This is a genomic window from Bradyrhizobium sp. Kon10, from assembly GCF_055807395.1.
Genome location: NZ_JBVVOZ010000024.1, coordinates 1 through 93,183, shown reverse-complemented (window position 1 = coordinate 93,183; position 93,183 = coordinate 1). Strand labels below are relative to the sequence as shown.

Annotated in this window: 84 protein-coding genes, 1 tRNA gene and 3 pseudogenes; 39 read left to right on the top strand and 49 right to left on the bottom strand. The window is 59.1% G+C overall.

Annotated elements, in window-relative coordinates:
• The 5 genes and pseudogenes from AC0L2O_RS27085 to AC0L2O_RS27065 form a co-directional block, all read left to right on the top strand.
• A pseudogene (locus tag AC0L2O_RS27085) lies at positions 1-1,096 on the top strand (hypothetical protein); the annotation flags it as partial.
• A gap of 40 nt (positions 1,097-1,136) precedes the next feature.
• Positions 1,137-1,895, top strand: a complete 759-nt coding sequence (locus tag AC0L2O_RS27080) for a TIGR02391 family protein (RefSeq protein WP_473371878.1) — start codon at positions 1,137-1,139, stop codon at positions 1,893-1,895.
• Between the two features lie 220 nt (positions 1,896-2,115).
• Positions 2,116-2,934, top strand: coding sequence for a hypothetical protein (locus AC0L2O_RS27075; RefSeq protein WP_473371877.1), 819 nt, complete (start codon positions 2,116-2,118; stop codon positions 2,932-2,934).
• Positions 2,935-3,786: 852 nt separating this feature from the next.
• Positions 3,787-5,139, top strand: a complete 1,353-nt coding sequence (locus AC0L2O_RS27070; protein ID WP_473371876.1) for a tyrosine-type recombinase/integrase — start codon at positions 3,787-3,789, stop codon at positions 5,137-5,139.
• 628 nt (positions 5,140-5,767) lie between these two features.
• Positions 5,768-5,905: a hypothetical protein gene (locus AC0L2O_RS27065; RefSeq protein WP_473371875.1), complete on the top strand. Its 138-nt coding sequence runs from the start codon at positions 5,768-5,770 to the stop codon at positions 5,903-5,905.
• Between the two features lie 541 nt (positions 5,906-6,446).
• Here AC0L2O_RS27065 and AC0L2O_RS27060 read toward each other — a convergent pair.
• Complete coding sequence (locus tag AC0L2O_RS27060) at positions 6,447-7,769, bottom strand: NAD(P)/FAD-dependent oxidoreductase (protein ID WP_473371874.1); 1,323 nt, start codon at positions 7,767-7,769, stop codon at positions 6,447-6,449.
• A gap of 337 nt (positions 7,770-8,106) precedes the next feature.
• Between AC0L2O_RS27060 and ltaE the strand changes: the two genes are divergently transcribed.
• On the top strand, positions 8,107-9,141 hold the full coding sequence (ltaE, locus tag AC0L2O_RS27055) for a low-specificity L-threonine aldolase (protein ID WP_473371873.1): 1,035 nt from the start codon (positions 8,107-8,109) through the stop codon (positions 9,139-9,141).
• 117 nt (positions 9,142-9,258) lie between these two features.
• On the opposite strand, the gene AC0L2O_RS27050 is transcribed toward ltaE, so the two are convergent.
• From AC0L2O_RS27050 to AC0L2O_RS27035, 4 genes are all read right to left on the bottom strand, one after another.
• Positions 9,259-9,624 (bottom strand): cupin domain-containing protein, encoded by a 366-nt coding sequence (locus AC0L2O_RS27050; RefSeq protein WP_473371872.1) that lies wholly within the window; start codon positions 9,622-9,624, stop codon positions 9,259-9,261.
• Between the two features lie 126 nt (positions 9,625-9,750).
• Positions 9,751-10,785, bottom strand: a complete 1,035-nt coding sequence (locus AC0L2O_RS27045) for a cupin domain-containing protein (RefSeq protein ID WP_473371871.1) — start codon at positions 10,783-10,785, stop codon at positions 9,751-9,753.
• On the bottom strand, positions 10,785-11,789 hold the full coding sequence (gene pdxA, locus AC0L2O_RS27040; protein ID WP_473371870.1) for a 4-hydroxythreonine-4-phosphate dehydrogenase PdxA: 1,005 nt from the start codon (positions 11,787-11,789) through the stop codon (positions 10,785-10,787). Before pdxA ends, AC0L2O_RS27045 begins: the two co-directional genes overlap by 1 nt.
• Positions 11,789-12,850 (bottom strand): four-carbon acid sugar kinase family protein, encoded by a 1,062-nt coding sequence (locus AC0L2O_RS27035; RefSeq protein WP_473371869.1) that lies wholly within the window; start codon positions 12,848-12,850, stop codon positions 11,789-11,791. Before AC0L2O_RS27035 ends, pdxA begins: the two co-directional genes overlap by 1 nt.
• A gap of 73 nt (positions 12,851-12,923) precedes the next feature.
• On the opposite strand from AC0L2O_RS27035, the gene AC0L2O_RS27030 reads away from it, so the two are divergent.
• On the top strand, positions 12,924-13,799 hold the full coding sequence (locus AC0L2O_RS27030; RefSeq protein WP_473371868.1) for a LysR family transcriptional regulator: 876 nt from the start codon (positions 12,924-12,926) through the stop codon (positions 13,797-13,799).
• Between the two features lie 7 nt (positions 13,800-13,806).
• Here the strand turns inward: AC0L2O_RS27030 and AC0L2O_RS27025 are convergent, their stop codons facing one another.
• The 14 genes from AC0L2O_RS27025 to AC0L2O_RS26960 form a co-directional block, all read right to left on the bottom strand.
• Entirely contained in the window at positions 13,807-14,757 is a 951-nt protein-coding gene (locus AC0L2O_RS27025; protein WP_473371867.1) for an ornithine cyclodeaminase family protein, read from the bottom strand.
• Positions 14,758-14,820: 63 nt separating this feature from the next.
• Positions 14,821-16,284 (bottom strand): aldehyde dehydrogenase family protein, encoded by a 1,464-nt coding sequence (locus tag AC0L2O_RS27020; RefSeq protein ID WP_473371866.1) that lies wholly within the window; start codon positions 16,282-16,284, stop codon positions 14,821-14,823.
• 22 nt (positions 16,285-16,306) lie between these two features.
• Complete coding sequence (locus AC0L2O_RS27015; RefSeq protein WP_473371865.1) at positions 16,307-17,485, bottom strand: alanine racemase; 1,179 nt, start codon at positions 17,483-17,485, stop codon at positions 16,307-16,309.
• 26 nt (positions 17,486-17,511) lie between these two features.
• Entirely contained in the window at positions 17,512-18,384 is an 873-nt protein-coding gene (locus AC0L2O_RS27010; RefSeq protein ID WP_473371864.1) for a GNAT family N-acetyltransferase, read from the bottom strand.
• A gap of 214 nt (positions 18,385-18,598) precedes the next feature.
• A complete protein-coding gene (gene tdh, locus AC0L2O_RS27005) occupies positions 18,599-19,627 on the bottom strand; it encodes an L-threonine 3-dehydrogenase (RefSeq protein WP_473371863.1) in 1,029 nt (342 codons plus the stop codon).
• Between the two features lie 19 nt (positions 19,628-19,646).
• Positions 19,647-20,849 (bottom strand): glycine C-acetyltransferase, encoded by a 1,203-nt coding sequence (locus AC0L2O_RS27000; RefSeq protein WP_473371862.1) that lies wholly within the window; start codon positions 20,847-20,849, stop codon positions 19,647-19,649.
• A gap of 34 nt (positions 20,850-20,883) precedes the next feature.
• A complete protein-coding gene (locus AC0L2O_RS26995; protein WP_473371861.1) occupies positions 20,884-21,834 on the bottom strand; it encodes a homoserine kinase in 951 nt (316 codons plus the stop codon).
• A 26-nt stretch (positions 21,835-21,860) separates the two neighbouring features.
• On the bottom strand, positions 21,861-23,282 hold the full coding sequence (thrC, locus tag AC0L2O_RS26990) for a threonine synthase (protein ID WP_473371860.1): 1,422 nt from the start codon (positions 23,280-23,282) through the stop codon (positions 21,861-21,863).
• A gap of 54 nt (positions 23,283-23,336) precedes the next feature.
• Complete coding sequence (locus AC0L2O_RS26985; protein WP_473371859.1) at positions 23,337-24,647, bottom strand: NAD(P)/FAD-dependent oxidoreductase; 1,311 nt, start codon at positions 24,645-24,647, stop codon at positions 23,337-23,339.
• Between the two features lie 54 nt (positions 24,648-24,701).
• Positions 24,702-25,580, bottom strand: a complete 879-nt coding sequence (locus AC0L2O_RS26980) for an ABC transporter permease (RefSeq protein ID WP_473371858.1) — start codon at positions 25,578-25,580, stop codon at positions 24,702-24,704.
• A gap of 36 nt (positions 25,581-25,616) precedes the next feature.
• Positions 25,617-26,567 (bottom strand): ABC transporter permease, encoded by a 951-nt coding sequence (locus AC0L2O_RS26975; RefSeq protein WP_473371883.1) that lies wholly within the window; start codon positions 26,565-26,567, stop codon positions 25,617-25,619.
• A 73-nt stretch (positions 26,568-26,640) separates the two neighbouring features.
• The gene (locus AC0L2O_RS26970) at positions 26,641-28,305 is read right to left on the bottom strand and encodes a peptide ABC transporter substrate-binding protein (RefSeq protein WP_473371857.1); all 1,665 of its coding nucleotides are present in this window, start codon (positions 28,303-28,305) and stop codon (positions 26,641-26,643) included.
• Positions 28,306-28,317: 12 nt separating this feature from the next.
• The gene (locus AC0L2O_RS26965) at positions 28,318-30,003 is read right to left on the bottom strand and encodes an ABC transporter ATP-binding protein (protein ID WP_473371856.1); all 1,686 of its coding nucleotides are present in this window, start codon (positions 30,001-30,003) and stop codon (positions 28,318-28,320) included.
• Positions 30,004-30,144: 141 nt separating this feature from the next.
• Positions 30,145-30,267 carry a hypothetical protein gene (locus tag AC0L2O_RS26960; protein ID WP_473371855.1) on the bottom strand — a complete coding sequence of 41 codons (123 nt, stop codon included), beginning with the start codon at positions 30,265-30,267 and terminating at the stop codon, positions 30,145-30,147.
• Between the two features lie 396 nt (positions 30,268-30,663).
• Between AC0L2O_RS26960 and AC0L2O_RS26955 the strand changes: the two genes are divergently transcribed.
• A complete protein-coding gene (locus AC0L2O_RS26955; protein ID WP_473371854.1) occupies positions 30,664-31,989 on the top strand; it encodes an NAD(P)/FAD-dependent oxidoreductase in 1,326 nt (441 codons plus the stop codon).
• Positions 31,990-32,098: 109 nt separating this feature from the next.
• Positions 32,099-32,575: an Lrp/AsnC family transcriptional regulator gene (locus tag AC0L2O_RS26950; RefSeq protein ID WP_473371853.1), complete on the top strand. Its 477-nt coding sequence runs from the start codon at positions 32,099-32,101 to the stop codon at positions 32,573-32,575.
• A gap of 16 nt (positions 32,576-32,591) precedes the next feature.
• Here AC0L2O_RS26950 and AC0L2O_RS26945 read toward each other — a convergent pair whose 3' ends face one another.
• Entirely contained in the window at positions 32,592-33,968 is a 1,377-nt protein-coding gene (locus AC0L2O_RS26945) for an aminotransferase class III-fold pyridoxal phosphate-dependent enzyme (RefSeq protein ID WP_473371852.1), read from the bottom strand.
• Between the two features lie 342 nt (positions 33,969-34,310).
• On the opposite strand from AC0L2O_RS26945, the gene AC0L2O_RS26940 reads away from it, so the two are divergent.
• On the top strand, positions 34,311-35,000 hold the full coding sequence (locus AC0L2O_RS26940; RefSeq protein WP_473371851.1) for a haloacid dehalogenase type II: 690 nt from the start codon (positions 34,311-34,313) through the stop codon (positions 34,998-35,000).
• A 104-nt stretch (positions 35,001-35,104) separates the two neighbouring features.
• Here AC0L2O_RS26940 and AC0L2O_RS26935 read toward each other — a convergent pair whose 3' ends face one another.
• The 3 genes from AC0L2O_RS26935 to AC0L2O_RS26925 all read right to left on the bottom strand — a co-directional run bounded on the left by AC0L2O_RS26935 (position 35,105) and on the right by AC0L2O_RS26925 (position 38,063).
• Positions 35,105-36,562, bottom strand: a complete 1,458-nt coding sequence (locus tag AC0L2O_RS26935) for an NAD-dependent succinate-semialdehyde dehydrogenase (protein WP_473371850.1) — start codon at positions 36,560-36,562, stop codon at positions 35,105-35,107.
• Positions 36,563-36,769: 207 nt separating this feature from the next.
• A complete protein-coding gene (locus AC0L2O_RS26930; RefSeq protein WP_473371849.1) occupies positions 36,770-37,126 on the bottom strand; it encodes a cupin domain-containing protein in 357 nt (118 codons plus the stop codon).
• Positions 37,127-37,139: 13 nt separating this feature from the next.
• Positions 37,140-38,063 carry a 2-hydroxyacid dehydrogenase gene (locus AC0L2O_RS26925; protein ID WP_473371848.1) on the bottom strand — a complete coding sequence of 308 codons (924 nt, stop codon included), beginning with the start codon at positions 38,061-38,063 and terminating at the stop codon, positions 37,140-37,142.
• A gap of 40 nt (positions 38,064-38,103) precedes the next feature.
• On the opposite strand from AC0L2O_RS26925, the gene AC0L2O_RS26920 reads away from it, so the two are divergent.
• Both AC0L2O_RS26920 and AC0L2O_RS26915 read left to right on the top strand, forming a co-directional pair.
• The gene (locus AC0L2O_RS26920) at positions 38,104-38,430 is read left to right on the top strand and encodes a hypothetical protein (RefSeq protein WP_473371847.1); all 327 of its coding nucleotides are present in this window, start codon (positions 38,104-38,106) and stop codon (positions 38,428-38,430) included.
• Complete coding sequence (locus tag AC0L2O_RS26915; protein ID WP_473371846.1) at positions 38,409-39,287, top strand: GNAT family N-acetyltransferase; 879 nt, start codon at positions 38,409-38,411, stop codon at positions 39,285-39,287. The genes AC0L2O_RS26920 and AC0L2O_RS26915 overlap by 22 nt, the downstream gene beginning before the upstream one ends.
• Before the next feature lie 395 nt (positions 39,288-39,682).
• Here the strand turns inward: AC0L2O_RS26915 and AC0L2O_RS26910 are convergent.
• Positions 39,683-39,787: transfer RNA gene (locus AC0L2O_RS26910), tRNA-Lys, on the bottom strand.
• Positions 39,788-40,038: 251 nt separating this feature from the next.
• Positions 40,039-40,959, bottom strand: coding sequence for a LysR substrate-binding domain-containing protein (locus AC0L2O_RS26905; RefSeq protein ID WP_473371845.1), 921 nt, complete (start codon positions 40,957-40,959; stop codon positions 40,039-40,041).
• Between the two features lie 106 nt (positions 40,960-41,065).
• Here AC0L2O_RS26905 and AC0L2O_RS26900 point away from each other — a divergent pair, with 106 nt between their 5' ends.
• The 5 genes and pseudogenes from AC0L2O_RS26900 (at position 41,066) to AC0L2O_RS26880 (ending at position 43,945) form a co-directional block, all read left to right on the top strand.
• Positions 41,066-41,389 carry a Dabb family protein gene (locus tag AC0L2O_RS26900; RefSeq protein WP_473371844.1) on the top strand — a complete coding sequence of 108 codons (324 nt, stop codon included), beginning with the start codon at positions 41,066-41,068 and terminating at the stop codon, positions 41,387-41,389.
• A complete protein-coding gene (locus tag AC0L2O_RS26895; protein ID WP_473371843.1) occupies positions 41,386-42,465 on the top strand; it encodes a maleylacetate reductase in 1,080 nt (359 codons plus the stop codon). Before AC0L2O_RS26900 ends, AC0L2O_RS26895 begins: the two co-directional genes overlap by 4 nt.
• 67 nt (positions 42,466-42,532) lie before the next feature.
• Positions 42,533-42,645, top strand: a pseudogene (locus tag AC0L2O_RS26890) (NAD(P)-dependent oxidoreductase); the annotation flags it as partial.
• A gap of 15 nt (positions 42,646-42,660) precedes the next feature.
• The gene (locus AC0L2O_RS26885) at positions 42,661-43,545 is read left to right on the top strand and encodes an intradiol ring-cleavage dioxygenase (protein WP_473371842.1); all 885 of its coding nucleotides are present in this window, start codon (positions 42,661-42,663) and stop codon (positions 43,543-43,545) included.
• Positions 43,546-43,657: 112 nt separating this feature from the next.
• Entirely contained in the window at positions 43,658-43,945 is a 288-nt protein-coding gene (locus tag AC0L2O_RS26880) for a YciI family protein (protein WP_473371882.1), read from the top strand.
• 276 nt (positions 43,946-44,221) lie between these two features.
• On the opposite strand, the gene AC0L2O_RS26875 is transcribed toward AC0L2O_RS26880, so the two are convergent.
• Positions 44,222-45,712, bottom strand: a complete 1,491-nt coding sequence (locus AC0L2O_RS26875) for a glutamine synthetase family protein (RefSeq protein ID WP_473371841.1) — start codon at positions 45,710-45,712, stop codon at positions 44,222-44,224.
• Between the two features lie 200 nt (positions 45,713-45,912).
• Between AC0L2O_RS26875 and AC0L2O_RS26870 the strand changes: the two genes are divergently transcribed.
• Positions 45,913-46,854, top strand: coding sequence for a LysR family transcriptional regulator (locus tag AC0L2O_RS26870; RefSeq protein ID WP_473371840.1), 942 nt, complete (start codon positions 45,913-45,915; stop codon positions 46,852-46,854).
• 346 nt (positions 46,855-47,200) lie between these two features.
• Here AC0L2O_RS26870 and AC0L2O_RS26865 read toward each other — a convergent pair whose 3' ends face one another.
• The 7 genes from AC0L2O_RS26865 to AC0L2O_RS26835 all read right to left on the bottom strand — a co-directional run bounded on the left by AC0L2O_RS26865 (position 47,201) and on the right by AC0L2O_RS26835 (position 54,140).
• Entirely contained in the window at positions 47,201-48,403 is a 1,203-nt protein-coding gene (locus AC0L2O_RS26865; protein ID WP_473371839.1) for an ABC transporter substrate-binding protein, read from the bottom strand.
• 10 nt (positions 48,404-48,413) lie between these two features.
• Positions 48,414-49,493, bottom strand: coding sequence for a branched-chain amino acid ABC transporter permease (locus tag AC0L2O_RS26860; protein ID WP_473371838.1), 1,080 nt, complete (start codon positions 49,491-49,493; stop codon positions 48,414-48,416).
• Positions 49,493-50,407 (bottom strand): branched-chain amino acid ABC transporter permease, encoded by a 915-nt coding sequence (locus tag AC0L2O_RS26855; protein ID WP_473371837.1) that lies wholly within the window; start codon positions 50,405-50,407, stop codon positions 49,493-49,495. The genes AC0L2O_RS26860 and AC0L2O_RS26855 overlap by 1 nt, the downstream gene beginning before the upstream one ends.
• Positions 50,407-51,150: an ABC transporter ATP-binding protein gene (locus AC0L2O_RS26850; RefSeq protein WP_473371836.1), complete on the bottom strand. Its 744-nt coding sequence runs from the start codon at positions 51,148-51,150 to the stop codon at positions 50,407-50,409. Before AC0L2O_RS26850 ends, AC0L2O_RS26855 begins: the two co-directional genes overlap by 1 nt.
• On the bottom strand, positions 51,147-51,917 hold the full coding sequence (locus AC0L2O_RS26845) for an ABC transporter ATP-binding protein (protein ID WP_473371881.1): 771 nt from the start codon (positions 51,915-51,917) through the stop codon (positions 51,147-51,149). The genes AC0L2O_RS26850 and AC0L2O_RS26845 overlap by 4 nt, the downstream gene beginning before the upstream one ends.
• A 475-nt stretch (positions 51,918-52,392) precedes the next feature.
• Entirely contained in the window at positions 52,393-52,941 is a 549-nt protein-coding gene (locus AC0L2O_RS26840; protein ID WP_473371835.1) for a flavin reductase family protein, read from the bottom strand.
• Positions 52,938-54,140 (bottom strand): acyl-CoA dehydrogenase family protein, encoded by a 1,203-nt coding sequence (locus AC0L2O_RS26835; RefSeq protein WP_473371834.1) that lies wholly within the window; start codon positions 54,138-54,140, stop codon positions 52,938-52,940. Before AC0L2O_RS26835 ends, AC0L2O_RS26840 begins: the two co-directional genes overlap by 4 nt.
• Before the next feature lie 159 nt (positions 54,141-54,299).
• On the opposite strand from AC0L2O_RS26835, the gene AC0L2O_RS26830 reads away from it, so the two are divergent.
• The gene (locus AC0L2O_RS26830) at positions 54,300-55,271 is read left to right on the top strand and encodes a LysR family transcriptional regulator (RefSeq protein WP_473371833.1); all 972 of its coding nucleotides are present in this window, start codon (positions 54,300-54,302) and stop codon (positions 55,269-55,271) included.
• Positions 55,258-55,381: pseudogene (locus tag AC0L2O_RS26825) on the top strand (IS5/IS1182 family transposase); the annotation flags it as partial. The gene AC0L2O_RS26830 and the pseudogene AC0L2O_RS26825, both read left to right, overlap by 14 nt.
• Positions 55,382-55,492: 111 nt before the next feature.
• Here AC0L2O_RS26825 and AC0L2O_RS26820 read toward each other — a convergent pair.
• Positions 55,493-56,407 carry a MurR/RpiR family transcriptional regulator gene (locus AC0L2O_RS26820; protein WP_473371832.1) on the bottom strand — a complete coding sequence of 305 codons (915 nt, stop codon included), beginning with the start codon at positions 56,405-56,407 and terminating at the stop codon, positions 55,493-55,495.
• A 376-nt stretch (positions 56,408-56,783) separates the two neighbouring features.
• Between AC0L2O_RS26820 and AC0L2O_RS26815 the strand changes: the two genes are divergently transcribed.
• The 4 genes from AC0L2O_RS26815 (at position 56,784) to AC0L2O_RS26800 (ending at position 60,692) form a co-directional block, all read left to right on the top strand.
• On the top strand, positions 56,784-57,872 hold the full coding sequence (locus tag AC0L2O_RS26815; protein ID WP_473371831.1) for a TRAP transporter substrate-binding protein: 1,089 nt from the start codon (positions 56,784-56,786) through the stop codon (positions 57,870-57,872).
• Positions 57,873-58,011: 139 nt separating this feature from the next.
• On the top strand, positions 58,012-58,551 hold the full coding sequence (locus tag AC0L2O_RS26810) for a TRAP transporter small permease subunit (RefSeq protein WP_473371830.1): 540 nt from the start codon (positions 58,012-58,014) through the stop codon (positions 58,549-58,551).
• Positions 58,548-60,149: a TRAP transporter large permease gene (locus tag AC0L2O_RS26805; RefSeq protein WP_473371829.1), complete on the top strand. Its 1,602-nt coding sequence runs from the start codon at positions 58,548-58,550 to the stop codon at positions 60,147-60,149. The genes AC0L2O_RS26810 and AC0L2O_RS26805 overlap by 4 nt, the downstream gene beginning before the upstream one ends.
• A 60-nt stretch (positions 60,150-60,209) precedes the next feature.
• Positions 60,210-60,692: a MaoC family dehydratase gene (locus AC0L2O_RS26800; protein WP_473371880.1), complete on the top strand. Its 483-nt coding sequence runs from the start codon at positions 60,210-60,212 to the stop codon at positions 60,690-60,692.
• A 68-nt stretch (positions 60,693-60,760) separates the two neighbouring features.
• Here AC0L2O_RS26800 and AC0L2O_RS26795 read toward each other — a convergent pair whose 3' ends face one another.
• Together AC0L2O_RS26795 and AC0L2O_RS26790 are read right to left on the bottom strand one after the other, a co-directional pair.
• Positions 60,761-61,699: an aromatic alcohol reductase gene (locus tag AC0L2O_RS26795; RefSeq protein ID WP_473371828.1), complete on the bottom strand. Its 939-nt coding sequence runs from the start codon at positions 61,697-61,699 to the stop codon at positions 60,761-60,763.
• A gap of 177 nt (positions 61,700-61,876) precedes the next feature.
• Positions 61,877-63,454, bottom strand: coding sequence for a gamma-glutamyltransferase family protein (locus tag AC0L2O_RS26790; protein WP_473371827.1), 1,578 nt, complete (start codon positions 63,452-63,454; stop codon positions 61,877-61,879).
• 356 nt (positions 63,455-63,810) lie between these two features.
• Here AC0L2O_RS26790 and AC0L2O_RS26785 point away from each other — a divergent pair, with 356 nt between their 5' ends.
• The 4 genes from AC0L2O_RS26785 (at position 63,811) to AC0L2O_RS26770 (ending at position 66,984) form a co-directional block, all read left to right on the top strand.
• On the top strand, positions 63,811-64,680 hold the full coding sequence (locus AC0L2O_RS26785; RefSeq protein ID WP_473371826.1) for an MBL fold metallo-hydrolase: 870 nt from the start codon (positions 63,811-63,813) through the stop codon (positions 64,678-64,680).
• 166 nt (positions 64,681-64,846) lie between these two features.
• Positions 64,847-65,239, top strand: a complete 393-nt coding sequence (locus AC0L2O_RS26780; RefSeq protein WP_473371825.1) for a RidA family protein — start codon at positions 64,847-64,849, stop codon at positions 65,237-65,239.
• Positions 65,240-65,467: 228 nt separating this feature from the next.
• Positions 65,468-65,836 (top strand): DoxX family protein, encoded by a 369-nt coding sequence (locus AC0L2O_RS26775; RefSeq protein ID WP_473371824.1) that lies wholly within the window; start codon positions 65,468-65,470, stop codon positions 65,834-65,836.
• 197 nt (positions 65,837-66,033) lie between these two features.
• Positions 66,034-66,984, top strand: coding sequence for a helix-turn-helix domain-containing protein (locus AC0L2O_RS26770; protein ID WP_473371823.1), 951 nt, complete (start codon positions 66,034-66,036; stop codon positions 66,982-66,984).
• A gap of 90 nt (positions 66,985-67,074) precedes the next feature.
• On the opposite strand, the gene AC0L2O_RS26765 is transcribed toward AC0L2O_RS26770, so the two are convergent.
• The 10 genes from AC0L2O_RS26765 to AC0L2O_RS26720 form a co-directional block, all read right to left on the bottom strand.
• A complete protein-coding gene (locus tag AC0L2O_RS26765; protein WP_473371822.1) occupies positions 67,075-68,259 on the bottom strand; it encodes an NAD(P)/FAD-dependent oxidoreductase in 1,185 nt (394 codons plus the stop codon).
• Positions 68,259-68,582 carry a 2Fe-2S iron-sulfur cluster-binding protein gene (locus AC0L2O_RS26760; RefSeq protein ID WP_473371821.1) on the bottom strand — a complete coding sequence of 108 codons (324 nt, stop codon included), beginning with the start codon at positions 68,580-68,582 and terminating at the stop codon, positions 68,259-68,261. The genes AC0L2O_RS26765 and AC0L2O_RS26760 overlap by 1 nt, the downstream gene beginning before the upstream one ends.
• 57 nt (positions 68,583-68,639) lie before the next feature.
• Positions 68,640-69,836 (bottom strand): cytochrome P450, encoded by a 1,197-nt coding sequence (locus tag AC0L2O_RS26755; RefSeq protein WP_473371820.1) that lies wholly within the window; start codon positions 69,834-69,836, stop codon positions 68,640-68,642.
• Between the two features lie 225 nt (positions 69,837-70,061).
• On the bottom strand, positions 70,062-71,000 hold the full coding sequence (locus AC0L2O_RS26750; protein ID WP_473371819.1) for an MBL fold metallo-hydrolase: 939 nt from the start codon (positions 70,998-71,000) through the stop codon (positions 70,062-70,064).
• A 576-nt stretch (positions 71,001-71,576) separates the two neighbouring features.
• The gene (locus tag AC0L2O_RS26745; RefSeq protein ID WP_473371818.1) at positions 71,577-72,704 is read right to left on the bottom strand and encodes a hypothetical protein; all 1,128 of its coding nucleotides are present in this window, start codon (positions 72,702-72,704) and stop codon (positions 71,577-71,579) included.
• Between the two features lie 768 nt (positions 72,705-73,472).
• On the bottom strand, positions 73,473-73,727 hold the full coding sequence (locus AC0L2O_RS26740) for a hypothetical protein (RefSeq protein WP_473371817.1): 255 nt from the start codon (positions 73,725-73,727) through the stop codon (positions 73,473-73,475).
• Between the two features lie 166 nt (positions 73,728-73,893).
• The gene (locus AC0L2O_RS26735; protein ID WP_473371816.1) at positions 73,894-75,501 is read right to left on the bottom strand and encodes a GMC family oxidoreductase; all 1,608 of its coding nucleotides are present in this window, start codon (positions 75,499-75,501) and stop codon (positions 73,894-73,896) included.
• Positions 75,502-76,107: an MSMEG_1061 family FMN-dependent PPOX-type flavoprotein gene (locus tag AC0L2O_RS26730; protein ID WP_473371815.1), complete on the bottom strand. Its 606-nt coding sequence runs from the start codon at positions 76,105-76,107 to the stop codon at positions 75,502-75,504.
• A 214-nt stretch (positions 76,108-76,321) separates the two neighbouring features.
• A complete protein-coding gene (locus tag AC0L2O_RS26725; protein ID WP_473371814.1) occupies positions 76,322-77,215 on the bottom strand; it encodes a MurR/RpiR family transcriptional regulator in 894 nt (297 codons plus the stop codon).
• Positions 77,216-77,420: 205 nt separating this feature from the next.
• The gene (locus tag AC0L2O_RS26720) at positions 77,421-79,766 is read right to left on the bottom strand and encodes a molybdopterin-dependent oxidoreductase (protein ID WP_473371813.1); all 2,346 of its coding nucleotides are present in this window, start codon (positions 79,764-79,766) and stop codon (positions 77,421-77,423) included.
• A gap of 289 nt (positions 79,767-80,055) precedes the next feature.
• On the opposite strand from AC0L2O_RS26720, the gene AC0L2O_RS26715 reads away from it, so the two are divergent.
• From AC0L2O_RS26715 to gfa, 5 genes are all read left to right on the top strand, one after another.
• A complete protein-coding gene (locus AC0L2O_RS26715) occupies positions 80,056-81,273 on the top strand; it encodes a cytochrome P450 (protein ID WP_473371812.1) in 1,218 nt (405 codons plus the stop codon).
• A gap of 11 nt (positions 81,274-81,284) precedes the next feature.
• Positions 81,285-81,608: a 2Fe-2S iron-sulfur cluster-binding protein gene (locus AC0L2O_RS26710; RefSeq protein WP_473371811.1), complete on the top strand. Its 324-nt coding sequence runs from the start codon at positions 81,285-81,287 to the stop codon at positions 81,606-81,608.
• A 163-nt stretch (positions 81,609-81,771) separates the two neighbouring features.
• Complete coding sequence (locus AC0L2O_RS26705; protein WP_473371810.1) at positions 81,772-82,260, top strand: RidA family protein; 489 nt, start codon at positions 81,772-81,774, stop codon at positions 82,258-82,260.
• Positions 82,261-82,404: 144 nt separating this feature from the next.
• Positions 82,405-83,514 carry an S-(hydroxymethyl)glutathione dehydrogenase/class III alcohol dehydrogenase gene (locus AC0L2O_RS26700; protein WP_473371809.1) on the top strand — a complete coding sequence of 370 codons (1,110 nt, stop codon included), beginning with the start codon at positions 82,405-82,407 and terminating at the stop codon, positions 83,512-83,514.
• A 32-nt stretch (positions 83,515-83,546) separates the two neighbouring features.
• On the top strand, positions 83,547-84,110 hold the full coding sequence (gfa, locus tag AC0L2O_RS26695; protein WP_473371808.1) for an S-(hydroxymethyl)glutathione synthase: 564 nt from the start codon (positions 83,547-83,549) through the stop codon (positions 84,108-84,110).
• Between the two features lie 308 nt (positions 84,111-84,418).
• Here gfa and AC0L2O_RS26690 read toward each other — a convergent pair whose 3' ends face one another.
• Together AC0L2O_RS26690 and AC0L2O_RS26685 are read right to left on the bottom strand one after the other, a co-directional pair.
• Positions 84,419-85,318 (bottom strand): NAD(P)-dependent oxidoreductase, encoded by a 900-nt coding sequence (locus tag AC0L2O_RS26690; protein WP_473371807.1) that lies wholly within the window; start codon positions 85,316-85,318, stop codon positions 84,419-84,421.
• On the bottom strand, positions 85,315-85,746 hold the full coding sequence (locus AC0L2O_RS26685) for a carboxymuconolactone decarboxylase family protein (RefSeq protein ID WP_473371806.1): 432 nt from the start codon (positions 85,744-85,746) through the stop codon (positions 85,315-85,317). The genes AC0L2O_RS26690 and AC0L2O_RS26685 overlap by 4 nt, the downstream gene beginning before the upstream one ends.
• Positions 85,747-85,852: 106 nt before the next feature.
• Here AC0L2O_RS26685 and AC0L2O_RS26680 point away from each other — a divergent pair, with 106 nt between their 5' ends.
• On the top strand, positions 85,853-86,635 hold the full coding sequence (locus tag AC0L2O_RS26680; RefSeq protein WP_473371805.1) for a GntR family transcriptional regulator: 783 nt from the start codon (positions 85,853-85,855) through the stop codon (positions 86,633-86,635).
• Positions 86,636-86,676: 41 nt separating this feature from the next.
• Here the strand turns inward: AC0L2O_RS26680 and AC0L2O_RS26675 are convergent, their stop codons facing one another.
• Entirely contained in the window at positions 86,677-87,429 is a 753-nt protein-coding gene (locus AC0L2O_RS26675; protein ID WP_473371804.1) for an SDR family NAD(P)-dependent oxidoreductase, read from the bottom strand.
• A gap of 96 nt (positions 87,430-87,525) precedes the next feature.
• Here AC0L2O_RS26675 and AC0L2O_RS26670 point away from each other — a divergent pair, with 96 nt between their 5' ends.
• From AC0L2O_RS26670 to AC0L2O_RS26650, 5 genes are all read left to right on the top strand, one after another.
• Positions 87,526-88,752: an ABC transporter substrate-binding protein gene (locus tag AC0L2O_RS26670; protein WP_473371803.1), complete on the top strand. Its 1,227-nt coding sequence runs from the start codon at positions 87,526-87,528 to the stop codon at positions 88,750-88,752.
• Positions 88,753-88,819: 67 nt separating this feature from the next.
• On the top strand, positions 88,820-89,689 hold the full coding sequence (locus tag AC0L2O_RS26665) for a branched-chain amino acid ABC transporter permease (protein ID WP_473371802.1): 870 nt from the start codon (positions 88,820-88,822) through the stop codon (positions 89,687-89,689).
• Between the two features lie 4 nt (positions 89,690-89,693).
• Positions 89,694-90,653 (top strand): branched-chain amino acid ABC transporter permease, encoded by a 960-nt coding sequence (locus AC0L2O_RS26660; RefSeq protein WP_473371801.1) that lies wholly within the window; start codon positions 89,694-89,696, stop codon positions 90,651-90,653.
• The gene (locus tag AC0L2O_RS26655) at positions 90,653-92,104 is read left to right on the top strand and encodes an ATP-binding cassette domain-containing protein (RefSeq protein ID WP_473371879.1); all 1,452 of its coding nucleotides are present in this window, start codon (positions 90,653-90,655) and stop codon (positions 92,102-92,104) included. Before AC0L2O_RS26660 ends, AC0L2O_RS26655 begins: the two co-directional genes overlap by 1 nt.
• Before the next feature lie 19 nt (positions 92,105-92,123).
• The coding region (locus AC0L2O_RS26650) for a serine hydrolase domain-containing protein (RefSeq protein ID WP_473371800.1) at positions 92,124-93,183 on the top strand (1,060 nt) is incomplete at its 3' end.

The following is a 93,183-nucleotide window of genomic DNA, read 5'->3' as shown; positions in this document are numbered from 1 at the left end:
AAACTTGTTCGTCGTCTTGCTTGTCATGGCTCCATCCTCTCAGGAGTTGGAGCCTCCGGCAAACCCGGGGCGGTTCACTCGCTTCATCTGTCCGTCCTTCAGAAGGCCGGACTCTAACTTCAACTGGAGGAAATCGGCAGGGGCAGCTCAGCACTCCGCTAACTGCTGCGCGTTTCCAAGATGTAAAATGCCAATAGTGCACAACGCCACCATAGTCGGCCAAATTTGTCATATAAAAGCAGCGAGACCGGGCGGTGCTCGGTTCGACCCAAATCAATCGGTTCAAGATCGGCACAGTTTCGAAAATCTGATTTTGTTGTGTGCTAACCACCATACGATTGTCGATGACGATCCCGAAGCTTACACTGTTGCACGCTTGGTAAAGATGAAGGCCGAGCGTGAAGGCAAGAGTCCGGCACTTTCAGACGAAGAATCCAGCAACGGCGCTGAACTGTTGATCAACCAGGCCGTCCACTCTGCTAATCAGTCTGGTGGAATTACAGCGCATACGGTCAACTTATACGGCTCTAATCCGCACGCCGGGCAGAGCGACTCGCAGGCGCAGCAAGACGCTCGTCGCATTTTAGCACCCGAATTGAACCGAACGATTGCCCGCGTCCTCTACATTCATAGTCGAGCAATCCCAAATTTTGTTTGCGCATCAGTTGGACACGACATCGAGCCTAATGACCGAAAGGAAAATTTCCTACCGCATTGGCCGACGCTCTTTCCGAATGCGCCGCAGTGCAGCGCGCTTTCCTCCGACGATATCGTTTCTCTCAGTAGCTTCTACGATTCGCTTCACACGCTCTCAGATCTTGTAGATGAATGGTGGGGACGAGAAGACCAACTTCCGGTCAACATCTTTAATTCGATTATGCACCAGACACAGAAATCCTTGGAGCTGGCGCTCGTGTGCATAAAGAATTTTGATTTAAACTCGAACTTCCCGCCGCCAAACGCCGCGTTGGGGCCGCTGTCATCGCGGATCAAACGCTCCTTGCAATCCGCTGATGATGCATTGCGACATCACATTGCTCGTGCAGCGGCAAAGAATCGCAAAGCTAATTTGCCGACGCGTATCGGAAAGGTTTGAATGGTACCTATAACCGATTCCACGTGTGCTATGAGGTAGCATGATCTCCAAACACGTTCCAAACGCCGATCACCTCCTAGCCATGTCGACGGCGGATGTCGGCCGCATCATGCTGCTCATTGCGAAGGATGTGCGACAGAACGCGGGCTTCACTTACGAAGCAATCACTACCGAGCCATTCGGCACCGGCATGGCGACTGAACGGGGGAGCAGTTATCCCTTCCACAAAAAGCAGCAGATTGACGAGCACCTAAACAGGGCATGGCGCCAACTAGAACGCGAAGGATTTGTGGAAGCATCGCCTGGCATCAATGGTACCCATGGATGGAAGACCTTTACCGAAGCTGGTCTGGCTATTGCCAATGGACAGGACTGGGAAGCAACGCGAGCGGCGATGCTTTTCCCCAAGGAGCTCCTGCATGTCGCGATACGCGATAAGGTGTGGGCGGCTCTTGCAAGAGGCGAGTTAGACGAGGCTGTCTTCGCCGCTTTTAAGGCTGTCGAAGTTGCCGTACGTCAGGCCGGAGGTTACGAAGCGACCGACCTAGGCGCGGACCTCATGCGCAAGGCATTTGATCCGGGCGACAATCCGAAAGACAATCGCGGCAGGTTAACCAACCTGGCTCATCCGTCCGGAGAGCGCGAAGCTCTTGCACACCTATTTGCTGGTGCGATTGGCTCATACAAAAATCCGCATTCGCATCGCACCGTAAACCTCAGCGATCCGGCTGAAGCACGTGAGCAAGTCATGCTCGCCACCCATTTGCTTCGTATTGTTGATGCCAGGCGGCGGCAGTAGGTCCGGAAGCATTTCGCGAAGTCGGGTGAGAACGCACAACACGCGCATCGACGTAAGCAATAGCGGGACCCAGCCACCCTGACACGGCAAAGCCGTATCAGGGTAGGTCCTCCGACCTCGCGACCCATAGAAATGTTAGTAGTATGGTGGATCGCCTGGGAGTTGCCTCGCAACGGCCCAATTGGCCATCATCATAACGCAAAAAGGGGGGCCAGGAATAGTGACAACGCTTGCCGCTTGGAGTGGAGTCGATCCACGTGGTCCTTCATCACTTTATTTGGTCAGCGACAGCCGGATCAGCTGGGGATCGTATCTCAATCGTTGGGATGCTGGACGAAAACTCTTTGCCTGCAAGAGTACCCCCGACGTTTTTGGATATGTCGGAGATGTTCTTTTTCCTAGCCTCATGCTGGGACAGATCATAGCCGCGGCCGACGATGGGATGCTTTTCCCTACGGAGGCGAGCGCGCAAGCGAGGCACGCGATCGTTGCTGAGACAGTCAAGGTGTCGCTCGGCAGCCGTTTTAACGCTCCCGATCGCAGCTTTGCGATTCTACACGGAGCGCGAGATGGTAGCGGAATGAATGCACGCTTCCGTCTTTGGACGCTGACCTATGTGGCGTCGACCTGGACCAGAGCTGCGGTTTGGACAGATGAGGAGTTATCTATCGATGAAACACAATCTGCACTTCATACTGCGCTCGGATCTGGTGGGCACGCAGTCAAGAAGCAGAATGAAGACCTTCAATATGATCCTCAAGGGAGAACAAGCAGGGCAATATTCTGGGCCTTTTGTGACGCCCTCAAGAACAAAGCTGACCCTTTGAGTGGAGGTGCGCCACAGCTAATTGGGCTGTATCGCACCGAGATGGGAAAATCGTATGGGATTACCTACGAGGGACACCGCTACTACCAGGGCCTGCTGGTACCGGACTCAGCTCATCTAAACGGCATCGAGTGGCGCGATGTAAATTTTCAGCGAGTGGACGTTGCGACAATGCAAGTTCTGCATGGCGCCCAACGGCATGGGAGACGCTGACGGCCGGCAAATCGTCGCTCAGCAATTGAGAACTCAACAGAGATCCGGTCGCGCCGTCCATGCTGCGTCCATGCTGCGTGGAGCCGCCGAGAGCGCTTGGAAATTTTTGGGAGTCCGCGCGTCGCAAAATCCGCAGGAATTTCTCGTAGAAATTCGCACGAAATCAGATGTTTCGGGATGTTTTAGTGGTTGGGGCGGGAGGGATCGAATCTCCGCCTGGCGAAATCAAAATCGCCGATGCACAAATCGGTCTATCGGCGCTTCGAGATGGGATCGGTTCTCCTCTATAACCGCATGGCGGCTTATCGGCCAGACAACATAAGAGTTCACATCGACTTCAAGCACTATTTCGGTGGAGGCGCTGCGCAGCTGCCCCAATGCGTCGCCGATGACATTGAACATAAGTGGAAAAATGCCTGCTATGTCGGGCGGCTCTGATCAACATACAACATCAAGGAAGCGGTTCTGCCGGACAGCCTCCGAGTCGCCTTGGCCTCCGTCCAGACGGACAGAGTAGATCACAATGCCGAGAGTGGACTCGCCGGCTGGCCGCCAAAAACACCGTTTGAAAAACCGTTTTAGTTCGGCCCTCTCAAACGGTCTCTCTCGCTAAGGTCTTGATTTATTTGGTGGGCGCACCAGGGCTCGAACCTGGGACCCGCTGATTAAGAGTTCAAAATCGACGCCTCTCTACAATTTCTAAATCTGCGCCACACTACGACAACGTTCAAGAAGGCCTTTTATTTATAGAGACTTGTCGCATAGCTTCGCAGTCCAGCGAACCCAGACCTTCAAACACCTCGGCTCGCCAAAACCGTTTGAAAACCGTTTTAGCAGTTCAAGTCCGCCCTCATGACCGACATACGCATTGCTCTCAGCGACAAGGCTATCGCTCAGCTGCCGACTCCTGATGATGGCTGGTATCTGGCTCGCGACACTGAGTTGAAAGGCTTCTTCGTGGTCGTGGGGAAGCGAAAAAGGACCTTCACTGTTCAAGGTGATCTTAGACAGCGAGGAAAGCGGGCCTCATCCATCAGAGTGTCTATTGGAGATGCGAGCGAGTTGACGACTCGAGCGGCCCGCGCGATTGCCAAGGAATATCTTGCTCAGATCAGCAAAGGGCACCACCCGAAAGCGAGGCAAGACGGAAAGGCCGAACAGGCCGAGACCGATGGGAATAGCGCTGTAGCGGCCGCTACCCTGAGGCAGGCTTGGCAACGCTATCTGGAAGCCCACTTAATCCGAAAAGGCCGCAGCGAGAAAACGATAAGTGGCTATCGCGATCACGTCGAACGTCTCTTTTCGGAATGGCTTGACACTCCTCTGCTCGATCTTGCGAACGATCCAAGTCGCGTCGCCAAAAAGCATGATGAACTTACCAAGGAGAACGGTCCCTACATGGCGAATGGCAGCATGCGGACGTTGCGAGCCATTTACAATCATGCCCGGAAGACCAATCGATCGCTTCCACGTGACAATCCCGCAGATGCAGTCGATTGGAATCAGGAGGAGCGCAGGAACACTGGTATGGGCACCGGCGATTTGAAAGGATGGTTCATAGAGCTGGCCGACCTAGATAATCCAATCCGGCGCGAATTCCACCTTTTTACATTGCTGTGTGGGTCTAGGCCCACGGCATTGCAGCAGGCCAGGCCCGAACACATCGATTTTCGGCGGCGAACGCTCCACATCCCAAAGCCCAAGGGAGGCAGTAAGCGAGCGTTCGACATCCCGCTATCTCGGGAAATGATCCTGAGCCTTATTCGGGTGCTCCGTTTCGGCAGGCAAATGCATCCGTCTCAGGCGCAAGAGTGGTTATTTCCGGCTGAGAGCGCCTCAGGACACTTAGCTGAAACAAAGGAAGATCGAGATATCTTGTCAAAATGGGGCAATGACCTTCGTCAAACATTTCGGACGATTGCCACCTCTGCCGGCGTATCGGAATTCGATGCGAAGCTCCTCATGAACCATTCTATCCCTGGTGTGAACGCAGGCTATGTCACTCGACACAAGCTGGTTGAAGACCACCTGCGCAGCCAACAACAAGCTATCAGTACTGCCGTGTTTTCTGCGCTCGGAAAGTCGCTTACGGAACAAGAAGCTCTGAGCAATTGGCTTGGTCACAGGGCTAGCCGAAGAGCCGTGACTCAAGGGGGGCCAAACACTCTGGGTGAGGACCAAGCAAGAATTCGGCAGGCGGCATGACCTCAACTTGGCCGCCGGACGACTGTGTGGCAGCGTAGCTCGGAGGACTGTTCTGGAGACGGTGTGCCGAAAGTTGCGCGATCCCTCACCCCTCAGATGGCTTCGATACAGCGGTGCAAACCCCGGATCCGCGATTCCGCTAAGTCAGCCCCGTGAGCGGATTGCAGTGCTTTCCAAATGCATCGCAAAGATCTGAGCCTACCGGCGTCCGTTCGTAACGAAGTCAAGGCTTTGACTGCCGTTTTGGCCGCAACGGACCAGAATCCGAATGGCGGAATCAAAATCAGTTTGATTGTTGAATGATTTCAAGGCGCATTTGGAAAAATATGCTGAATTCCGCCCTAGCGATATCAATTGCTTAGCAAGCGTTTCCAAACATGGAAGCGATACGCAAGAGAAGATTGGCTCCGATCGATGCGAGACTAGGCGCATTCACCACGCAGCAGATCAATGCATCTGAATTGTCAGGCACATTCGAGTCCCTGGTGCATTACATCGCGAAACTCACCCTTTCAGAGGTTCGGTCCTCCTACAGGAATCGATTAGGATGTAGGTGCGGTGCGTCGGATCCCTTTGGCCCATTGCGGACGAAACTTGGCCAAGTTGATTGCCCTGGAACGGTAGCTCCATGATTACCGATGCGGAAATCGAGCAAAAGGCTGACGAACTCGACATCTCTCCGCAGAACGTTGAGCGCGATTACGTCCATGATCGTACCGGTGGCCGCACGAGTGGACCCGGCATCAAAAGCTTCTTTTCGGACTAGCTCAGAAACATCACTGCGACCAACCGATCATTCGTACCGCGAGATCAGGTAATGTTTTGAGGCCACGCTTCGCGCGAGACGGTGAGCCCATCAAGCGCTTCAGGAGGACAGATCAACGTCAAGCCCGAGCCGCTTCTGCCGACCACATTGTCGGGAATAGAATTCGGAAGGATTGGAAAAGCACCGTTTGAAAAACCGTTTTAGTTCGGCTCTCTCAAACGGTTTCTTTCGCTAAGGTCTTGATTTGTATGGTGGGCGCACCAGGGCTCGAACCTGGGACCCGCTGATTAAGAGGCGTGTGATTTTGCAGCAAAATCAGACGTCATTCCGACAACCGTTTCGTTCAACCTCCATTGAACCCGCAATTGGATTCCCCATTGTCGGAATGGTCCTCTAACCAACTTTCTGCGCTCGAGCGACGGAACTTTTTCGGCGTGGCTGTGGATGACAGGTGTCAGTCAACCTCCATTGAAATATTAGCTATTTTTCCGAATCCCTTGCTCGCCGCGGTGCGCGTCACGCCTGACTTCTGGCTCGATCTTCAGATGGCGGCTATGTCCAGCCTCGAGCCGTCGGTCAGACGCGACAGCCGGAACGGTGCGGGATCGACGCTAGGCGTGTCGTTGACGACGAGCTCTGCGGCCAGATAGCCGAGCCCCGGGCCCAAACCAAAGCCGTGACCGGAGCAGCCCGCTACGAGGACGAGGCCCTTCACCCCCTCCACCTGCGACACCACGGGCACTGCGTCCGGCGTGCAATCGACGAAGCCGCCCCAGGCGCTATCGATCTTGAGTTCGCCAAGTTGGGGGAAAGTTTTTCGGACGCTCTCCACCACCTGGCTTACAAGCCATTTCAAGGGCGGAGGATCGAGCATGCGATTCTGCTCGAAGATCCGATCATCGTTGGCCAGCAGCGCGGGCAATGAATCCGGCCCCGAAAAGAAGGATTGGCCGACGCCAATCCTGACATTCTTCAGGCGACGCAAGAACTGCGGCATGAACTCCCGGCTATACCGGATAGCCTGCGGCGTGATTTCGAGGTTCGCCTTGCCACTTATCGCGAGCGTATAGCTGCCGTCCAGTCGGCGCGTGATCGTGCAGTAGGGCGTCGAGACCGCCTCGCCGATGTTAATCGTCGGGGTGGATCGCAGCGCGGTCTGACGGATGCTTGCTTGGGGGAAACTGATCCCGAGCGGCCGAAGGAAGCGCGAGGACCAGGCGCCGGCGGCGCACAGCACCGCGCTGGTTCTGATATAGCCCTTCTCCGTGTGCACGCCCGCAATTTTGCCATTGGCCAGGTCGAGCGCCCGCGCGGCACATTCCTGATGGATCGTAGCGCCCAGAGTTCTGGCCCCCTCGGCGATAGCCGGCGCAGCGAGTGCAGGTTCGGCCTTGCCGTCCCGCGCCGAATAGGTCCCGCCAATCCATTTGTCGCGCGCTTCGGGGACGCGCTCGGCCACCTCCGCCCGGCTCAGCACGCGCGTGTCGACGTCATACTCCCTGGCGACCTCGCGCCACTTTTCCCAGCCCGCGAGCACAGCCTCGTCGTGGGTCGCATAGACGAGACCGCAACGACGAAATCCGAGGTCCCGATTGATATCGCGCGTGAGCTCGTCCCACAGGCGCATGGAGAGCACCGAGAGCGGTAGTTCGCGCCGGTCGCGGTTCTGCTGGCGGCACCAACCCCAGTTTCGGCTCGATTGTTCACAGGCGACGTGGCCCTTCTCGAGGAGCGCCACGGAGAGCCCACGCTTCGCCAGGTAATAGGCGGCCGTAGAGCCTAGGATTCCGCCGCCGACGATGACGATTTCGGCCTCGGCCGGGAGACGCTCATCGCTGTGAATGCGCTCGACGTGAGGCGACATGTTCCGATGAACCTCGGCTGCCAAGAATGCGGAAGCAAGTTCCGATCAGCCCTTCATCGCATCTGGCGGTCGATAGAATGTGCTGAAATCATCCAGGACTTCGAAACATGTTCGGGTTTTTTGGCCGCTCGAATGATACAAGCTGCTCAAGCAAGCTGATCGGCAATACCGGTCACGGCTTTGCAGAGATGCTCGCTCGGGAAGGCGTGGCGCGAGGAACGTCTAACTGCTTCATTGGTGATCCCATATCACCATAATCCGTCAGGCCGTATCGATAGTCCGACCCCTATTCTTTTGCTAGCACGACGGAAGCAGGCAAACCGATAGGATCTCGATCATGCAGTCCAGTGCAATCCGCCTCGATTTCCGCTCCGATACGGTCACCCGCCCTACCCCGCAAATGCGTGCGATGATGGCGGCCGCCGAGGTAGGCGACGATGTGCTCGGCGACGATTTCACAGTCAAGGCGCTAGAGGCGCGCGTTGCCGAGCTGTTCGGCAAGGAAGCGGGACTGCTGCTGCCGACCGGTAGCATGTCCAATCTCGCCGCGATCATGAGCCATTGCCAGCGCGGCGAGGAATATCTCTGTGGAAGCGGAGCTCATACCTATCTGTGGGAAGCTGGAGGCGCGGCCGTGCTCGGCTCGGTCCAGCCGCAGCCTTTGCCGGTAAGGGCCGACGGCACGATCCGCATGGACGATCTTCACGCCGCGGTTAAGGCCGACGATCCGCATTTTGCGGTGACGCGATTGGTCACGATCGAGAATACGTTCGGCGGGCGGGTCCTGCCGCGAGACCATTTGACCGAGGTCGTCGAGTTTGCACAAGAGCGGAAGCTCGCTACCCACCTTGACGGTGCGCGGATATTCAACGCGGCCGCGGTACTCGGCGTTGACGTCGCAAGCTTGGCAGAAGGCTACGATAGCGTATCGGTGTGCCTTTCAAAGGGACTCGGTGCGCCGCTTGGATCAGTGCTGGTCGGCGATATCAGATTGATCGCGCGCGCACGCCGGTGGCGCAAGATGCTCGGCGGCGGGATGCGGCAAGCTGGAATAATTGCAGCAGCGGGGCTGTACGCGCTCGATCATCATGTCGATCGCCTGCCCGAGGATCACGCGAACGCCAAGGCGCTCGCAGACGGACTGATGGGAATCGAGGGACTGAGGGTGACACCGCCGCAGTCCAACATGATCTTTGTTGAGCTCGCACCCGAGCTGGCGACTCGGCTATCCGACACGCTGCGCGAACGCGGCATCGCGGCGAGTTTTTGGCCGGGTGGACGGATGCGCTGGGTCACCCATCTCGACGTCGACCGTGCCGCCGTTGACGAGGCCGTCGAAGCAGTGCGCGAGATCGCTGAGAGGCGGAGATAAAAGGCGCCGCAAAATGGGTTGAATAAGCCTCGGGGCAGAATGTGATTGAGCCACGAGCGCCGCCGAGGAGGCAGCGCTCGCGGGAAAGTTGATTCTGTCCCAGCACCTGACGCAGTTTTAGGCTGCCGGCATGCTAACGACGACGTAGATTTTTCGCACCGTCTCGATCGTCTTCCAGACGCCGACATAGCCGGGTTTCATCACAAAGCTGTCGCCGGCGCGAAAAATGCGAGGCTCCTTGCCCTCCTCGGTCAGTTCCACCACGCCGGAAAGGATGTGGCAGTACTCGAAGGTCTCGCCCTTGATCGACCGATTCTCGCCAGGCGTCGCCTCCCAGACTCCAGTCTTCACCGAGTCACCTCGGGACGAGTCCTGCTCCCAGGTCTTGTAGGACGGATCGCCGGAAACCAAGCGGCCCGGCAGGGTCTTCGAGTGCTTTGGTTCGGCGGTGGGGGCGAAGTCGAGCTTGACGAGAAGAGACATGGTGACGACCTTTCTTACGTGGTGGAGGTGGACCGCGATGAGCAATCGCGCTCGGGGGCAGCCAGGCCGAGCAGCGGCGGGCCAGCCGACGGCGACAAACGTTTGTCTCGATCGAAGGCAGGCGGCCTAGCCTGCGACCTCGTGAGCGGTACCGGCATCCCGGGCTGTGCCGGGTTCGAGCAGCACGACCTCGCAGATATCGTCCAGCGCGACGGGACAATGTTCGACCCCATGCGGGACCACGATGAACTCGCCTTGCTCGATGATCTCGTCCCGATCGCGGAATTTCATCAGCAGGCGACCCTTGTGCACCAGGAAGAGCTCGTCACTGCTCCTGTGAAAGCGCCAGGCAAACTCGCCGGCGAACTTGGCCAGCTTGAACTGCATATCGTTGATCTGACCGGCGATCTTCGGAGACCAAGTCTCCTTGAGCTGTCCGAACGAGTTGGCCAGGTTCTTCTTGTGGAGCGGCGAGAGATGCCGGTTCAAAGCGGCCACGTCACGAATGATGGCCCCGAGCTGGCGAGCGACGTCCTTGTCGTCGGCCGGATACTTGCCGTCCAACGCGGCGGTACCGATGGTGAAACCAGCGGCTCCCGCGTCCTTCAGGGCGGCGATCCGCTCAGGCGTATCGATCGATCCGGCCACATAAACGGGCTTGGGCACCGCCGCGGACACCGCTTTGATGAGGGCCGGGGCGTCTTCCTTGGACCGATAGGCGAGCAGGTCGAGGCCATGAACGCCTTCCCGCGCCGCGAGCGTCTTGGCGCTCTCGACGATCTCCTCGATGCTTCCTTCGAGCACACTCGGATGACCGGTGATGCGACCCGGGAAGGGGCAGTATTGAATGTCCGTCCCCGCAAGGATCGGCAGGACGTCGTCAACATTTGTGCCGCCGAGCAGGACGTCAACGCCGATTTCGACCGCCGCCTTCGCTGAAACGATCTCACTCTGCTGGTCGAGTGAAACGACTTCGAGATAGGAGGTCGCGCCGTCTGCCTTGATGGCCTGATTGAGAACTTTGAGACGGTCAATCGGCAGGCCGACGTCCTTGAAGCCAATGTGGCGAACGCCGAGGCTCAGGGCGGTCTTGAGCTGTTCCGAGGCGTCCTCGACGGTGCGATCGTTGCGCGTGAGCATGAAGATGAAGCGAAGGCCCATTAGACTACCCCTTCTTTGGTCTTGACTTGCGCGGCGACGAGCCTTCGCGCGTAAGCCAGCGCGGTCTCGATACTGGCGGTATCGGCGATGCCTCGGCCTGCAATGTCGAACGCCGTGCCATGGTCAGGGCTTGTACGGACGAACGGCAGGCCGAGCGTGATGTTCACACCCTTTTCGAGGCCGAGATATTTCACGGGAATCAGACCTTGGTCGTGATACTGGGCCACGACCACATCGAAGCGGCCCTTGCGGGCCTGCATGTAAACGGTGTCGCCCGGCCAAGGGCCGCTGGCGTCGATGCCCTCGGCGCGTGCCGCCTCGATTGCGGGTCCAATGATCCGGATTTCCTCGTCGCCGAAGAGGCCGGCTTCGCCGGCATGAGGGTTGAGCCCTGCGACCGCAACGCGCGGTGCCGCGATTCCGAGTGCCTTCCCACCCTCGTTTGCGAGCCGAATGGCCGACATCTGCGCATCAAAATCCGCCTCGTCGATGGCCTTGCGCAGAGACGTATGGATCGTGACGAGTACCGTGCGGATTTCGTCGTTGGCCAGCATCATGGCGACGCGGTTCGCGCCACCATACTCCGCGAGAATCTCAGTGTGCCCGGGATACCGAATGCCCGCGCTTGCCATCGCTTCCTTGTTGATCGGCGCGGTGACGATGCCGCTGACCTTGCCGGTTTTGGCTGCGGCGATGGCGGCGACGACGGCGTCGAAGGAAGCTTGGCCGGCCACGGCGCTGACGCTCCCGAGCGGCGGCGGCGCGATGATCTGCGTCGCGTCAATGACCTCAATGGACCGCGGCCCAGAGCGCGCCTCTTGAGGATCGGCGATGCGCTTGACCTTGAGGCCGAGATCCAGACGACGGACGATATCCTCCATCACGACCGAGCTGCCGAAGACGACCAAGCTTTCACCGCCTTTGGCCAATGTCTTCGCTACGATCTCCGGGCCGATGCCGGAGGCATCGCCCATGGTGATGGCGAGGGGAGCGATTTGGGTCATCACAGAACCTTTTCTGACACGGAGGCGCAGGCGCGGAGCCGCGCGACCGCACGACGCAACGTGTCGTCGTCGCCAAAGCCGCCTGCCTTCATGGCTATGAGGAGCTCTCGTCCATTGAGGAACGCGCGGCCAAGCGGAAAGCCCGGCTCTAGCTCTTGCAAGATCTCGAACGAAGAGATGTCCAGGCCATCGAGGATCGCTTCCATCGTATCCCCGCCAGTGGCTATCACCACGTCGAAACGCTCGTCGACCACTCTTCGAGCCGAGGCCTGCGCAATGTCGAGCAGGATGGAATTGGGGTCGTCGATACGTTCCACTGGAGTTCGAAGCAGGGCGACGCCGTGCTCCGCCCCGATCCGATCGGCCTGACGATGGCTGCGCGGGTTCGCGCTGCCGACAACAACAAGAATCTCGCTGCCCCCGCCCAGCGTCACGTCAGACGCAACCTGAACCGGCGCAAGCCGCTTCGCCAAAGCCAGAGCCATGCCCGGAGAGCCCACCCACAGGATCGACTCCGGATCCCGCAATGCCGCAATCTTTACGTCGAGCTCGTCCTGGGTCGCAGCATCAAGGATGACGACATTGCCGATGGTGGACGGGACGAGCTCAACCAACCGGGAGTGTCGTGCCGGATGGACGGGATCGCGACCATAGCCGGTCTCCGCGACCGGGATGCCATCGACAAGCTGAACGCCGCCGATGGTCGTACGCCCTGCGGCCGGAAACGCAGGCGCGAAGACCAGCTTCTTGCGACCGCTCGCGGTGAAGGCCGCTTCCATCTCGGCCCTTACATGTCCGCGAAGAGTCGAGTCCACAGTCTTGTAGAGGACATCTCGTGAGGCGAGTTGCGCTGCAAATACCCGGGCTCGCTGTGCCGCTTGCGAAGCTAAAAGTGATCGCGATCCGCTATCCACGGCGAGGATCGTCGCCTGCTGTAATGGAAGCCGGCGTCGGCCCACAAGAGCTCGCAGTCCCCGCTCGACAAACGGAGCGGCCCCATCCGCGGCGCTGGTCAGGTCATCGGCAAGGATACCGATTGTGTATCGGCCATTGGTTCGCATGGGTCAATTATGCCAATCGAGTCCGGCATAAAAAGCGATAGTTTCTGCGATTATTGGTGATATGATATCACCAATGAAACGGTCAGAAGTACCTTCGTTGGATGACTTACGTGCGTTCGAGACCGCGGCACGCCTCGGGTCGGTCCGCTTGGCCGCAGACAGCCTCGCGTTGACCCACGGGGCGGTGAGCCGCCGTATCACCAAGCTGTCCGAAGATCTGGGCTTCAAACTCTTCGAAAAAAGCGGACGTGGGCTGCGGCTTACCGCTGCTGGAGAGGTGCTCAACCTCACAGTGGGCCGGTTCTTCGCCGAGTTGGCGACAACCGTTGAGAGCTTGCGCGCCGCCAACGCTCGGCAGAATGCACTTGTTCTCTCATGCGAGCCGTCTGTCGCGATGCGCTGGCTCATTCCAAGGCTTGCAAGCTTTCAGGCCGCCCAGCCCGATATCGCTCTGCATCTGTCGGTCGCCGGCGGCCCTGTCGAGTTTCGCCGCGACCGGATCAATCTCGCCATACGTCGGCTCGACTTTGCGCTTCCCGATGCATGGCATGTCCAACGTCTTTTTCCTGAAAAGATGGGACCGGTCATGAGCCCCCAACTCGCGCCAACATTTGCTTCCGGTGAGTACATCGCCTTGGGATCAAAGACCCGGCCGGACGCCTGGTCGCGCTGGCTTTCCAGCCACCCGTCAGTGCGGCGCCCCACAGAGATTCGCTTCTACGACCACCACTTCCTCATCGTTGAAGCCGCATCCGCCGGACTGGGTGTTGCGCTCAGCCCTTGGGTCCTTGCTACCGACGACATCGATAGAGGGCGGCTCATCGCCCCTGCCGGTTTCGATCCCGACGACAGCCACTACGGCTTGATCTGGATGGGAGAAGCTGAACTGTCCGGAAAAGCACTCGAGCTTGCTCAATGGCTGCAAGGACAGGTGCAAGAATTTATTTGACCAGCCTCTAAAGATTCGGCGCTCCCTTGCTCACGGATAGAAGGAATTGGCCAATATAGACATCCTGGAGAGCAATGCCGGAGCTATCGAAAATGGTGATATCTTCCCGCGCGATCCTGCCCGAACGATGCCTTTCAAGCACCGCGCCGATTGCGTTTAGAACCAATTCGCCGCGTTCGATCCTATCGCGAACATGCTGGAATTCCCCGATCTGGATCGATTGCTCCGGCAGATCGCAAAACAGCTTCGCATGCTCGAAGAGCTCGCTTGGTAGCTCTTGTTTGCCCTGCGCGTCGGACCCCATAGCCGCGATGTGCGTGCCCGGACGCACCCAATCCTCCTTGAAAAGCGGAAGACGCGACGGCGTCGCGGTCACAATGATATCGGCCTGCCGACACGCCTGTTCCGCCGTCGACACATGGATTTCGAGCTTCACGCCACGGGACGACAGCCTAGTCGCGAAGTCCTTCGCCTTGTCTCCATTGCGAGAGACGATATGCAGGCGCTTCAGCGGAAGGATGCGGGCGAGCGCACAGCATTCGAACAACGCCTGGTTCCCTGCACCAAAGATCGCCAATGTCTCCGAATCCGGCCGCGCCAGCGCTTCCGCCGCCACCGCATCAGCCGCAGCCGTTCGATAGGCATTGACGGCCGAAGCCTCGATCATCGCGCCGATCCGCCCGCTCTCCTGATCGATCAGGAAGATCGTCGAACTATGGCGTGGCCGACCTTTACCGGGATTGTCGGGCCAGAACGAGCCGACCTTGAAGCCGGCCAATTCGGGCGTCGAACCCGACTTCAGAGAAAAGGTGTTCTGGCGATCCGAGCCATGTGCGATCACGGCCGGAAACACCTTCGCATCGGCGGCAGCCGCCGCGATAAGCGCTTTCCGCACCGCCTGGAAAGCGGATTCATGTGAGATGAGGTGGTTCGAGTCGCTCTCGGAGATGAATGCCACCACGTGCTATCCTATCCATGCATTGTGAAAACGCCGAGCGCCCCCGTTCCGACAGGGAGCGTTTCATCGATAAAATCCAAGCAGGGCCTTGGTCTCAAGATACTCCTCCAGCCCTTGGATGCCGTATTCGCGACCATTGCCGGAGCGCTTGTAGCCGCCAAAAGGTGCGTTGGGATCCCAGTCGGGATAATTGAGATGAACTTGACCCGACTGGATCTGCCTGGCGACGGTCCGCACCTTTTCCGTATCGGTGCCTTGCACATGGGCGCCGAGGCCGTAGACGGTGTCATTGGCGATCGCGATCGCCTCGTCCACGGTGTCGTAGGGAATGATCGACAGCACCGGGCCGAAGATCTCCTCCTGCGCGATCCGCATGTCGCGACGGACGTTCGAGAAGATGGTCGGACGCGCATAGAAGCCAGTCTGAAGGTCGCCGGGCCGCCCCGGCCCGCCGATGACGAGTTTGGCGCCTTCATCCAGGCCGACGCCGATCATGGCCTGTACGCGGTCGAACTGCGGCCGGTTGGCGATCGCGCCATGGGTCGTGCCTTCCGCAAGGGGATCGCCGACCACCAGTTCTGAAGCGGTTGCTGCCGCCAGGGTCTCGACCTCTTCCATGTGTGAGCGAGGCACGAGCATGCGCGTCGGTGCGCTGCAGGACTGGCCGAGATTGCGGAAGGCGGCGCCGACGCCGAGCGGAACAGCACGGCTGAGATCGGCGTCCGGCAAGATGATGTTCGGCGACTTGCCGCCGAGCTCCTGGGCAACGCGTTTGACGGTGGGCGCTGCCGCTTGCGCGACGAGAACGCCGGCGCGCGTCGAGCCGGTGATCGAGATCATGTCCACCTGCGGATGCGACGCCAGAGCGGCGCCCACGATTGGACCGGTGCCGTTGACGAGATTGAAGACGCCGGGCGGACAACCGGCGTGGTTCATCACCTCGGCGAACAGCAAGGCGCTCAGGGGCGACAATTCACTTGGCTTCAACACCACCGTACAGCCAGCTGCGAGCGCAGGACCGACCTTGGCCGTGATCTGGTAAAGGGGCCAATTCCATGGCGTGATGAGGCCGCAGACGCCAATTGCCTCGCGCATGATCGCGGTGCTGCCGCGCGCGGCGATGAACTGATAATTCGCGAGATTGTCGCGGGCGACACGGATATGTTCGGCTGCCAACGGCACCTGGGCGCGACGCGCGTAGGTGATGGCGGCTCCCATCTCGCAGGTGAGGGCCTGCGCGAACAGCTCCAGCCGCTGGAGAAGCAATCGATGAACCCGGTTGAGCAGCGCCGCTCTCTCGGCGGGCGGCGTCACGGACCAGCCGGCGAAAGCTCGTCTGGCGGCTGCGATGGCGCAGTCCACGTCATCGTCATCGCCGAGCGCGACGTCAGCGATCGGCTGCTCGGTCGCCGGATTGACGACGGTTGCTGCTGCCGTGACCGATCCGATCGGCTTCCGCCATTCTCCGTCGATGTAGAATCTTCCGAGGAAGCCGGCTTCCGTGAGGTGTCGAACGGGCGAGGTCATTGGTAGCGATCCTTTCGACGGCCTACCAGCCGCGCATCCGGGGCCATCGTGCCTCGATCGCGTCGCTGTCGGCGGAGACGACGTTGTACAATTCGTGTTGCGATGCCGTGGCACAGGCGTGATTGGGAAGGATGCGGACCTTCGCGCCGATCGGAAGATCAGGCAAAGCGCGCGCCGACCCGGGCCTGACGGCGAGGATGCCGTGCTCCTGGCTCGCCTGCGAAACGATCAGGTCGGGAAAGACCTTGCCGGCTACATCGCAGACCAGTCCGTATCCTTGGTCGACCCGCTGCGCCGCGGTGCCGCGATCGCGCGACAGCGCCATCCAGCCCGCATCGACCAAAATCCAGCCCTTCTCGGGTTTCTTCCCGATCACGGTGGCGACCACCGAGATGGCGATGTCGTTGGTGGTGCAGACACCGACGCCATGCATGACCAGATCGAAGAACATGTAGACGCCGGCGCGTATTTCCGTGACGCCGGTCAGGTCTTCGGCGAAATGTGCGGTCGGCGTCGAGCCGACGCTGACGACAGGACATTCATGGCCGGCCGCGCGCAAGGTCGTTGCGGCGGCGACGGCCACGGCGCGCTCGTTCTCCGCAGCCGCAACGAGGGCCTCGGGCGTGAAGAGGCTGTAGGACTCGCCGGCATGGGTGAGAACGCCGGCGAGCCTGACGCCGGCCTCGGCCATGGCGGCCGCAACGACCACGAGTTTGGGATCGTCAGCGGTCAGCCCACCGCGATGACCGTCGCAGTCGATCTCGATGAAGGCCGATGGTGTCACGCCAGTGGCACGACCGGTCGCGCCAAGCATGGCGGCCTGCTCAGACGAATCCAGCAGCACCTTGATATCGATGCCTGCTTTCCGCAGGTTCATCGCTCTGCTGGCGGTGTGAGGCCCAAGTCCCACGGCATAGATCATGTCCCGGAATCCATGCCGTGCGAAATACTCCGCTTCCGCCAGGGTAGAGACGGTGATTGGTCCCGCCCCCCCGGGATAAGCGCATCGCGCGACGTGGATGGATTTCGCGGTCTTCATGTGAGGACGCAACACGACCCCTTGCCCGGCCATGCGAGAAGACAGGCGCGCGAGATTGCGATCCAGCCGGTCCTTGTCGAGCAGGAGAGCTGGCGTTGCCAGCGCGCCGATCGTTGCGGCTGCCTCGTCCGCACCCGCGTTCGGGATATCCGTTCTGTCCATCTCCGTTCGCATGATCCCGATGTTCCCTAGCCGAACGACTGATTGGGAATCGCAAACACTCGCGCCGGCCCTGCCCATGGAGTAGGCGTTCCAAGCACCATGGTGGTGGCATCGCTGACGCGCTGCAGGCCGATGCTTTCGAGCCATTCCCCAAGCTGCGAGGAGGCAGGAATATCGATCCGGACGAAGACAGGTCCGAGCCGCGCGATCGCAAATTCGATCAGCGCACGTGCATCGGTCGAGCTCTCGGCCACCACGGGGCCGATGACGTGGCCGCGGCCGAAAAGGCGAGAGATGGCGTAGCCGCAAAATACGCCGTCGCGCAGCAGAACATAGCCGTCACCGCTGTCAAACAGCCGATTCAGCATCTGTCGCCGCTCCAACCCCGTCGCCGCGCGGTCGAGCCGCGCGATTGCCCCGAACTCCGATGCAGCCATCGGTCTGAGGAGACCCGATTGCAGCGTCTCGTGGCTCTGGCGTGGAATTCCCTGATGCTGATGGATAATCCCAGTCGGCACAAAGCCGCGCCGGCGATAAAGCGCGATCCCTTCGGCCGTCGAGTTCAACGCGATGGTCCGTGGGCGCGCGGACGTCAGCAACGCATCCATGAGCCGGGCCCCATAGCCGCGGCCCTGAGCTGCCTTTGCGACGATGATCATGCCGGCGGACGCATGAGTCTCGCCGTACGGCCACCACGCCGCGGTCCCGATCACCGTCCCATCCCGTTCCAGGACAAAGCCTTGGCCCAGCTGCAGCGCGACATCCCAATCTTCGAGCCGATAAGGCCAGGACATCTCCTGCGAGAGCTTCAGGGCGCCTTCCAGATGCGCTCTAGAGAAAGGAAGCAGGGCCACGTCCTCATTGTCGCGATGGCCGACTGGATAAGCTGCGGCTGTCATGATTGGTCAAAGTCTCTTGCTCGGGTTGCAGGCCTAATCGCCAGCGCCTGACAGCGTGAGGTCATCTCATAATCCCCATGCAGTTCGCAGCGTAATTTGGGTCCGACAGCATTACGCAGCCGGACTGGCGCAAAGTTCGGCATAGAATTTCATTGATGATGCGGCAGCAGGATCAATCTGCTGTCCGCGGCAGACGCACACTCGAAGGGCGTATTCACGCCTTCCAGTCCAGGACGATCTTGCCGCAGTCGCCGGTGCGCATGATCTCAAATCCAGCCTTGAACTCTGTGACAGGCAGGCGGTGCGTTATGATTTTACGGACGTCGAGACCGCTTTCGAGCATTGCCAGCATCTTATGCCAGGTCTCAAACATCTCCCGCCCGTAGATTCCCTTGACGGTGAGCATCTTGAAGACAAGCTTGGTCCAGTCGACGGTCGCGGGCCGAGCAGGGATACCAAGCATGGCGATCTTGCCGCCCATCACCAGATTTTCGACCATTTGGTCGAACGCGGCCGGCGCACCGCTCATCTCCAGCCCCGCATCGAACCCTTCCTTCATGCCGAGACGCTGCGTCACGGACCGAAGATCTTCATTGCTCACGTCGACAGGAACGACGTCAGCGACATCAGATGCCAATGCCAAACGATGCGGATTGACGTCGGTAATCACGACGTGCCGAGCGCCGGCATGTCGGGCAACTGCGGCGCTCATGATGCCAATTGGGCCTGCTCCGGTGATGAGCACATCCTCGCCGACGAGGTCGAACGACAATGCTGTGTGAACGGCGTTGCCGAGCGGATCGAGGATGGCCCCGATCTCGTCATCGATCGCATCAGGGAGCGGCACGACATTGAAGGCGGGCAAACGCAGATATTCGGCAAAAGCTCCGGGAATATTGACACCGATCCCCTTGGTTTCAGGATCCAGGTGAAACCGCCCTCCTCGCGCAGCTCGGCTGCTCATACCGACAACATGGCCCTCACCCGAAACCCGCTGCCCAATCGCGAACTTCGTGACGTTCGCGCCTACCTCAGCGATCTCACCTGCATATTCATGGCCGACGACCATCGGGACAGGGACGGTCCGCTGCGCCCACTCATCCCAAGCGTAGATGTGGATATCCGTCCCGCAAATCCCGGTCTTGTTGACCTTGATGAGGACGTCATCCGGCCCGATCTGCGGAATCCCCCGTTCGTCGAGCCAGAGCCCGGGTTCAGGGGCTGCTTTGACAAGAGCTTTCATGAGAGCACCTTTGTAATCATCAAATCACGCCAAGCGCTTTGCCGGCGTCGGTGAAAGCGTCGACGGCCAGTTCAACGTCCTTTTCGCTCAGCGCGGCAGACATCTGTGTCCTGATCCGGGCCTTTCCCTTGGGGACAACGGGATAGAAGAACGCGGCGACGTAGATGCCGCGTTCATCCAGCGCGGTTGCCATATCCTGCGCGAGGCGCGCGTCGTGCAGCATGACTGGAATGATTGGCGTTTCTCCCGCGAGCAGTTCGAATCCCGCCTTCTCCAAGCCCGACCGAAAGCGCTGCGTATGCGCAGTGAGAAGCTGCCGCCGGTCGTCTGCTGTTTCCGCGATCTGGATCGCCTTGATCGATCCCGCCGCCACGGCCGGAGCGAGGCTGTTGGAGAAGAGATAGGGGCGCGCCCGCTGTCGAAGCAGATCAACAATGGGTCGTGACGCCGCAACAAAGCCCCCCATCGCGCCACCCAGGCTCTTGCCGAGCGTTCCCGTGACGATATCGACCTGCCGGCATGTGCCTGTCAGCGTCGGCGTGCCACGGCCGCCTTCGCCGAGATGACCGGTGGCATGGCAGTCATCTACTATGACGGCGGCGCCGTACCTCTCGGCCAAGCCGCAAATGGCGGGGAGCTTGGCCACATATCCGTCCATCGAGAACACGCCGTCCGTGGCGATCAATTTGAACCGGGCTCCGTCCCTGTCCGCCTCCTTGAGCCGATCCTCAAGCTCGTTCATGTGGCCGTTGGCGAAGCGGTAGCGCCTCGCTTTGCAGAGACGCACGCCGTCGATAATGGAGGCGTGATTGAGAGAATCTGAAATGATGGCGTCGTCGGCCTCCAGAAGCGGCTCGAAGACCCCGCCATTGGCGTCGAAGCAGGCCGCGAACAGGATGGCGTCATCCTTGTCCAGATAGCGAGCGATCGTGCGCTCGAGTTCGCGGTGCAGGGTTTGCGTACCGCAGATGAAGCGCACGGATGCCATGCCAAACCCGAACTCATCCAGGCCTCGCTTTGCGGCTGCGATGATTTCGGGATGATCCGCGAGACCCAGATAGTTGTTGGCGCAAAGATTGACGAGCTCGCGCTCGGAGGACTGCGAAACGACACTGATTCGACCGGCCTGGGCGCTCGTGATGACCCGCTCGCGCTTGTAGAGGCCCTCCGCCTGGATCTGCGAAAGAAGCTCGCGAATCCTACCTTCTAGGATCGGCGCCATTGTATCCCCATCCTCGCTGCCGCAAATTGCACGATCATGATAATGCGAACTCTCCCCGGAGCATGATCAAGATGCGCTCGAAGTGGCTGGGATCATGCGGCTTGAGGACGGCAGCCTGCCGAGGCAAATGCACATCCCAGAGGCGCGACAGCCAAAACCGGAATGCCGCAGCGCGCTGCATCGCAGGAAGCAGCTTGTGTTCGGAGGAAGTCAGCGGCCGGGCGCTCTCATACGCACCCAGGAAAGCGGCGGCTCGCTCGACATTGTGGCGGCGGGTGAGGCCATCGACGCACCAGTCGTTGAGGCACACTGCTATATCAAACAGAAACGTGTCACATCCCGCGAAATAGAAATCAATGACGCCGGACAGGCGCGCCTTCTCGAACAACACGTTGTCGCGGAAGAGATCGGCGTGGACCGGCCCTCTGGGGAGTTGCCTGTAGGTCGAGGACAAAGCGAGTTCGTTCTGGAAGGTCAATTCAGTCGAGAGCAGCGAGTGCTGTCCGGCGGATACGTAGCGACCGAGCGCCGGCATGACCTCGTTCCACCATTGAAGGCCGCGCGGATTGACCTGGCGTCGTGGGTAATCACTTCCGGCGAGGTGCAGGCGGGCCAGGCACTCCCCGACGGAACTGCAATGGGCGGCCGTTGGCTGTGTTTCACTTGCACCAGGTAGCCTGTTGACGACCACCGCGGGTCGCTTCCTCAGGGAGTGAAGGATCACGCCATGAGCGTCAGCAACCGGATCCGGCACGGGCATGCCGCGCACCGCAAGATGCTTCATGAAGTGAAGGTAAAACGGCAGTTGCTCGAATGTGAGACACTCGAACAAGGTGAGCACATAGGTCTCGCCATCCGTATCGACGAAGTAGTTCGTGTTCTCGATTCCCCCGGTAATCCCACGAAGGGAACGAGGCGCGGCGAGTCCCAGAGCTCGAAAGAACGCTGTCACCTCGTCGAATGATAATTCGGTAAAAACGGCCATGGCGCAACAGTTCCCGGTTTGTCCGCTCAGGAGGCCTGCACAATGTGCGCGATGTAGTTCTTTACCGCCTGTGCGTCCGCAGGAAGGGTCTTGACCCGTTTCGGCAAGTCTTCGATGCCATCGAACCGCGCTGGACGGTCCGGCTCGCGGCCCAACGCTTCCTTGATCGTCGCAGCGAATTTGATCGGCAGGGCAGTTTCGAGCACGATCATCGGCTCCCCGCGGGAACCGTGCATATGCGCGACCGTCACACCATCTGCAGTGTGTGGGTCGATCATGGTCTCGTAGCGCCCCCACGTATCACGGATCGTTGCCAGCCGATCGGCATGGGCGCTCCTGCCGCTGCGGAAGCCGAAACGGGCTGCCGCATCGGCGAAGCAGGGATCTCCGCTTAGATCGAAAGCCCCTCGTTCCCTGAGTTGATCCTCAAACAATAGTTTGGTCCGACCAGCGTCGCGACCGAGGAGGTCGAACACGAAACGCTCGAGATTGGAGGCCTTGGAAATGTCCATGGAGGGGCTTGACGTTTCCAGCGTGTTCGCGTGGCTTCGAACGCGATAGATGCCGGTGCGGAAGAACTCGTCGAGCACGTCGTTTTCGTTGGTCGCAAGGACCAAACGGGATATCGGAAGCCCCATCATGCGAGCAACATGACCAGCGCAGATGTTGCCGAAGTTTCCTGAAGGCACGGTAAAGCTCACGCCTTCCGGCGCCGTTTCGAACGTTTGCAGGTAACCGGAAAAGTAATAGACGACCTGGGCCACCAACCTCGCCCAGTTGATCGAATTGACGGCTCCGATGTTGTACTGCCGCTTGAACTCCAGGTCGCCTGACACGCGTTTGACGATGTCCTGGCAGTCGTCGAACACGCCGTCTATCGCGATGTTGTGGATGTTCTCGTCCTGGAGGCTGAACATCTGGGCTTGTTGAAAGGCGCTCATCCGCCCGCGGGGCGATAGCATGAACACCCGCACACCCTTCTTGCCGCGCATGGCATATTCCGCCGCGCTCCCGGTGTCGCCACTGGTCGCGCCAAGAATATTCAAATTCTTCTGTCGGCGGCGCAATTCGTACTCGAGCAGATTGCCGAGCAACTGCATGGCCATATCCTTGAACGCCAGCGTCGGACCGTTCGACAGGCCTTGCAGGTAAAGCCCTGGCTCAAGCTTTCGCAGCGGCGCGATATCAGGGCTTCCGAACACTTCCTCGGTGTAGGTTTTCTCACAGATTGTCTTCAGGTCAGCAGGCCGGATGTCGCTGACATAGAGCGACAGGATTTCGAAAGCCAGGCTGGAGTACGGCAAGCCACGCCACGCCTTCAGCGTAGCACTGTCCACGCGAGGGTAGCTCTCGGGAACGTAGAGCCCGCCATCCTGCGCGAGCCCCTCGAGCAATATCTCGCAGAACTGCTTGCGACCCAATTGGCCGCGCGTGGAGACGTAGTGCATCGTTTCTCTTCTTTAGGCGGCCATGCCGCTAGTTGGATGCGGTGATATCAGCCATCAGCGGCTGGCACGCCACAGCGCGATCCGATCACGCATGCGATAAGTCTGGATGAAGGCAGGCATGAACCAGGGATTGCCTCGATAGAACGGGATGAAGGCGGGAGGGCGGAAGTCAAAGGCCGTGCGTGCTCGCTCCTCATGGCCCATGAGCTTGTGGGCCGCATGCATGCCGATCCATGGAGCCCAAACGACGCCCGAGCCGCAAAAACCGGTGGCGTAGACGATGCCGTTCTCGTCGAAGATGCGGGGAATCATGTCGCGGTTCATCGCCACGTTGCCGAACCAGCTGTGCGAGAGGCGAACGCTCTCCAGTTCCGGAAACAGATTGATCAGGCCCTTGCGCAAGAGCAGCTTCGGGGAGACTGGATCGCCGACGCGGGAGCTGTCGCGGCCACCAAGCAGAATGCGTTTGCCGTCCGGCGAAGGCCGGTAATAGAAGCCGACCTCCCTGTTCTCGGTGATCGTCATCAGTTTGGGCATCAGCCGCGTCATGACCTCGGGCGCAAGCTCTTCGGTCGCAATGATCCGGCTGCGGACCGGGACCAGCCTGCGGCGCAGGAAGGGCGCGGCACCATCGGTGTAGCCGTTGGTACAAACCAGCACCTGGCGCGCCTGCAACGGACCGGCCGCGGTGACGACACGGAATCCAGCACCGTCTTTTTCGATCGAGATCACGGGCGTCCGCGCGTGGACTGTCAATCCGGAACCGAGCGCGACCCGCAGGAGTTCGGCGTGGAATTTGGCCGGGTGCAGTCCGCCGATGTCCATTCGAACCGTGCCGCCGCGATAGACATCCGTGCCGATGTACTTTCGCTGCTCGGCATAAGGAACTGCATAAGCCTCGATCCCCAGCCTCTTCGCGAGCCTTTCCGCGGTCCGCGCCATGGATTCGTATTGTTCATAGCCAAACGCGCCTTTGAACTGTCCGACCGGCTGAAAGTCGCAGGCAAGCCGTTCCGTCTTGATGAAATCGTACAGGAATTCGCGTGCGCTCTTGCCTTCGGCCTCGACAGCCAGCGCCCTCTCCTCCCCGAACCGCCGCGTGAGCGTCGCGAAATCCGGCCGAATGGATCCGCTGGTGATGCCGCCGTTGCGCGTAGAAGCTCCCTCTCCCGGATCCATCGCATCGAACGCAGCAACGGAGCGTCCTTCGCGCGCCAGCACCAGACCGGCCGAGAGGCCGGCATAGCCCGCGCCCACGATCAGCACGTCGAGCTTCTTGGCTATTGGCTGCAAAGGCGGAGGCTTAAGCGGCGCGGCTTCCCACCAGTAGGGCGTCGCCTTCTCGTCAACTCTCGGCGCGTACATGGCGTGTGCTTCTCTTATGATACCTATGTTCAGCCGCGGCTTGGCTCACATTGATCAAAAATTGTCGTTTCGTACGTCGAGGGCATCTCGCAGCCCATCGCCGATGAAGTTGAAGCTCGTCACGGCGATCGTGATCGCGGCACCGGGAATGATGGCGAGCCATGGAGCACTGGCCAGATATTGCTGGGCGCCGTTGAGCATGTTGCCCCAGCTCGGCAGCGGCGGCTGGATGCCGTAGCCGAGGAAGCTGATATAGGCTTCCAGAAGGATCGCGCGGGCGACCGCCAAGCTTGCGGCGACGATGATGGGGCCCATGGCATTAGGGAGGATCTCGCGGAACATGATGTGCGCCCTGCTAAGCCCGACCATGCGCGCAGCCTGGACGAACTCGCGCTCGCGCAGCGAACGGACCTCGGCCTCGACGATTCGCGCAGTCTCCATCCAGCTCGTGACGGCAATGATCACGGTGATCATCACCGGGTTCGGCCGCAGCGTTGCGGCCAACGCCAGGACGAGGAAGATCGAGGGATAGGACAGGAAGCCATCCACCGTCCGCATCAGTGCCGCCCCGATCCAGCCTCCACGATAGCCGGCTGTCACGCCGACGAGCGTACCGATCAACGTCGACAGCAACATCGCGGAGAATCCCACCGCCAGCGAGACGCGACCGGCCATCAACAGCCGCACGGCGAGGTCACGCCCCAAGGGATCCGTGCCCAAGTAATGGTTGCCTGCCAGGGGCGGAGCAAAGCGGGCGCGCAGGTCGATGTGGAGCGAATCGTAGGGCAAGGCATAGGGACCGATGGCACACGCCAGCACAAGCAGCGTGATCATCGCGATCCCAACGAGGGCCAGATGATGGCGCATGAAGCGGTACACCGCACGGCTATGCCACCAGCGAGCCGGAACTGAGTGTGCGACGATAGCGGTCATGTCTTGCCTCCTGTAACGGGCGTGAGTACGGCAGGCTCAGCCCAGGCGAATGCGCGGGTCGACGGTGGCGATGACGATGTCGGCGATCAGGTTGCCCAGCAGGACCAGGATGGCCGAGAAGATCAGCAGTCCCATCACCACCGGATAGTCGCTGTAGCCGAGGCTATCGAGAAACAGCCGGCCCATTCCGGGCCACGTGAACACGGTCTCGGTGACCAATGCGCCGGTCAGAATGCTGGGCAGCTGCATCCCTGCCAGCGTGATCATCGGCAACAGGGCATTGCCGACGACATGCTTCAGCAGGATACGCCGCTCGCTCACGCCCTTGGCCCGGGCCGTCTTGACGAAATCCTGACTGAGCGCATCGAGTGTCGCCGTGCGCATATAGCGGCTCCAGACGGCGACATGAACGAGCGACAGCACCAGGCTCGGCAAGATCAGATGGTGAAGATAGTCCAGCACCGAGCCGTCGCCGATCGCATACATGTTGCCTGCGGGCACCCAGCCGAGCTTTAGAGTGAAGATGTAGATGCCGATCAAGCCGAACCAGAAGGTCGGGACAGACAGTGCCACCATGGCGCCGATTGTCGCGCAGTAGTCGAAGAGCGAATAGCGGTGGGTGGCGCCGCGGATTCCGATCCACGTGCCGGCCGCGATCGCCAAGGCAGTGGATGTGCCCATCAGCAGCAGCGTCGCCAGGAGATGTCGGCCAATCACCGCTAGCACCGAAGAGCCGTCACGGAACGAGTGCCCCCAGTCGCCCCGAACCAGCCGCCAGGCCCAGTCGAGATATTGAATCCACAGGGGCCGGTCCAGCCCCAGTTGCGCTGTCAGTCGCTGCACGTCCTGCTGGGACATGCCGGGATCGAGCCCGAACTGCGCCAGAGGACCGCCCGGCATGAGATTGAGAACCGTGAAGCCGATGATCGAGACGATCACCAGCAGCACGATGCTCTGCGAGAGACGATTGAGCAGGAACCCGGACATTCGAGTCACCATGTTGGCGTTGCAGCACCACTCCGCGCCGACCTCGGCCACACGGGCCTCGGCCGGCAGCACGTCAGCTCGCCCAATACCAGGCCAGAGCATTCCAGGATTCTGTGCGCGTATTGCCGTTCGGCACGAAGCCGTTGATCCCCTTCTTGAGACCTTCGACCGAGTTGTTCTGATACAGAGGCAGGAATGGCAAATCGCGGCGCACGATTTCCTGTATGCGGAAGTAGATGGGACGTCGCGCTTCCGGATCGAAGCTGCGTGCGCCCTTATCGAGCAGGGCATCAATCTCCGGATTTGCGTATTGCGCAGTGTTCGAGCCGCGACCGCCCTTCGCTGCGATCGAACGCGAGTGTAGGCGATTGGTGACATCAGGGTCGGCGCCAATCAGATAGGAGCTGCCGACGATCACGGAATCAAACTGCGATTGCACCCAAAAATCGCCCCACATCACGGCGGCGGGCAGGTTCGATATCTTCATCTCGACGCCGAGCTGCGCAAAGCTCTGCTGCAGGAACTGCTGCACCTGTTCACGAAGGGGATCGCCGGACGTGGTCGAATTGGTAAAGGACAGGCGAACGCCGTTCTTGGCACGAATGCCATCCGCGCCCTTTGCCCAGCCGGCCTGATCGAGGATCTTGCCGGCGCGATTCACGTCGAATTGGTGCAGGGGCAGATTGGCGTTGAAGAAGTAGGACTGCCGCGGCATGAACGTCTCTGTCGGGGTCGGCACTCCGTAATACAGCCCCTGGATGATCGCCTCCTTGTCGATCGCCGCGTAAAGCGCCTCGCGAACGGCAAGCTCCTTGAACTGCGGGCGCTCGAGGTTCAGGTAGAAGGATTCGAACGAGGTCCTTGGGACGAGCGTCACCACGCGGTTCGGCAGCGTCTTGGCTTCCCCATAATGATCAGGCGTGATGTAGGGTTGACCGACGAGATCAATGTCACCGCTCTTGAACTGCGTGTACAGAACGGTGAGGTCGGGAATGTATTTGAAGACCAGCCTCTCGATATGAGGTCCTTCTCCAAAATAGTCAGGGTTCGCCACGAGCTCGAGGTGATCGCCGGCGACCCGCTGGCCCCACTTGAACGGCCCAGTGCCGACGGGCGCCTGGTTGAAGGCAGCGCTGTTCGGATTGGCCTCCTTCTCGAGGATGTGCTTCGGCACGATGAAGGTTTCGGTCAGGAACGACAAATATGGCGCAAAGGCCTCTTCCATTCGCCACGAGATTTCAGTGGGCGAGATCACCTTGATATCGCGCACGAGACTATGGCCGGATGTACGCCAAGCCCGGAAATTGGGGTTCACGATCAGTTCGAGGGTGAACTTCACGTCCTCGGCACTGAAAGGCGTACCGTCGTGCCAGCGGACATCGTCACGCAAACGAACTCGCCATTTAAGGCCGTCTTCCGAAATGCCGCCGTTCTTTTGGTCCGGTACTTCCGCAGCAATGTTGGGCTGAATGACGCCTTGAGGATCGATACGGAAGAGCGCATCGAAGACCGAGAAATGCACGCCATCGTCGACTTCGATGTGGACCATCAACGGATTGAAGACGGTCGGCTCTTGTCCGAGCCCGACGATCACGCGGCCGGTCGGCTTTGCCGCAGAGTTGCGCGCGAAGGCAGGCTTGCCGAACGGATTTGATCCGGCGAGGCCGGCTGCGCCGGCGATCATCAACTGGAGTGCGCTACGCCGCGAATAGATCGATGCAGTCTGAGCTTCAGTCATGACGCCTCCTCATTAGTGGCTATGTCCGGCAAGTGTCGATTGGCTTCCAATGGCGCGGGCGCTGCTTGGCTGCTCGCCGGGGATGGCAGCGACAAGTTCGCGCGTGTAAGCGGATTTTGGATTCAGGAAGATCTGCGACGGCGGTCCGTACTCGACGATCTGCCCTCGATGCATGACCGCGATTTCATCGCAGATCTGGCTGGCCACGCGCAAATCATGCGTGATGAAGACCATCGATACGCCGGTCTCCCGCTGAACCTGGTCCAGCAGCTTCAAGATCTGCGCCTGGATCGATACGTCGAGCGCAGAAACCGCTTCGTCCGCGATCAACAGCTTCGGTTTGAACATCAGCGCCCGGGCTATTCCGATGCGCTGTCGCTGGCCACCCGAGAACTCGTGGGGATAACGATCGAAGGTTCCTGCATCCAGGCCGACATGGGCCAGGAGTTCTCGCGCCTGCTCACATGCTTCCTTGCGAGGCACTCCATGCGCAATCGGGCCAACCGTCAGAATTTTCCCGACCGTTGATCGCGGATTGAGCGAGGCAAAAGGATCCTGGAAAATCATTTGGATCTTCGGCCGAAGCGGCCGAAACTCGGCTTCGGAAAGCCGGGCAATATCGCGCCCCTCGAACAGGATGGTGCCGCTGTCGCTGTCGAGGAGCTTGATCAACAGTCGCCCGAGCGATGATTTGCCGGAGCCGCTTTCGCCGACAACGCCGAGCGTGCGTCCCGGCGAAAGGTCAAACGACACGCCATTGACCGCGGGTACGATCCGCTGCCTACCGAACAGTGCACTGCCGCTGCGGTAGGTCTTGACCAGACATTCGACCGTCAGAATGGAGGACGTAGCCGCAGCTTCCGCGGGAACGCGGTCCTTGCCCGTCAGATGCGGCACGGCCGCGATCAGGCGGCGCGTGTAGAGATGGCTCGGGGATTTCAGCACCTGCTCGGCGCTCCCCTGCTCCACGCAATGCCCCTTCTCCATCACCACAACGGAATCGGCAATCTCCGCCACAACTCCGAAGTCATGGGTAATGAACATCACGCTCATTCCCTTGCGGCGTTGAATGTCGCGGATCAATTGCAGAATTTGTGCCTGGGTCGTCACGTCGAGCGCGGTGGTCGGCTCGTCCGCAATCAGGATCGCAGGCTCGAGAGCCAGAGCCATGGCGATCATCACCCGCTGTCGCTGCCCACCCGAGAGCCGGAACGGATACTGATGATACATGAGCGGTGGATCCGGCAGGCCCACCTCAGTCAGCAATTCAATGGCGCGGCTGCGACGAGGTTTCGGCGTAGCCACGCCGTGTGCCGCCATCACTTCCTCGATCTGCGCGCCCACGGTCATCAACGGATTGAGCGCGGAGAGCGGATCTTGAAAGACCATGGACACGACACGGCCGCGGAGGTCGCGCAGCTTGTCCGACGACAGTCCTACCAGATCCATCCCTTCCAGACGGATCGCTCCCGAGGACACGCGGATCGACCTGGGCAAGAGCCCCATGATCGCGTTGGCTGTGACCGACTTGCCTGATCCTGATTCCCCGATGATGCACAGAATCTGACCGCGCTTCAGTTCGAAGGAGACGTTCTCGACCGCGTGCGCCCGCTCCATGCCCGTCGGCAAGCTCACGGTCAGGTCGCGGACCGCGAGTGCCACATCGTCCGAGGCTACAGGCTGGGGGGCAGAGGTCATTTGAACATTCTCCCCTTTCAAGCGCGTCCCGTGATCCCGTTGCGGATCGGCTCTTCGGCCTCTTTTACCGCCGCGACGCTCGGACAGGTCAACAACTCGTCGCTCATTCTGCCATTCTCCGCGCGGTGAATACGACATGATTCAGAGGTGAGCACGGGCGATCAGTCGAATGGAGAGCTCGAACGATGAATCGAGGTCCGAGAGGCTTCCATTGGCGCCCGGTTCGATCGCTTCGGCAAAGGTCTCCTCCCTGACAAGGCCCATCGCGCGTCACCTTTTGCATTTTTGCCGTTGATCGACATTGATCCGGTATTCACAATTCTGACTGCTTCAATCATCCCGGAGTCGCCGAAACGCGGCGGATAGGCAGCACGAAGTTCTAAAAACGAAGGTCGATTTGGCATTTCGGTCTGCGCCGCCGGGGCTCCCGACGCGGTACCGGGTTGGGCATCCCTGCTGACGACGAGGGCCGATCCGATTGCAGAGACTATCCGTCGATTTCCTCACCTACGATTGGCCGTGCAAGCGACGTATCCTCGCAACAATTGCCTTTGCCAAAAGCAACAAACCGCAGGATATGCCGCCCGAGCCTGAAAGTCCGCGGCGTGTCTGCCGTACCTCCGCGGATACAATACAGCCCTCACCGGAGATTATCGCCCAATGAGCGCGCCGCTCATGCATATTGATTCCAGTCCGACACTGCCTCGGGAGGCCGACGTCGTCGTCATCGGCGGCGGAGTGGTTGGCGTGTTCACGAGCTATTACCTGGCACGTCGAGGCCTCAAGGTCGCACTGCTTGAAAAGGGTCGCGTCGCCGCCGAGCAATCCAGCCGCAACTGGGGATGGTGCCGCCAACAGAACCGCGATGCGCGCGAGTTGCCAATCGCAACCAAGAGCCTCGATCTCTGGGAGCGCGTTGCCCAGGAGACCGGCGAGGATACGGGCTTTCGCCGCTGCGGCCTGTTGTATTTGTCGAACGATGAAAATGAGCTGGCCGGCTGGGCAAAATGGCGCGACTTCGCCCGGACCGTCGGCGTTACGACGCACATGTTGAGTTCGGAAGAGGCAAGCGAGCGAGGCAAGACGACGGGTCGCAAGTGGAAAGGTGGTGTCTTCTCTCCAACCGACGGGACGGCAGATACCTCAAAGGCGGTGCCCATCGCCGCACGCGCGATCACAGCGGCGGGCGGCACAGTGCACCAGCAATGCGCGGCGCGCGGCCTGGAGCTCAGTGGCGGCCGAGTCAGCGGAGTCGTGACCGAAGCAGGTACGATCCGGACGACGACGGTCGTCATGGCAGGAGGTGCATGGGCATCGTCGTTCTGCAACCAGCTTGGAATTCGCTTCCCTCAGGCATCCGTGCGCCAGTCCATTCTCGCCGTGGCTCCTGGTGCTGTTGGCCTGCCTGATGCCCTGTACGCCGGGCTGGTGTCGGCTACGCGACGCGGCAATGGCGGATACACGTTGGCAATCAGCGGGCGCGCGCGAGTTGATCCAACGCCGCAGCAGTTCAGGTTCGGCCGCGAATTCCTGCCAATGTTCGCCCGCCGGTGGCGAAGTCTTAGCCCTGGGGCCTTCGAGGGCTTGCGGCAAGGTCATGAATCCCTCGCGAAATGGCGGCTCGATCAGGTGACCCCGATGGAGCTGAACCGCACGCTCGATCCTCGCCCCGACATGAGGCAGATTCGGCTGACTTATCGACGAGCCAGCAAACTCGTGCCGGAACTCGGGCGCCTTGCGATCTCAAATGTCTGGGCCGGCTACATCGACAGCACGCCAGACGGCATCCCCGCAATCGGTGAAGTTGAATCGATTCCCGGCTTCATCCTCGCCGCGGGGTTCAGCGGCCACGGCTTCGGCATAGGCCCCGGCGCGGGACATATGATCGCCGACCTCATCACCGGCCGCGAACCGATCGTCGATCCGCGCCCCTATAGGCCGGAGCGGCTGAAAATGGGCGCTTGGGGCAAAGTCGCCGAGTTCTGAAAGCAGTTGCCCGATGGGAAAAGATGCAGGTTGATGCTATGACAGTGCTTATGACGCTGAAGCCTCCAATCCCTGACGCCGTTGTCGCCCCGCATCTCATGGCATTGCGATGAAGCTTGATAAGATCGACATCAGGATTTTATGCGAGCTGCAAAAGAACGGGCGGATTTCCAACGTCGAGCTCGCAGAGCTGATAAACCTTTCCCCGAGTCCGTGCCTGATGCGCGTCAAAAGGCTCCAGTCGGAGGGCTTCATTACCGGCTATTCCGCCCAGATCGATGTTGCCAAGCTCGGACAAACTCTAACCGTCTTCGCTGAGATCACCCTCAAGAATCATCGGCAGATCGATTTCGCGCGCTTTCTCACGACGATTGAAAAAATCGATTCCGTTGTCGAGTGCCATCTCGTTTCAGGCGGGTACGACTATCTCGTCAAATTCATCACGGCAGGGATCAGCGAATACCAGGCGGTGATGGAGCGTCTGGTCGAGTTGGATATCGGCATCGATAAATACTTCAGTTTCGTCGTGCTGAAGTCGCCGATCGTGAAATCCCATCTGCCGCTCGAAAGCATATTCAATAGCTGACAAACGGGCGCAGCGATTAACCTTTCATAGCCGCGCGAACGTCCTTGTCTTCGAGCGTCTGGTCGAGCGTGGCCCTTGTACGTTCGATGATGGCGTCAATGTCCGCATCGGTGCAGCACAACGGCGGCGCATAGCCCAGCACCCCTTGCGCGAAGGCGCGGATGACGAGGCCGTTGCCCCATGCCCGGTCGAAAATGCGGCGCGCGGCGTCGGCTTCCGCCGGCAGGGGCGTCTTGCGTTGCTTGTCCGTCACAAGCTCGATCGCAGCCAGCATGCCGCGCCCCCTGACATCGCCGACGAGCGGATGGTCGGCAAGCGCGCGAAGCCCTTCCATGAGACGATGCCCAGCCTTCCGGCCGTTTTCCAGCAGGCCGTTTTCGTAAAGGTCCAGGCATGCGAGCCCGACGGCTGCGCTGACGGGATGTGCGGAATAGGTGTAGCCATGGCCGACGGCCGCTTTGCCGGCGCCGTCTGCAATGGTGTTATAGACGCGGTCGGACATCAGAACCGCCCCCATCGGCACATAGCCCGAGGTCAGGCCTTTTGCCGTGGTCATGAGGTCAGGCACGACGTCATCGTCTTCACAGGCGAAGAGCGGACCGACACGGCCAAAGCCGGTGATGACCTCATCGGCAACGAACAAAATGTCGTGCTCCTTGCAAACAGCGTGCATGGCCTTCAGCCAGGACGGCGGCGGAACGAGGACGCCCCCCGAGCCCTGTATCGGCTCGACATAGAAGGCGGCAACGCGCTCGGCTCCGAGCTCGGCGATCTTGGCCCGCAGAGCTGCGACCGACGCCGCAATAATCGCCTGGGGATGGGAGCCGACAGGATTGCGATAGACGTAGTGCGACAGGATTTTGTGCTGCCAGTCGTATGGCACTCCGAAGCCTGCATGAAAGGCCGGCAGCGCGGTCAAGCCGGCCCCTGCCGTCGACGATCCATGGTAGCCAGATTCGACGGAAATGAACTGGTCCTTCTGCGGCGTCCCCTTGGCATGATAATAGTACCGAATGAACCGGATCGTGCTGTCGACGGCATCGGAGCCACCCAAGGTGAAGTAGACATGGTTCAGGTCGCCAGGCGCCAATTCAGCCAGCCTTGCGGCCAAACGGATGGCCGGGTCCGAGCCCAACCCGAAATAGCCCGTCGCATAAGGCAGCTCGCGGAGCTGCCTCGTCGCCGCTTCAACGATGCTGTCCTGTCCGTAGCCCGCATTGACACACCACAGGCCGGCGAAGCCGTCCAGCAATTGACGTCCCGAGACGTCGGTCAGCGTCGCGCCCTTTCCTGACTTCAGCACGCGAACGCCGGCCGCCTCGTGGCTGCGATAGGATGAAACCGGATGAATCAGATGCGCGCGATCGAGCTCAGTCAGCGAGTTGCTCAACATGTCGTCCTCCAGATCAACCGCAGTGTTTGTGCGGTCACCCCGATGTTTTCGCACTCAACGTAGGATGACCAAGACAGCACTTGCTCCCAGGCTGGAGATGGAGGGAGGGCATTTTGACTTTGATTGAGCACCGCCGCGGCATCTTATGCCGGCATGGAACGGCGTGGCATTGAGGCTGAACGAGGTGAGCGCCCTCGTCGCGCAACTCTCTGCCATGGCTTCGATGCGCTACGACACAATCTGCTCCCGATCGCCGAGAGATCGGCGCTTTGTCTTGCTGGTTCCTCGTTAGGATGCGTGTCGTACCGGCAAGCGGTGCGTGAGATCGCAAGGATTGGAGCTATGGCGACGTTCAGACCCAAATATATCACCTTCGACTGCTATGGCACGCTGACCAATTTCGACATGGCCGGCGCGGCGACGCGAATCTATGGTGCGGAGCTTTCGGCTGCGGCGATGGCAAAGCTCATCAAGGACTTTTCGGCCTATCGCCTGGACGAGGTTCTCGGCGCGTGGAAGCCCTATCTCGACGTCGTCCACAATGCGCTGGAGCGCGCCTGCAAGCGCAACGGCATTGCATTCCGGCCGGAGCACGCCGAGCGGATCTATCAGGAGGTGCCGACATGGGGTCCGCATCCCGACGTTCCGGCCGGCCTGGCTCGGGTTGCAAAGGAAATCCCGCTGGTCATCCTGTCCAATTCGATGAAGAACCTCATCATGTCGAACGTGGACAAACTCGGCGCTCCCTTCCACACGGTCATCACGGCCGAGGAAACCGGTGCCTACAAGCCGCATATGAAGGGCTTTGAGTACATGTTTGACAAGCTGGGCTGCGGCCCGGAAGACATTACCCACGTCTCCTCGTCCTTCCGCTACGACCTGATGACGGCCTACGACTTGGGCATCAAGAGCAAGGTCTGGGTGAACCGCGGTCACGAGCCCGCAAATCCCTTCTATGAATACACCGAGGTCGCCGGCATCGACGGGCTGGCTGCGGCAGTCGGATTGGCGCCCCTGCGCAAAAGCGCGTGAATGCGTATCCGGCCTTTCACCGCGTTTCAGACTTGCTTTGGGACGAAAAAGGGGGCGGTTCGACCGCCCCCTTTTCTTGTTCAGATGCAGATACGATGGACCGCTCAGTCCAGGCCGCCGACATGAAGCGCCTTGACCTCGAGATATTCCTCGATCCCCAACTGGGATCCCTCACGTCCGAGGCCCGACTGCTTGACGCCACCGAACGGCGCAACCTCAGTCGAAATCAGACCGGTGTTCAGGCCGACCATGCCGAACTCCAGCGCTTCGGCAACACGCCAGGAACGCTTGAGGTTTTCGGTGTAGAAATACGCCGCAAGACCGAATGGCGTACTGTTTGCAATTGCAATCGCCTCGTCCTCGGTCTCGAACCGGAAAAGCGGTGCGACCGGCCCGAAGGTCTCTTCTGAAGCGAGCAGCATCTCGGTCGTCGCGCCACCGAGCACGAGGGGCCGGGCATATTGCCGACCTTCGGGCACGGCCTCGCTCTCCGAGATGATCTTTGCGCCCTTGTTCAGGGCGTCCGCGACGTGCCGCTTGATCTTCTCGATCGCAGCACCGTTGATCATCGGCCCGATGGCAACTCCCTCTTCCGTACCGGCACCGACCTTCATTTTCGCGACCCGGCCGGCGAGCTTCTGTGCGAAGGCGTCGTAAATGCCGGATTGCACGAGAATGCGATTGCAGCAGACGCAGGTCTGTCCGCCATTACGGAATTTTGACGCAATCGCACCCTCGATGGCCCGGTCGAGATCGGCATCGTCAAAGACGATGAATGGCGCGTTGCCACCGAGCTCGAAGCTCAGCCTCTTGATGTTGTCGGCGGCACCTTTCATCAGCAACGCGCCGACCCGGGTCGATCCGGTGAACGAGATCTTGCGGACAGTTTCGTTGGCCATCAGCTCCGTGCCGATCTCCGACGGCATGCCCGTCACGATATTGATCACGCCCGCCGGGATTCCGGCGCGCTCAGCCAGAACAGCGATGGCGAGAGCCGAAAAAGGCGTAAATTCGGATGGTTTGATGACGACAGTGCAGCCCGCAGCAAGCGCGGGTGCCACCTTCCGTGTGATCATCGCGTTGGGGAAATTCCAGGGCGTGATGATCCCGCAGACGCCTACCGGTTCTTTCAGCACCAGAATGCGGCGATCGACCGTAGGCGCGGGGATTGTGGATCCGTTGATGCGGCGGGCCTCTTCCGCGAACCATTTGACGAAGGATGCGCCATAACGGATCTCTCCGAGCGATTCAGCAAGCGGCTTGCCCTGTTCCAGCGTCAGCAGCAGCGCCAGATCCTGTTCATGGTGCCGCATCAGCTCATACCAGCGCTCCAGCAGCGCGGCGCGCTCTGCATGAGACTTGGTCTTCCAAGGCTTGAACGCAGCCGCCGCTGCGTCGATCGCTGCCCTAGTCTCGTCTCGGCCCATGTCGGGGACGGTGTCAAGCACTTCCTGGCTGGCAGGATCGATAACATCAACGGTGGCTTTCGAGCTCGCATCGCACCATACGCCGCTGATCAGCGCTTGCTGGCGAAACAGATCCTTGTCCTTCAACGCAATCATGAGCTTGCTCCTTCTTCGGGCCCGGCCTCGGGATCAACGCCTGATTTACGAGTGGCGTGACGAAGCCGTCTCATGCGAGCAGTACCCGACCGCACGCCGCATTTTTGATTGAGAATGAACTGTCTGGCCGCGTTGAATCTGGTCAGTCGCGGCCCCGGAGGTCGAATATTCTGAGGGCCGCTCGAACATGCTGCCCTCAGCATCGTCTCAGTCATAATGGCAGACGTAGATCTTTCGCACGGTCTCGATCGTGCGCCAAACGCCGACGAAGCCGGGTTTCATCACAAAGCTGTCGCCGGCACGGTACCTTCTGGTCTCACCACCCTTTTCCTCGATTTCGATGAGGCCCGAGAGAATGTGGCAGAACTCGAAGGTGGTGCCCTTGATGGAATGGGTCTCGCCTGGCGTTGCTTCCCAGACGCCGGTCAGCACCTTCTCGCCTTTCGAGGCGTCCTGCGCCCACGTCTTAAAGGATGGATTGCCGGAAATGAGCCGTTCAGGGACAGGCAAGGCGTTCTTCGGCGCGAAATCCGGATTGGTGTCGATGGTGACGAGAAGCGACATGGCATTTTCCCTGCTAGTAGCCGAGTGTTCGATCGACGAGGCCGATCGGATCCTGTCCCGCGCGGTGGCGCCGAATGTTCTCTATGACCGATTGTGCTGCCGTATTCGGCTGCGTCACGGACGCGATATGCGGTGTGATGATCACTTTCTGATGCGACCAGAGTGGATGGTTCTCCGGCAGAGGCTCGGGATCGGTGACGTCGAGCATGGCCGCTGCAAGGTGCCCGCTGTCGAGCGCCGCGATGAGCGCATCCTGGTCAAGCTGCGGGCCGCGGCCGACATGCAGCAGCCTCGCTCCCACTGGCAAAAGCGAGAACAGCCTTGCATTCAGGATACCGCTCGTTTGCTCGGTCAGTGGCAGAAGACAAACGAGGATATCCGTTGCTTGCAGGAAACTGCCAAGCTGATCCTCGCCATGGAAACAGGTGACACCCTCCACCACCTTCTTTCTTCGGCTCCAGGCGGCAAGCGGAAATTGAAACGGCTTCAGGCGATCGATCGCGGCTTGCGCCAGCATGCCAAGGCCCAGGAAGCCAACACGCCGATCAGTCGCCTGGGACGATGCCAGCGCTTGCCAAACGCCGCTTTTCTGCCGCTCCCGATAGGCCAGCATCTCGCGATGGAGTGTCAGCACGCCGAGCACGACATATTCCTGCATCAGGCGTATGATGCCGTCTTCAACCATGCGCACGATTTTCACGTGGTCGGGTATGGTCTCCGGCTTGAATTGGTCGACCCCTGCACCGATGGAAAAGACCACTTCCAGATTGCGAAAGCGCGAGACATCATCGGGCGCGTTCCAGGTCAGCAGGTACTGCACCTTTTCAGGGTCGATGCAGTCACTGGAATGGTAGAATTCGAAATCAGGGAGCTCGCGCGCAAAGGCCTGCCGGAAAATTGCCCCCCGAGCAGCATCGGAATTGAAAAGGAACGCCATCGACGTGGTCCTCTCAGGTCCTCGCCCGGGATGCTGGGCGTTGAGACCGGCCTGGCCGACCATTGAGGGCTGGAAAGGCGGCGAGCCATCCAGCGAAGCCTTCAATATTCACTGGGACTCACCTGCCTGCTGTCGCCGGATATCGATAGGCCGCAACCAAGAGCTTTCCCTGCTGAATCAAGTTGCGCTTGCGGCGGAACATTCCGAATACCGCCTGCCAAACAGCCGAAACCTGCTGGCTTTCCGCGCTATGCTGCTGCAAAAGAAGGCTTGTGCGGCACCCAGCAGAAGACCGGGGGAGCGAGAGGCTGTGCGCCTTGAGTCCCGCAACGGAACGGATGAGAAATGGGACGAACGGTACGCGTGAAGTCCTTTGAATTGATGGCCAAGGACATCAACGACGTTGATGTGACGCTACTTCACGCGCTCTCGACCGGGGTTGGCTGGCCGCATCGCCCCAAGGACTGGGATTTCCTACGCCGCGCGGGCCACGGCATTGTCGCCGTGGATGGCATAGGGCGCGTCTTCGGCAGCGCGATGTGGTTTCCCTGTAGCCACGAATTCGCGACGATTGGCTTGGTGATCACATCGCCCCGAACCCAGGCACAAGGTACTGGCCGCTGGCTCATGGAGCAGGTTTTCGAGCGCTGTGGCGATCGGAATTTGACCCTCAACTCAACCCATGCAGCCTATCATCTGTATCTGTCACTGGGGTTCACGAAGGAAGCGATCGTCTATCAGTGGCAAGGAGAAGTCGTCTCTCCACCTCCGCCGGTGCCGGCTCTGGCCGGTGAATTGAGCTCGCTGTCCACTGCGAACATCGGAGAGATCGCGACACTGGATGAACGCGCGTTTGGAACCAACCGACAGAAGCTGCTCGCATTGCTTTCTGAAGGTGCCTCAATCTCCGTCTTGCGCCGCGGCGGAGAGGCCGTCGGTTTTTCGATGAGGCGCGAGTTCGGGCGCGGTCTAGTAATTGGCCCCATCATCGCCAGCAATGATTGTGACGCGATCCATCTCACGGCCGTGCATCTCAAAGATATCGCGGGGAAATTCGTCCGCGTCGATACGCGAGAGCAGACCGGTCTGTTTGCCGACTTCCTTCAACAAAGCCGCCTCGGGATAACCGAGACCGTCACGACCATGTCCAAGGGCCGGCGATTTCTGAACCGAACGGAAAACGAGCCGTGGGTGTATGGGCTAGCCGGTCACGCGCTGAGCTAAAGATGCGCTCTTGCCTTGATTTAGGCATCTGAGGGTCGTCCAAAATCGTAGTTTGGCGCACAAAATCGTGCGTCTGGTAGCGAGGGAAGGACTCAAATTCCCGATACAATCGATTCGGTTTTGCCTCTGCAACAGAGCGATCGGCAGAACAGAATGTCCGTTTTGCTCGCCGCAATATCCCATTCTACGACGAGCACGCAGTCGCCCTGTACCGTCGGATCTGCGCTCTGTATCGAGTAGCATGAAGATACGTAAGCAGGGAGAAGATGCAGAAAAAAGAGGAAGATCGCGCAGCAATCCAGCGGTGCGAGGTCCGATTATAGAAACGTCGCACGAAACTCGGCTTTACCCTCAATAGACATCTTTCGAAGCTATTGGAAACAAAGACTTTCTTTTGGTGGGCGCACCAGGGCTCGAACCTGGGACCCGCTGATTAAGAGTCAGCGACGGGTTAAGCACAATCAATGACTTACCGGTCGCACCACTGGACTTATCCGCCCGAAATTGGGTATTCGTCGCACGGTTTTGACGGGCCCATCGTCCGAGCACTAGCTTCAGCTTCCGATCAAACTTCTATCGCACCAACAATGGCAATCGCATGTTCGACTGGCGGCGGCCTGATCGTCACGATCAGCGCACAGCGCGCGGTGCTGTCGAAACGCTCCAAGTATGGCTTTTCCTTCCACCAACCACCGACCGGAGACGCCAGTGGCATCACGTTCCGCAAGGTCAGCTGCGCTACCCGGGGGCCTTACTGCGCCTCGATCCAGATCCCCGGCTCCGAACGCTCACGGATGTAGCCGACCAGAAAGTCAGAAAACACCCTGATCTTGGCAGGCAGCCCGGTTCGGTTCTGATAGGCGATGTTCATGGTGAGCAGAGGCAGTTCCCAGTCGATCAGGAGAGGGATAAGGCGGCCGGCTGCGATGTCGCTCTGAACGATGTAGAGAGGCTGGATGAGGATGCCGAGGCCAGTCAGCCCCGCGCCGCGGATGACCTGACCGTCATTGCTGTCGAGTGTCGGCGTGACGCGAACGGTCTGCGTGCCATGGCCCTTGCGCAGGCGCAGTGAATAGGGATCGTTGGCGAGATTGTAGACGAGCATGTTGTGGCGCGCGAGATCGGCGGGCTGTTCCGGCGCGCCGCAGCTTGCGAGATATGACGGCGAAGCGGCAAGCACGCGCCGCATCTGGCCAATGCGGCGGACGATGATGTTCGAATCCGGTTCCTGCTCACGCGTGCGGATCGCCACGTCGATGCCGGCCTCGATGAAATCGGGATACCGGTTGGCGGTTGTGATCTGGAGATTGAGCTTCGGGTAGCGCGCGCGGAAGGCCGTCAGCATCGGCGCGAGATAGATCACCGCAAAGGACAGCGAGCTCGTGACGCGCAGCGTGCCCTGCGGCGACAGTGCGCGATCGCTGACGATGTCCTCGGCTTCCGCCAATTCGCTCAAGACGTGGCTGGAGCGCTCCAGCAGCTCCTGTCCCGCTTCCGTCAGCCACAGCCGGCGCGTGTTGCGCTCGATCAGGCGAACAGCGAGGCGCTGCTCGAGCGCGCTGAGATGGCGGCTCGCGGCCGCGTTCGACATGCGCAAGGCCTCGGCGGCCTTGGACAGGCTGCCGAGTTCGGCCGTCTTGGCGAACACCTCCAGCTGGAGCAGGCGGTCCATTTTTTCTAAAACTGGAAAAGAGACTTACAATTATTGGGCTTTATTTCCGTCTTCTGCAAGCCAAAATGGCCGGAAGGAAGCAGGATAGCAGGCGAGGAACGGGGAAATGCCGAGGCCGATCAGGCACATCGTGATGTGGCGCCTGCGAGGGGACACCCCCGAGGAGCGCTCCGCCGCCCGGATGAAGGTCAAGACCCTGTTCGAGGGCCTCAAGGGCCGGATAGACGGCCTCACCCACATCGAAATCGGCATGGATGTCAGCGCGGTCGATTACGCCTGCGACGTGGTGCTCTTCTCCGAATTCACCGACCAAGCGGCGCTCAGCGCCTATGCCAATCACCCCGAACATTTGCGCGTGCGCGAGGCGCTTGGCGACTTGCGGATTGGACGCTTCCAGGTCGATTATCCCATCAAAGAGACCGGCGCATGATCGGTTCGTTCACCTTTGAAAACTTGCCCTGCCGCGTCGTGTTCGGCAGCGGAACGTTGGCTCAAGCCAAGGCCGAGGTCGAACGGCTCGGCGGCAAGCGCGCGCTGGTGCTGACGACGCCGCAGCAGGAGGCCCAAGGCAAGAGCATGGGAACAGCGCTCGGCCCGCTCTATGCCGGCATCTTTCCTGGCGCCACCATGCACACACCGGTCGAGGTCACCGAGCGCGCGCTCGCGGCGATGAAGGCGTGCGAGGCCGACTGTGTCGTCTCGCTCGGCGGCGGCTCGACCACCGGCCTCGGCAAGGCGCTGGCCTTGCGTACCGGCGTGAACCAGCTCTGCATCCCAACCACGTATGCCGGCTCGGAAATGACGCCCATCGTCGGCCAGACCGAGAACGGCCTGAAGACCACGGTGCGCGACGCCGCGATCCTGCCAGAGACCGTGATCTACGATGTCGACCTCACCCTGACGCTGCCGGCGAGCCTGGCGGCGACTTCGGGCATCAACGCGATCGCCCATGCCGTCGAGGCGCTCTATGCCCGCGACACCAATCCTGTGACATCGCTGATGGCGGAAGAAGGTATCCGCGCGCTGGCGCGCGCCCTGCCGGCAATCGCTGCGAAAAGCGACGACCGCGAGGCCCGCACCGAAGCGCTCTATGGCGCCTGGCTCTGCGGTGTCTGCCTCGGCACCGTCGGCATGGCGCTGCATCACAAGCTCTGCCATGCACTCGGCGGAACCTTCGACCTGCCGCACGCCGAGACCCACACCATCGTGCTGCCGCATGCACTGGCCTACAACGCGCCGGCCGCGCCCGACGCGATGGCGCGGATCTCCCGCGCGATCGGTGGGGCCGATGCATCGCAGGGGCTCTACGAACTCGCTAAGCGGCTGGGCGCGAAGCTGGCGCTACGCGATCTCGGCATGCCCGAAAGCGGCATCGACACGGCCGCCGATCTTGCCGTCACCAACGCCTATTGGAATCCGCGCCCGCTCGAGCGCAATGCCATCCGCGATCTGATCGCACGCGCCTGGGCCGGCGAGCCGCCCGGCGCCGCCAAAGCGACGGCGTGAGGCGATGCGGTGCACGCTTATCAAATCCGCCAACGCTATCAGCATGCATGATCCGACAGCTCGCGGCCAATTTCGCGAGACCTATGGCGCGCTGGTCGCGCAAGGCATGGCGAGACTGACTTCATCGCGACCGTCAAGCATCTGGAACCGTTGTTCGGACTTGGCGAGCCCAAACTCTGATCGACGGAGGCGAATGTGCGTAATTTCAGCGAGACCAACATCACTGACGCGGTGCTCGACCGCATCGCGGGCGCGACTGATCCTCGCATCAAGCAGGTCAGCGAAGCCCTGGTGCGTCACCTCCACGCCTTCGTGCGCGAGGTCAGACCGACCCAGAAGGAATGGGAGTACGGCATCGACTTCCTGACCCGCACCGGCCACATGTGCGACGACAAGCGGCAGGAGTTCATCCTGCTGTCGGACACGCTCGGCGTCTCCATGCTGGTCGATGCAATCAACCATCCGGTGCCGGAAGGCGCGACCGAGACCACCGTGCTCGGCCCGTTCTTCGTCCAGGCCGCGCCGGAGAAACAGAACGGCGACGACATCTCGGGGACCATGGAAGGCGATCCGATGCTGGTCACCGGCTCGGTCTCGACCGTCGATGGCAAGCCGCTCGCCGGCGCCGTGGTCGACGTCTGGCATTCCGACAATGACGGCTACTACGACGTGCAGCAGTTAGATGAGATCGGCGACCTCGCGATGCGCGCGCGCTTCCACACCGATGCCAATGGCCGCTTCCATTTCTGGTCGATCAAGCCTGCGGCCTATCCGATCCCGCATGACGGCCCGGTCGGCGAGATGCTGGAGGCGCAGGGACGCCATCCCTGGCGTCCGGCGCATGTGCATTTCATGATCTCGGCCCCGGGCTTCGAGCAGCTCATCACCCATGTGTTCGTCGCCGGCGACAAATATCTGGACAGCGACGTGGTGTTCGGCGTCAAGGACAGTCTGATCCACGATTTCGTACGCTGCCCGCCCGGCCGCGCGCCGGATGGTTGCATGCTGGAAAGCGCCTACTATCACCTCAACTACGATTTCGGCCTGAAGCGAACCGCAAGCAACGCACAGGCAGCATAAGCCGGACTAACAATTGACGGGCTGACAATGCTTCGCGACACGATGTAGGCGCCGTCTGATCAACATCGGGACGGCTGAAATGATAGCCGTCTCCAAGAAGACTGGAGACATCATGCTGTTCGCCATCCATGCCATCGACCACAGCGGCGCATTGGCGACCCGGCTTGCCAATTACGATGCCCACAAGGCCTTCCTCGGTGACACCTCACGCTTCGGAGTCAAGATCGTGATGTCGGGACCGCTGGTCGCCGACGACGGCGCCACGATGATCGGGAGCCTCTTCCTGATCGAGGCCCCGGGCCGCGCTGAAGTCGAGGTCTTCAATCGCGCCGATCCGTTTGCCGCGTCCGGCATCTGGGAGAAGGTCACGATCACGGGATTTCTGCGGCGGCAGGGATGAACGTGACGCGTCCTTGAGCTGGGCTCGTTGAGCAGCCGCCCGATATCCGTTCGCCCAGCAGCGGCGACGAGATGCGAACCTTCCCTAGGATCGCGGACGAATCAACAAGCAACCCATATATTGCAGCATTTTAGCAAACAGGGCCTCTACTCGATCACCTCGTCCGCGAGGGAAAGAAGAGCCGCCTCGAAGCCCGCCAGCCTCCAGCAACTAGTGCGCTTCAGCGGCTTGCTCGATACGCCCCTGCTCTGCCACACTTCGGGCGGCATCATACGGTCAGTACCGGGTAAAATACTCTCTATGTTCCCAACCCGTCACCTTATCCGGGCTTCGCTGCCAGTCCGGCTCTGAAGCAAGGAAACGGTTCACCTCCGACTGCTTCATCCCGACTAACCAGTCCACGAATGCCTCACCCAGCTGTCGGCGGAAGAACGAGGCTTTGTTGAGTGCCTCCAACGCCTCCATCAGGTTTGCAGGGAGAAGCGGCCGATGCGTCGCTGAATATGGGCTCGTCTCGGGCGTCCCTGGCTCTAGGCCACGTCGTATGCCGTCTAGTCCGCTGAGCACCTGAGAGGTAAGATAGAGGTGGGCATTGGCTCCAGGTTCGCCGACACGGTTCTCGATGTGAGCAGATGCTTCTCCGGCGCAACCCAACACTCGTATCATCGCCGCACGACTGTTATGTCCCCAAGTTGCGCGATCTGGCGCCAAGGAATTCGCCTTCCGACGGCGATAGCCATTCACGGTGGGAGTTGTGAATACAGATGCCGCAGCCGCGTGCTCGAGGATTCCGCCGACGAAATGGCGACCGGTCTCGGACAGAACGTCGTTCGCGCCCGCATCCGTCGCAAAAGCATTTCTTCCGTCTGAGGTTCTGAGGCTTTGATGAAGATGCCAACCGCTAGGTACATAGTTTGCCAGGCCAGGCAAGGCCATGAAGGTCGCATGCAAGCCTTTGCGGTATGCAACCTGCTTCACCATCGAGCGGAAGAGTGACATCGTGTCCGCGGCCTGCAATCCAGGCAGCACGTCGAAGGTAAACTCCAGTTGCCCCGGTCCCATCTCGTTTTCGACCGTGCGTAAAGGCAACTGTAGCGCCTCACAATGGCCCACAAGCGTACAGACGAAATCATCCATGCGATCAAGGTTGTCTTCGACTTGGTAGGAAAAGCCGCGCGATGCAGCCTCGACAATAGGCGGCGTCGGCGGCGCACCGAACCAGCCCATGTCTTCAGGCATCAGCTTGGAATCGACGACTTTGGCGACGTAAAACTCTATCTCCAACCCGGCCATGAAGGTGAAGCTCTCGCGTTCGAGATCGGCAAGCGCAGACTTCAGTTGGTGGCGCGCATCGAATGGGATAGGACGGCCGTCTCGGAAATACAGATCACCCAAGATCCAGCCTGTCCCCGGACACCAGGGCAGTTGCCGAAATGTGAGGGGGTCTGGAACGAGGACGACATTAGCGAAGCCACCCATCCCGGGTATACCGAATTCGCCACCTTCCGCGAACGGGTTGTAGGCCATCGCTTCGGCTGAATCGAAACTGTACTGCGCGTTCGTAAACTCGATGCCGCTTTTCAGCACCTTCTGGAAGAAGCTCGGCATCACCGTCTTGCTACGGAGCTTGCCCTGCGGGTCTGAGACCGAAACGCGAATACAACGGATTCCGTTCTTTGCGACGACTTCGAGGACGTCCTTGGCTGCAGACCGTTGTTCGTGATTCCAGAGACTATGGGCTTCGATAAATCCCGCTGTCGTGCTCATGGAAACGCCTGCTCAATATGACGTGCAACCGCCTCGTTGACCTGAACTGAAGACCACGCGTAGACGACACCGCGAGTGTGAGCAGATTTGCCGGAGCTACGCTCCCGAATGGAGTGCGCTCTTCGGCTTGGCCAATCGCTCATGCCAATCATCTTTGACAAGGATTGATCTAAGTCAAATTCATTATTAGAATTCGCACTATGAATGACATTAATTCACCTCTCGATCTTAATCTCCTGCGCGTGTTCTTCGCTATCTGGGACCTTCGGAGTCTTACCGCAGCCGGCGAGCGACTCGGCCTGACTCAACCGGCAATAAGCCATGCCCTGCGGCGCTTACGTGATCGCTTCAACGACCCGCTATTTGTGCGCGCCGCAAACCGCATGCTTCCCACCGAAACGGCCGTTCGCTTGCATGAGCCACTTGATCAGGCGCTCACGATCATCAACCGCGTCCTTCAAGAACGTATTGCGTTCGATCCATTGGTCACGCAGCGGACCTTCCGAATTGCGATGTCCGACATGGCCGAAATCTACGCCTTGCCCCGGCTGATGGCGCGGCTCAGTTACATCGCACCCTTGGCGAGAGTCAATGCCGTCCCACTTCAACCGGAGAACGGCGTCGCCGCGATGCGCTCTGGCGAAGTTGACCTTTCGATCGGGCACATCAAGGATCCCGACGAAGACTGCGTCAGCAATGAGGTATTCAACGACAGGATTGTCTGCATGGTTCGAGCGAACCACCCGATCGCCCGGTCAAAACTCACTCGATCGAACTTTTCTAATCTTCAGTTTTTTTATGCGCGAATGACCGCTCCCATTCACCAGATGGTCGAGCAATGGCTCATCGACGAAGCCCGCCCTCGGATTGCAGTTCGTGGACACTTCATGGCCGCGCCGGATATCGTAAGAAACACCGACTTAGCGGCGATCTTTCCCGAGAATATGGCTCTTCACCTCGATCGTGCGAAAGATTTTCGCCTCCTCGAATTGCCATTCGACTTACCTCCGATTGAAGTCAAAGTGCACAGCCATGCGCGGTTTGCGAGCGACATGGGGATTAAATGGATGCGGGAGACTGCGGCAACGATACTTAAGGAAGGTAAAAACTCAAAGGCTCTTGGTCGTCAGCCGAAAGGATGAGGTGACGCGAGCGACTTCTTAATGAGAAGTTTTTGCAAGCATCTGGCAGATCAGCCGTGTTGGCTCGCCCGACGCGAGACAACGCTGCAGCGCCGATACTGCGTGAGATCAGGCAGGATTTAACCAGAGTGATCCGCGACCGGGCTGGCGGCTCAGATTTGATTCGAGAAAGGCCTGGGCTTCCGGTTGGAGATCCAGGCAAGTTCGGAGGTAGCTTGGAAAACACAAGCCTGTCGGTCAATGCAGGGAAAAGAGCTAGCGCTCCGGATTCGTGATCGGAAGCACAGCTCCCCATCTCTTCGACCAGCGGCGCAATGCGCCGCTGGCAGCCGCTGCCCAAAGCACGCTATTCTGCTTTACGGAGAAGCTCATTTGTGGCGAATGGCGTCTTGGTCGTCCAGCTATCGGTAACTACGTGTTTTCCATCCTTGACCGACATGATTGGAAACGAGAACTTGTTTTGAATGTGCAGGTCGCGCGAAAACGAGTAAGGCCCAAAAATCGTCGGGATGCCATCAGGCGACTCGAGCGCCGCCACAACCTTCTTCGTATCCGTGCTCTTCGCATGCTCCACCGCTTTGGCGTAAAGATTGATGGCGACGTACCCTAGGAACGCGTGCGAGAAGGGGGGCTCGGCGTTATATTTCGCCTTGTACCTTTTCACTAGGTCGTTGACGGCTGCGCGTTGGTCATCGCCATAGATCGAGCCATGAACAGGATAATAGAAATCGTTGAGGCCAGGAACCGCATCCAGCCAGTGATTTCCGTCCATGGCGATACTCGCAAAGATCGGGGTCTTAATGCCGGCCGCCCGAATCTGGCGAACAGCTGCTCCACCACCTGGGGTAAAGGTGCAAAGCGTAATGACATCCGGCGCTGGATCCAGGTTCTTGATGCGTGTAACTTGGGAAACGATGGACGGGTCGCCGTTCTTGAAGGTGTCACGACCGACGATCTTGGCTCCGGCTAAGGTTTTAGCAGCGAATTCGTACCCGTAGCAAACGGACTTATTGTATTCGATGAGGGTGTCCGTGAGAATATATGCGGTCTTAAAACCTTTCTTTTCGTAACCCCACTCCGCCATGGCTGCACCTTCGAGCTGTGCGGCCGGCCCGCTGGTGAAAGCGAGCGGCCCCACACCCTGCACACCCATTTTCACGTCCTCTGCGCCAATCGAAAACGATATTTTACCGGCCTTGCTTGCTTCAAGCGCTGCAGGAGCGCCCATGTCGTAGTCAAGGTCAACGAAAACTACGTCTGCGCCTTTTTCCAAAACTTCCAAAGCGGCCTTCGCACCTTGGGCCCTGTCGGACTTGGTGTCGGCATAGATCGTCTTTATCTTTCGTCCTAAAATTCCACCTGCGGCATTCAGTTCATCGATCGCCAAATCGGCAGATTTGATGCCACCCTCGTTATTGACGGCAAACCAGCCGCTCTGAGCAATTGCGAAGCCGATCACAATTGGCTTTTCCTCGGCGAGCACGATGCCGGACAATGCGATTGCTCCGACGGCCGCGACGATGCAAGTTCCGATAAATCTCTTCCTCATCTTCTGCTCCTTAGTAATTCTCAGTGAACTTACTGATCCGCTTCAGCTGTGGTGCGAGGAAGCGCGACAGTCGCCCGCCTATCTCTTGGTTGCCGGCAATGCCGTTCCGGCGGAAAATGAGCATGACTAACATTGCCACACCGAGACCGATTTCCTGCGTTCCACGGGGGGCGGAGACAGTGAGAGAACCCAAAGCAAATCCGTGCTCGGATTGGCGAAGCACTTCGATCAGCAGCGAGATTGCTCCCACGCCAACCACCGCTCCGGTAAGGCTGTTCATGCCACCGACGACCAACATTGCGAGAGTCAGGAGACTGATGTCGATATAAAAGGCATCGACCGAGATGGTGCCGAGAAAGTGAGCGTAAAGAGCACCCGAAACGCCGACGAAGAAAGCGCTGATTACAAACGCGATGAGACGCTGGCTGAAGATGCTGACCCCTGAGGCCTTCGCCGCCACTTCATCCTCGCGCGAAACGCGCAATGACAGCCCGAAGCGGGAAGTCTGATAAAAATGAGCGGTGAAGATGGCTATAACCACCCACGACAAAGCAAACCAATGGTCTGTGTAATTTGGAATGCCGACTAATGTGCTGGTGCCTGCTGTGACCGAATCCCAATTAGAAAATGTAACGTTGACGATCGCCAGGACCGCGAAGGTCGCGATCGATGCGCCGATTCCTGAAAGGCGAACGATTGCTAGGCCAACGACGGCAGCAAAAATCGACGCAACCACGCCGGATAAGATCGTGGCAAGCGGTGGAGGAACGGTGGCCTCAAGCAAAAACTTCGGCAGAGCCGGCATCAAGAGTGGTTTGGTCGTACTGCAGCAGTCCTGCCATGCAGTGGCATAAGCGCCGATTGCCATGAATGCAGTATGGCCAAACGATATCACGCCTGAATTGCCGACGAAAATGTACAGCCCCACGACGTACACAATGCGTACCAAGGCCTCAACTACGGTGCGGTCTAGTGCCGCGTTGTTGGTCAATGCAGTGCCGAGCACAATCAGCGCTATCGCGCCACACAGAACGATAGGCGAGGCATTGCGCGCCAAATTTTCGGCAATGGAAAAGCGGCGGGCCATCATCAGACGCGCTCCCTTGCGGCGCGGGAAACCAACAATCCTTGTGGCCGCACGACGAGGATGACGATGACGACCGCGAAAACGAATGCGTCGCGGAATGTTCGTAGATTCTCGGGCAACAGCGTCTGCAGTAAGATGCTCGCGAAGCCCACGATATATCCGCCGATCACCGCCCCTGTAAGGCTGCCCATGCCCCCGATCACAGTGGCAACGAATGCGAAGAGCATGAGGGGAACACCCATGTTGAAGCTCATGACCCCAACCTGCGCCAAGAACAATAGAGACACCACGCCAGCAAGAAATCCGCTGATGACTAACGACGTACTAATTACAGTATTGGCGCGAACTCCAAGCATTCGCGCCATCCGGAAATCTTCCGAAGCCGCGCGCATTTGTACGCCAAATGGCGAAGCCTTAAGAAAGAGAACGAGAGCCCCAAGAAGCAGCAGTGTGACAGCGATGGTCAAGAGTTCTAGCCTAGGCATTCGCAACCCACTGAGCACAATCGCTTCTCCAAGGTCAGGCCAAAGACCGACCGCTTTGGGCCGCCCGTCATAGACGACAATAATTATGTTCTGGATGACGTATCCAAGAGCGAAAGAACCAATCATCAATACAGCGGGCTTCGCGGTTCTAAGCGGCCGGAATACTAAATACTCTGACGTCAGCGAGAGAATAACGACCACGCCCACCACGGCAATCACAAGAAACGGCCATGGCCAATGGCCGATGACGATTTCTACCGTGGATCCCGCAGTAGGAATGATAAGTGCATAGCTTGCGACGGTAATAAAATCACCGTAGGCAAAATTGGCGAGACGCAAGACGCCGAATACAAGCCCGACGCCAAGCGTCGCCAGCGCGTACAAACTACCGAGGCTAATGGCATCCACTAAAATTTGCAGCGCCGCTATCATCACCGAATACCCTCTGCTTCGTCCCCGAACCCGAAATACGCCTGCTGCAGTCGCACCCCGTCCTCGAGTTCAGTGCTTGTCCCCGCAAGCTCCACCAATCCCCGCCGCATCACATAGATGCGGTCGGCGACGTCGAGCGCTCGTTCAGCGCTTTCCTCGACGATCAGCAGGGTAATGCCGCGGGTGTCGCGCAAACCGGTCAGAATGTCGTAAACTCGCTCAATCATCATCGGGGCAAGCCCTAACGATGGCTCATCAACCAGCAGGATCTTAGCGCCAGTCAAAAGCGCCCGTCCTATTGCCAATTGTTGCTGCTCGCCGCCCGAAAGCAGGGCCGCGTTGGTGCCACGGCGTTCCGCGAGAACTGGAAATTCGTCAAGAATACGCTTCAACTCGCGCTCAACATTCCGCTGATCGGGACGTCGATAGGTACCGATCCGGAGGTTTTCCTCCACAGTGAGCGTACCGAAAATGTGGCGTCCCTCCGGTACCATTGAAATGCCGAGTCGAGCGACTTTCTCCGGCGCCATTCCTTGGATTGGAACACCGCCGATACTGATCGCGCCACGAGTCGCCGACAGCACCCCCACAGTGGCGAGTAACGTCGTCGATTTACCCGCACCGTTAGGCCCAACTACACAAACTATCTCGCCAGGATCGACCCTCATCGACACGCCGCGCACCGCCGCGAGTCTTCCGTAATGCACGTGAATGTCGTCGATCTGGAGCAAGGGCTCGGTCATTTCGGTCCCTTGCGTTTCTTTGTGCCGAGATAGGCGGTTATGACCTCAGGGTTGGCCTGTACTTCATTCGGCGTTCCTTGGGCGATCGTTCGCCCTCCGTCGAGCACATGGACGCGAGAACATGTGCCCATCACCACCCGCATGTTGTGTTCGATCAACAGGACCCCGGTGCCAAATCGTATGGGAATTTGCGCGATGAGCTCCATCAGATTGTCGCATTCCTGATCGGACATTCCGGCCGCCGGTTCGTCCAGCAGCACAAAGGCGGGATTCATTATCAGCGCTCTGGCAATACTGAGACGCCGCTCGTCCGTGTAAGGCAGCGTGTCCGCGTAAGCGTCGGACTTGTCACCAAGCCCGATCCATTCGAGTATGCTCATCGCATGGTCGCGCGCTCGCTTGCGGCTCAGCCCGAAACTTGCTGCCGTCGCTTCCACGTTTTCGCGCACCGGCAATTCACGAAAAAGGCGACCGCTCTGAAAGGTGCGTGCTACTCCGGCCAGCCGGATTCGGTGTGGAGGCCAGCGGGTAACGTCCGTATCTCCCAAGTGGACACTTCCCGCGGACGGCAACTGGAATCCCGTGAGCGCGTTTATGAGCGTAGTCTTGCCGGCGCCGTTCGGCCCAATCAGGCCAACAATTTCCCCTTGCTGCACCGACAGAACGACATTCTCAAGCGCCCACAATCCATCGAAGTGCACCGACAGATTTCGGGCGGCAAGGGCGGCGACGCTTTTGGCGACAAAGCCTCCACTCCCGTCGATCATCACAATCTAATTCCCCCTGGGATCGCGGACGCGCCGCCCGCTCGGCAGCACGAACACCGCGACCGCGAAATCTCAGTCTTGTCGTCGTTCCAGCCCGAAATGAATAGGCCTGGCTCGAATAAGAGATTCAGCTTCTTCCCGACGCACTGATCTAAGAGAGGGCAGACCACCACTGTCCTGCGCTTTCCTGCTCGAACTTGCATAAATTGACTGCGAAAGTCTGCTTTGAAGATACTTACAATAATTACGGATCGACATCAATATGAAATATTCATTATGTCAAATGTGATGCACTCTCGGTCATCAACGTGTCTCTGGGTCAGATCGATTGACACTCGCGATAACGCGAGGACTCGGCGCAAGATAGATGGGATCGACCACAGAGGTCCCCCGTCCTGACTTCCAACTGCATATCAATATGACTGAGCAAGTCTCTCCATCACACGATTTTCGCCGTGTCATGGCATCGCAAGCCTCAACGGTGCGCCTGAATAGGCAACAATCCGCAGAACTCTCGATTGAAATGCACGAGCGGGCGGTTCTCGGACTCATGGATCGCCGACTTCACCTCACAAAAGAACACTGAGTGCTGGCCGACCGAGAACTCGTTGACGATCTCGCAGTCGAGCACGGCAAGCGCATCGATCAAGGCCGGGCCACCGCTTGGCAGGTTGCCCCAATGTGCTGACTCGAATCTGTGAGCCCCCTTCGTGCTCGCCGACGAGAATAGCTCGGCAAGCCGCACGTGACCGGCTGCGAGAAAATTTACGCTTACCCGTTTGGTTGTCCGCATAGCCTCGTGAGCTCCGGCGGCGCGATTGATGCAAACGACCAGGGTGGGTGGGTCAGCAGTTAGCGAGCAGACTGCCGTCACGGTGAGTCCGAGCCGTTCCCCATTGAGGGAGGTGGCTGCGATGCAAACCCCACCGGCAAGAAGTCGCATGCTCTGTCTGAAGGTGTCCGCAGAAATTGCTGCTTCTCTTGTCATCACATTGTCGCTGAGCTTGCCTTCTGGCCGTTTCATGCGAATGGGGCGGCACGAGGATTTTCGCCGAGACTGCCAAGCAGGATTGCGCGTCCCTGCATTTCAGACACGAGGTCAAAATCCACCACCGCATGATGACATGCCGTGACCACGTCACGGTACGCCCGAAGAACGGGATCGCCTTCATAGAGTCCATGCGCTCCGGCAGAGGCATAGATGCGATCGATAGCCCGCCGGCTGAGCTCCGCGACGTAGGCGGCATCCCAACGGAACTGAATTCGGTCGCGGTCGGACATCGGGGGGTCGTCCGCCACCATCGCGGCGTCGAACCGCGTGCAGATATTCTCCAACAAACGTCTCGCTTGCGCCAGTTCCGCTCCTGACTCCGCAATACGACGCTGCATCGAGATGCTTTCGGCTTTCGCCACCCCATAGGCGCTTTTGCGGACCATGGTCTTCTCGACGAATGCCTTGAATCCTCTTTCGGCTATGCCGAGCACCGATCCAGTCATCATGGATGCCAACCCGGCATAGACCGGAAGGCGAAACGTTGGGCTTTGTGCGTGCGGACTCAATCCGAGGAACGTCGGAAAGGTCGGCATGGCGCGGTGTTCGGGGACGAAGGCATCGCGCACCACAAGATCCTTCGAACCGGTGCCCCGCATGCCCAGCGTGTGCCAGGTGTCGTCTATTTCCACCTCGGCGCGCGGAACAACGACGTGCTGGACCCGATAATCGTCGGTCTTCGGATCGACCACCTTCGCACCCAGGATGAACCAGGGCGAATGATCGCAGCCGCTGCCGAATTGCCAGCGCCCCTTGAGCCGCCACCCTCCAGGGACGCGCTCCACTGTGCCCTGTGGCTGCAGGCACCCCGCCAGCAAGTTATCGGCGTCGCCTTCGTAGACCTCTTTCTGACACTGTTCGGGAAACCGACCGACAATATAGTCGTGGGCTACGCAAACCATCAAAACCCAGCTAGCCGACGAGCAAACCTGGCCTAGCTCAGCGCAAGCCCAGATATGCGCACCGGGCGAGAGCTCAAATCCGCCAAACCGCTTGGGCGTGAGAACGCGCGTCAAACCGGATTCCCGGAGAGCCGCAGCGGCATCATCGTCGAGACGACGCACTTTTTCGCTGTTGTCAGCGGTCGCAGCAAGTCTCGGCAAGACGGCGCGAGCCGCGCCCTTGTAGTCGAATTCCGCCGCGTTGGTTTCCATTGGCATCATTTTCATCATTCGGATGCTCCTCCCTTGAAGACGGGCCTCTCCCGCTCAGAAACTGTGGTCCGATGAGCCTACGGCCCATGCGGCTCGGACGTTGATCAATCAAAATTCCTGAGACTGACGATCATTCGCAGATTGAGCTACGTCAAATTCATAGTTAGAATTTGCTACATGAGCCACGCTAATGAACATCTCGACCTCAACCTTTTGCGTGTCTTCTTCGCCATCTGGGATCTTCGTAGCCTCACCGCGGCGGGAGAACGTCTCGGCCTCACCCAGCCGGCAATCAGTCACGCACTGCGGCGATTAAGGGACCGGTTTGGCGATCCGCTGTTCGTGAGAGTGGCGAACCGCATGCTTCCGACGGATGCTGCCGTCCGTCTGCACGAGCCTCTGGATCAGGCCTTCGAGCTACTCAATCGAACCCTGCAAAGCGGTATCGTGTTCGATCCACGCGTGACCGAACGAACCTTCAGGGTGGCGATGTCCGATATAGCCGAGGTCTACCTCTTGCCTCGGCTGATCACCGAGCTGTCGCGCATCTCGCCCTTTATTCGCATCCAGATCGTCCCACTGGTTCACGACAGCGTAGTGAACTCGATGCGCTCGGGTGAGATCGACTTGGCGATTGGCGCTGTCACCGTGTCCGACAAGGATCTCATGAGCATCGACATTCTCAGGGATCGGTATATTTGCCTGGTGCGGGCCAAACATCCGATCGCGAAGTCCCGACTGACCCGCGCGGATTTTTCGAAACTTCGCTTCTTCTTCGCGCGAACCACGTCTACGGTTTACCAGTTGGCCGAGCAATGGCTCGCGGACGAAGTAGCTCGGCCGCAAGTTGCCATCCGCGGTCATTTCACCACCGCGCCGGAGATCGTACGCCATTCAGATCTAGCTGCGATTTTCCCAGAGATGCTCGCCCTGGAATTGCATCGTGCCAGAGATTTTCGGTTGCTTGATCTGCCGTTTGAGCTGCCGCCAATGGAAGTCAAGGTGCACAGCCACGGACGCTTTGCCAATGACACTGGGATCAAGTGGATGTGCCAGACCAGCGCCGCCATTTTGGGAAAAACCACTGGTGGTGCGCGCGCACCAGGGCGGCGACTGGCTAGCCCAGTGTTGGCGGGTCGATGGCAATGATCTGCCCGCGCGGCAGGCGTTGAGCCCCGGCGAGGCGCACGACGTTCGACTGGCCGGAAAACCTGTCGTGACGTCTTAAATCCGGATCAATGCTGCCCGCCCGACATGGAATATCTACTATAAGACGTGGTGCACTATCGGTCATCCACGCGTCTGCAAGTCGGGCTTCGGAAATGCATTGATGGTTGCCCGCGCGGTTCGGACGATCCAGGGGGCGTAGCTCATCGTTCCTGTTGGCCCTTCTGAAGAGGAGTCATGCCGCGAGACGCATGTTGTTCATCCCGTTGCTGTAGCGCAAGAAGATCAGCCAGGCGTTTTCTCGCTGGAGCGCCCATCGAACGTGCAACCTCCGCGATAACCAGCTCGGTCAGAGCGAAGGCACCCACAAGTGAGTCGAAGGGGTCGAGACCCTTAGTGCTGCAAGTCAGCAGAGACGTCGCATGCTGAGCAAGAGGCGACAGATACTGATCGGTGAAAAGAATGAGGTGAGCCTTGCGCTTCGTTGCCTCGACGCCCCAACTTACGGTGCTCTCTTGATAGTGCCGGTAGTCGAAAAGAACGACCACGCTTTTCGGATCTAAATCAAGCATGCTGGCACTTCGACCGAAACCGTCGGAAGCAATCTGAGTGACGTTTCGGCGCAACTGGGACAGGTAAGTTGCAACGTGCGAAGCCAAAACAGAACTTACCCGACCTCCCATCAAGTAAATCGGTCGCTTGGGATCCGACAAAGCAGATACAGCCGACTTTAACTCGGCAGCATCGAGGTGAGTAAACGTTGACCGAATACATTCTTGGTAGGCAGCAAGGGCCTTTGCTGCGGCGGTCGAGCCGTTGCCCCCGCGCTTGGAGGTGGGATAGGCATCAACCGGAGAGAAAATTCGCTCTTGGATTTCAGCCCGGAGCGCAGCGTGAAACTCGGCGTACCCGTCGAAGCCAAGCTTGTTGACCAGACGAAGAACCGTCGGGCCGCTCACTTGAGCCTCAGCAGCAATCTGAGCTATCGGCACCAACCCGCTTGTTGGATACCCTTCAATAATCGCGCTGGCCACAGCGAGTTCGGACGGCGCGAGATGGTTGCGAACGACGCGGATTCTCTCTGCGACGGTGCCATGGGAGGGAACGGGGATAGTCACTAAACAGCCTGCATCCAGAATTGAGATCGATGTACTGGTATCACGACCCTTATGGCGAAAAAAGCGCCCTTATGCCGCCATAACTGGCAGGTCGAGCCTTATCGTTACGCACTGCCCGACTTAGCGATTCCAGTCCTGCTGGCGATAGCCAGCACATACAGGCGACGCGGCCAAGCAACCACCGTATTACGTAAATTACATATTGATTCTATTGCGTATCATTTATAACGTTTGCATGGTTCAACTTGCTAGCAGTGCTCGACGACCCGCCTGACCTTTACTGTCTCCTACGGCGTCGTGGTGCAGTGTCGCGCTGGAAGCAGCGCATCAGCAAGGACTTGGCATAGTTGAGGGAAAATGTGGGGGAGCAAAAGGCATGAAGCGACGGGATTTCATTAAGGCGACCGGCTTGGGGGTTGCGGGCGCAACGACGCTGACAGCTCCAGCAATCGCCACCTCGATGCCCGATATCAAATGGCGGCTCGCGACGAGCTGGCCGAAATCGCTCGACACGGTTCACGGGGCCTGCGAGCTCTTCGCGAAGGCCGTTGGGGAAGCAACCGACGGTCAATTTCAGATCCAGACTTTTGCAGCCGGCGAGATCGTTCCAGGTCTGCAGGTGCTCGATGCGGTGCAGAATGGAACGGTCGAGATGGGTCACACCGCACCGTATTTCTATCATGGCAAAGATCCGACATTCACCTTTGGCTCCTCGATACCGTTCGGCCCCAACGCACGCATCAACCAATCCTGGTACGTTGTTGGTGGCGGGAAGGAGCTCCTGAACGAATTCTTCAAAAGCTATAACGTTACCTCCCTTCTCGCCGGCAACACCGGCTGCCAAATGGGTGGTTGGTTTCGAAAAGAGATCAATACCGTGGAAGACCTTCGCGGACTGAAAATGCGCATTGCGGGCTTTGCAGGAAAGATCCTTCAGAGGCTCGGGGTCGTCCCGCAGCAACTCGCCGCCGGCGATATCTATCCTGCCCTGGAGAAGGGCACGATCGATGCCGCCGAATGGGTGGGGCCATATGACGACGAAAAGCTTGGCTTCTACAAGGTGGCTCCTCATTACTATTATCCGGGATGGTGGGAGGGCGGCACCATGGCGCTCGTGATGATCAATCTCGACAAGTGGAATGCGTTACCGAAGCACTATCAGAACGTGCTGGAGCAAGCGGGTCATCTGGCCAACACGTGGATGATGGCGCGCTATGACCAAGCAAATTCATTAGCACTTCGGAAGTTGATTGCGAACGGCGCAAAATTGCACGCTTTTTCACAGCCAATCATGGAAGCTGCCTTTAAAGCAACGAAGGAACTGCACAGCGAGATTGCAGCCACGAACCCCAATTTCAAAACGCTTTACGACTCCGTGACGACCTTTTCCAACAACAGTTACGCGTGGTTCCAGGTGGCTGAGATCGGCTACGACAACTTCATGGCGCGTCACTTTCAAAATTGACAATCGATCAATAGCCGCAGCACAGCATGAATGCGATGCGCTTGCTCGGAGTCTTGCAGCCACGAGCCTATGACCCGCGGCTGCAACACAGTGCCCCCCTGGATAATAGTCGCGCTTCGGCGTCGCCCTGGAGAATCGGATGCGCGGCTTGCTGCCTCTGAGTAGAGCGATCGACCTTCTCAACGAGAACATCGGATACGTCTGCAATCTACTGGTGCTTCTCGCCTGCTTGGTCAGCGCGGCCAACGCCATGATCCGCTACGCGTTCAGCTACTCGTCGAACGGGTGGCTGGAGATGCAATGGTACATGTTCGCGATCCTGGTGATGTTCGGCGCGTCGTATACCTTCAAGCGCAACGAGCATGTGCGGGTCGAGATCCTCTATCTGATGTTGACCGAGCGCGGCCAGCTCTGGCTCGACCTGATCGGCACGCTGTTCTTCCTGATCCCCTCCTGCCTCCTGCTCTCCTATCTGTCGTGGCCGTTCTTCATGCAGGCCTATGACGTCGGCGAGATGTCGGGCAATGCCGGCGGCCTGGTCCGCTGGCCCATCAAGTTCGTGATCCCCGCCGGCTTCGTGATGCTGGCATTGCAGGGAGTTTCCGAAGTCATCAAGCGTATCGCGGCTCTCCAGGGCTATGTGACGATCGACGCCAAGTACGAGAGGCCGACTCAATGATCACGCTGGAAATGATGCCGCCGCTGATGTTCGGCGGCCTGGTTCTGGTGATGCTGCTCGGTTTCCCCGTGGCGTTCACGCTTGCCGCGGTCGGTCTCTCCTTCGGCTTCCTCGCCATCCATCTCGGTTTCTTCGACCTCAACTTCCTGCAGGCGATCCCGGGCCGCGTGTTCGGCAGCGTGCTCTCCAACGAGCTGCTGCTCGCGATCCCGTTCTTCACCTTCATGGGCGCCATATTAGAGAGATGCGGGCTCGCCGAGGACATGCTGGATTCGATGGGCCAGCTGTTCGGCCCGGTCCGCGGTGGTCTCGGCTATTCCGTCATCATCGTCGGCTTCATCCTCGGCGCCATCACCGGCACGGTGGCGGCGCAGGTCATCGCCATGGCGCTGATCTCGATGCCGGTGATGATCCGCTACGGCTACAACATGCGCTACATCACCGGCGTGCTGGCGGCCTCCGGCACCATCACGCAGCTGGTGCCGCCCTCGTTGGTGCTGATCGTGCTTGCCGACCAGCTCGGCAAGTCGGTCGGCGACATGTATCTCGGCGCCTGGGGCCCGTCGGTGTTCCAGATCATGCTGTTCGTCGGCTACACCTTCATCCTCGGTCTGATCAAGCCCGACCATGTGCCGCCGGTGCCGAAGGAAGCCCGCACGCTTACCGGCTGGGCGCTGTGGAAGAAGTGCCTGATGGGCATCATCCCCTCCGCCGTGCTGATCTTCGTCGTGCTCGGCACCATGATGATGGGCCTTGCGACCCCGACCGAAGCCGGCGCCATGGGCGCGGTCGGCGCCATCGTGCTCGCCGCTATCCATCACAAGGACTTCACCTCGACCGATCGCAAGATCCTGATAACAGGCGTGATCGCTGCCGGAATCGGCACCATTGTTGCGATGCTGTTCACCGAGAACGTGATCTTCAAGATCGCCTTCGCGGTGACGTACCTGGCGGTGGCCTGGATCTGCATCCAGGCCGCACGCATCCCCGACCTGCGCGACCTGATCAAGCAGGGCTACGAGACCACCATGCGCATCACCTGCATGGTCACCTTCATCCTGATCGGATCGACCTGCTTCTCGGTGGTGTTCCTCGGCGTGTCCGGCGGCGTCTGGCTCGAGCACATGCTGACCTCGCTGCCCGGCGGCGTCTGGGGCTTCCTGATCTTCATCAACCTGTTCATCTTCTTCCTGGCGTTCTTCCTGGACTTCTTCGAGATCGCGTTCATCATCCTGCCGATGATCGCGCCGATCGCGCAGAAGATCCTGGGGCCCGTCGTCGGCGACGGACCGGCGCTGATCTGGTTCGGCGTGATGCTCTGCGTCAACATGCAGACCTCGTTCCTGCATCCGCCGTTCGGCTTCGCGCTGTTCTACCTGCGCGGCGTCGCGCCGAAGGAAGTGAAGAGCTCGGACATCTATTGGGGCGCGATGCCCTGGATCGGCCTGCAGATGATCATGGTGCTGATCGTGATCGCCTTCCCGATCACGGTGACCGGGCTGCTCGACAAGCCGGTCAATGTCGATCTCGACAAGGTCAAGATTGAGGTCCCGCAGATCGACCTGCCGCCGCTGGATTTCCGTGATACGAAGCAGTGACGGCAGCACGATCCGGAGTTGAAAGTGACAGATCTAGAGGAAGCCCCCGAACTGGAGGCCATGCACGGCAAGCTAGTTCCGTTGGCCCTATATAGGCAGCTTCTCAACGGACCAGAGTTCGTATCCGATTGGCTGGCAGTCGATCAGTCCATGATCGACATGTTCGCTTATGCCACCCGCGATCACCAGTTTATCCACACCGATAGCCGACGAGCCGAGAAAGATACGCCATTTGGGGGCACGATCGCGCACGGTTTCCTCACGCTATCATTGCTATCGAGGCTCGCCTTCGATGCGATGCCCGGAGTCGAGGGAACACAAATGGGTGTCAACTATGGGTTTGAGCGCGTACGCTTCCTCAGCGCGGTCAAGTCCGGAGCTCGGATTCGGGGCAGGTTCCGCTTAATTGGACTAACAGAGCGTGCGGTGTCGGTCCAAACAGCCTGGGACAGCTTGGTGGAGGTTGAAGGTATGATCAAGCCTGCCATCACGGCGCACTGGATCACCTTGGCGCTGCTTGACCCTAAGCAACTCCCGCTCTGACTTAAGACTTGCAAGGTGAGCAGGCTTCGCTTTCGCAGACTGCTCTGGTCGTCTTAGCGCTTGCGCTCTTAAGAGTGAAGGTTTTCTCTGATCCATTCTTCGGCGTTCTTAACATTCATGCCATTTTGCACATTGAAGCTGTCGCGCTTTGGCCATGCCACGCCCTTACCCTCGGCAAAGACCGCCCGATACTTCTTGATGTGGTTATCAGGGTCCTGTGCAAGTTCCGACTTGAGCTGACGAACTGTCCATTCCGCTTTCGTAAACGGACGCCCAAGCACGGTCTGAAGCTTGTCGGCAACCTCACCGTAGGTCACCGTGTCGCCAGCAAGATAGATGATCTCGTTGCGGATCATCGGCTGAGCGAAGACCACCTCAGCGGTCAAGGCACCGATATCGTCGGGAGTCGTCAGCGTAACTTCCGTATCTAGGCTCCCCAGCGCGTTGACCACGTTCTTTTGGAGATCGACGACCCCGAAGATCGATTCGAACAAGAAGCTCGTGAACATTCCCGTAGAGATCACAACCCAGTCCGTTTTGTCTTGCGCACGCAGAAGTTCGCGCACATCGATCTGGGCATCGAACAGGTCCTGAGGGCTGCCACGACCGATGACGTCGAAGTCTACGCCAAACTGCCACGGGAAATATCGTTTGAGGTTGGCTTCGAGCGCAGCTTTCGCGAGTTTCATTGGCGTGTTTCGACCAGCCGAGAAGCCAGCACAGCCGATCACCGTATCAAAACGTGCGAAGATCGCTGCCAGCTCAGTTATTGTTGAGGCAAGGATGTCGCCAGTGACGATCTCGATCCCCAGTTCGCGTATCTCGAAGACATCACGCTGTTTGCCTGGGTCAGTCGACTCAACGGTCGCGGCCCGCAGAAGAACGCTGATCGTTGTTCCATGACGATCCCTGGCTTTAAGCGCCAGGTGGCGCAGTACCGGCATACCGAGTTCTCCGGCACCAACGACCAGGATCGACTGTGCTTCTGCTTTTTGCGTGGAGCTCATGTTGTAAAATCCTTCCCGACGTCATCGTTCGTGTGAACGGGTAACTGACAATGTCGGAGTGGAACACCGGTTACGCTCAACCTCGCGCCGGCTGACATTCTGGCAAGCTCCGCCCAGCAGCGCCTCTCGATTGGTCGTGCTGCCATGTTGCGCGCAACCTCACTCCACGGTCGCTCCTCAATAGCCCAAGGCCAGGCCATCCTTGCGGTGGTCGGAGGCGCCGAGCAGAATGCCGCGCGCATGATCGATCTGGATTGCCTGGCAGCCGCCGATCGGCTCCACTGGGTAGCGTACGTCGTGGCCGCGCTTGCGCAGTTCATCCTGGATCGCTGATGAAATCGTCGTCTCGACCTCCAATACGCCGTCGAAGGCAAATGAGCGCGGCGCTTCGGCCGCAGCCTGGATGTCCATCTTCATATCAAAGATGTTCGAAAGCAAATTGGCATGACCGGCGGCCTGGTAGTTACCGCCCATTACGCCGAACGACATCACAGTTTTGCCGTTCCGACGCAGGAGGCCCGGGATAATTGTGTGCATCGGGCGCTTGCGCTGCCCGAGGGAATTCGGATGCCCGGGCGTAGGGCGGAAGCCCCAACCGCGATTATGCAACAAGATGCCTGACTTGGGTGCGTAGATGCCGCTACCGAACGGCGTAAACAGCGAATTAATCAGTGATACGACATTGAGGTCGCGATCGGCCACGGTCACGTAGACGGTATCGCGGTGCTCAATATCGTCCCAGGTTTCCTTTTCGGAGGCGCGGTCCATATCGATCCGGGCGCGAATACGTTCGATATAGCTGTCAGCGAGGAACACGGCCGGATCGATCATGCTGGTCGCCGGATCGCAGAAGTAGGCGTCGCGAGCGCGGTAAGCTGCCTTCGTCGCTTCCGCGAGCAGATGGATGCGGTCAGTCTGAGACAACGTGCCGACGTCGAAACCTGCTAATGTCCGCAGGATCATAAGCGCGGCAAGCCCTTGCCCGTTGGGAGGACATTCAACGACCTCGTGATCGTGGTACAGTGCCGAAATCGGACGGACATCGTCCGTCGTCTGGGCGGCGAAATCATCTATTGTGTGGGCGCCGCCCAACACGCGGAGGATCCCAACCATTTCTTCGGCAGCTTCACCAGCGTAGAACGCTTCTCGCCCATGTCTTGCAATATTTCGCAAGGTGCTTCCCAGCGCCGGTTGCGCGCGGATGTCGCCGACCATCGGCGCCACACCATTCGGGAGGAACTGGGCAGCCGCATTTGCGTCAATCTCGATCCGCGCGCGGAATTTGTGCCAATCGTCCGCAACGCGCGGCGTGACACAGAAGCCCTGTTCGGCGGCAGCAATTGCTGGCCGAAAGATTTCCTCGAGCGACCTGCTGCCGTGATCGGCCACGAGCCGGCACCAAGCGTCGACCGCGCCTGGCACGGTCACTGCTTCAGGCGACGTTTGCGGAATGTCCCGCCGCGAGGCGTTCGCATATTTGCCGATATCCGTAGATTGAGGTGTGCGACCTGAGCCATTCAGCGCAATTGGATCGCCTGCTTTGGGCGAATAGATCACGAAGCAATCGCCGCCAATTCCGGTCATCTGCGGTTCGACGACGCCCTGCAGGGCGACCGCCGCGACGGCAGCATCGACAGCGTTACCGCCGGATCTCAGCATGTCGAGCGCAGCGAGCGTCGCTCTCGGATGCGAAGTTGCTGCCATACCTCTTTCCCCTACCGCCACCGAGCGGCCAGGCGTCATGAAATCACGCATGTTGTATCCCCAATGTATTAAGCCGCCGTCCGCGCCGATATCGTCAAAGCGGGCGTAGGCAGGCAGGCGGTGCACCTACACTTCTGTTGGAGGAAGAAGAGCTCGAATAGCATCACAGGCCGTTTTCCAGCTTGAGACGCCCGGGTACGAGGCCTGCGCGGCCCTTTCATCCTGCTCTTACTCACCAATTGAGATGGAGGGACCTTCTCGCCTGCCGTACGGCATGAGTTCTTGCTACGTTATAAATATTACGACATGCTTGCAATAGGTGTTTTTTATAATATAAACGCTCTCAACGATCGAACATGTACCCACGCTCTCAAACTGCTGAGCGAGTATCCCTAGGACACCTGACGATGAGTATTCATCATTTCGGCGAAACGTCGGTAGTACGTGTGACGGAACAATGCGGACTAAGCTTCACTCCCGAAGAGCTGTATCCGCAGTGGGACCGCACGCTACTGGAGCAACATCGCGAGTTGATGATTCCCACCTGCTTCGATGAGGCCCAAGGCCGCTTCATCAACAGCGTTCATACCTGGGTTTTGAAGACTCCCAAGCACGTGATCTTGATTGATAGCTGCGGCGGCAATCATAAGAATCGGCCTCTCGTGCCGCAGTTTCATCAGCAGAATCTGCCGTTCCTCGAACGGCTGGCTGAGGCTGGCGTTACGCCTGAGCAAGTCGATTGCGTCTGCTGTACCCACCTGCACGTCGACCATTGCGGGTGGAACACAATGCTGCGCGACGGCCGCTGGGTGCCAACATTTCCCAATGCAAGATATGTATTCTCCAAGGCCGAGCATGATCACTGGTCAGGCCCGGCGGGCCGAAGCGGCGCGCATGCCGGCGTCTATGAGGACAGCGTTTTGCCGGTCGTGGCGAGCGGTCAGGCAGACATCATCGACGGCGACGGGCCACTAGGCAATGGCCTTATCCTGCGTGCAACGCCCGGCCACAGCCTTGGCCACGTTGCAATCGAATTCGGCGACAAGGGCCGACGCGGACTTTTCGGCGGCGATATCATGCATCAGCCACTGCAGGTGTTTCGACCAGAGTGGAACAGCGTCTTTTGCGAAGAGCCGGTCCAGTCGCGAGCGTCACGACGTTGGCTCTTGGAGCACGCTGCTGAGGAGCGCGCAACGGTGTTCACCGCTCATTTTTCTGGAAGCTCAGCTGGTCATGTCAGCCGCAAAGGCGATTTGTTCGATTGGCGCTTCGTCTAAGCAGAACTGGCGAGATCGGGGGGGCGTGGTCAATTCCTACAGGCCTGAGCAGAAAAGCGCAGGATGGCGATCGTCCGTACAGCTACGTAGTGACAGTCCATAAGGCGCCCTGATCAGCAGGGGGCCGCTGGCTGAAACACCGAGACAATCAAAAGCGGAGAAGTCCATGTTCAAGAGCACGAATCCCGGCACAATAGCTCCTCCTGTGGGCGCGTATAGTCATAGCATTGAAATTCCCGCCAACGCGCGATGGCTCTCGATTGCGGGACAGGCTGGCATTCGCCCGGACGGCAGCCTGGCCGAAAGCTTTGAAGAACAGCACGACCAAGTTTGGCAGAACACCCTGGCCATTCTAAGTGCCGCGGGGATGGGACCTGAGAACATTGTGCACTTGAACGTCTACTCTACAGACCCCGCTGGTCTCAAATTCCTGGCCATTCACCGGAAGAAATATCTGCCTGCTGGCTATCTGCCGACGTCCACTTGGGTCGTTGTGTCCGGCTTGGCCAACCCCAAGTGGGTGGTCGAGATGGAAGCTCTGGCTGCAAAAGCAGATTGAGATGAGAACGTGCAGCGGGCGAGCGCTGGCCTCCGGCCGTGCTCGCCAGCTGTTTCGGTCGCTGTGCAACTCGGCAAACCCGTTCAGCGGTCAGGGCGTGCTCACTTCATTAGAATCCATGCACTAAAGCCACCAACGGTACGTTAGCGCGCCTTTGTGCTTTGAACCGAATGACCTTGCGAAGGAGCCTCGCCATGCTGCACTTCGCGCCACTTCTAGGGGAGTCGAATGAATCTAGATCTTGCCGATCCGATCCGCCAACTCGGTCTCATTTGTGGACTTGCCTACATCCCTCATAGCCTCGCCAAATTCACCGCACGAGACAGTGTGTTCGGCTTTTTCAAAGCCGCCGGGTTCCGTCCGGTCGCTTTGTTTGTCTACTTTTCGCTTGTTGTTGAGGTAACAGTTACCGTTTGCATGACGTTTGGAATATTCATGATGTTTGCCGGGTGGATATCCGCAATTTTCATGCTGACCGCTGCAGCTGCCGTCCTGAAGGTTTCCAGCGGCAAATGGAGCTGGAATCTCGGCGGTTGCGAGTACCACGTTTTTTGGGCCCTATGCTCGTTGATCATCGCGCTTCACGCGAAGACCTAGTGTCTCCATTCTCCTGGGCCAAGTGCGGCTGCTTGCGTTTCAGCGGAGCTTATGGACGTCATTTCCGCGGGCGGAGCTAAGCAGGATCGGGCAACTGACCTGACCTGACCTGACCTGGAGAACACACGATTCGATTTTTTCTAACATGCTGAAGCGTCACGGTGCGCCTCGTAGTTTAACCCAATTGACGGCGCGCAGTGACCCGGCTTACCTTTATGGGGCTATATCGAGATCGGCTGGAGATGCGCGTCTTTAGGACTTTTACGCTCGCCGATACGCATGGTCTGTTGACCTTGCCGACTTGCCAAGTGCGGTTTTCCAGCGAAAACTGCGGCTGGTCATCCCTGTTTGTTTCACATCAGAGTGAAGCGCCATTTCACGCCGACCTTCACCCTCTAGATCATCATCTCATCGTCTTGCATCTTACTGGTCCGGTGCGCATAGACGGAAAGATTGATGACAATCCCAGGAGCAAAGTCGTGTCTCCCGGCGGCATAGGCTTCTGGCCCGCCGGGCGGCAGTTTAGCATTACATTGCGGGATCAGTTGGAAACGGTCCACTTGTATCTGAGCTCAGCCGTAATGCGAAAGGCCGCCGAAAATCTAGGGTATGTCTCTGGCGAACTAAGCTACCGGCCATTGTTCACTATGAAAGATGAGTTGCTGGAGCAGCTGATAATGGAAGCTTGGCGAGTAGCGGCTAAGCGTTCTGATCGATCAGTTTCCTATGCAGATCAGCTAGCAATGGCGATCGCAACTCGCCTCGTCTGGATAAATGCTGGAGCAGTCCAGGAATCAGAGTGCGATAGAGGGTTGACCAACTCGCAGTTGGAGAAAATTCGGAACCACATCGACGAGAATCTGGACAGCAATATACGCTTGCAAGACTTAAGTGATCTGATCGGTCATAGCGCCTCGCATTTTTCTCGCCAGTTCAAGAATGCTACGGGCAAATCTCCTCATCAGTTCATCGTGCTCCAACGGGTTGAGCGCGCTAAGCGTCTTCTGCGACACACAACTGGTTCAATAGCAGAAATTGCGCTTGACTGCGGATTTGCACACCAAGAGCACCTGACTCATGTTTTCCGGCGGGTTGCAGGCGTTACTCCTGGCAGCTATCGGAAGGCCTCCCACGATTTGGTTGCATAGACCTTCGAGCGGTCGTGCTCGGTCAGCGACACGCCGCTTGCGCAGCCATGCTGCTCGCCGCATCCAATTTCGGCGAGAGTGAGCAGCCGCTCAGACGCTGAGGGCGATATCTCGCGAAGGGCCGGCTGCAAGAAGTTTGCGTGCAGACATATGCACGCCGGGAGCGTTCAGAGTCTCGACTGCCGTGACTAGCCCATTCCGAGACCGAACTACGACCTGCCCGCCGTTCTCCGTCTGTGTCAAACGTGCCGCGTCGTCGGGTGCGGCCAAGCCCGCGATTTGTAGTTTGTACCTGCCCTGATCGCTCCAGAACCACGGTAGCGCCGCGTAAGGCGAAGGGCGACCCATGATTACATCCGCAACACACCGTCCGTGATCGACCGCTGCCTGTACTGATTCTAGACGAATAAGCGAAAGACCGAACGGATCAGGAAAGGCCGCACAATCTCCCACAGCGTGAATCTTTGGGTCCTCGGTCGTCAGATAGCAGTCTGTTACGATACCGTTGTGAACCCTCAATTCAGCCGCTTCCGCAAGCTCGGTGTTCGGGACAACCCCGGTCGCCAAGATTACGCCGTCGGCCGGCAGGAAACGTCCGTCGCTCAGTGACACCCCGCGCAGCCGGCCATCAGCCTGCGCCTCCACAGATGCAGCGAAGCTGTTCAGGAATATCGAAACCCCCTGCTCGCTATGAATCGCTTGCACGATTGTCGACATCTGGGGAGAGATCGCCCGTGCCATCAATCGTCCGGCGCTCTCGATAATACTGACTTCGATACCTGCCTCCCGCGCGACGGCGGCAAATTCCAACCCGATGAAGCCTCCTCCAATCACAACTGCCCGCCGCATTGTGGCCATTTCATCACGCAGGCGCCGCGCATCGTCAATCGAGCGCAAGCCATGAACGCCCGGCAGATTCACCCCTGCGATTGGCGGTGAGGCAATCCGAGTACCGGTGGCCAAAACCAGGCGATCCCAATCGAGATACTGCCCGTCATCCAGTGTTATCCGTTTTGCTCGACGATCAAGTGCCGTGACGCGTCGTCCACACAAGAGAGAGATGCGATTCTCAGAATAGAAAGGCAGATTGCGAAGGTGCAGCCTCTCTTCGCGGCCCTCTTTTAGATAGGCCTTGGAAAGAGGCGGACGCTGATAGGGAGGGGAGGCTTCATCGCCTACCAGCGTAATTTCACCTGCAAAACCCTTTTGTCGCAGGCTTGCGGCAAGCTGGAAGCCTGCTTGGCCGGTACCGACCACTAACACGTGCTCGCTCATCAAAACTGACTTTCAGGTAGGTGCACGACCATCCCATCCATCTCCGGCCGCATGACGATTTGGCAGGATAGGCGAGAATTGTTGCGCAACTCCGAGGCAGCGATGGCCAGCAACTCCTCTTCGGTCTCGCTGCGCGGCGGACACCAGTCAAGAAATTGCGGTGCGACATAAACGTGGCAAGTCCCGCAATTCATCGAGCCGCTGCATTCGGCCTCTATTCCAGTGACGCCGTTATCCAATGCAATACGCATCAATGTCTCGCCCGCTGTTGCATCAACGCTCGTTGCCTTTCCCAATGCGTCGACAAAGGTGAGTTTCGCCATGACGATATCCTCGATCTAAAACCGATCGCGTCGGCCTGCTGGTTTTGACTCGTTCTGTCAGTCGAACTCGACCTCGACTTCGAGCACTTCGTAATTGCGCACGAGGTTGTGCACCAGCCGCTTTTCATTGCGGACGTGGAAGCGCCGTACCCGGCTCAGCAAGGCCGTGAAGAGCGAAACAATTTCCAGACGCGCAAGGTTCATGCCCAAGCATTGATGTGTACCGAACCCAAAGGAGAGATGCATGTTTGCATTGTTCCGGGCAATGTCGAAGCGGTCCGGGTTCTCGAATTGGCGCGGATCCCGATTTGCCGCACCATAGAAACAGATCACGCGGCTATCTTTGGGAATGGTGACCCCATCCATCTGAACATCATTGGCAACATACCGGCCAAAGCCCTGCAGCGGAGCTTCGAGCCGCAACACTTCGTTTACTGCGTTGCGCAGCAACGCATTATCGTTGCGCAGCTTGTCCCATTGATCCGGCGAACGGGCGAAGTGCCAGACAGCCGAGACAATGCCAGAGATGGTGGTGTCAAGACTGGGCACGAGATAATCGCCCATGAGAACGGAGACTGCCTCTTTCGGAACGGCACCACTATCAGCCGCATCGAGAATGGCATCAGCCCAACTCCCCTTGCGAAGCTTGCCACGCACCGCCTGGTTGTTCGCGTACTCCACCATCTCACCCAGCACCGGAAGCGACCGCAACATGCGTTCGTTCTCCGGACCGAAGCAATTGAAGGCGGCCTCCGACCATTCCAGCATTCGTTCGCGCCCCTCTTCGGCAAGGCCAACCGCGTTCGAGACGATTTTCAGCGGCAAATACTGAGCGAGATCCTTGACCGCGTCGAACCGCCCGCCCCGATCGCCCAGCAGCCGGTCGACCAACCCTTCGCTCTCCATGCGGATCTCGTCCTGCAGACTTTTGAGGGCAGCCGGGGTCATGGGAGCAGCAGTGACTTTGCGAAGGCGGGTGTGCATTTCGCCATCGCTGCAAAGCGTGTTGCCGACTAAAAGATTGTTCAACTGCTCGTTCATCATTACGCCGCGTCCAGACACGAAGTTTGTGTCATCGTTGAGCGCTTGTTTGACCGATGAATAACGCGTCAAGGCGTACATCTCGTATTTCGTCAGCCAGACGGCCGGGCCCATGTCGCGCAGCATGTCATAGCCCGGGAATGGATTTGGCAACGCGCCGTCGTGATAGGGATCATAATTCGATTGGGGAATTCGATTGTTTGCGTCCAGCATTGTCGTCCTCCTCTGTGTTTGCATATCGGTTGTTGACCGCCCTGGCGTCCGGGCGCGTAGCCCCTCACCGCTGAGGGCCGGATCCAACGCCGATCCTCCGGCCAGCCGCCATTCACGTAAGCGCCGCTAGGATCATTTGGAAATTCCTCCCAAAATCATCCAGCAACTGCTTCTGCTTCGCGACGCCTCGAATCATCACCAAACGTCAGTGGCCCGCTTCGTCATTTAGGACGATTCCGGCGAGAACGCCTTTAGGCCATAGGGCTTTCGGGACTTATCTCCGTCGCGCAGATTGACCTCAGCGACCTGGTTCCCACTAGCCGTGACCCAAGTTAGATGGCGCTCCCAGAGAACCGGATCGTGGCCGGGAATAATGCGCTTCGTCTCGTTTTTCAAAACGTCGCGCATCTGCAGGAATGTTTTGATTTGGTTGAATGCGTTTCCCTGATTGTACCCAGGCGGCCACATCTTCTCGACGTTCGAGTACCAGTAAACGGTGTCTCCAGCGACCGCGAATGGCCCATTGTGCGTCCGAACCATGAAGAATTGAGTGCCGAACGTGTGCGAATCCTTAGCGAGATGAGCGGTGATGCCCGGTAGAATTTCCTCTTCTCCGCGTACAAAGCAGAGCCGCCCCTTTGCCAATCCCTCCGCGGCATGCACCAAGTCTTCCGGGTCAAACGACGAAAGTATCCAGGCTCTCTCTTCGTCGGAATGCATGTTCTGGTGGGCACTGCATACTGCTTCTGACCACCCAAGATATTCGTCGAGCTGAATATAGAGCTTCGCATTTGGGAACGCGCGAAAATTGCCTATATGATCGAAATGCATGTGAGTGACTAGAATTGCTTCCACGTCCTCAGGTGAGAAGCCCACCTTATCCAGAACGTCTTTGGGATCCTCCCAGCCCGAGAAGGAATAGCGCTTCAGCCACTCGCCCTTCTGGAAGCCGCAATCGACGAGAGCAACATGCTGTTTGCCGCCGACTTCACCACCAACGAGCAGCGTGTAGATCATCGGAACCGTGACGATACCTTTGTTACTGTAGAGACCCGCGCCCCCAAAGAAATCGTACGGCATATGCGACTGACAGTAAGCGAGCGGCCAGATTGAATAGTCTGTATCGCGAGCCGGATGAACGTCTAAAAGAGGGGGCAGCTTCATTTGATGCTCCGATTGCGGAATACGCCAATAACCAAATTCGCATCATCAGACGAGGACATCCTGCAAATTCATGATGCCTTCTGCCGAATCGTGCCATGCGGCCAGCTTTATGAGAAACCTGCTTTTCACTTTGCCGACACGCACCAGCAAGGCACTCTGCAGAGACGCTCGGGCGGCTGATCCGGGCCATCCGTGCGACGGCAATCCAGTTGGTCTGTGTCCGCGAGATGCCAGACGCGTCAACGGTATCCAAGCCGTGACATCGACCGGCCGCTGTCCGGGGCCTGTCGCGCTCAAACACTTCAAGCCGTGGCTGGAGAACGACGCTTGGGAAGTTCTGCTTGGGATGCTGACGCGCGAGCAGTTGAGATTGTTGTTCCAGTTTCTGTCTCGTCTCGCATCTAACTTCGATAGTGCGCGGAAACCCGCCAGACGTGCTCGAGCGACGCTCGAATTTCAGGAAGATCAGTAGCGAGTCCGTCGTAGATGAGGAAAAAGAGCGGGAGGGTTGCCCCGAGGAAAGACCTCCCGCTCAGTTCGGCCATGGAGGTTACTTATGGCCAACGGGAGCGAGGATCAGAACTTTATTGTAACGCCCGAATAGACTGTCGATTCCGTGCAGCTCTTAGTGCTCTGACCGGACGCGGCGACCGTGCAGACGCCGGGCGCTGCGTTACGGTCAAGACCGTGCACGTTTTGCCAATAGCGGTAGGCCACCCAGAGATCAACAGCGTGAGCATGCTTCGGACCCATGAAGGCCTTGCCGGCGTCGAACGTCAGGCGGATTGGCTCGCTGTTAAACTCCATTTTGGTTGCAGTGCTGAAACGCCCGATACCGGAGAGCGCCGGCAGACCATTCGCGTCGCCCTTCGGTCCAATCCAGGCCGCGCGGCCGCTGATAGAAAAGAACTGCATGTTCTCGGGAAGAAAGCCCAAGTCCATGTACCAGTTCGTCTCGATCGCCCATGTGGTTTTGTATTCCACGTTGCCGTCGGCGTGGCAGGTCACGCCGGGAACGCCTGGACCAAACAGACCGCATTGAGTGAAGGCGATGTGATTGTATTCCTTGTATGCCAACGGCGCCACGTTGAAGAAGCCTTTGTAAGGAAGATCGAACGCGAACTGCAAACCAGCGACAAACTGGCGACTGTTCGGAGCTAGAAACGTGTTGGTCGTTTCCCCGAAGGCCCCGACTTCCAACGAAACATTGCGCAAGGGTCCGATACTGAAGGCCTTGGTGTTGAAGATTTCGTTGAAGCCAAAGGTGCTGCGCAGCAGACCGAAGAATTCCGTGGCACCCGCACAATCTGCCGCACCTCCGGTAATTGTAACCCCAGGTGCGACACACGGACTGGCGGGATCGTTGTGACCCGACTTGAGCATCGAAATGGTCAGGAAGTTGGTGCCGTACTGCCATGCATCGAAGTGGGTGAACGAATAGACGCTCTTCGAGGTCGTGCCGTTGATCGAGCCGTCCGGGCGAATGCTGTACATGCCCGGATCAACACCTTTGGGCATCCAAGAATATGTTACCCGATCGTCGATGATGAAGAAGAACGGCAGATCGGCAGGTTTCGAAGGCGCCTTCAACGCTTTGGTTAGCGGCGGCTTATCTTGATCAGCCGCGGCAGCGAATTTAGTTGTCCCAGCCGTTAGGGCCACCAGGCAAGTCGTGACCGCTATTGTCCGAATGAAGTCCAGCATCAAAGTCCCCCGAGGTTGAAAACGAACGGCCAAGGAGCGGCCTCGTTCGATCGAGGGATCATCGTCCGCGAGATCGCGTACCTCAAGATGAGTGGAGGTATTAGCATCGCATTTTTGCAAGTCGTTATAATAATACGACAGTAATATCACTTATGATCAGAATAATATCTGGATTGATCTATTTTATACCTCGCATAATTACTTTGATTTCACTGCGTTCGTACTGTGCCACTTCATTTCTCACCGCACAGACCACGAGAGAATTGTTGCTGCCTCGTATTGCTCGACGTGGTGCGACGGGTCGCGGTCGGCCTCCTCAGTCTCTTCCTCCGATCCAGGCTCTCCTCACGGCTTGCTCGATGTGCGGGCTGAGGCGCCGCCAGTTATTTCAGCTTCGCGAGAGCGACCGCGATGTCCTGACCTACGCCGGCATACGTGTAGGCGAGCGGCGCGCTTCTCCATGGCGTACCGGTCCCCGCAACATCGATGCGCAAGCAGCGCCATACAAGGAATGGCAGCGAGATCGCGACCTCTGCTCGGGGGTCTCCCTACCGCCACGGTCCGGATCGCGAACGAGGACGATAGCGGAGATAGCAGCCGCTCCATTCCCACATGCCCGCCAGAAAAGCCTTTCGGTCGTTCCTTCCGGTCACGCGGTGCAGAAGCGGTCGACCAGTCAAAGCGAATCGTCCCCTTTGGTGAGCTGAACTCCATAATTCGGACCATCGATGAAGTGGATGCCCGCACATTTCAGCGCATCGCAAACCTTCACGACAGTGCCATAGTGAGCTTCAATGAAGCCTTCGGAGGCTTCAAGACGCCTGATAGTCGATATAGACACTCTAGCCCGTTTACATAGTTCGAATTGATCCCATCCAGCAGCGCCCGCGCCGCCTTGATCTGATTGGTAACCGTCAGCACGCCAAGTCCTGTAAACACAAGTTGGCAAAAACAGTCATGGATTGCAGCCCATCCTTGTTCAGCACCAAAGCGGCGATTGCGGCTGGTGAAGCGAATACACATGAACCGCATCGACAGTTGAGATTGCCGAGGCAACCGCCAATACGAGTTTTGTTACCACCGCGACACGCGAAATGATTAACCCCGTCATCATGCACCGGCGATGTGCGCCGTCCCGCTTCTGCCATCAATTCTCACCGCGACGCGCGAGCTCACGGTCCAGCAACAATTAGTTGAGACCTCGAAGGACGAAATCCGCACACCGTTCGCCGATCAGCGTCGCTGCTGCGTTGGTGTTGCCGCTTACCAATTTCGGTATGACGGACGCGTCAGCGACCCTTAGTCCGGACAGTCCATTGACGCGAAGCTGCACATCGACAACGGCTCGCGCGTCCGACCCCATACGACAGGTACCTGCAACGTGACTGACCGAACGGGTATACTTCCGCACGAACCCTTCCGGATTTCGCGCATCTTCTTCGCCATCGGGCGAGGAATAGATCTCTCCGCTGGCTATTCGTGCCAAAGACGGCGCCTTGATTATCTGTCTCGCGACCTCGATGCCGCGGACAATGGTGTCGACATCCTCTTGATGCACCAATGCGCCCGCATCAAAAACCACGGGGTCATCCGGCGCCGCACTGCTCAGTCGGACGGAGCCGCGCGATTTTGGCCGCAGCAGTTGCACGCAAATCGAAACACCATGGCCCGGAGGCGCGGGCCATTCCGGCGAACCAAACAAAGAGGGGATCAGATAGAGCTGAACGTCTGGCCTGCCCGTCTTCTGGGTATCGATGAACGCGCCGGCCTCAGCGATACTGGAGGCCAACAGACCGCTTCGAAACAGCGTGTATTGCAGACCGTGCTTTAGCGCAGCAAAGCCCTTGTCCTGGCCAAACAGGCTGATTGGGTCCTTCAGCCGGCAATGTAGGGGCACCTCGACGTGGTTTTGATAATTCTCCCCAACCTCGGGCGCATCGTGAACGACTTCGATACCCTTGTCCTTCAGCAGCGATGCAGGTCCAATTCCTGACAATTGAAGGATCTTCGGCGAGGCCATGGCTCCCGCTGCCAATATGACCTCTCTCGCAGCGTGCACTTCATTCCTGACACCGTCTCTTCCACGATAGACGACGCCAGTTACCCGTGTCCCCGCCGTGATGAGCTTGAGCACTTTGCAACTGGTCCGCACGGTCAGTTTTGGATGAAGTCTTCGCGGGGACAAATAACCTACGGCTGAGCTGCTACGGCGGCCCTTAATGCATGTCGACTGGTAGAAGCCGATGCCCTCTTGTCGCTGACCGTTGAAATCGTGATTGAAAGGGAGCCCAATCTCCTGCCCAGCCTTGATGAAGGCGAGATTGGTCGAGATCCCATACCAGGGGTTGCTGACTTTGATGGGGCCGTCGATGCCGTGATAGGGCTCGGACAACGTGTCGTTGCATTCCGACTTCTTGAAAAACGGCAAGACGTCATCCCAGCCCCAGCCATCGCACCCGAGCTCTCGCCATTCGTTATAATCTTCAGCCGAGCCGCGGATATAGATCATGGCGTTGACCGAACTTCCGCCCCCCAACGTGTTGGCTTGCGGGACAAAGAAGGTCCGAGAGCCGGCATTCGTCTGTGGCGTGGTTTGATAGGCCACCACCCGATCACTCGTAAATAACCGGACGAAGCCCCCCGGCATGTGGATGAACGAGGTGTCGTCATCACGACCGCCCTCAAGTAGCAGGACCGAGCGCCCCGCCTGGGCTAACCGCCCGGCAATGACGCAACCAGACGTGCCGCCGCCGACGACGATGAATTCGTAATTCTGATCCGAGCTTGAACTAACCATTTACAATTGCTCTTTGTAGATCGCTTCAACGACAGCCTGGCTTTCGGGTTCGCCGAGCGAAGTCCGGTCATGATTGATCTCACCGATGCTCGGGAAGCTGGACCGCTTGACGCAAGCCTCGTCCGACCAGAGCTTCGAACGCATCGCGGCCTTGCCGCAATGGAAGTAGGTTTCCCTGACCTCTATTCGGAGGACCGCGCGCGGCTCCTTGCCAAACTCGATCATCCGCTTCAGGAGCACCGGGTCGGTGGTGACGGCACCCTTGCCGTTGATCCGCAGCACTTCATCGATCCCCGGTACGAAGAAGAGCAAGTGCACAAAACCGCTCCCTTCGACGATGTTTCTGAAGCTGTCGAGGCGGTTGTTGCCTGCGCGGTCCGGCATCAGCAGCAGGTTGGGCCTCTCGACATGAACGAAGCCTGGATTGCCACCCCTCGGCGATGCATCGGCACTTCCGTCTGCACCCGTCGTAGCGATCACGCAGAACGGGGACATTCCGATGAATCTCTGGGCGTGCTTGTCCAGCGATGACCACGCCTTTGCGAGCACGCGCGGATTCGGCTTGGGATAGATTGCGTCGAGGTCACTTGAAGCAAGATCGGTCAATGCAATTCTCTCTGGCGCGAGCCAAATTGTCACGAGGCCGGACTATTATGCCTCCAGCATTGCAATGTTATAAATTGTACATCTTTCTTGCAAGAGGTAATTTTTATACCTAGTTGCCTCTTCGAGTGGCAACAGCCTTCGCAGACCCGTAATGACGGCACACCTTGAACCCGGCAGTGATCGTCAGACGCCATTCATTTCCGCCCGAACCGGATCAAGCTTCAAGACGACTCTCATTGTCCTGTTGAAAGGCACGCAGATCGGTCAAGCGCTTCTTCGCCGGAGCACCCATTGCGCGAGCAACCTCTGCGACAACCAATTCGGTCAGAGCTAAGGCACCGACGAGAGAATCGAACGGATCAAGGCCCCTGGTGCTGCACGTGAGTAGAGACGTCGCATGCTGAGCAAGCGGAGATAAATAATGGTCCGTGAATAGGACGACATGGGCCTTGCGCCTCGCTGCCTCAGCCCCCCAGTTGACCGTCGTCTCCTGATAGTGCCGATAATCGAAAACAACGACGACGCTCGTCGGCCCCAAGTCGGCAATGCCGCAGCTTCGCACGAACCCATTCGAACCAATATGGGCTACTCGCGGCCGCAAAAGCGACATATGGGTGCAGAGATGTGAAGCCAGAATCCCACTGACCCTGCCTCCCAACACGTAGACGGACCGCTCGGCGTCCGACAAGGCCGATACGGCCGATTTCAGCTCGCTCTCGCTGAGCTGCGACAGTGTCGCCTGGAGACACTCATAGTACGCAGCTTGGGCCCGCGCTGTAATTTCTTGTTCGCTTCCGTCACCGCTCGGCGCGGGATAAACATCAACGGGTGAGAAAATTCTCTCCTGGATCTCGGCCCGAAGCGCGGCGTGAAACTCGCCATATCCCTCGAAGCCAAGCTTGCAAACGAGGCGAAGCACCGTTGGGCCGCTCACGCCGGCATCAGCTGCAAGCTGCGCAATTGGAACCAATCCACCTGTCGGATAACGATCGATGATCGCGCTCGCGACCGCAAGCTCCGACGGCGACAATCGGCTTCGAACGGCGCGGATTCTTTCCGCAACCGTCCCATGAGCGGGAATGGTGGGGTTTGTCTCCGAGACCCACATGGCTCGCTCCTTCCAACTAGACCGAAAGCCCACTCGCATCGCGACGACGGACGGTAGCACCACACCATCCATCGTCGTTCCGCACCATCGCAGTTTCACCCGCCCTGGAGTACGTTCGCCCTACCGGCCGTCGCCAATGGATGTCCGTGTCATTCACCGCGAATGTCTCAGCGTGAGCCGGGCTCCAGTTTCGCCAATCGGATCACTACCTATGTGTTTTGGAGCTTCCGATCTGGAAATCACGCAGCGCGAGTTCGGTGATCCTCGGCGGATCAAATGCTGTCACCGCGGGGACAATCAGGCATTTCTCGATTTCCACGAGCACGGTCTGCGCAACGGAGCCCTGTGCCAATTGTGACGTGCCCCTGTCGTCGGTCACGACGTTCGGATTGCCGTGTTTTTCGAGGGAGCCGACCTTCCCAGGTTCAGAGGGATCGTACCAAGCGCCGGTCGCCATCTGAGCGACCCCTGATCGGAGGCTCTCCACAATCTTCACTGCGGCTATGAACGCACCCCGATCATTATAGACACGCACAAGATCGCCCTCGGCCAGATCGCGGTCCTTTGCGTCCTCAAAGCTCAGGCTGATGGGCTCTCGGCCGTTGAGCTTGGAGGCTCGGCTGACCGAAGACATATCCAACTGGCTGTGCAAGCGTGCGGTCGGCTGATGAGAAAGAAGATGGATCGGATATCGACCGGCCTTGTCACTTCCGAGCCACTCCGCTGGCTCAATCCAGGTCGCATGAGCCGGGCAATCTTCATAATTGAAAGTATCGATGAGCGCGGAGGTGATCTCGATTTTGCCAGACTCGGTAGCAAGCCGGTTCATTTCGGGATCCGAACGGAATGCCCCCAGGAATGTCTCATCCCGTTCGAGCGAGGGAAATTCGTAAGATCCATCGGCCCAGAACGTATCGAACGGAGGGGGTGAATAGCCCCGTTCTTGCGCGATTTTCCGGGCGCCCTCATACATGTGGCGGAGCCAGCCCATCTCGTTCCGGCCGCACGTGTAAGCATCATGGAAGCCCAAGCGAGCCGACAACTCTGCAAAAACGTCGAAATCGTTTCGGCTCTGGCCGACCGGCTCGATCACTTTATGCATGGCGATATAGAAACTGTTTCGCTCCGAAGCCAGGATATCGTTCCGCTCCATCGTCGTCGTGGCCGGCAACACGATGTCGGCAAACCGTGCTGGCGGGGTCCACCACGGCTCATGGACGATGATCGTCTCCGGCCGCTGCCAGGCCTCCAGAAAGCGATTTAGGTTGGCATTGTGATGAAACGGGTTGCCGCCCACCGAATAAATCAGCTTGATGTCGGGGAGTTTCAGGACCTTGCCGTTGTACTGCAGCTCGGCGCCAGGATTGAGCAGCATATGTGCGACACGCCCAACAGGCACGTGAGCACGGATGGGATTAGGCCCGAGCGGAAGAGTCGGCCGCGGGATATCCGGAAGACAAGACATTCCAATGCTGCTGGTCGCGCCCAAACCCAGGCTGAACCCGCCTCCTTGAAGCCCAATCTGTCCGAGGATTGCAGCCAAAGTAACGGTCATCCACACCGGCTGCTCGCCATGATCAGCTCTCTGCACCGACCAGCTCGTATTTATCAATGTGCGCGTCTCCGCCATACGGCGGGCGAGCCCAGCGATGACCGAGGCGGAAATCCCCGTAAGCGCTGCGGCCCACGACGCATCCTTACGCACACCGTCCGTCCGACCTAGCAAATAGCTTTCGAAACGCTCAAACCCGACGCAATAGCGCGCGAGAAACTCGCGGTCGTGGAGACCCTCAGCGACCAGCGTATGAGCCAGGCCGAGCATAAAGGCAGTGTCGGTGTTCGGCCGAATGGGCAACCACTCGGCTCCCAGGGAGGCGGCAGCATCGTCTCGGGACGGACTGATGTTGATAAAGCGAATGTTACGAGCCTTGGCTTGAGCAAAGCGGGCCTCCACATCGTGCACCACCGTGCCGCCCGAATCGATCTGGGTGTTCTTAAGAGCGCTTCCGCCGAACATGACGACGAGTCTGGTATGCTCGATCATCTCGGACCAGGGGACCGCCTGGGAAGGAATATCGCCGTTACCGATGACATACGGCATGATATGCATTGCCGCGCCGAAACTGTGATTCCCCGCCTTATCGACGTACCCGCCAAACAGCCCAAGGAAGCGTTTCAAAACGCTGGGAGAATGGTGGAAGCGGCCAGCGCTGGCCCAGCCATAGGACCCCCCGTAGATCGCCTCATTGCCGTAGCGATCCTTGACGCGGCGAAGCTCATTTTCGATCAGATCAAGCGCGACTTCCCATGACACCGGGACGAACGCTTCGCCACCACGGTTGCGCGGTGCTTTCTCACGATGCCGAAGATAACTTTCACGGACGTAGGGCCGATCGATCCTTAGTTCATGCTGAACGGTTTCAGGCAATGAACCCACATAGCTGGCTGGGCGCGCATCCTTCGAAAACGGGATCGTGCGCAGGATTTCACCGCAGTCTGCTTCCACGTTGAACACGCCCCAATGCGACGCGGTTTGGGTGATCTTTTTCATCTCGCTACCCTTACTCGCCAACCCGGCATTATTTATCCGTTTGAGGAGGACTGTTTCGCCTCCCGACGATCACATGACATGCTCAGCCGAACGGGCGCTCTTTGAGCGAACGTTATATATATTACCTCTTTCTTTCAAAGAGTATTTTTTGTAATATGCTCTATCGACAGGGGTTCACCCTTACAGCGGCAACCAACTTCGAGAGCACATCCGTGGAACTTGACGATAGGTGTCCATCATTTCGGCGAGACCTCAGCGTCGCCCCTACAACGCACTTCGGGAGGTCAAAATGAATGCGACAGATTCGGCTCCGTCGGCCGACACAGATATCCCGCATCTGGTCGTCGATCCGTTCTCCAACGAGTTCTTTTCCGATCCCTATCCGGCCCATGAGCTGTTGCGGGAGGCCGGACCAGTCGTGTATCTCGACAAGTGGAACGTCTATGCGGTGGCGCGCTATGACGAGGTGCGCACCGTGCTGAACGATCCGCTCACTTTCTGTTCGAGCCGCGGCGTGGGCCTTAGCGATTTCGCTAAGGAGAAGCCGTGGCGTCCGCAGAGCATTATCCTTGAGGCCGATCCACCGGCGCATACAAGGACGCGCGCGGTTCTGAATCAGGTGCTATCGGCAAGTGTTGTGAAGCGGTTGCGCGAACGCTTCACGGCCGCGGCCGTCGCCAAAGTCGACGAATTGATTGCACTGAAGACTTTTGATGCGATCTCCGACTTGGCGGAAGACTTCCCGATGTCGGTCTTTCCTGATGCAATGGGTCTAAAAAAGGAGGGTCGCGAACATCTACTGCCCTATGCGGTGGTGGGGTTCAATGCATTCGGCCCGCCGAATGAATTACGTCAAACCGCGCTCGAACGCTCGGCGCCGCATCAGGCCTATGTGCATGAGCAATGCCAGCGCGAAAACCTGGCGCCGGAGGGGTTCGGCGGCTGTATCCACGCGCGGGTCGATAGCGGTGATATTACCGAAGCGGAGGCGCCGCTCCTCGCGCGAGCGTTGCTCTCGGCCGGCATCGATACCACTGTCAACGGAATCGGGGCTGCAGTCTATTGCCTCGCGCGGTTTCCCGAACAGTTTGAGCTGCTGCGCCAGGATCCGACGCTGGCGCGCAGTGCGTTCGAGGAGGCGGTCCGCTTCGAAAGCCCGGTTCAGACCTTCTTCCGGACTACAACCCGTGAAGTCGAAATATCCGGCAAGCGCATAGGTGAAGGCGAGAAGGTCCTGATGTTCCTCGGGGCCGCTAACCGCGATCCGCGGCGTTGGGACCAGCCTGACAGCTACGACATCACCCGCCGAACCTCCGGCCATGTCGGCTTCGGCTCCGGCATCCACATGTGCGTCGGCCAGCTCGTCGCCCGCCTCGAAGGCGAGGTAATGCTGACCGCGCTGGCGCAGCGGATCGCAAGGATCGAGATATCGGGCGAGCCAAAGCGCCGTTTCAACAACACGCTGCGTGGGCTCGATAGCCTGCCTGTCACCATCACCCCGGCTTGACGAGGAGTTTTATGACCGCCATCATCTTCATCCATCCCGACGGTAAGTCCGAGCGCGTCGAGGCCAGTTACGGCGAAAGCGCCATGCAGGCTGCGACCCGCCATGGCCTCGACGGCATTTTGGCCGAATGCGGCGGCAACGCGATGTGCGCGACCTGCCACGTCTATGTCGACCCAAGCTGGCTCGCGCGCCTACCTGACATGGGCGACGACGAGGACGCGCTGCTCGATGGCACCGCGACTGAACGGCTGCCGAACAGCCGATTGTCCTGCCAGATCCACGTCACGTCCGCGCTCGACGGCATCGTGCTGAGACTGCCGGAGCGGCAGTTCTGATCTTTCCGATGCGGTGCGGCGACCGACGCGGCTTCAAGCAGGGAACGGACGACAGCATGTCGCGACGCACGAGGTCAGACGAATGTTCAGGGATACCCTGAATCGGAAGACCGTTCGCAAGAGTTATCGCTGCTCGAACACTCAATAGAAAAGGAAGTCCACAATGTTCAAAAGAGCAAAGCGTCTAGCTTTGAATTTTGCCCCACTGTTTGTAATCGCGGCGGCCACTGCTCCATTTGCACACGCGGAGAATGCATTCTCCAATCCACCAACCATTGCGAAGGGCCCCGGCTATACGCACGTGGTCGAGGTTTCGGGACCACATCGGCTCGTCTTCATAGCTGGTCAATTAGGGCTTACGCCTGATGGAAAGCTCGCCGGTGAATCAGGTGACTTCAAGGCTCAATCCACGCAGGCATACAAGAACTTGAAATCCGCTCTGGACTCTGTTGGCGCAACTTTTGCGGACGTTATCAAGGTCAATCACTATTTGACCGACATTCGGGCACAATTGCCGATCTTGCGCGAGGTACGCGACTCCTTTGTCAACACCGCCGCACCTCCTGCGAGCACGACCGTAGAGGTTTCCCGGCTTGCAGCCGATGCAGCCTTGTTTGAGGTGGAAGCAATCGTGGCATTACCCCCGCGTTGAAGGCATGGGGCCGCGCCCATCCGGGTCAACACGAGGACAACAGCGACGCCGATACCAAGGACTCGTGCATGGGCAAGAAGCGAACGTTTGGGGCCCGGCTGAGACTTAAGTCTTGGCGCCCTATGAGAATTTGAGGAGTTTACGATGAAGACACGTGCCGCCGTCGCTTTCGAAGCCAAAAAGCCGCTTGAGATCGTCGAAGTCGATCTGGAAGGGCCGAAGGCCGGCGAAGTCCTGGTCGAGATCAAGGCGACGGGCATCTGCCACACCGACGCCTATACGCTCGACGGTTTCGACAGCGAAGGGATCTTCCCGTCGATCCTGGGCCACGAGGGCGCAGGCATCGTCCGCGAGATCGGCCCAGGCGTCAGTTCGGTGAAGCCGGGCGATCACGTCATTCCGCTCTACACCCCGGAATGCCGGCAGTGCAAAAGCTGCCTGAGCGGCAAGACCAATCTCTGCACCGCGATTCGCGCCACGCAAGGTAAGGGCGTGATGCCCGACGGCACCAGCCGCTTCTCCTACAAGGGCAAGCCGATCTACCATTATATGGGCTGCTCGACCTTCTCGAACTTCACCGTGCTGCCCGAGATCGCCGTGGCCAAGATCCGCGAGGACGCGCCGTTCGACAAGAGCTGCTACATCGGCTGCGGCGTCACCACCGGTGTCGGCGCAGTCGTCAACACCGCCAAGGTCACGCCGGGCTCCAACGTGGTCGTGTTCGGCCTCGGCGGCATCGGCCTCAACGTCATCCAGGGCGCCAAGATGGCCGGCGCCGACAAGATCATCGGCGTCGACATCAACGATTCCAAGGAGGAATGGGGTCGCCGGTTCGGCATGACCGACTTCGTCAACCCGAAGAAGATCACCGGCGACATCGTTCAGCACCTCGTCGGCCTCACCGACGGCGGTGCCGACTACACCTTCGACTGCACCGGTAACACCACCGTGATGCGCCAGGCACTGGAAGCCTGCCATCGCGGCTGGGGCACCTCGATCATCATCGGCGTCGCCGAGGCCGGCAAGGAGATCGCCACCCGCCCGTTCCAGCTCGTCACCGGCCGCAATTGGCGCGGCACGGCCTTCGGCGGCGCGCGCGGGCGCACCGACGTGCCGAAGATCGTCGACTGGTACATGAACGGAAAGATCCAGATCGATCCGATGATCACCCACGTGCTCAAGCTCGAGGACATCAACAAAGGCTTTGACCTCATGCACGAGGGCAAATCCATCCGTTCAGTCGTCGTGTTCTAGCTCGAAAACGTCACAACAAGGAGGATCGACCCATGACTGTTGCTCTCCATCCCTCGATCGACAACGGCATCAAGCAAGGCAGCGGCAGCTTCGCCGGCGGCACGCTGGTCTGCAAATGCAGCGACCACCCGGTGAAGGTCGGCGTCAAGAGCGACGTTGCCCACAACCATGCCTGCGGCTGCACCAAATGCTGGAAGCCGCAGGGCGCGACCTTCTCCGTCGTCGCCGTAGTGCCGCGCCAGAACGTGACCGTGCTCGAGAACGGCGACAAGCTCCAGATCGTCGATGCCTCGGCGGTGATCCAGCGCCACGCCTGCAGGGCCTGCGGCACCCACATGTACGGCCGGATCGAGAACAAGAACCATCCGTTCTACGGCCTCGACTTCATCCATCCCGAACTGTTCCAGGAGCAGGGCTCGCAGGCGCCGCAATTCGCCGCCTTCGTCTCCTCCGTGATCGAATCGGGCGTGAAGCCCGAGCAGATGGCCGGCATCCGTTCGCGGCTGAAGGAGATCGGCCTCGAGCCCTATGACTGCCTGTCGCCGGCCCTGATGGACGCGATCGCGACCCATGTGGCGAAGGCCAAAGCCGCCTAAGAAGGCCGCCAGAAGTTTGTCCGTCCCCTCGCTGGTCACCAGAGCGGGGACGGACAACTCTCGAATGATTTGCGGCGAATTTGCCGCCTGTGCATCTTGCGTATGCGAGCGCGTTCCGCTCCCTCAGTCCGGTCTCTGAATGACCGCGCGGTGTCGCCCTCCTCCGTTGAAGTCAGCGTCGCTGCGATTCTCCTCCCTCCACTGAGGACGACTGTTTCGTCCGCCCAGGCCCTCTGGCGGACGAGGCGTTTTCCTGCGCCTTCGATTTCGTGGTCGCCATCGCGCAACATGTTGCCCGCCCGACAAGCCTATGCGCGAGCGGTCGCCGATTCTCTTGCTTCGATTGCCTTCACCACCGCGGTGTGATCCTGACCGCGACCGAGCGTCAATGCGGCTTCGCTCCAGATCTGAATGCAGCAGTCGGACAGGGATGCAGAACAATTGAGGTCGTTTGCTATGGATTTCGCGTTGTTGAGATCCTTGACCATGAGATCGAGACCAAACCCAGAATCGAACTTTCGAGACAGCACGAACTGATGCATCTTCTTGAGCGACGAATTGCTCATGCCGGTCGAGACGTTGAGGATATCGACCATGCGGGCGGGATCCAGCCCAGCTCGCTCGCCAATCCTGACCGCTTCGATCGTTGCGAGCAGGGTGCAGGCCGACACGAGATTGTTGAGCGCTTTCATCGCCTGGCCGCTGCCCACTGGTCCTGTCTCCAGGACGGTCGATCCCATCAACTCCAGCACCGGACCGGCCCGCTGGACGTGAGCGGCCTGACCGCCGACCATGATCGCCAATTCGCCCGTTCTGGCTCTTGCCACGCCGCCGGAGACCGGCGCGTCGACGAGGCTGCATCCGACTTCCGCCGCACGCTGGGCAAGTAGCTTCGTCTGCGCCGGCGCTCCCGAACTCATCTCGACGATAAGTGTACCCTTCCGACAGTGGGCCAGCACGCCACCGGCACCTGTCAGCACCGCTTCGACCTCGCGGCTAGTCGGCAGCATGGTGATGACGACGTCCGATGCCGCGGCGAGCTCTATCAGCGATTGCGCGTGCTTTCCGCCAATCTGCTCGCTGAAGCTCGCCGCCCGAGTTGCATCGATATCGGACACAAGGACCTGGTGCTTCGCCAGAAGCCGCGCGGCCATCGGCCATCCCATGGCCCCCAGGCCGACAAATCCAATCGATATTGACGGGTTCATGGTGCCTTCTCAGCTGCTTGCGTTCCCTCGGGAGCAAATGCACCCATCTGCGTCAGGACTTCGTTGGCCGCCTTGAAGGCGTCGAGCCCGGCTGGAATACCGCAGTAAACGGTGGCGTGAAGAAGAGCCTCCTTGATCTCCTCGACCGTCAATCCGTTGTTGATCGCCCCTCTCACGTGCAGCTTTATCTCCGGGGCGCGATTGAGCGCAGTGAGCATCGCAAGATTCAGCAGGCTGCGAGTCCGACGATCGAGGCCGGGCCTGCTCCAGGCGTAACCCCAGCACCACTCCGTCGTGATCCTCTGGAAAGCCATCATGAAGTCGTTGGCACTCTCCAAAGACTTGTCGACATACTCAGCCCCAAGGACTTCCCGCCTGTGCTTCAGTCCCTCTTTGAAGATGTCTTCGAGCGCCTCTTGCATTGGCATAGACCGGTCTCCTCATATTTGTCATACAGAATGACAATCATTCAAACGTGTTGCAAGCCGAAATCGCCTCCCGTATGGTGATTTTGGAGCGAATCTGAGGTTTGTGATGGATCGGCCCACCAAGCGGCGGCAAGCGGATCAGACGGCGGAAGCCCCGAGCCCGCACGTGCCGTCGCTGCGCGTTGCCACACCTCCGACGCTTCGGCACCAAATTGTCGAACGCTTGAAGGAGGCGATTGAGCTCGGAGAGTTCCTGCCGGGCGCGCGCCTCATCGACCGCGAACTATGCGAGCGCATGGGAGTGTCCCGGACATCCATTCGCGAAGCGCTTCGCGAGTTGGAGGCGGCCGGGCTCATCACGACCTTGCCCAACAAGGGCTCGATCGTTTCTGTCGTCACGCCGGAGATGGCGCGCTCGATCTATGAGGTGCGCGCCGTGCTCGAAGGACTGGCGGCTCGGTTGTTTGCGCGGCGAGCCAGCCCGGACCAGATCGCGGGCCTCAAGAAGGCAGTCGACGAACTCGCTTCGGTCTACACGGACTATACACCGCAACGCCTGAAGCGGGCGAAATCCGAGTTCTACAGCATCCTCTTTGAGGGATCCGGCAACCCCATCGTGGCGGACATGCTCCGCATCATTCACACTCGCGTCTCTCAGCTTCGCTCCACGTCCCATTCCAATCCATCGCGAGCCGAACCATCGATCGCCGAGATCCGCGAGATCGTGGCAGCTCTCGAGGCCCGCAATGCGGAAGCAGCCTGGCACACCTGTGTGAGGCACATCGAGAATGCGGCGGAAGCAGCCCTCGCCGTACTCGAAGCTCAGCGTAGCCCTTCGGAATCGGGGCGGGGCAAAGGCTCCAGCAAACGCAAGTCGCGCCGGTCCTAGCGCTGCGAACTCGCGCCGGCGCTCTCTTCTTATGCTGCCGGCTAGCCTGCACTCACGGAGATTCCGCCGTCCACGTGCAGGACCTCGCCGGTGATGAAGCTTGCTTCGGAAGTCAGCAAAAAGCGCATCGCGCGCGCGACGTCCTGCTCGGTGCACAACCTGCGCAAGGGAGTCTTGTTCTTCGGCATCTCATAGCCATGCTCGTCGACGATGGCGCGCGCACCCGGCGTCGGCACGGCACCGGGTGCCACCGCATTGACCCGAACGCCGCTCGGCCCGTGCTCAACCGCGAGCGCTCGCGTCAGAGCAACAACGCCGCCTTTGACGGCCGCATACATCGCGGTGTTTGCGTAACCCTGATCCGCGGCGGGCGAAGCGAGATTGATGATAGAGGCGGAGCGCGCGGCGTCACGATGACGTAGGAGAGCCTGAACGCCCCAGATCGGAGCCTTCAGTCCGATCGCCAGCATGCGGTCCATGGTTTCGACCGAGACTTGGTCAATCGGCTCATAGCGGATCCACATCGCGTTGTTGATCACGGCATCGACATGCCCGAAAGACCGCGCAAGCTCCGCGGCAGCGTCAGCGAAGCCGGATGCAGTGCCGAGATCGGCGACCAGCGGCACGGCGTTCCCACCACTGTCGCGGATTCGGCGCACGACCTCCGTCGCATTGTCTCCGACTACGTCGGCAATCCCGACCGCAGCACCGGTCGCCGCGAGCAGTTCGCCGGCCGCCTGCCCGATCCCGCGACCCGCACCCGTCACCAGAACGGTGTGACCAGATAGCTCCATGATCCCTCGCCTTCCTAATTGATATTGACAGACTATCATACAATATGCGCAAACTTGGAACAATCCGAGGGATGAAAAGAACGTAGGGAGGGACACATGCATTCCGCCAAACTGAAGTGGACGGCGGTCGGCCTCGCCCTGAGCGGGCTGCTCTCAAGCGCAAACGCTCAGACGGAGGCGCCTGTGCGCATCGGCATCATGGCCAAGTTCGCGCAGATCAACGGCGCCGCCATTCTCAACGGAGCGACCCTGGCGGCTGAGGAGATCAATGCTGCGGGCGGCATCAAGGGACGCAAGGTTGAGCTGATCAGCTACGACGATCAGGGCTCGGCGAGCGACGCGGTCCTGGCCTTTCAGCGCGCGGTCAAGCAGGACAAGGTCCAGGCGATCGTCGGCACGTTCCTGAGTGAGATCGCGATTGCCCTGACCCCATGGGCCGCGCGCCTCAAAGTCCCCTACATCGTGACGGGAGCTGGCGCCGATCAGATTGGCTTGCTCGTGAAGCAGAATTATCCGGCCTATAAGTATGTCTTCCGATCGATCCTTCCGGCGAGCTCGACGGCGCGCGGCGTCTGCGAGTCGATGGGTGATGTCGGCGTCAAGCAACTCGGCTATGGAAGTGCGGTGCTGCTGACCGAGGATGCGGCCTGGACCAAGAGCTACGACGAATTTCTGAAGACTTGTCTGCCCTCGGTCGGCCTGAAGATCGTCGACACGATCAAGGTTGCGACCGATACCAGCGACTTCACCCCCATCTTCCAGAAGATCGAAGCCGCCAAACCGAGCGTCGTCGTCACGGGCGTCGGCATCATCGGCAACAAGCCGGTCGTGCAATGGCACAATCAGCAGGTGCCGCTCCTGATGATGGGTTACAACGCGCAAGCGGGCGCGAGCGCCTTCTGGAAGGAAACCAGCGGGGCGACGAACGGCGTCGTCACCTTCACCGCTGCGTCAGAAGATTCGCCATTGACGCCCAAAACCGTTCCATTCGCCAAGGCCTATCTGGCTCGATTCAACACGACCGCTGCGGCGCACTCCTTCGCCACCTATGATGCAATCTATCTGCTCAAGGATGCGATCGAGCGTAGTGGCTCGACAGAGGCAGATCCGCTGACCGATGCGCTGGAGAAGGCGGACTATATCGGCGCAAGTGGCCGAATCGTTTTCCAGGGGCCCGACGATCCGCTGACTCACGACATGAAATACGGCAACGGCTTTGTGACCGGCGTCAGCATTCAGTGGCAGGACGGCAAGCAGGTCACGATTTGGCCGCCGAATGCGGCCACGGGCAAGGTTGTCAGCTCTCCATTCGCGTCCAAGTAATCTGTTCACCTGAACGCCCGCGCGGCTCGCCAAGGGCGGCCGCGCGGCCAACGAGATCGCTCATCGCATGTTGATGCAACTGCTCATCAGCGGATTTCTCATTAGCGCCATCTACGCACTGGCCACGACGGGCTTTACGCTGCTGTATGGCGTGAGCGGAATTCTCAACCTGGCACACGGCACCACTCTGGCAACGGCAGGCATCGTCGCCTGGTACGTGGCTGGCTCAGCATTTGGGCCGCTTGCGATCGTCTTGTCCGGCGTAGCGTCGGGGGTCGCCGTCGGCCTGCTTACCTACTCATTGATCGTTCGTCCGATCCGACGCTTGTCAGGACTCTCGGAAGCCGATGAACACGTCTTCATGCTGGTTGGCACTCTGCTGTGGACGATCGTCCTTCAGGAAGCGCTCGCCAACATCTTCGGCGACGTGTCCGTAAGCGTGTCTCAAATCGTGAGTGGTGTGGTGAACATTTTCGGGGTGCGGACCCCAGTATCGAGCCTTTTGGTCGCGGCAATCTCGTGGGGTCTTCTTGCGGCGCTATGGGCCTATGTCGGCTTCAGCAAGTCCGGTCGCTCCTTGCTCGCGGCCTCAATCAATCCTCGTGGCCTGGTGCTCTGCGGATACAATCTGAACTCGATCCACAGAGGCGTCTGGACGATCTACGGTCTGCTGGCGGGTGTCGCGGGCGTCCTGATCGCGATGGTGCATGGCGTATCGCCGACCGGCGGCCTCGAACTCACCGCAACCGCCTTTTCCATCGTCATTCTCGGTGGCCTTGGCAGCGTCACGGGATCGCTGATTGCGGCAAACATCATCGGCTACATCGAAACGGCGACGGCCTACCTTGCCGGGCCATCCCTGCGAAGCCTGCCATCGCTGATCATTTTGGTCGTGGTGCTCTATTTCCGTCCTCAGGGGCTGTTTGGGCGCAGGTAACCTCATGGATCACGTCACAGTGTCATCTCCATCCGCACTGAAACGTTCTTCAGGACAGAACTCCAATTTATTGTGGCTGGCGATCCCGTGCCTAATCGCTCTCCCCTTTCTCGGCGTTTCCGAATACGCGATTGGCATCTTCACCCTCGGCCTTTTCTTCGCGGTTTACGCAATGGGGTGGGACCTGTTGTTCGGTTACGCGGGCGAACCGAATTTCGGTGCTACCTTCCTGATCGGCGTCGGTGCTTATTCCGCGGCGATGCTCAACAGCAACGGCATCGCTCCGCCCTGGGTTTGCATTCTGGCCGGCGCGATGATGTCCGTCGCGGCTGGCGTCATCCTCGCTCTTCCAGCGCTGCGACTGCGCGGACCCTATTTCGGCCTGGTCACGCTCGTGGCGGTGCTCATTCTTCGCCAGCTGATCATTCTGTTCTCGCATCAGACCGGCGGGGAAATCGGCATCGCTGTGCCTGAGGTCCTCGCTCTCAGTCCAATTGCAAACTACGAAATTGCTCTTGGCTGCGCCGTGCTGAGCGCGATCATGATCATCGCGGTCGCCAGGTCGCCCTTCGGCCTGATCCTCCAGGCTATCGGGCAAGATCCATTGAACGCTCAGGCAATGGGATTCAGTATCGTCAAATACAAGCTCACGGCATTCTGCTACAGCGCGCTGTTTTCGGGCCTAGCTGGTGCGTTGATGACGTTCTACATGGGAACGGCGTCGCTGAACGTCTTTGTCGATGCTTCCGTCGGGGTTCAGATCATCATTGCGGCCATCATCGGCGGTCGGCGAACCATCATCGGACCGGCCATCGGCGGCGTCTTTCTCATTGTGCTGGGCGAATATATGCGCCCATTCGGCCGGTTAAGTGAATTGGTCGTCGCTGTAATCGCTTTACTCGTCCTCCTGTTTCTTCCGAACGGCCTCCTCGGACTTCTGAAGTTGAAGAGGAGAGCACGGTGATGCTTCTGGAGGCTACGGCTCTACACAAGCGCTTTGGCGGTCTTCTTGCCGTGAGCGGCGTGGACCTCGCCATTGGTGAGCGCGAAATTGTAGGCCTGATCGGACCGAACGGCTCAGGCAAATCGACGTTGCTCAGCCTTTTGATGGGCATCCACCGCATCGACGGTGGCACGATACGGATCGCTGACACCGACATCACGGGCTGGCCACCGCACAGGATTGCTCGTGCGGGGATGAGCATGATGTTTCAGCATTCCCGGCCGCTCCTGCAACAGACGGTTCTGGAAAACGTCCTGCTCGCGCTGCTTCCCGACACGATGTTCAATTTTCGCTTCTCCCCCGAGCTCATGGCGCGAGCGCGAAGCATCCTGGCGCAAGTTCACCTTGCGCAGGCCGCGGACCGGCTACCAGGAGAGCTGGCGTTTGCCGATTTGCGCCGCCTCGAACTAGCCAAGGCCCTTGCTGCGCACCCAAAGCTGTTGCTGCTCGACGAACCTTTTGCCGGTCTCAGCGCGATGGAAGTTCGAGAATTCTCGGTCTTGATCCGCGCGATGCGCGACGAGGGACGTTCGGTCATCCTAGTCGATCACAATGTGAAAGGCGTGCATGCGCTAGTCGACCGCATGGTCGCGATGAGCAGCGGGTCCAAGATCGCAGACGATCATCCGGATCGTGTGCTCGCGGACGAGCAGGTTCGTAGCGTCTATCTTGGATCTCGCGCGACTGACAAGATAGTCGCGACCGATGACGTTACCTCCGAGTCCATCCTCGAGGTGTCGGATCTTTCGGTTCGTTATGGCCAGGCCATCGCCCTCGACAAGGTATCCCTAGCGGCTCGGCGAGGTGCAGTGACCGCGATCGTTGGCCTCAATGGCGCCGGTAAGTCCACCCTGTTCCATGCGGTCTGCGGACTGGTCCGCAGCAGCGGAACCATCCGATTTAGCGGACAAGCCATACCGGAAAAGGCCGATCAGATTGCCCGATCAGGAATCGTGCTGTGTCCGGAGAAACGTGAACTCTTCGGGGACATGACCGTCTTCGAGAATCTCAGAATGGGCGGCAGCCATCTGTCAGCGGCCGATTTCCGGCAGACGGTTGCCTTCGTCGAGACGCTATTCCCACGGCTCGCCGAGCGCCGCAAGCAGCAAGCGCGAACATTGTCCGGCGGCGAGCAGCAGCAGCTCGCCATTGGCCGCGCGCTGATGATGAAGCCGAAACTGCTCCTGATCGATGAACCTACTCTCGGACTTGCACCTGTCGTCCTGGATCTGATCTCGGAAACGATCGAGACGCTTCGGGCCTCCGGGGAATTGTCTCTATTCATCGCGGAGCAAAACATCACCTTCGCGCTCCGTCACGCCAATTCGATTCACCTACTTGAACAAGGACAGATCGTCTGGTCGGGCCCCACGCACCGGTTCGCGGACGAGGTTGGCCACAAGGTGCTGTAACGCGTCGGAAGGACAGCTCATGGAGATGGAAACTGCAACTGTGCAAGCTCGTGGCAAGACGTTTGCCATTCACGGCTCCTGCGAGCCTCGTTTCGCACATGTGCGTGATGCCTTCATCGAGAACTACCGCTGTGAGGACGAGGTCGGCTCGGCCTTCAGCGTGGCCCAGGATGGAAGAACAGTCATAGATCTCTGGGGCGGCTGGAAAGATGCCGCCTGCACCCAGCCCTGGGAGCGCGACACGATTGTGTGCATGATGTCGGTGGTGAAAGGCATCGGCGGCATCGCTTTCAACATGCTGATCGATCGCGGTCTCGTCGATCCCGATGCGCCCGTCGCCGAGTATTGGCCAGAATTCGCACAGAATGGCAAAGAGAAGCTTCCGGTTCGCTTTGTGCTTGATCATCGTGCGGGGCTACCCGTGGTCACGGCAGCGCTGCCACGCGGGGCAATGTTCGATCGCGAAGCCATGACGAGCGCACTTGCCGCGCAGGCGCCGCTGTGGGAGCCCGGAAAGCAGGCCGGTTACCACATTCATACGCAGGGCTTCCTGCTCAGCGAAATCTGCCGACGCGTCACCGGCAAGACCATGGCCCGCTTCTTTCGGGAGGAAATCGCAGTGCCGCTCAAGGCGGACTACCAGATCGGAGGGTTGTCCGAAGCCGATCAGCAGAGATGCGCCGAGCTTCAGCCCGTCCTGGAGGGCACACTGTTCGCCATCAAGGACAAGGAGCCCGACACGCTGCTCGGCAAAGCGTTTGCCCAGAATCCTGATGAGCCTTGGCCGACAACCCTCAATTCCAAGGCTTGGCGTGAAGCCGAGATCTCCAGTGCCAATGGTCATGGAAACGCACGCGCGGTCGCACGAATCTACGGCGTCGTCGCAAGAGGTGGAGAATTGGATGGTGCTCGGCTGCTCTCGCCGGCAGGGATAGAACGTATGCGCACCGAACAGCACAACATGACCGAAGTCATGCAGCAACGTCCTTATCACCAGGGTCTTGAACCGCCCCGGGTTTGCCGGAGGCTCCAACTCCTGAGAGGATGGAGCCATGACAAGCAAGACGACGAACAAGTTT

Coding starts and splice junctions, on each gene's coding strand:
- AC0L2O_RS27080 (WP_473371878.1), top strand. CDS start 1,137: ATGATCTCCAAACACGTTCCAAACGCCGATCACCTCCTAGCCATGTCG.
- AC0L2O_RS27070 (WP_473371876.1), top strand. CDS start 3,787: ATGACCGACATACGCATTGCTCTCAGCGACAAGGCTATCGCTCAGCTG.
- AC0L2O_RS27065 (WP_473371875.1), top strand. CDS start 5,768: ATGATTACCGATGCGGAAATCGAGCAAAAGGCTGACGAACTCGACATC.
- AC0L2O_RS27060 (WP_473371874.1), bottom strand. CDS start 7,769: ATGTCGCCTCACGTCGAGCGCATTCACAGCGATGAGCGTCTCCCGGCC.
- ltaE (WP_473371873.1), top strand. CDS start 8,107: ATGCAGTCCAGTGCAATCCGCCTCGATTTCCGCTCCGATACGGTCACC.
- AC0L2O_RS27050 (WP_473371872.1), bottom strand. CDS start 9,624: ATGTCTCTTCTCGTCAAGCTCGACTTCGCCCCCACCGCCGAACCAAAG.
- AC0L2O_RS27045 (WP_473371871.1), bottom strand. CDS start 10,785: ATGGGCCTTCGCTTCATCTTCATGCTCACGCGCAACGATCGCACCGTC.
- pdxA (WP_473371870.1), bottom strand. CDS start 11,789: ATGACCCAAATCGCTCCCCTCGCCATCACCATGGGCGATGCCTCCGGC.
- AC0L2O_RS27035 (WP_473371869.1), bottom strand. CDS start 12,850: ATGCGAACCAATGGCCGATACACAATCGGTATCCTTGCCGATGACCTG.
- AC0L2O_RS27030 (WP_473371868.1), top strand. CDS start 12,924: ATGAAACGGTCAGAAGTACCTTCGTTGGATGACTTACGTGCGTTCGAG.
- AC0L2O_RS27020 (WP_473371866.1), bottom strand. CDS start 16,284: ATGACCTCGCCCGTTCGACACCTCACGGAAGCCGGCTTCCTCGGAAGA.
- AC0L2O_RS27015 (WP_473371865.1), bottom strand. CDS start 17,485: ATGGACAGAACGGATATCCCGAACGCGGGTGCGGACGAGGCAGCCGCA.
- AC0L2O_RS27010 (WP_473371864.1), bottom strand. CDS start 18,384: ATGACAGCCGCAGCTTATCCAGTCGGCCATCGCGACAATGAGGACGTG.
- tdh (WP_473371863.1), bottom strand. CDS start 19,627: ATGAAAGCTCTTGTCAAAGCAGCCCCTGAACCCGGGCTCTGGCTCGAC.
- AC0L2O_RS27000 (WP_473371862.1), bottom strand. CDS start 20,849: ATGGCGCCGATCCTAGAAGGTAGGATTCGCGAGCTTCTTTCGCAGATC.
- AC0L2O_RS26995 (WP_473371861.1), bottom strand. CDS start 21,834: ATGGCCGTTTTTACCGAATTATCATTCGACGAGGTGACAGCGTTCTTT.
- thrC (WP_473371860.1), bottom strand. CDS start 23,282: ATGCACTACGTCTCCACGCGCGGCCAATTGGGTCGCAAGCAGTTCTGC.
- AC0L2O_RS26985 (WP_473371859.1), bottom strand. CDS start 24,647: ATGTACGCGCCGAGAGTTGACGAGAAGGCGACGCCCTACTGGTGGGAA.
- AC0L2O_RS26980 (WP_473371858.1), bottom strand. CDS start 25,580: ATGACCGCTATCGTCGCACACTCAGTTCCGGCTCGCTGGTGGCATAGC.
- AC0L2O_RS26975 (WP_473371883.1), bottom strand. CDS start 26,567: ATGTCCGGGTTCCTGCTCAATCGTCTCTCGCAGAGCATCGTGCTGCTG.
- AC0L2O_RS26970 (WP_473371857.1), bottom strand. CDS start 28,305: ATGACTGAAGCTCAGACTGCATCGATCTATTCGCGGCGTAGCGCACTC.
- AC0L2O_RS26965 (WP_473371856.1), bottom strand. CDS start 30,003: ATGACCTCTGCCCCCCAGCCTGTAGCCTCGGACGATGTGGCACTCGCG.
- AC0L2O_RS26960 (WP_473371855.1), bottom strand. CDS start 30,267: ATGGGCCTTGTCAGGGAGGAGACCTTTGCCGAAGCGATCGAACCGGGC.
- AC0L2O_RS26955 (WP_473371854.1), top strand. CDS start 30,664: ATGAGCGCGCCGCTCATGCATATTGATTCCAGTCCGACACTGCCTCGG.
- AC0L2O_RS26950 (WP_473371853.1), top strand. CDS start 32,099: ATGAAGCTTGATAAGATCGACATCAGGATTTTATGCGAGCTGCAAAAG.
- AC0L2O_RS26945 (WP_473371852.1), bottom strand. CDS start 33,968: ATGTTGAGCAACTCGCTGACTGAGCTCGATCGCGCGCATCTGATTCAT.
- AC0L2O_RS26940 (WP_473371851.1), top strand. CDS start 34,311: ATGGCGACGTTCAGACCCAAATATATCACCTTCGACTGCTATGGCACG.
- AC0L2O_RS26935 (WP_473371850.1), bottom strand. CDS start 36,562: ATGATTGCGTTGAAGGACAAGGATCTGTTTCGCCAGCAAGCGCTGATC.
- AC0L2O_RS26930 (WP_473371849.1), bottom strand. CDS start 37,126: ATGTCGCTTCTCGTCACCATCGACACCAATCCGGATTTCGCGCCGAAG.
- AC0L2O_RS26925 (WP_473371848.1), bottom strand. CDS start 38,063: ATGGCGTTCCTTTTCAATTCCGATGCTGCTCGGGGGGCAATTTTCCGG.
- AC0L2O_RS26915 (WP_473371846.1), top strand. CDS start 38,409: ATGGGACGAACGGTACGCGTGAAGTCCTTTGAATTGATGGCCAAGGAC.
- AC0L2O_RS26905 (WP_473371845.1), bottom strand. CDS start 40,959: ATGGACCGCCTGCTCCAGCTGGAGGTGTTCGCCAAGACGGCCGAACTC.
- AC0L2O_RS26900 (WP_473371844.1), top strand. CDS start 41,066: ATGCCGAGGCCGATCAGGCACATCGTGATGTGGCGCCTGCGAGGGGAC.
- AC0L2O_RS26895 (WP_473371843.1), top strand. CDS start 41,386: ATGATCGGTTCGTTCACCTTTGAAAACTTGCCCTGCCGCGTCGTGTTC.
- AC0L2O_RS26880 (WP_473371882.1), top strand. CDS start 43,658: ATGCTGTTCGCCATCCATGCCATCGACCACAGCGGCGCATTGGCGACC.
- AC0L2O_RS26875 (WP_473371841.1), bottom strand. CDS start 45,712: ATGAGCACGACAGCGGGATTTATCGAAGCCCATAGTCTCTGGAATCAC.
- AC0L2O_RS26870 (WP_473371840.1), top strand. CDS start 45,913: ATGAATGACATTAATTCACCTCTCGATCTTAATCTCCTGCGCGTGTTC.
- AC0L2O_RS26865 (WP_473371839.1), bottom strand. CDS start 48,403: ATGAGGAAGAGATTTATCGGAACTTGCATCGTCGCGGCCGTCGGAGCA.
- AC0L2O_RS26860 (WP_473371838.1), bottom strand. CDS start 49,493: ATGATGGCCCGCCGCTTTTCCATTGCCGAAAATTTGGCGCGCAATGCC.
- AC0L2O_RS26855 (WP_473371837.1), bottom strand. CDS start 50,407: ATGATAGCGGCGCTGCAAATTTTAGTGGATGCCATTAGCCTCGGTAGT.
- AC0L2O_RS26850 (WP_473371836.1), bottom strand. CDS start 51,150: ATGACCGAGCCCTTGCTCCAGATCGACGACATTCACGTGCATTACGGA.
- AC0L2O_RS26845 (WP_473371881.1), bottom strand. CDS start 51,917: ATGATCGACGGGAGTGGAGGCTTTGTCGCCAAAAGCGTCGCCGCCCTT.
- AC0L2O_RS26840 (WP_473371835.1), bottom strand. CDS start 52,941: ATGAAACGGCCAGAAGGCAAGCTCAGCGACAATGTGATGACAAGAGAA.
- AC0L2O_RS26835 (WP_473371834.1), bottom strand. CDS start 54,140: ATGATGAAAATGATGCCAATGGAAACCAACGCGGCGGAATTCGACTAC.
- AC0L2O_RS26830 (WP_473371833.1), top strand. CDS start 54,300: ATGAGCCACGCTAATGAACATCTCGACCTCAACCTTTTGCGTGTCTTC.
- AC0L2O_RS26815 (WP_473371831.1), top strand. CDS start 56,784: ATGAAGCGACGGGATTTCATTAAGGCGACCGGCTTGGGGGTTGCGGGC.
- AC0L2O_RS26810 (WP_473371830.1), top strand. CDS start 58,012: ATGCGCGGCTTGCTGCCTCTGAGTAGAGCGATCGACCTTCTCAACGAG.
- AC0L2O_RS26805 (WP_473371829.1), top strand. CDS start 58,548: ATGATCACGCTGGAAATGATGCCGCCGCTGATGTTCGGCGGCCTGGTT.
- AC0L2O_RS26800 (WP_473371880.1), top strand. CDS start 60,210: ATGCACGGCAAGCTAGTTCCGTTGGCCCTATATAGGCAGCTTCTCAAC.
- AC0L2O_RS26795 (WP_473371828.1), bottom strand. CDS start 61,699: ATGAGCTCCACGCAAAAAGCAGAAGCACAGTCGATCCTGGTCGTTGGT.
- AC0L2O_RS26790 (WP_473371827.1), bottom strand. CDS start 63,454: ATGCGTGATTTCATGACGCCTGGCCGCTCGGTGGCGGTAGGGGAAAGA.
- AC0L2O_RS26785 (WP_473371826.1), top strand. CDS start 63,811: ATGAGTATTCATCATTTCGGCGAAACGTCGGTAGTACGTGTGACGGAA.
- AC0L2O_RS26780 (WP_473371825.1), top strand. CDS start 64,847: ATGTTCAAGAGCACGAATCCCGGCACAATAGCTCCTCCTGTGGGCGCG.
- AC0L2O_RS26775 (WP_473371824.1), top strand. CDS start 65,468: ATGAATCTAGATCTTGCCGATCCGATCCGCCAACTCGGTCTCATTTGT.
- AC0L2O_RS26765 (WP_473371822.1), bottom strand. CDS start 68,259: ATGAGCGAGCACGTGTTAGTGGTCGGTACCGGCCAAGCAGGCTTCCAG.
- AC0L2O_RS26760 (WP_473371821.1), bottom strand. CDS start 68,582: ATGGCGAAACTCACCTTTGTCGACGCATTGGGAAAGGCAACGAGCGTT.
- AC0L2O_RS26755 (WP_473371820.1), bottom strand. CDS start 69,836: ATGCTGGACGCAAACAATCGAATTCCCCAATCGAATTATGATCCCTAT.
- AC0L2O_RS26750 (WP_473371819.1), bottom strand. CDS start 71,000: ATGAAGCTGCCCCCTCTTTTAGACGTTCATCCGGCTCGCGATACAGAC.
- AC0L2O_RS26745 (WP_473371818.1), bottom strand. CDS start 72,704: ATGCTGGACTTCATTCGGACAATAGCGGTCACGACTTGCCTGGTGGCC.
- AC0L2O_RS26740 (WP_473371817.1), bottom strand. CDS start 73,727: ATGTGTATTCGCTTCACCAGCCGCAATCGCCGCTTTGGTGCTGAACAA.
- AC0L2O_RS26735 (WP_473371816.1), bottom strand. CDS start 75,501: ATGGTTAGTTCAAGCTCGGATCAGAATTACGAATTCATCGTCGTCGGC.
- AC0L2O_RS26725 (WP_473371814.1), bottom strand. CDS start 77,215: ATGTGGGTCTCGGAGACAAACCCCACCATTCCCGCTCATGGGACGGTT.
- AC0L2O_RS26720 (WP_473371813.1), bottom strand. CDS start 79,766: ATGAAAAAGATCACCCAAACCGCGTCGCATTGGGGCGTGTTCAACGTG.
- AC0L2O_RS26715 (WP_473371812.1), top strand. CDS start 80,056: ATGAATGCGACAGATTCGGCTCCGTCGGCCGACACAGATATCCCGCAT.
- AC0L2O_RS26710 (WP_473371811.1), top strand. CDS start 81,285: ATGACCGCCATCATCTTCATCCATCCCGACGGTAAGTCCGAGCGCGTC.
- AC0L2O_RS26705 (WP_473371810.1), top strand. CDS start 81,772: ATGTTCAAAAGAGCAAAGCGTCTAGCTTTGAATTTTGCCCCACTGTTT.
- AC0L2O_RS26700 (WP_473371809.1), top strand. CDS start 82,405: ATGAAGACACGTGCCGCCGTCGCTTTCGAAGCCAAAAAGCCGCTTGAG.
- gfa (WP_473371808.1), top strand. CDS start 83,547: ATGACTGTTGCTCTCCATCCCTCGATCGACAACGGCATCAAGCAAGGC.
- AC0L2O_RS26690 (WP_473371807.1), bottom strand. CDS start 85,318: ATGAACCCGTCAATATCGATTGGATTTGTCGGCCTGGGGGCCATGGGA.
- AC0L2O_RS26685 (WP_473371806.1), bottom strand. CDS start 85,746: ATGCCAATGCAAGAGGCGCTCGAAGACATCTTCAAAGAGGGACTGAAG.
- AC0L2O_RS26680 (WP_473371805.1), top strand. CDS start 85,853: ATGGATCGGCCCACCAAGCGGCGGCAAGCGGATCAGACGGCGGAAGCC.
- AC0L2O_RS26675 (WP_473371804.1), bottom strand. CDS start 87,429: ATGGAGCTATCTGGTCACACCGTTCTGGTGACGGGTGCGGGTCGCGGG.
- AC0L2O_RS26670 (WP_473371803.1), top strand. CDS start 87,526: ATGCATTCCGCCAAACTGAAGTGGACGGCGGTCGGCCTCGCCCTGAGC.
- AC0L2O_RS26665 (WP_473371802.1), top strand. CDS start 88,820: ATGTTGATGCAACTGCTCATCAGCGGATTTCTCATTAGCGCCATCTAC.
- AC0L2O_RS26660 (WP_473371801.1), top strand. CDS start 89,694: ATGGATCACGTCACAGTGTCATCTCCATCCGCACTGAAACGTTCTTCA.
- AC0L2O_RS26655 (WP_473371879.1), top strand. CDS start 90,653: ATGCTTCTGGAGGCTACGGCTCTACACAAGCGCTTTGGCGGTCTTCTT.